105 protein-coding genes, 5 pseudogenes and 1 riboswitch (1 of these 111 running past the window's edge) are annotated in these 115,343 nt (G+C 41.5%); of the genes and pseudogenes, 90 read left to right on the forward strand and 20 right to left on the reverse strand.

The features are described 5' to 3' along the window. Positions 1 to 495: 495 nt before the first annotated feature. Positions 496 to 1,389, reverse strand: coding sequence for an AraC family transcriptional regulator (locus IEW82_RS02970; RefSeq protein WP_188688982.1), 894 nt, complete (start codon positions 1,387 to 1,389; stop codon positions 496 to 498). Positions 1,390 to 1,516: 127 nt separating this feature from the next. Here IEW82_RS02970 and IEW82_RS02975 point away from each other — a divergent pair, with 127 nt between their 5' ends. From IEW82_RS02975 to IEW82_RS03030, 12 genes are all read left to right on the forward strand, one after another. Continuing rightward, positions 1,517 to 2,320 carry a sugar phosphate isomerase/epimerase family protein gene (locus tag IEW82_RS02975; protein ID WP_188688985.1) on the forward strand — a complete coding sequence of 268 codons (804 nt, stop codon included), beginning with the start codon at positions 1,517 to 1,519 and terminating at the stop codon, positions 2,318 to 2,320. Between the two features lie 45 nt (positions 2,321 to 2,365). Next, complete coding sequence (locus IEW82_RS02980) at positions 2,366 to 3,439, forward strand: Gfo/Idh/MocA family protein (RefSeq protein WP_188688987.1); 1,074 nt, start codon at positions 2,366 to 2,368, stop codon at positions 3,437 to 3,439. Positions 3,440 to 3,914: 475 nt separating this feature from the next. Then, complete coding sequence (locus IEW82_RS02985) at positions 3,915 to 4,685, forward strand: GntR family transcriptional regulator (protein WP_188688990.1); 771 nt, start codon at positions 3,915 to 3,917, stop codon at positions 4,683 to 4,685. Between the two features lies 1 nt (position 4,686). Continuing rightward, a complete protein-coding gene (locus IEW82_RS02990) occupies positions 4,687 to 5,115 on the forward strand; it encodes a PTS sugar transporter subunit IIA (protein ID WP_188688993.1) in 429 nt (142 codons plus the stop codon). Positions 5,116 to 5,165: 50 nt separating this feature from the next. Continuing rightward, a complete protein-coding gene (locus IEW82_RS02995) occupies positions 5,166 to 5,441 on the forward strand; it encodes a PTS sugar transporter subunit IIB (protein ID WP_188688996.1) in 276 nt (91 codons plus the stop codon). A gap of 18 nt (positions 5,442 to 5,459) precedes the next feature. Continuing rightward, positions 5,460 to 6,728, forward strand: coding sequence for a PTS ascorbate transporter subunit IIC (ulaA, locus tag IEW82_RS03000; RefSeq protein ID WP_188688999.1), 1,269 nt, complete (start codon positions 5,460 to 5,462; stop codon positions 6,726 to 6,728). 62 nt (positions 6,729 to 6,790) lie between these two features. Beyond that, positions 6,791 to 7,708 (forward strand): phosphotriesterase family protein, encoded by a 918-nt coding sequence (locus IEW82_RS03005; protein ID WP_308422118.1) that lies wholly within the window; start codon positions 6,791 to 6,793, stop codon positions 7,706 to 7,708. Between the two features lie 63 nt (positions 7,709 to 7,771). After that, positions 7,772 to 8,530 (forward strand): creatininase family protein, encoded by a 759-nt coding sequence (locus IEW82_RS03010; protein ID WP_188689006.1) that lies wholly within the window; start codon positions 7,772 to 7,774, stop codon positions 8,528 to 8,530. A 66-nt stretch (positions 8,531 to 8,596) separates the two neighbouring features. Continuing rightward, positions 8,597 to 9,232: a bifunctional 4-hydroxy-2-oxoglutarate aldolase/2-dehydro-3-deoxy-phosphogluconate aldolase gene (locus IEW82_RS03015; protein ID WP_188689008.1), complete on the forward strand. Its 636-nt coding sequence runs from the start codon at positions 8,597 to 8,599 to the stop codon at positions 9,230 to 9,232. 129 nt (positions 9,233 to 9,361) lie between these two features. Further along, positions 9,362 to 10,078, forward strand: a complete 717-nt coding sequence (locus tag IEW82_RS03020; RefSeq protein ID WP_188689013.1) for a DsbA family oxidoreductase — start codon at positions 9,362 to 9,364, stop codon at positions 10,076 to 10,078. Between the two features lie 443 nt (positions 10,079 to 10,521). Next, positions 10,522 to 11,727 (forward strand): MFS transporter, encoded by a 1,206-nt coding sequence (locus tag IEW82_RS03025; protein WP_188689016.1) that lies wholly within the window; start codon positions 10,522 to 10,524, stop codon positions 11,725 to 11,727. Between the two features lie 361 nt (positions 11,728 to 12,088). Beyond that, a complete protein-coding gene (locus tag IEW82_RS03030; RefSeq protein WP_188689019.1) occupies positions 12,089 to 13,621 on the forward strand; it encodes a DHA2 family efflux MFS transporter permease subunit in 1,533 nt (510 codons plus the stop codon). Positions 13,622 to 14,205: 584 nt separating this feature from the next. Here the strand turns inward: IEW82_RS03030 and IEW82_RS03035 are convergent. Continuing rightward, positions 14,206 to 15,360, reverse strand: a complete 1,155-nt coding sequence (locus IEW82_RS03035; protein WP_188689022.1) for an aminotransferase A — start codon at positions 15,358 to 15,360, stop codon at positions 14,206 to 14,208. Between the two features lie 317 nt (positions 15,361 to 15,677). Here IEW82_RS03035 and IEW82_RS03040 point away from each other — a divergent pair, with 317 nt between their 5' ends. The 33 genes from IEW82_RS03040 to IEW82_RS03200 all read left to right on the forward strand — a co-directional run bounded on the left by IEW82_RS03040 (position 15,678) and on the right by IEW82_RS03200 (position 47,347). Beyond that, entirely contained in the window at positions 15,678 to 17,621 is a 1,944-nt protein-coding gene (locus tag IEW82_RS03040; RefSeq protein ID WP_188689025.1) for an asparagine synthase-related protein, read from the forward strand. A 4-nt stretch (positions 17,622 to 17,625) separates the two neighbouring features. Then, positions 17,626 to 17,757, forward strand: a complete 132-nt coding sequence (locus IEW82_RS03045; protein ID WP_188689027.1) for a paeninodin family lasso peptide — start codon at positions 17,626 to 17,628, stop codon at positions 17,755 to 17,757. Positions 17,758 to 18,019: 262 nt separating this feature from the next. Beyond that, positions 18,020 to 18,982, forward strand: a complete 963-nt coding sequence (locus IEW82_RS03050) for a phosphoenolpyruvate carboxykinase (ATP) (RefSeq protein ID WP_188689030.1) — start codon at positions 18,020 to 18,022, stop codon at positions 18,980 to 18,982. After that, positions 18,927 to 19,241, forward strand: coding sequence for a lasso peptide biosynthesis PqqD family chaperone (locus IEW82_RS03055; RefSeq protein WP_188689033.1), 315 nt, complete (start codon positions 18,927 to 18,929; stop codon positions 19,239 to 19,241). Before IEW82_RS03050 ends, IEW82_RS03055 begins: the two co-directional genes overlap by 56 nt. Before the next feature lie 5 nt (positions 19,242 to 19,246). Continuing rightward, a complete protein-coding gene (locus IEW82_RS03060; RefSeq protein ID WP_188689756.1) occupies positions 19,247 to 19,705 on the forward strand; it encodes a lasso peptide biosynthesis B2 protein in 459 nt (152 codons plus the stop codon). 15 nt (positions 19,706 to 19,720) lie between these two features. Then, positions 19,721 to 20,902 carry a nucleotidyltransferase domain-containing protein gene (locus IEW82_RS03065; protein WP_188689036.1) on the forward strand — a complete coding sequence of 394 codons (1,182 nt, stop codon included), beginning with the start codon at positions 19,721 to 19,723 and terminating at the stop codon, positions 20,900 to 20,902. A 13-nt stretch (positions 20,903 to 20,915) separates the two neighbouring features. After that, complete coding sequence (locus IEW82_RS03070; RefSeq protein WP_188689039.1) at positions 20,916 to 22,709, forward strand: ABC transporter ATP-binding protein; 1,794 nt, start codon at positions 20,916 to 20,918, stop codon at positions 22,707 to 22,709. A 141-nt stretch (positions 22,710 to 22,850) separates the two neighbouring features. Then, positions 22,851 to 23,624: a YveK family protein gene (locus IEW82_RS03075; RefSeq protein WP_268237328.1), complete on the forward strand. Its 774-nt coding sequence runs from the start codon at positions 22,851 to 22,853 to the stop codon at positions 23,622 to 23,624. A gap of 23 nt (positions 23,625 to 23,647) precedes the next feature. Then, on the forward strand, positions 23,648 to 24,307 hold the full coding sequence (locus tag IEW82_RS03080; protein WP_188689047.1) for a CpsD/CapB family tyrosine-protein kinase: 660 nt from the start codon (positions 23,648 to 23,650) through the stop codon (positions 24,305 to 24,307). Positions 24,308 to 24,633: 326 nt separating this feature from the next. Further along, positions 24,634 to 26,457, forward strand: coding sequence for a polysaccharide biosynthesis protein (locus tag IEW82_RS03085; RefSeq protein ID WP_188689052.1), 1,824 nt, complete (start codon positions 24,634 to 24,636; stop codon positions 26,455 to 26,457). A 15-nt stretch (positions 26,458 to 26,472) separates the two neighbouring features. Next, a complete protein-coding gene (locus IEW82_RS03090) occupies positions 26,473 to 27,639 on the forward strand; it encodes a glycosyltransferase family 4 protein (protein WP_188689055.1) in 1,167 nt (388 codons plus the stop codon). Next, positions 27,636 to 28,769: a glycosyltransferase family 1 protein gene (locus IEW82_RS03095; protein WP_188689058.1), complete on the forward strand. Its 1,134-nt coding sequence runs from the start codon at positions 27,636 to 27,638 to the stop codon at positions 28,767 to 28,769. Before IEW82_RS03090 ends, IEW82_RS03095 begins: the two co-directional genes overlap by 4 nt. A gap of 4 nt (positions 28,770 to 28,773) precedes the next feature. Beyond that, positions 28,774 to 29,676 (forward strand): glycosyltransferase family 2 protein, encoded by a 903-nt coding sequence (locus IEW82_RS03100; RefSeq protein ID WP_188689060.1) that lies wholly within the window; start codon positions 28,774 to 28,776, stop codon positions 29,674 to 29,676. Positions 29,677 to 29,697: 21 nt separating this feature from the next. After that, a complete protein-coding gene (locus tag IEW82_RS03105; RefSeq protein WP_188689064.1) occupies positions 29,698 to 30,762 on the forward strand; it encodes an EpsG family protein in 1,065 nt (354 codons plus the stop codon). A gap of 49 nt (positions 30,763 to 30,811) precedes the next feature. After that, the gene (locus IEW82_RS03110; protein WP_188689067.1) at positions 30,812 to 31,915 is read left to right on the forward strand and encodes a glycosyltransferase; all 1,104 of its coding nucleotides are present in this window, start codon (positions 30,812 to 30,814) and stop codon (positions 31,913 to 31,915) included. A 24-nt stretch (positions 31,916 to 31,939) separates the two neighbouring features. Next, positions 31,940 to 33,127: a glycosyltransferase gene (locus tag IEW82_RS03115; RefSeq protein ID WP_188689069.1), complete on the forward strand. Its 1,188-nt coding sequence runs from the start codon at positions 31,940 to 31,942 to the stop codon at positions 33,125 to 33,127. 37 nt (positions 33,128 to 33,164) lie between these two features. Further along, on the forward strand, positions 33,165 to 33,308 hold the full coding sequence (locus IEW82_RS03120) for a YwzD family small protein (protein ID WP_188689072.1): 144 nt from the start codon (positions 33,165 to 33,167) through the stop codon (positions 33,306 to 33,308). Positions 33,309 to 33,324: 16 nt separating this feature from the next. Then, positions 33,325 to 33,942 carry a sugar transferase gene (locus IEW82_RS03125; RefSeq protein WP_188689075.1) on the forward strand — a complete coding sequence of 206 codons (618 nt, stop codon included), beginning with the start codon at positions 33,325 to 33,327 and terminating at the stop codon, positions 33,940 to 33,942. Beyond that, the gene (locus IEW82_RS03130) at positions 33,939 to 34,583 is read left to right on the forward strand and encodes an acetyltransferase (RefSeq protein WP_188689079.1); all 645 of its coding nucleotides are present in this window, start codon (positions 33,939 to 33,941) and stop codon (positions 34,581 to 34,583) included. Before IEW82_RS03125 ends, IEW82_RS03130 begins: the two co-directional genes overlap by 4 nt. After that, positions 34,584 to 35,777, forward strand: coding sequence for a DegT/DnrJ/EryC1/StrS family aminotransferase (locus tag IEW82_RS03135; RefSeq protein ID WP_188689082.1), 1,194 nt, complete (start codon positions 34,584 to 34,586; stop codon positions 35,775 to 35,777). A 17-nt stretch (positions 35,778 to 35,794) separates the two neighbouring features. Continuing rightward, complete coding sequence (locus tag IEW82_RS03140) at positions 35,795 to 36,193, forward strand: helix-turn-helix domain-containing protein (RefSeq protein WP_188689085.1); 399 nt, start codon at positions 35,795 to 35,797, stop codon at positions 36,191 to 36,193. Continuing rightward, complete coding sequence (locus IEW82_RS03145) at positions 36,177 to 37,229, forward strand: glycosyltransferase family 2 protein (RefSeq protein ID WP_188689089.1); 1,053 nt, start codon at positions 36,177 to 36,179, stop codon at positions 37,227 to 37,229. Before IEW82_RS03140 ends, IEW82_RS03145 begins: the two co-directional genes overlap by 17 nt. Position 37,230: 1 nt before the next feature. Next, positions 37,231 to 38,418: a CDP-glycerol glycerophosphotransferase family protein gene (locus IEW82_RS03150; protein ID WP_188689091.1), complete on the forward strand. Its 1,188-nt coding sequence runs from the start codon at positions 37,231 to 37,233 to the stop codon at positions 38,416 to 38,418. After that, a complete protein-coding gene (locus IEW82_RS03155; protein ID WP_188689093.1) occupies positions 38,402 to 38,839 on the forward strand; it encodes an FAD synthase family protein in 438 nt (145 codons plus the stop codon). Before IEW82_RS03150 ends, IEW82_RS03155 begins: the two co-directional genes overlap by 17 nt. Before the next feature lie 243 nt (positions 38,840 to 39,082). Continuing rightward, on the forward strand, positions 39,083 to 39,289 hold the full coding sequence (locus IEW82_RS03160) for a hypothetical protein (RefSeq protein WP_188689094.1): 207 nt from the start codon (positions 39,083 to 39,085) through the stop codon (positions 39,287 to 39,289). Positions 39,290 to 39,291: 2 nt separating this feature from the next. Beyond that, the gene (locus tag IEW82_RS03165; RefSeq protein ID WP_188689098.1) at positions 39,292 to 40,479 is read left to right on the forward strand and encodes a glycosyltransferase; all 1,188 of its coding nucleotides are present in this window, start codon (positions 39,292 to 39,294) and stop codon (positions 40,477 to 40,479) included. A 12-nt stretch (positions 40,480 to 40,491) separates the two neighbouring features. Continuing rightward, the gene (locus IEW82_RS03170) at positions 40,492 to 41,685 is read left to right on the forward strand and encodes a glycosyltransferase (RefSeq protein WP_188689102.1); all 1,194 of its coding nucleotides are present in this window, start codon (positions 40,492 to 40,494) and stop codon (positions 41,683 to 41,685) included. Beyond that, on the forward strand, positions 41,657 to 42,724 hold the full coding sequence (locus tag IEW82_RS03175) for a glycosyltransferase family 2 protein (protein WP_229672244.1): 1,068 nt from the start codon (positions 41,657 to 41,659) through the stop codon (positions 42,722 to 42,724). The genes IEW82_RS03170 and IEW82_RS03175 overlap by 29 nt, the downstream gene beginning before the upstream one ends. 1 nt (position 42,725) lies before the next feature. Further along, entirely contained in the window at positions 42,726 to 44,279 is a 1,554-nt protein-coding gene (locus IEW82_RS03180; RefSeq protein ID WP_188689108.1) for a lipopolysaccharide biosynthesis protein, read from the forward strand. A gap of 18 nt (positions 44,280 to 44,297) precedes the next feature. Next, positions 44,298 to 45,221, forward strand: a complete 924-nt coding sequence (locus IEW82_RS03185) for an LCP family glycopolymer transferase (RefSeq protein WP_188689112.1) — start codon at positions 44,298 to 44,300, stop codon at positions 45,219 to 45,221. A gap of 21 nt (positions 45,222 to 45,242) precedes the next feature. Further along, positions 45,243 to 46,292 carry a UDP-glucose 4-epimerase GalE gene (gene galE / locus IEW82_RS03190; RefSeq protein ID WP_188689116.1) on the forward strand — a complete coding sequence of 350 codons (1,050 nt, stop codon included), beginning with the start codon at positions 45,243 to 45,245 and terminating at the stop codon, positions 46,290 to 46,292. 141 nt (positions 46,293 to 46,433) lie between these two features. Next, the gene (locus IEW82_RS03195; RefSeq protein WP_188689119.1) at positions 46,434 to 46,565 is read left to right on the forward strand and encodes a paeninodin family lasso peptide; all 132 of its coding nucleotides are present in this window, start codon (positions 46,434 to 46,436) and stop codon (positions 46,563 to 46,565) included. Positions 46,566 to 46,765: 200 nt separating this feature from the next. Further along, positions 46,766 to 47,347, forward strand: coding sequence for a hypothetical protein (locus IEW82_RS03200; RefSeq protein ID WP_188689122.1), 582 nt, complete (start codon positions 46,766 to 46,768; stop codon positions 47,345 to 47,347). A gap of 189 nt (positions 47,348 to 47,536) precedes the next feature. Here the strand turns inward: IEW82_RS03200 and IEW82_RS03205 are convergent, their stop codons facing one another. The 4 genes from IEW82_RS03205 to nadB form a co-directional block, all read right to left on the reverse strand. Then, positions 47,537 to 47,716 carry an H-type small acid-soluble spore protein gene (locus IEW82_RS03205; protein ID WP_188689125.1) on the reverse strand — a complete coding sequence of 60 codons (180 nt, stop codon included), beginning with the start codon at positions 47,714 to 47,716 and terminating at the stop codon, positions 47,537 to 47,539. A gap of 68 nt (positions 47,717 to 47,784) precedes the next feature. Continuing rightward, the gene (gene nadA / locus IEW82_RS03210; RefSeq protein WP_188689130.1) at positions 47,785 to 48,891 is read right to left on the reverse strand and encodes a quinolinate synthase NadA; all 1,107 of its coding nucleotides are present in this window, start codon (positions 48,889 to 48,891) and stop codon (positions 47,785 to 47,787) included. Continuing rightward, positions 48,848 to 49,735, reverse strand: coding sequence for a carboxylating nicotinate-nucleotide diphosphorylase (nadC, locus tag IEW82_RS03215; protein ID WP_188689133.1), 888 nt, complete (start codon positions 49,733 to 49,735; stop codon positions 48,848 to 48,850). The genes nadA and nadC overlap by 44 nt, the downstream gene beginning before the upstream one ends. Next, the gene (gene nadB / locus IEW82_RS03220; protein ID WP_188689137.1) at positions 49,722 to 51,311 is read right to left on the reverse strand and encodes an L-aspartate oxidase; all 1,590 of its coding nucleotides are present in this window, start codon (positions 51,309 to 51,311) and stop codon (positions 49,722 to 49,724) included. Before nadB ends, nadC begins: the two co-directional genes overlap by 14 nt. A 119-nt stretch (positions 51,312 to 51,430) precedes the next feature. Here nadB and IEW82_RS03225 point away from each other — a divergent pair, with 119 nt between their 5' ends. Beyond that, complete coding sequence (locus IEW82_RS03225) at positions 51,431 to 52,543, forward strand: IscS subfamily cysteine desulfurase (RefSeq protein WP_229672296.1); 1,113 nt, start codon at positions 51,431 to 51,433, stop codon at positions 52,541 to 52,543. Positions 52,544 to 52,599: 56 nt separating this feature from the next. On the opposite strand, the gene IEW82_RS03230 is transcribed toward IEW82_RS03225, so the two are convergent. Continuing rightward, entirely contained in the window at positions 52,600 to 52,794 is a 195-nt protein-coding gene (locus tag IEW82_RS03230; protein WP_188689143.1) for a hypothetical protein, read from the reverse strand. A gap of 269 nt (positions 52,795 to 53,063) precedes the next feature. Between IEW82_RS03230 and IEW82_RS03235 the strand changes: the two genes are divergently transcribed. Then, positions 53,064 to 54,152 carry a tetratricopeptide repeat protein gene (locus IEW82_RS03235; protein WP_188689146.1) on the forward strand — a complete coding sequence of 363 codons (1,089 nt, stop codon included), beginning with the start codon at positions 53,064 to 53,066 and terminating at the stop codon, positions 54,150 to 54,152. Further along, entirely contained in the window at positions 54,149 to 54,334 is a 186-nt protein-coding gene (locus IEW82_RS03240) for a hypothetical protein (RefSeq protein ID WP_188689149.1), read from the forward strand. The genes IEW82_RS03235 and IEW82_RS03240 overlap by 4 nt, the downstream gene beginning before the upstream one ends. 131 nt (positions 54,335 to 54,465) lie before the next feature. On the opposite strand, the gene IEW82_RS03245 is transcribed toward IEW82_RS03240, so the two are convergent. The 5 genes from IEW82_RS03245 to IEW82_RS03265 all read right to left on the reverse strand — a co-directional run bounded on the left by IEW82_RS03245 (position 54,466) and on the right by IEW82_RS03265 (position 60,220). Next, positions 54,466 to 55,302 carry a TerB family tellurite resistance protein gene (locus tag IEW82_RS03245; protein WP_188689152.1) on the reverse strand — a complete coding sequence of 279 codons (837 nt, stop codon included), beginning with the start codon at positions 55,300 to 55,302 and terminating at the stop codon, positions 54,466 to 54,468. Positions 55,303 to 55,958: 656 nt separating this feature from the next. Further along, positions 55,959 to 56,798: a bifunctional 5,10-methylenetetrahydrofolate dehydrogenase/5,10-methenyltetrahydrofolate cyclohydrolase gene (locus IEW82_RS03250; RefSeq protein ID WP_188689156.1), complete on the reverse strand. Its 840-nt coding sequence runs from the start codon at positions 56,796 to 56,798 to the stop codon at positions 55,959 to 55,961. 55 nt (positions 56,799 to 56,853) lie between these two features. Further along, a riboswitch (ZMP/ZTP riboswitch) is annotated at positions 56,854 to 56,938 on the reverse strand. Positions 56,939 to 56,989: 51 nt separating this feature from the next. Then, positions 56,990 to 58,075 (reverse strand): DmpA family aminopeptidase, encoded by a 1,086-nt coding sequence (locus IEW82_RS03255; RefSeq protein ID WP_188689159.1) that lies wholly within the window; start codon positions 58,073 to 58,075, stop codon positions 56,990 to 56,992. A gap of 29 nt (positions 58,076 to 58,104) precedes the next feature. After that, positions 58,105 to 58,419, reverse strand: a complete 315-nt coding sequence (locus IEW82_RS03260) for an MGMT family protein (RefSeq protein WP_188689162.1) — start codon at positions 58,417 to 58,419, stop codon at positions 58,105 to 58,107. Positions 58,420 to 58,987: 568 nt separating this feature from the next. Continuing rightward, positions 58,988 to 60,220, reverse strand: coding sequence for a dicarboxylate/amino acid:cation symporter (locus IEW82_RS03265; RefSeq protein WP_188689166.1), 1,233 nt, complete (start codon positions 60,218 to 60,220; stop codon positions 58,988 to 58,990). 228 nt (positions 60,221 to 60,448) lie between these two features. On the opposite strand from IEW82_RS03265, the pseudogene IEW82_RS03270 reads away from it, so the two are divergent. From IEW82_RS03270 to IEW82_RS03285, 4 genes and pseudogenes are all read left to right on the forward strand, one after another. Then, positions 60,449 to 61,787 (forward strand): annotated as a pseudogene (locus IEW82_RS03270) (C1 family peptidase). Between the two features lie 748 nt (positions 61,788 to 62,535). Next, complete coding sequence (locus IEW82_RS03275) at positions 62,536 to 63,255, forward strand: YebC/PmpR family DNA-binding transcriptional regulator (protein WP_188689169.1); 720 nt, start codon at positions 62,536 to 62,538, stop codon at positions 63,253 to 63,255. Between the two features lie 394 nt (positions 63,256 to 63,649). After that, a complete protein-coding gene (locus IEW82_RS03280) occupies positions 63,650 to 64,882 on the forward strand; it encodes an aminopeptidase (protein ID WP_188689173.1) in 1,233 nt (410 codons plus the stop codon). A 516-nt stretch (positions 64,883 to 65,398) separates the two neighbouring features. After that, positions 65,399 to 66,586 carry an iron-containing alcohol dehydrogenase gene (locus tag IEW82_RS03285; protein WP_188689176.1) on the forward strand — a complete coding sequence of 396 codons (1,188 nt, stop codon included), beginning with the start codon at positions 65,399 to 65,401 and terminating at the stop codon, positions 66,584 to 66,586. A gap of 320 nt (positions 66,587 to 66,906) precedes the next feature. On the opposite strand, the gene IEW82_RS03290 is transcribed toward IEW82_RS03285, so the two are convergent. Continuing rightward, positions 66,907 to 67,908 (reverse strand): hypothetical protein, encoded by a 1,002-nt coding sequence (locus IEW82_RS03290; RefSeq protein WP_188689180.1) that lies wholly within the window; start codon positions 67,906 to 67,908, stop codon positions 66,907 to 66,909. A gap of 398 nt (positions 67,909 to 68,306) precedes the next feature. Between IEW82_RS03290 and IEW82_RS03295 the strand changes: the two genes are divergently transcribed. From IEW82_RS03295 to IEW82_RS03310, 4 genes are all read left to right on the forward strand, one after another. Next, a complete protein-coding gene (locus IEW82_RS03295; RefSeq protein ID WP_188689183.1) occupies positions 68,307 to 68,855 on the forward strand; it encodes an RNA polymerase sigma factor in 549 nt (182 codons plus the stop codon). 3 nt (positions 68,856 to 68,858) lie between these two features. After that, positions 68,859 to 69,551, forward strand: coding sequence for a response regulator transcription factor (locus IEW82_RS03300; RefSeq protein WP_188689759.1), 693 nt, complete (start codon positions 68,859 to 68,861; stop codon positions 69,549 to 69,551). Next, complete coding sequence (locus tag IEW82_RS03305; RefSeq protein ID WP_188689186.1) at positions 69,529 to 71,613, forward strand: sensor histidine kinase; 2,085 nt, start codon at positions 69,529 to 69,531, stop codon at positions 71,611 to 71,613. Before IEW82_RS03300 ends, IEW82_RS03305 begins: the two co-directional genes overlap by 23 nt. A gap of 280 nt (positions 71,614 to 71,893) precedes the next feature. Beyond that, the gene (locus IEW82_RS03310; RefSeq protein WP_229672300.1) at positions 71,894 to 72,871 is read left to right on the forward strand and encodes a 2-hydroxyacid dehydrogenase; all 978 of its coding nucleotides are present in this window, start codon (positions 71,894 to 71,896) and stop codon (positions 72,869 to 72,871) included. 107 nt (positions 72,872 to 72,978) lie between these two features. On the opposite strand, the gene IEW82_RS03315 is transcribed toward IEW82_RS03310, so the two are convergent. Continuing rightward, a complete protein-coding gene (locus IEW82_RS03315; protein ID WP_229672246.1) occupies positions 72,979 to 74,463 on the reverse strand; it encodes an MFS transporter in 1,485 nt (494 codons plus the stop codon). 260 nt (positions 74,464 to 74,723) lie between these two features. Further along, on the reverse strand, positions 74,724 to 75,491 hold the full coding sequence (locus IEW82_RS03320) for a class I SAM-dependent methyltransferase (protein ID WP_229672248.1): 768 nt from the start codon (positions 75,489 to 75,491) through the stop codon (positions 74,724 to 74,726). 125 nt (positions 75,492 to 75,616) lie between these two features. On the opposite strand from IEW82_RS03320, the gene IEW82_RS03325 reads away from it, so the two are divergent. From IEW82_RS03325 to IEW82_RS03335, 3 genes are all read left to right on the forward strand, one after another. Further along, positions 75,617 to 76,507: a LysR family transcriptional regulator gene (locus IEW82_RS03325; protein ID WP_188689195.1), complete on the forward strand. Its 891-nt coding sequence runs from the start codon at positions 75,617 to 75,619 to the stop codon at positions 76,505 to 76,507. Positions 76,508 to 77,076: 569 nt separating this feature from the next. Further along, positions 77,077 to 77,502 (forward strand): PH domain-containing protein, encoded by a 426-nt coding sequence (locus IEW82_RS03330; RefSeq protein ID WP_188689197.1) that lies wholly within the window; start codon positions 77,077 to 77,079, stop codon positions 77,500 to 77,502. 163 nt (positions 77,503 to 77,665) lie between these two features. Further along, positions 77,666 to 78,622: a carbon-nitrogen hydrolase family protein gene (locus tag IEW82_RS03335; protein ID WP_188689200.1), complete on the forward strand. Its 957-nt coding sequence runs from the start codon at positions 77,666 to 77,668 to the stop codon at positions 78,620 to 78,622. A 324-nt stretch (positions 78,623 to 78,946) separates the two neighbouring features. Here the strand turns inward: IEW82_RS03335 and IEW82_RS03340 are convergent, their stop codons facing one another. Then, the gene (locus IEW82_RS03340) at positions 78,947 to 80,245 is read right to left on the reverse strand and encodes an SGNH/GDSL hydrolase family protein (RefSeq protein ID WP_188689203.1); all 1,299 of its coding nucleotides are present in this window, start codon (positions 80,243 to 80,245) and stop codon (positions 78,947 to 78,949) included. A 515-nt stretch (positions 80,246 to 80,760) separates the two neighbouring features. Here IEW82_RS03340 and IEW82_RS03345 point away from each other — a divergent pair. From IEW82_RS03345 to IEW82_RS03460, 24 genes and pseudogenes are all read left to right on the forward strand, one after another. Next, positions 80,761 to 81,417 (forward strand): DUF2306 domain-containing protein, encoded by a 657-nt coding sequence (locus IEW82_RS03345; protein WP_229672250.1) that lies wholly within the window; start codon positions 80,761 to 80,763, stop codon positions 81,415 to 81,417. Between the two features lie 28 nt (positions 81,418 to 81,445). Then, positions 81,446 to 81,871, forward strand: a complete 426-nt coding sequence (locus IEW82_RS03350; protein WP_188689205.1) for a hypothetical protein — start codon at positions 81,446 to 81,448, stop codon at positions 81,869 to 81,871. Positions 81,872 to 82,244: 373 nt separating this feature from the next. Continuing rightward, complete coding sequence (locus tag IEW82_RS03355) at positions 82,245 to 83,162, forward strand: aldo/keto reductase (RefSeq protein WP_188689207.1); 918 nt, start codon at positions 82,245 to 82,247, stop codon at positions 83,160 to 83,162. 334 nt (positions 83,163 to 83,496) lie between these two features. Then, complete coding sequence (locus tag IEW82_RS03360; RefSeq protein WP_188689209.1) at positions 83,497 to 84,447, forward strand: alpha/beta hydrolase; 951 nt, start codon at positions 83,497 to 83,499, stop codon at positions 84,445 to 84,447. A 656-nt stretch (positions 84,448 to 85,103) separates the two neighbouring features. Then, a complete protein-coding gene (argH, locus tag IEW82_RS03365) occupies positions 85,104 to 86,615 on the forward strand; it encodes an argininosuccinate lyase (RefSeq protein ID WP_188689211.1) in 1,512 nt (503 codons plus the stop codon). Continuing rightward, positions 86,597 to 87,616 (forward strand): BadF/BadG/BcrA/BcrD ATPase family protein, encoded by a 1,020-nt coding sequence (locus IEW82_RS03370; protein WP_188689213.1) that lies wholly within the window; start codon positions 86,597 to 86,599, stop codon positions 87,614 to 87,616. The genes argH and IEW82_RS03370 overlap by 19 nt, the downstream gene beginning before the upstream one ends. 3 nt (positions 87,617 to 87,619) lie before the next feature. Further along, a complete protein-coding gene (locus IEW82_RS03375; RefSeq protein WP_188689216.1) occupies positions 87,620 to 87,976 on the forward strand; it encodes a YojF family protein in 357 nt (118 codons plus the stop codon). 19 nt (positions 87,977 to 87,995) lie between these two features. Continuing rightward, a complete protein-coding gene (gene bshB2, locus IEW82_RS03380; protein WP_188689218.1) occupies positions 87,996 to 88,679 on the forward strand; it encodes a bacillithiol biosynthesis deacetylase BshB2 in 684 nt (227 codons plus the stop codon). 56 nt (positions 88,680 to 88,735) lie between these two features. Beyond that, positions 88,736 to 90,022 (forward strand): extracellular solute-binding protein, encoded by a 1,287-nt coding sequence (locus IEW82_RS03385; RefSeq protein WP_188689222.1) that lies wholly within the window; start codon positions 88,736 to 88,738, stop codon positions 90,020 to 90,022. 63 nt (positions 90,023 to 90,085) lie between these two features. Further along, a complete protein-coding gene (locus tag IEW82_RS03390) occupies positions 90,086 to 90,997 on the forward strand; it encodes a carbohydrate ABC transporter permease (RefSeq protein WP_188689225.1) in 912 nt (303 codons plus the stop codon). Between the two features lie 11 nt (positions 90,998 to 91,008). Next, on the forward strand, positions 91,009 to 91,842 hold the full coding sequence (locus IEW82_RS03395) for a carbohydrate ABC transporter permease (RefSeq protein ID WP_188689227.1): 834 nt from the start codon (positions 91,009 to 91,011) through the stop codon (positions 91,840 to 91,842). A gap of 23 nt (positions 91,843 to 91,865) precedes the next feature. After that, positions 91,866 to 93,008, forward strand: a complete 1,143-nt coding sequence (locus IEW82_RS03400; protein ID WP_188689230.1) for an ROK family transcriptional regulator — start codon at positions 91,866 to 91,868, stop codon at positions 93,006 to 93,008. Then, positions 93,009 to 93,935: an amidohydrolase family protein gene (locus IEW82_RS03405; protein WP_188689234.1), complete on the forward strand. Its 927-nt coding sequence runs from the start codon at positions 93,009 to 93,011 to the stop codon at positions 93,933 to 93,935. A gap of 381 nt (positions 93,936 to 94,316) precedes the next feature. Continuing rightward, positions 94,317 to 94,724, forward strand: a pseudogene (locus IEW82_RS03410) (VOC family protein). Between the two features lie 486 nt (positions 94,725 to 95,210). Beyond that, on the forward strand, positions 95,211 to 96,647 hold the full coding sequence (gnd, locus tag IEW82_RS03415; RefSeq protein ID WP_188689239.1) for an NADP-dependent phosphogluconate dehydrogenase: 1,437 nt from the start codon (positions 95,211 to 95,213) through the stop codon (positions 96,645 to 96,647). Between the two features lie 130 nt (positions 96,648 to 96,777). Beyond that, complete coding sequence (locus IEW82_RS03420; RefSeq protein WP_229672301.1) at positions 96,778 to 97,590, forward strand: SDR family NAD(P)-dependent oxidoreductase; 813 nt, start codon at positions 96,778 to 96,780, stop codon at positions 97,588 to 97,590. 130 nt (positions 97,591 to 97,720) lie between these two features. After that, a complete protein-coding gene (locus IEW82_RS03425; protein ID WP_188689245.1) occupies positions 97,721 to 98,695 on the forward strand; it encodes an aldo/keto reductase in 975 nt (324 codons plus the stop codon). Between the two features lie 811 nt (positions 98,696 to 99,506). Next, the gene (locus tag IEW82_RS03430) at positions 99,507 to 100,286 is read left to right on the forward strand and encodes a formate/nitrite transporter family protein (protein ID WP_188689248.1); all 780 of its coding nucleotides are present in this window, start codon (positions 99,507 to 99,509) and stop codon (positions 100,284 to 100,286) included. A gap of 498 nt (positions 100,287 to 100,784) precedes the next feature. Further along, on the forward strand, positions 100,785 to 101,498 hold the full coding sequence (locus IEW82_RS03435) for a cytochrome c biogenesis CcdA family protein (RefSeq protein WP_188689250.1): 714 nt from the start codon (positions 100,785 to 100,787) through the stop codon (positions 101,496 to 101,498). Between the two features lie 15 nt (positions 101,499 to 101,513). After that, a complete protein-coding gene (locus tag IEW82_RS03440) occupies positions 101,514 to 102,068 on the forward strand; it encodes a TlpA family protein disulfide reductase (protein ID WP_188689253.1) in 555 nt (184 codons plus the stop codon). A gap of 11 nt (positions 102,069 to 102,079) precedes the next feature. Next, the gene (gene msrB, locus IEW82_RS03445; RefSeq protein ID WP_188689258.1) at positions 102,080 to 103,216 is read left to right on the forward strand and encodes a peptide-methionine (R)-S-oxide reductase MsrB; all 1,137 of its coding nucleotides are present in this window, start codon (positions 102,080 to 102,082) and stop codon (positions 103,214 to 103,216) included. A 19-nt stretch (positions 103,217 to 103,235) separates the two neighbouring features. Next, a complete protein-coding gene (locus tag IEW82_RS03450) occupies positions 103,236 to 104,018 on the forward strand; it encodes a response regulator transcription factor (protein ID WP_188689260.1) in 783 nt (260 codons plus the stop codon). Next, the gene (locus IEW82_RS03455; RefSeq protein WP_188689263.1) at positions 104,015 to 105,781 is read left to right on the forward strand and encodes a sensor histidine kinase; all 1,767 of its coding nucleotides are present in this window, start codon (positions 104,015 to 104,017) and stop codon (positions 105,779 to 105,781) included. The genes IEW82_RS03450 and IEW82_RS03455 overlap by 4 nt, the downstream gene beginning before the upstream one ends. Positions 105,782 to 106,192: 411 nt before the next feature. Further along, complete coding sequence (locus tag IEW82_RS03460; protein ID WP_188689265.1) at positions 106,193 to 107,206, forward strand: DUF3231 family protein; 1,014 nt, start codon at positions 106,193 to 106,195, stop codon at positions 107,204 to 107,206. Between the two features lie 90 nt (positions 107,207 to 107,296). Here the strand turns inward: IEW82_RS03460 and IEW82_RS03465 are convergent, their stop codons facing one another. Further along, the gene (locus IEW82_RS03465; protein ID WP_188689267.1) at positions 107,297 to 108,115 is read right to left on the reverse strand and encodes a class I SAM-dependent methyltransferase; all 819 of its coding nucleotides are present in this window, start codon (positions 108,113 to 108,115) and stop codon (positions 107,297 to 107,299) included. Between the two features lie 154 nt (positions 108,116 to 108,269). Then, positions 108,270 to 108,470 (reverse strand): cold-shock protein, encoded by a 201-nt coding sequence (locus tag IEW82_RS03470; RefSeq protein WP_188689269.1) that lies wholly within the window; start codon positions 108,468 to 108,470, stop codon positions 108,270 to 108,272. Positions 108,471 to 108,860: 390 nt separating this feature from the next. On the opposite strand from IEW82_RS03470, the gene IEW82_RS20345 reads away from it, so the two are divergent. From IEW82_RS20345 to IEW82_RS03490, 5 genes and pseudogenes are all read left to right on the forward strand, one after another. Continuing rightward, a complete protein-coding gene (locus IEW82_RS20345; RefSeq protein ID WP_229672252.1) occupies positions 108,861 to 108,974 on the forward strand; it encodes a transposase in 114 nt (37 codons plus the stop codon). 158 nt (positions 108,975 to 109,132) lie between these two features. Further along, positions 109,133 to 109,231 (forward strand): annotated as a pseudogene (locus IEW82_RS19945) (hypothetical protein); the annotation flags it as partial. A gap of 387 nt (positions 109,232 to 109,618) precedes the next feature. Further along, positions 109,619 to 110,260 carry an FMN-dependent NADH-azoreductase gene (locus tag IEW82_RS03480; RefSeq protein WP_188689272.1) on the forward strand — a complete coding sequence of 214 codons (642 nt, stop codon included), beginning with the start codon at positions 109,619 to 109,621 and terminating at the stop codon, positions 110,258 to 110,260. Between the two features lie 232 nt (positions 110,261 to 110,492). Then, positions 110,493 to 111,071: a TetR/AcrR family transcriptional regulator gene (locus IEW82_RS03485; protein WP_188689274.1), complete on the forward strand. Its 579-nt coding sequence runs from the start codon at positions 110,493 to 110,495 to the stop codon at positions 111,069 to 111,071. 389 nt (positions 111,072 to 111,460) lie between these two features. Then, positions 111,461 to 112,843 (forward strand): MFS transporter, encoded by a 1,383-nt coding sequence (locus tag IEW82_RS03490; RefSeq protein ID WP_188689276.1) that lies wholly within the window; start codon positions 111,461 to 111,463, stop codon positions 112,841 to 112,843. Between the two features lie 230 nt (positions 112,844 to 113,073). Here the strand turns inward: IEW82_RS03490 and IEW82_RS20350 are convergent. Then, positions 113,074 to 113,244: pseudogene (locus tag IEW82_RS20350) on the reverse strand (transposase); the annotation flags it as partial. A gap of 4 nt (positions 113,245 to 113,248) precedes the next feature. Next, positions 113,249 to 113,506 (reverse strand): annotated as a pseudogene (locus tag IEW82_RS03495) (transposase); the annotation flags it as partial. A gap of 447 nt (positions 113,507 to 113,953) precedes the next feature. Between IEW82_RS03495 and IEW82_RS03500 the strand changes: the two are divergent. Together IEW82_RS03500 and IEW82_RS03505 are read left to right on the forward strand one after the other, a co-directional pair. Continuing rightward, positions 113,954 to 114,952 carry a Gfo/Idh/MocA family protein gene (locus tag IEW82_RS03500; RefSeq protein WP_188689279.1) on the forward strand — a complete coding sequence of 333 codons (999 nt, stop codon included), beginning with the start codon at positions 113,954 to 113,956 and terminating at the stop codon, positions 114,950 to 114,952. A 10-nt stretch (positions 114,953 to 114,962) separates the two neighbouring features. Beyond that, positions 114,963 to 115,343, forward strand: the start of a protein-coding gene (locus IEW82_RS03505; RefSeq protein ID WP_188689281.1) for an aldo/keto reductase. 546 nt of this gene lie beyond the right edge of the window; 381 of the gene's 927 nt are visible here — the first part of the coding sequence; it begins with the start codon at positions 114,963 to 114,965; its stop codon lies beyond the right edge, outside the window.

A 115,343-nucleotide genomic window follows, 5' to 3' on the forward strand; every position in this document is an offset into this window, starting at 1 on the left:
AACGATTAAACGGCCTTAGCCCTATGGAATATAGAACTAAAGCCGCTTAAAACTCGTTTTATTATTTTCACTGTCTACTTGACAGGGGGCACTTCAAAAATTGGTGGGTACCACTCTTTTGAATTAAAAAGTATAAAATTCTGTTTGTCATCGGAATTGGCAAGGTTGATTTTCGCTACAGAACGCTTGCTTTCCTCATGCCCACATGATGTGGGTAGGGTCGGCGTTGTCACAGGACGTGACGTTTTTAGCCGATCGTCCTTAGTGGCCTCAGCTCACTTTGGAGTGGACAATCTGTTTTCCCAAGTATTTGTGATTAAAAGTCCCCTGTTCCTGCGTCTACGTGTATGGCTTCGAAGTCAGCTTTCTCGGAACAACTCGACGTTTATTCGTGAAGTAACGCTAGCCTCGTTCCCGAAGGCACCAGAGCGTCTTTCGCCCCAATCCACTTGAAAACCGACGAGGCTTTTGGTATTAAAACCTTGCAGTTATTGCCTAGCTTTTAGTATAGGGTTCTTCCAGAGGGGCTGCTCGTCTATAGGCAGTGGGCGTGAGCCTTTTTCTTTGTCTGAAAACACGCGAAAAGGTATTAAAAGATTGATACCCCACTTCTGCAGCGATGTCTGTGACTGGCATGTCAGTTGAAAGCAAAAGGCTGCACGCGTGACGAATGCGCACTTCGTGTAAAAAGTTAATAAAGTTTAAACCGACCTGACGCTTAAACTGCTCGCTTAAATAAGGCACGCTGACTTTAAATAAATCTGATAATCGTGACAGCGTGATATCCTCATTAAAATGGGAATGGATATAATGAACGATTGGCCAGATCATGCCATTGGCTTGCTTGGTTGTAACCTTTGAAAGACTATTTTCTTCCTGACGCAATCGGTCAAAATGGATGAGAAGCTCGATGACTTTTGCTTTGATTAATAGATTTCGCCAAGGTGCTTTGGATTGATATTCTTGATAGATATTATCGAGGATCGCTTTAAATGGAGGAAATTGATCCTGATCCAATTGAATGAAGGAAGGGCGTTCTTCCGCGTCCATGCCATTGTACAAAAGGCGGGTAAGGCCATGATCCTTTTGTCCGGAATCCATGATCAGCTCTAAGTCAAAATTGCAATTATATAAAATTAACGGATGGTCTGTATAAGTATGAATGTCATGAATTTGATAAGGAGAGACGAATGTAAAGGTCCCAGGACTTAACGGATGTGTTTTGCCATTAATCGTTTCGCTGCCTTCCCCTTCAAGCACCAACGAAAATTCTAAAAAGTCATGACGATGGGCTGGAAAATAGTTATCGACATGATTGATCGATAAGTGAAAAGGAAAAGCGCTATGCACATTAGGATAATCGGATAGGTATCTAGGAATTAAAGTCATCGACGCTTTGCTCTCCTTCATCTGAAAAAATGAGAGGTTTTTCTTAATTTCTGACACGCATTTTTAATAAGCTTAGTTTAACATAAACTTATGCAGAGATTAATCGAAGGAAAAGGAGGAAGTTGAAATGAAATTTGCTTTTATGACAGCTAACTATGTGGCGAGAGAACTAAATTATACCAAAAGTCTGGATTGGGGCAAGTGCCATGAAGCAACAGTGGCTGCCTTTCATGGACCAAATTTCAAATCAAAGTTTGAGGAATTGATTGCAACAGTTAAAGAATTGGGCTTCGACGCTATCGAATTGTGGGTTGCTCATCTTGATCCACTAAAAGCCACTCCAGAGATGATTGAGATCGCCAAAGGGATATTAAATGCCTATGAAATGGATGTGATCTCTTATACAGCTGGATTCGGCTCTCCGGGGGTAACAAGGGAGGAAGCTCAGAAAATATTTGAAACAGCCAAGGCGATTGGAGCACCAGTATTAGCGCAAGGCTTCCATCCTGATAATGGCGATATTGTTAAAGAATTTGCTGAGGCTAATCATATTTATATGGGGTTAGAAAATCACCCTGAAAAGACCCCACAGGAAGTTATAGACAAGGTTGCACCTTTTGCCCCTTGGGTAGGATCGGCCCTTGATACGGGTTGGTTTGCAACTCAAGGTTATGATCCTATTAAAGCAGTTAGAGCATTGCAGGATCATCTTGTCCATGTTCATTTAAAGGATGTGAAGGCTGCCGGCGCTCATGACACGTGTACACTGGGTGACGGCATCGTGGACATTAAGGGTGTTATGACAGAATTAAAAGCGATTGGCTATACTGGTCCGATGACAGTTGAACACGAGCCCCATTTACACGATCCAACTGAAGAGTGTAGAGAAAGCTTGAAGCGCGTACAACACTGGTGGTCTGAATTACAATAAGTCAATTTATAAAATGGATAATAAAGAGTTGGAGGGAATATAAGGATGTCAACACAGAAGAAAATACGTTTAGGCATGATAGGTGCGGGATCAATTGGAAGCGTTCACATGCAAACATTTGGCAAGCTGCCTGAAGAAGCAGAATTTATTGCGGTAACAGATGTTTACATGCCTTTGGCCCAAATTGCTGCAACAACGTACAATATACCTAAGGTTTATCCAACGCCTGAAGAGCTTTTTGCTGATGAAGATGTGGATGCAGTGATTATAGGTGTACCAAATAAATTTCATGCACCGCTGGCCGTTCAAGCGCTTAAGGCAGGAAAGCATGTTCTGGTCGAGAAGCCAATGGGCATCAATGCAGAGGCGGCAAAGGAAATTGTCAGGGCCCAACGTAAGAATGGGAAAGTGGTAATGGTGGGTCACCAAATGCGCTGGGGATGGCAATCTAGAGCGATCAAAAGGCAGGTTGAGGCTGGGGAACTCGGTAAAATCTATAACGCAAAAACAGGCTGGTGGCGTCGTAAAGGGATTCCAGGCTGGGGAACCTGGTTTACGCAAAAAGAAGTCGCTGGTGGCGGTCCGCTCATTGATATTGGCGTGCATATGCTTGATCTCGCCTTTCATTTAATGGGAGACCCTAAGCCAGTATCTGTTTTTGGATCAACGTATGCCGAATTCGGCCCTAAGAAACGCGGCATTGGCACATGGGGCACACCCAATTGGAAAGGGTCTTATGATGTTGAGGACTTAGCCACTGCTCTCATTAAAATGGAGGACGGCTCAACGCTTTCTCTTGAAGTAAGCTGGGCTGTTAATATGGATAGTGATAACCAACCTTTTATCCATCTCATGGGTTCAGAAGGTGGCGCCTCATTAGTTGGTGACGGGTATAAGTTCTTAACTGAAAAATTCGATCAACCTGTTGATATTGAGGGCAAACGAACGGATGAGGCAGAAGATCGTGTGTTATTGAGCCAACATTTTCTAGAATGTGTTCGTGAAGGTAAAGAACCGATCACATCGGCAATGAGCGGTTTAAAGACCAATCTTGTCCTTGACGCTATCTTTGAATCCTCAAGAACTGGACATGAGGTTCAGCTGGATTGGAGTATTTAAGCGTAGGGTGGTTCACTTTTGCTTGAGTATATTGAGGAAAGTTCAAGGTTGGGCTAAATTGTCAGAATTATACGGAGTAAAGTCTTAGTTTTTCCTATACTTTGTCACGTATTTACCTAAGCAAAAGTCTATACTTTCCCAAAAGTTATAAATAAAAATCGGAATTATTCTAAACTGCACCCCAATTGTTAGATGTCTATAACAACTGAAGGTGCAGTTTTTCTATGAGCATACCCACTCTTATAAGCTTAATTCATGATAATGAATAATAAATAATGGAATGCTAGTGATTAGACTTATAAATAATGTTAATGCATTCTTCTAAGACGTTAAAAATAGCATTAGTCGTTTTATTTAAAAATTAATATTAGAGTATAAGTTCAGTAAATTATTAATAAACATCATAATCTTTATTTACAAAAAACTAACGATGTGCTATATTGATTATAATGAATTTAGCATTGGAGGGCCCACAATGCCAAAAAAATTAAAAAGAGAATCCAAAATGCCGCTTTATAAGCAGTTGAAGGAACAATTGATGACATTTATTTCAGAAAATTTGAAACCGGGTGATATGTTACCTGTTGAATCTGAAATAGAAAAGAAATACGGCGTGAGTCGAGTTACTGTTAGAAAGACTATTGAAGAATTAGTAACTGATGGAATAGTTGTGAAGTATCAAGGAAGGGGGACATTTGTTCAATCAAAAAAAATTATTCAAGATGTTGGTAAAATAACGAGTTGGACCGAAGAGATGCGAATAAAAGGAAAGAAATCACAATCAATTAATGTTTCACTTACAGAAATCAGTCCAACAAAAAAGTTAGCAAAAAAGCTTCAGTTAAACCATGCTGAAAAGGTCATTCGACTTAAAAGGACACGTTTAGTTGATGGAGAGCCTATCGTTATTATGATCAACTATTTGTGCGCTTCAATGATCCCTGATTTTATAGAAAAGGGACTCACATCGGAATCATTATATGAAACGCTAGAAAAAGAATATGGCATCATTATTGAAGAAGCAACTGAATTGGTTAAGGCGAGAGAAGCAACAGATTTAGAGGCTTTAGAATTAAATCTTGAACCGTATTCACCTGTATTTCATATTACGCGTTTATCCTATTTAGATGGACTTCCATTTGAAGTTGTAGAAATGACAAGTCGACCCGATCGATATGAATATCATATTCAACTATCTGGTCGAAACAAAGAGAGAGTGATTTTAGCAGAAAGAGAGGATGAATAATATGCTACAAGTTAAAAAGGAAATGGTAATCATAAATGAAAAGGCAATTTCTGCAGAGGAAGCGATTCGTAAAGCAGGGAAGCTTTTAGTGGATGCAGGTAAGGTAAGTTTTAACTATGTCGATGCAATGGTGAAGGGATATAAAGAAATAGGACCTTATATTGTTTTGGGGCCACATATAGCGATCCCTCATGCCCGACCCGAATATGGTGTGTATGAACAATGTCTTTCAATGGTCTTATTAGAAGATCCTGTGAGCTTTGGCCACCCTACAAATGATCCTGTAAAACTTGTTTGTGCAATTGGGGGAACAGATAATGAAAGTCACATTAATATGTTGAGAGAATTATCTACAGTTTTAGGAGATCCAGAAAAAATTTATGGATTGATGAATGCCAGGGATTACAATGAATTTGTTTCCTATTTATAGAAACCATTGCAATAAACACATAATTTTTATTATTAAAAGGGGTGTTTGTAATGAGAGTTGTTACCGTTTGTGGCATGGGGTTTGGAACGAGTTTAATGCTGTTGATGGACATTCAAGCCATCGCACAAAAGCATGGATTTTCTGTAGAAGGCGAAGCGGTTGATTTAGGTTCGGCTAAGGGGAAAACTTGTGACTTTATGGTGGCCTCAAGTGAAATCGCTTCCGAATTATCAGGTGAAGCTGTACATGTCATATCAATTAATAATTTACTTGATAAAAAAGAAATTGAAGAAAAAGTTATGCCGATTATACGGCAGATGACTTAAGTGCTGGAGGGGAGAACTATGTTACATTTTATCGTGTCATTTTTAACAAATCCAGCAATTATCTTGGGCATTGTGGCTGCTATAGGGCTTATAGCTTTGAAAAAATCCATTTCAGATATTATTAAAGGAACATTAAAGACAGTTTTTGGGTTTCTAATTTTACAAGCAGGTTCAAATCTTATTATAACAACTTTGACACCTTTCAGTCAAATGTTTACGGATGCTTTTGGATTGACTGGAGTAGTCGCAGAAGATAATTCTTTAGTGGCTGCTGTCCAGACGATTTTAGGTACGGAGACAGCGCTTATTTTGGCTTTTTCATTTTTAATTAACTTATTACTTGCTCGATTTACTCCTTGGAAATACATTTTTTTAACGGGTCATATGATGTTTTCATTTGCTGGAACAATGGCGATTTTATTTGATCAAATGGGCTTTTCAAGTGTTTGGACGGTCATTCTCGGATCTGTTGTACAAGGGATTTCAATGGTTGCATTTCCGGCATTTGCTCAGCCTTTTGTTCGTAAGGTTATTGGAAATGATCAAGTGGCGTTTGGGTTTTGGGGGAGTTCATGGATTGCGCTCTGTGGTTGGATTGGTGGAAAGCTTGGAAATAAAGAAAAATCAAGTGAAGATATAAAGGTTCCTAAGTCTATTGATTTCTTAAAAGATATGTCGATATTGATGGGAATCATTATGGTCATTATTTTTGTTGTCACTTCCTTCTTTGTGGATCCACATCAGATGACTAAGATATCTGGCGGTGATAACTATGTCCTCTTTTCCATTATTCAAGGTTTAACCTTTGTTGCTGGTATTCTAGTGTTGTTGCAAGGTGTGAGGATGTTTCTCGGCGAAATTGTTCCAGCATTTAAAGGGATTGGAGAGAAAATTGTCCCGGGTGCTCGGCCTGCTTTAGATGTGCCTATTTTCTATTCTTATGCACCTGTTGGGGTCACTCTAGGTTTTTTATCTGCTATGGTAGGTGGATTGATTGTTACCTTTATATCCAGTATATTACCTGTTTCTGTTTTACCTTCAGTCATTGGTCTCTTCTTTATGGGCGGTGCAGCAGGTGTTTTTGGAAATATTTTTGGTGGACGTCGCGGAGCAATCATTGCCGGATTTTTATTAGGATTAACTTTCTCACTTTTGGTGGCGTTAGCATATCCTTTGCTTGATGTATCAGGATATGGAGTGAAAGGATTATGGTTTGCTTCACCTGATGCTATCATTGTTGTCATTATTGTTAGATTAATAGGTGTGTTGTTCGGCATCCATTTATAGAAGGTTAAACGACAATGGTATTGCGTTGCCTTAAGTAATGAATACAAATAGGGAGTTGCTTAATAATGAAGAAAGTAAGAACTGTTTTAGGAGATATTGCAGCAGAGGAGCTTGGTTTTACCTATAGTCATGAACATCTTTGGTGTTCCCCGCCTCCATCGCAAAAAGATCGTGATTATGAATTAACAAATTATGAGGCTTCTATGCAAGAGCTCAAACGTTTTAAAGAAGCAGGAGGAGAATCACTTGTTGACGCTTCAACATTAGATTATGGGCGCAATGGGGGAAAGCTTAAGAGGATGGCCGAAGACACAGGAGTCAATGTGGTTGGTGTTTCTGGTTTTAATAAACATATCTATTTTCCAGCATGGATTACTTTTGATTCCATTGATCAAATTAAGGACCGTTTAGTCCGTGATATTGAGCAAGGAATGGACGGGACTTCAGCTAAAGCAGGATTTTTAAAATCTGGTTCCTGGTACAACCTTATCCATCCTTTGGAGGAAAAAGTGACTCGGGCTGTTGCCCGTGCACAATTAGAAACGGGTGCCCCAATCTGGCTGCATACCGAAGCTGGCACAATGGGGATGGAAATGCTAGATATTCTTGAAGAGGAAGGTGTCGATCTGACTAAGGTTGCTGTCGGACATAGTGATCGAAATGCCGATCCATATTACCATTTACAATTAGCTGGCCGAGGAGCTTATGTTCAATTTGATGGCATTGGAAAAATAAAATATTATCCGGATAGTATTCGCGTTGAATGTATTAAGAATCTATTAAAACATGGCCATTCTGATCAGCTAATGATTTCTGGCGATATGGGGAGACAAAGCTACCTTAAGTCTTACGGTGGCGGGCCTGGGTTTGAATATATCATTAAAAAATTTATACCGAGATTACTAGATCAAGGCATTACCCAAGAACAAATTGATACAATTTTTGTGAAAAATCCAGCGCGTTGGTTAGCTCAGTTTTAAAAATAAGCAATTTTATATGGTGCAGAAAATACAAACCACCTAACCTCGGGGAGGGGGAGACAGATGGAACACATCCATGAATTAATGACAATGACTCGAGACGAGGTAGAGGAAGCGGTTAAGACCTTTCCAGTTGCAGTTCTTCCGCTAGGGGCAACAGAACAGCATGGACACCATCTTCCTATGGGAGTAGATATCTTTCTCGCGGAAGCCCTTGCTAAACAAGTTTGTCAAGAAACAGGGGCACTTTTACTTCCATCGATACCATTTGGATATTCCTGGGTATGGAGAGATATTCCGGGTACTATTACACTACAACAGCACCATGTAGAGGATTTGATTAAAGATGTTGCGCATAGTGTAGCACGATATGGTATTAAATTACTTGTTTTAATCAACGGTCATGATTCAAATAAAACCAGCATGAAATATGCGACTAGAGAGCTAGTAGATGAAATTGATATGCCTGTTGTTTATCTCTTCTATCCTGATTTAGATAAAACGCTCTCTGAAAATTGTAATTCATCTACTTGGCATGGTATGATCCATGCTTGTGAATTTGAAACATCCCTTATGCTAGCAGTTAATGAGCGGCTGGTGGATATGGAGAAAGCGGTTAAAGAATATCCAAAACAACCTGATCTATATGGGAAATCCTCAATATCATTAGGAACATTAAGCCAAAGTGGTGTTTTTGGAGATGCGACACAAGCGACTAAGGAAAAGGGAGAAAAGATGTTCAAGCAGTTTACGGATAAAATGAGCGCTCTAGTTAAAGAAGCCTGTGAGGAATTTAATATAAAATCTAAATACGAGTGCTAGGAATGCTGTGCCAGTGCTATGGATAAAAATATTCAAGTCTTCTCAAAGTAAAGAAGGAGATTAAAAATGTCTAACAATACCCTTCAATTCATTTATAAGCAAAAACTTGTAGCAGTTATTCGAGGAATAGAAGGAAGTGAAGTCTTATCTGTTGCCCAAGCGTTAAAAGAGGGTGGTATCAATGTATTAGAAGTGGCAGCAGACACACCAGGTATTCTATCTATTATTGAAGCACTTAATGAAGCGTTTGGAGATGAAATGATAGTAGGGGCAGGAACTGTTTTGGATGCGGAAACCGCAAGAGCAACTATTTTGGCAGGAGCAAAGTTTATTTTTTCTCCTACGGTTAACAGCCGAACGATTAAAATGACAAAGAGGTATGATGTGGTGAGTATTCCGGGAGCCTTGACGCCGACTGAAATATTAAAAGCATATGAAGCAGGAGCTGATATTATAAAGGTTTTCCCAGCCAATATTATGGGTCCAAAGTACATTAAAGATATTCATGCACCTTTACCGCATATTCCATTAATGCCAACGGGTGGAGTTGATTTAAATAATATTAATGAGTATTTTAAGAATGGAGCGGTGGCAGCTGGTCTAGGGAGTGCGCTTGTCAACGCCAGAAAGTTAATGAATCCATCCGCTCTAAAAGATCTCAAGACGAAAGCATTACAATTTAGAGGAAAAGTATCTCTGTAGGGGATAACGTATAAGTTCACCATGACTTGTCGGTAGTATAAATAAGCAAGCGTCTGATTAGAAAAAAACAGCTTTTCATGTTAAATTTGTAAGGAAAACTCACTTACAAGTGATGATGGAGAGATGAACATGAAAATTGAAGTGTGGTCGGATTTTGTTTGTCCGTTTTGTTATATTGGAAAAAGACATTTAGAGGAAGCCCTTAAAAGTCTTCCTGATGTGAGTCAAGTCACGATTGATTACAAGAGCTTCGAGCTGGACCCGCATTCACCAAAGGATAGTGATGGAGATATTCATGCGTCCTTAGCGAAAAAGTTTGGCGTGAGCTATGAACAGGCTAAGGCGATGAATGACCGCATGACAGAACAAGCTAAGGAAGCGGGGCTAACCTACCATTTTGATACGATGATTCCCACGAATACGTTTGATGCACATCGTTTAATGCATTATGCAGAAAGCTTTGGGAAGAAAGCAGAAATGACAGAGCGCTTGCTAAAAGCCTATTTTACGGATTCCAAACATATTGGTGACCATGAGACGCTGTCTATCTTAGCTGAAGAGGTTGGATTAAATAAGGAAGATGTGCAAGCGATGCTTACAGGAACAGATTATGCTGATGTTGTGCGTCAAGACGAACAAGAAGCCCAACAATTAAATGTTCAAGGTGTTCCATTCTTCGTTATTAATCGTAAATATGCGATTTCTGGTGCCCAACCAATAGAGGTCTTTAGCAATGCCTTGAAGAAGGTTCACCAAGAGGAGCAACCGCTTATGGTCTTGAATGAAACAACAGATGAAGCCATTTGCGCGGATGGCTCCTGCCAAATTCCAACCAAATCAAAGTGATAACAAGGCCACCCATTTTATGCGGTGGCCTTGTTATATTACTGGACTTTGTTATTCCTTATTAGTACTTGGTGACAGCCTTAGTGTGTGATTTGAAAAAATTACATCAGAGTGAAAGCTAAGGCTGCCATTTGGAAATTGATGATAATAAAGCTGTGCCAATCCAAGGCATGAGCATAACAAAAGGCAGCCCCTTTTAACCAAAGCTCCGTAAACACATGAAGCCTCTTCCATATCTGATGATGCTCTATACCCAGACCAGGACTGGGCGTACTTTGCACGGTATTTCTATTCACGAGAACGTGTGACATTTTGTGTAGCTATAAAGAGCCTTCCAGCGCAATTGCTTCAATAAATAATGAAAATTAATGAAATCTACCGATGACAGCCATCAGTTATCGTGGTATTATGGTTGGAGTTATTTTAGGAAGAAGTGACGTGAGATGCTAGTATGGAAACGCAATTTGTGGGTGCTGTGGATCGGAGCCTTTTTTACTGCAGCTAGCTTTTCTATGGTTATTCCATTCTTACCGTTGTTCTTACTTCAGTTAGGTGTGCATACGCACACTGAACTATGGTCTGGAATGATCTTTAGTGCCGCCTTTTTAGCGGGGGCTTTTGCTTCGCCGATATGGGGAGCACTTGGTGACAAATATGGAAGAAAGCCGATGATTATACGCGCCGGCTTTTTCTTGTTTTTAATCTATACACTGACCGCTTTTGTGACCAATCCTTATGAGATTTTGATTTTACGTATTATGCAAGGACTGCTTACGGGTTTTATCCCAGGGACCATTGCCTTGATTGGGACGAATACACCGAAGGAAAAAGTCGGCTATGCCTTGGCAATGATTTCAACAGCGACAGCCGCGGGCAGCATCATTGGGCCATTACTGGGCGGTAGTATTGCTCAATTGGTCGGCAATCGTCTCGCCTTTGCCAGTGCTGGGGTTCAAGTATTGATTTCGACTGTACTTGTTATTTTCCTTGTTAAGGAAGAAACGTTTACACCAAGCAAGGACAGAACCTCTGTCACTAGAGACATTCGTTTAGCCACTGCTAATCGTCCTTTTATGATGGTGTTATTTTTGACAATTGTTGCTCAATGTTCCGTTATGACCATTGAACCGGTCTTGCCACTTTATGTTGTTAAGCTTACGGGATCTTCTGATAACACATCATTTATTGCAGGTCTTGTATTTTCATTGCCGGGGATTGCAAGTGTTATTTTTGGCCCTTACTGGGGAAAGCTTGCTGATAAAGCAGGCTTTAATCGTGTTCTAATGATTGGCTTGTTAGGAGGAAGCTTGGGCATGGCGGCTCAAGTTCTTTTCAGTGATATTTGGGGCTTCTCCATCGTCCGGTTTATCTTCGGTATCTTCTTTTGTGCGGTATTTCCTGCGCTTAATGGTTTGGTTGTTAAAGCAACACCCGAAAATTTCCGGGGACGCGCATTTGGATTGAGTCAAACGGCCAACCAATTAGGGGGAATGCTGGGACCGATGCTGGGCGGATTTATTGGTGGATTTTGGCCTATTCAAATGGTGTTTTTATCGACAGGTATACTCTTGTTAGTGGCTTTAGGAATTGCCTATAGCACAAGGCGACCAACAAAGCATCTCAAGCATAAAATGGGAGCCAACCATTAGTGTAAAGGGAGTAGAAAGATAGTTAGTGAGTTAAGGGAAAGTCCTTTCAGGAGCGTATACCTGAAGCGTTATGGTTTTCAAGCTTATATGTTGACAAAAAAATGATTCGAGATTAATATAATTACAGCTCAGGGGACTTACTATTAGTAATATGATTGTTTAAAATAATGGAACGCGACATGTTTATGCCAGTTTTTTTTCCTACCTAACAAAGGTGGGTCTTTTATTTGGCTAAATGCGGATGTGGAAAAAGGGTTTTGGCGGTGCAATCCCATTTTCTATCCGTTTATAGATAATTTTTGCTACGTACTTAATCCCAGAGTGAGAAAATAAAAACAACTATATGGAGGTTGAAAGAAAAATGTCAACAGAAAATAGTACGACCAAGAATATAAAAGTTGTACCTATTTTTGGGATTATGATTGCGGGCGCACTCATTGCCTTTTTGAATCAAACATTGATTAATATTGCCTTACCGCAAATCATGAATCATTTTAAAATATCCGCTACGACGGCAGATTGGTTGACCACCATTTTTATGCTTGTTAATGGTATTGTCATACCGATCACTGCCTTTCTAATGAACCGGTTTACAACAAGACAGCTCTATCTTACAGCAATGGGTCTGTTTACTATAGGAACAGTCATTTGTGCATTGGCACCTTCTTTTTCAATTATCTTAGTGGGTAGAGTCATTCAAGCGGCTGGTGCTGGTGTGTTGTTCCCGCTAATTACAAATGTCATTTTTACTATTTTTCCAACCAATCGTCGCGGCTTTGCTATGGGGATTTTTGGGGTAGCCATGAACTTTGCCCCCGCCATTGGTCCAACATTATCTGGTTGGATTGTCCAAAGCTATTCTTGGCGCGTTTTGTTTTATATCATTTTACCGATTGCAATTCTCGATCTTATTATTGCCTTCTTCCTTGTCAAAAATGTCACTGAAACCAAACGTCCAAAGCTGGATGTTTTAGGCGTTGTCCTATCAACAATCGGGTTTGGCGGCTTATTATACGGCTTTGCCACGGTTGGTGACAAAGGCTGGGGAAGTGATGAGGTTATTGGTTCATTAGTCATTGGTGGTGTAAGTGTCATTCTCTTTGTCATCTGGCAGCTGATCACTGATGAGCCCATCTTGGAATTCAGGATCTTCCGCTATCCGATCTTCACGTTAACGACAGCGATCAATGTTGTGATCACAATGGCAATGTTCTCTGGTATGATCTTAATGCCGATCTACATGCAAAATATTCGCGGCTTCTCTCCAATCATGTCAGGCTTATTGCTTTTGCCAGGTGGAGTTGTTATGGGGATTATGTCGCCGATTACCGGACGCTTATTTGATAAGTTCGGTGCGAAATGGCTCGCGGTTATTGGGTTGTTCATTACGATCGTGACCACCTTTGCATTAACACGATTGGTTGTGAATACATCCTTTACCTATGTTGTCATCGTTTATACTGTTCGGATGTTTGGTATGTCTTTAATCATGATGCCAATCTTTACAGCTGGATTAAATGAGTTAGCATTGAGCTTGAATAAATATGGCACTGCCATGGTTAATACGTTAAGAAACGTATCTGGTGCTGTGGGAATGGCCTTTTTCGTATCCATTATGTCTAATCAAGGACTTAAGCATGTAAAAGATATTGTCTTGAAACAGCATATTCTCCCAAGTGATAAAGCTCATATGGCTTTGGCGCAGCAACAGGGTTCTGTCATGGGGGTTAATGACGCATTTATGGTGGCAACAGCTTTATCTATCATCGCCTTCATTTTAGCGTTCTTCATTAAACCCTCTGAACCAAAGGAAGATACGATTACCAATCGAGTGCGCAAGCCACATCGCCTTCGCTTAGCTTTCTTTCCAAAGAAACCACAAGGGAGCAGATAAGTCATCATTGCTTTTTAAATTACTGCCATTAGACCTTCCTAAAAGGGCACAGGGTGCAGTTTTGAAAAAGCGAGTAACATAATAAATAGCACGCTATTTACCATTTATTTCATTAACTAAATTGGTAATGATAGCAAGAAAAACGCTCAGAATTTGATCTGAGCGTTTTTTGTACTATCAGAATGTATAATTTCGCTGACGCTCTCAAAGGAAGAGAGTATAAGTGTCACTTTGGCTTTCGCCTTCTAAGGCTTGCGGGCACCCTAAGTGGGTGATTTGCAAAAACATCAGGAGTACCAGAAAAGTGGTGCAAGCTGAGTTTTCTAAAAAGAAAGTATAAAATATCTAGTCATGAGGACGGGTGCGGATTTTCGCTTCAGGCCGCTCGCTTACCACTTCCTGCAGGACTCTAGTAGCGCATCGTGAGTCAGCGGCGCCCGAGGAATACACGATTTTAGAGTGTTCCGAATCTCTCGCGCCTTGCGCTTCAATCCACCTGACTAGGCAATGAAGCCTCTTTCATATCTGATGATGCTTTTATAGCTAGACAAGGACCGGGCATGCTTTTCGCCCGGTTTTTCTTATTAAAGCTTGGAAATAAAGCGTTCGAGTCGGTTGAGACCTTCTTCTAAGATCTCTTCGGAATAAGCATAAGAGAGTCTAATATAGCTGTCCCCATAAGAGGAAAAAGCATCACCTGGAACGACGGCAAGCTTTTCCGAGGCGAGTAGAGCTTCGGAAAACGTATTGGATGGCATGCCGAATTTTTCAATAGAAGGAAAGAGGTAAAAGGCTCCTCCTGGTTTGGTTGTTGGCAATCCCATCTCCAAAAGCCGTCCATAGGCATAGTCAAGGCGCTTTTGATAGGCTTCTCGCATGACAGCCGCGTCATCTATACCATTTGTTAAAGCTTCTAGCGCGGCATATTGTGTGATTGATGACACACAAGTCACATTATATTGGTGCACCTTCAAGAGGTGTGGTGCAATTGCTTCAGGGGCTAAGAGAAATCCCATCCGCCAGCCTGTCATGGCATGGGATTTGGATAGACCATTGATAACGATGGTTTTTTCTCGCATCCCGTCAAAAGTGGCTATAGATGTATGCTTGGTTCCATAAGTGAGCTCACTATAGATTTCATCAGAAATAATAAAGATATTTTGATCCTTTAAATAAGTAGCCATTGCCTCAAGCTCTGTTGGCGTAAGAACCATACCAGTCGGATTCGATGGATAAGGCAAGATCAGACATTTTGTTTTATCTGTTATCGCCTGTTTAATCCCGTCGACGGTTAATTTGAATTCAGTTTCTGTTGTATCAATATGTACTGGATGCGCCTGACACATATGAATGACAGGCTCGTAGCCTGGATAAACCGGCCCAGGCAGGAGCACCTCGTCACCAGGTTCTAAAAGCGTGCGCAGCGTGATATCGATGGCCTCGCTCGCTCCGGTTGTTGCGATGATTTCGCTAGCAGCGTCGTAATGGAGCTGGTACTTTTTTTCTACAAATTGCTGAATGGCTTGGCGAAGCTCCATCATACCCGCATTATGCGTATAACTTGTATAATTTTGATCGATGGCCCGTTTCGCAGCTTCTTTAATATGCTCTGGAGTTGGAAAGTCAGGTTGGCCAATGGTCAGCGACATTGCCTCTGGATAATCAGCAACCTTATTAAAAAAACGACGAATGCCGCTAATTTGTATCGCCTTTACTCGAGGATTTAATAATTCTTCCAAGATCATCTTCCTTTTTGTAAAAACTTTACCGCTAAACAAGCCTTTCGTCAATCCATCTGGAGGAAATGGGGGATGAGAGCGAACTCAGGCCTATTTTGAAAAAATTTTCTAAAAAATGATTGACGCCTAGGAGGCATGATGGTATTTTATTTATGAAGTGTTCATTATATAAAACACTTAAGCAGAATATAGCTATGATTTGAAAAATGAATCATATCAGAGATCAGAATTTGATGCATTGCCTGACCAATGAATCTTATTAAATGTGACGATTTGTTCGTTAAATAGAACTGGCGGCTAAGGAGAGGGGGAAAACCGTGAGTGCTATTGCTGGATTGTACTATAAAAATAAGCAGCCTGTACCTATTGATATGCAGCAGCGCGTGATGAAAGCCTTGGAAAGGTTTCCCGCCGATCGGATTGGTTTATGGCAGTACGGTGCGCTCTTTTTTGGGTGTCATGCACAGTGGTGTACGCCAGAATCGGTCGCTGAAAGACTACCCTTTTACGATGCCGCACGAAGGTGTGCCATCACCGCAGACGCCGTGATTGATAATCGTCTTGAATTGGTCGAGCGCTTGAGCGTGGCTAAAGATAAGAGGACTGTCATCACAGACAGTGAAATTATTTTGCTTGCTTATTATAAGTGGGGAGAAAATTTACCTCATTACTTAATGGGTGATTTTGCCTTTATGATTTGGGATGAGCGAGAACAAAAGCTGTTTGGAGCAAGAGATTTTTCTGGTAGGCGCACTTTATATTTTGTTAATGATAATGATCATTTTGCTTTTAGTACTACTTTATCGCCACTCCTGCAGCTGCCTTTTGTAGCACAGCAAATGAGTGCCAATTGGATTGCTGAATTTCTAACTATTCCCGATATGTATGAGGTCGCTGATCCAATGCTCACGGTTTATGAGCAGGTGAAACAGCTTCCACCGTCGCATGCCATCAAAGTGACACAACAACAGATCAGTCTTTCAAGATATTGTCTGGTATCTGGCAGTCAAGGCTTGAAGTTAAAATCGAATGAGGAATATGAGGAAGCCTTTCGCGAGGTATATCAAAGAGCGATTCGTGATCGCTTGCGGACTTATAAGCCAGTCGGGGCGCAACTTAGCGGTGGCTTAGATTCTGGCTCTGTTGTTGGGTTTGCTGCACCTATGCTAAAAGAACAAAAGAAGTGTCTACATACATTTAGCTATGTGCCCATTAATGGCTTTGAGGATTGGACGCCCAAACGGCGGGTAGCTGACGAACGTCCATACATTCACTCGACCATTCGATATGTTGGGAATATCAATGCTCATTTCTGTGACTTTGCAGGCAGAAGTTCTTTTAATGAAATAGATGATTGGTTAGAGATTATGGAAATGCCTTATAAATTCTTTGAAAATTCCTTTTGGATAAAAGGCATTTATGAGGAGGCGCAAAAGTATAATATTGGTATTCTTTTAAATGGTAAAATAGGAAATTTTTCAATTTCTTGGGGGCCAGCACTTGATGTTTATGCTGATTTATTAAAGCGGATGAAATGGGTACGGGTTTATCGAGAATGCGCGCTTTATGCTCAAAACACGGGAGTGGGCCGAAAAAGAATACTAAAGAGCATCGGCAAAAAAGCCTTTCCTTTTCCCAGACATAAGAGTAGCGCTCAAGGTGATGAAGGATTTCCAAGCATCATCAATGCAGCGCTAGCCAAACAGACAGATGTACTGAATCGCCTCAAAGAAAGGCAGATCAATCTGGAGCATGCCGATAGACAGAATGCTATTGATAGACGCCTGCAGCAATTTCAACACCCTCATTTTCTTAGCATTGGCAGCACAGGGGATACGAAGCTTTCCTTACGTCACGGTATCTATGATCGTGATCCTACCAATGATTTGCGCGTGATCCGCTTTTGCTTAGGCTTGCCCGTTGAACAATATGTTCAAAATGGGCGTGATCGTGCTTTGATCAGAAGGGCAACACATCACTATTTGCCAGATCATGTTCGATTGAATCAAAAGGTGCGAGGGATACAGGGGGCAGATGCCATTCAACGCATGCGGGATACATGGCCGGCGTTGCTTGGCGAATTACAGAGCATGAGTAGAAGCCCACTCGTTGCTGATGTTTTGGATCAGCAGGCTATCCAGAACATCCTTCAGCGCATTGAGGAACCGAAGCCACATTACGTCTTTGCTCCTGATTTTAAAATGATGATGAGAAGTTTAATCCTTTTTCGCTTTATCAAAAAGATTGATGAAGGGAGGTGACCAAGTGAAAAAAGAATGGGAGACTCCGAAGCTTGAAGTGCTTCACATCAAAATGACAATGGCTGGTCCTGGGCTAAGAATTGTCGATCAATACCAAAACGATCCGGATGAGCCTGATGCTGATCATTACAGTTAGCACGAAATGGAGACACAGACAGGAGATTGCCCTTATACCATTGGAGTCGTGTGAGGGCAATCCTTATACGATCATAAGGTCTATCCCTCATCATGCTATTTTCGTTTGAGCGTATAAGGAATCCTTGTTGCTTGAGACTTGGCATCACGCTGAGTGTATGTTTAATCACATCAGGAGTACCAAACAAAATGGTGCAAGCCAAGTCTTTCTAAGCATTATGGCTTGTAGATCCCTGCTTATCACGCTTGATGGAGTGAGTTGTATGCGTTTTTATCATAAAGCATTTGGATTAACGATAGAAAGTCAATGGGTTTTGCCAGAGGTTCCCGCGGCTATCGTCCCGATAAGAGAAGCGGATGTTAGGATTGAACAAGGCGATCTTAGCCAGTTGTGTGGGGAAAGAGCGTCGCTTCTGAATAAATATGTGACTTTACCAGGGAAGGTATATTTTAAAGTCGCTGATACAGCACTGTTTCTGATTGAAGAAGGACGAAAGATCGTTGTCTCACCGTTTCTAGGTTGTGATGTTGATAAACTGCGTTTATATATTTTGGGCACCTGTATGGGAATCTTATTATTGCAGAGGAAAATTCTTCCCCTCCACGGCAGTGTGATTGCCATTAATGATAAAGCCTATGCCTTTGTGGGCGATCGGGGAGCAGGGAAATCCACCTTGGCAGCGGCTTTCTTACAAAGAGGATATCGGCTATTAACGGACGATGTGATCGCTGTTGTGATGGAAAAGGGGGATTTTCCTTATGTTGTGCCCTCTTACCCGCAGCAAAAGCTTTGGCAGGAGAGCCTGAACCGTCTCAATATGAAAAGTGAAGCCTACGAGCCGTTATTTGAAAGAGAAACGAAATACGCTATTCCAGTGACCGACCAATTCATATCTGAGCCCTTGCCCCTAGCCGGTATGTTTGAGCTAACAAAAACCGAAGCAGAAGGAAACACCTTGCAGCACCTTAAAGGTTTAGCATGTCTTGACAGTCTTTCGCAGCATACATATCGACATTTTTTAATTCCAAGAATGGGGCTCATCGCGTGGCATTTTCATATGTTAACGCGGCTTGTGGAGAGAATAAAAGGCTATCAACTCACACGCTCTACTCAGGGCTTTACTGTTGATCAGCTTGTATCAATGGTTTTAATGACTATTTCAGAGGAGGATGAGTGTGGTGTCAACCAATCAAAGCTTGCTACCAGCGAGACCGATTCAACGTGAAACAGGAAACATTGCCAGCGATATGAATGGTGAAAAGGTTCTGCTCAATGTTAATAAGGGGAAATATTTCAATCTAGGTGAAATCGGTGGAGTGATTTGGGAGCTACTCGAACAGCCCATGTCAATCCGTTCCATTGTGGATCAGCTTCTTTCCATCTATGCTGTTGAACGTGCCACTTGTGAGCAACAGCTCTTGGCTTTTTTAGATCAGCTTTTAGATGAGGGCTTGATTTTCATGCATGATGAAGTGAGGGATTAAGGATGATGTGGCGCGGGCTTCATCGCGTTCGACTGCTGTTAGAGTTAGATAGAAAAACGGTAGGGCTTTTCTTAGAAGCTTTTTTTTACTTAGGATGGGCGCGGCTTTTAATTGCGTTGCCTTTTTCTAAAGTGTCTCCTTCATTGGGCGTTCATATGAGAGAGACCTCCCATTTGGAATCAAAGCACCAAAGACAAACGCTTCGTTGTGTGCAGCAGGCTATTACCCTTGTGAGTCGGCATACGTTGTGGAGGAATCCGTGTCTTGTGAAGGCGATTACTGCTGTATTGATGTTGAAGCGAAGAAATATTGCATGCACATTATATTTAGGAACGGCCAAGGATGATGAGGGGAACATGATTGCTCATGCCTGGGTGCGAAGTGGTTCTCGCTATATTACAGGAGCAGAGGAAATGGATAGCTTCACGGTCGTCGGCACATTTGCCAGCGAAATTAGTGGATAAAAAGGTGTAGAGATCATGATAAAACGATCACCGCTTGATCTGTCAGTATTACCAAATGAAATCAAACTCCTGTTATGGGTTATACAGGGGCGAAAAAAACAAGAAATGATTAAAGGAATTAATCTAGAGGCTATTGATTGGCATGGCTTTGTCCAGCTAGCAGTTCATCATAGAGTCTATCCATCCCTCTTCGAACGCCTCCAATCAGATGCTGGACTGCCGATCCCTCATGACGTTCAGGAGCAGCTTGCCAGCTATTATAAAAATAATACATTTAAAATGCTTTACCTTGCTGCAGAAATGGAGGCCATTGCTCGACTCCTAGAGAGAGAGGGGGTGCATACATTATTTTTAAAAGGTCCTATTCTGGCACAGGTATTATACAATGATTTGTCTCTAAGAACGTCGAGTGACCTTGATGTATTAATTCCCTTTCGCCATCTGGAAAAGGTGGAGCACCTATTGTGTGCGACTGGTTATGTGAAGCATGAGTATTTTCAAACCGTGCTGAACGATTGGAAATGGCGGCATCATCACATGACTTTCTATCATACAAAAAAGAAGATTAAGCTAGAAATTCACTGGCGCCTTCATCCGGGTCCAGGCAAGGAGCCAAGTTTTGCAGAACTATGGGAAAAAAAGCAAGAGCTGAAACTGAGCAAAACAGGCATTGCTTTTCTCGGCAATGAGGACTTATTCCTTTTTCTTATTTTACATGGAGCACGGCATGGCTGGTCGCGTTTGCGCTGGCTTGTCGACTTACAGAAGCTTATGGAGCAGCCCATGGATGGCGTTCGCCTTCAAAAACTCCTTAAACGCTTTCGGGCAACGCATATCGGGGGGCAAGTTGGGATATTGACAGATGCCTTACTAAAGACAACTGTTCCGACTTCATTAAAGGTCTTGAACACAAAGCGGCGTTCTAACAAGCTTGCTCAAGAAGCGCTTTTTTATATTAAAGAAAAGGTGAATCTCCATCAAGAGCCTGTTCCAGAAGCGATATCACGGTATCATAAAAAGCATTTATTTAAATTAATGTCCCATAGGCAGAAGATATTATTTCTTTTTAGCTTTTTATATCCCTATTCAACAGATGTCCAAACATTGCCGTTGCCAAGGCGGTTTCACTTTTTATATTTTCTGCTTAGACCATTTTTACTCCTGTGGAGAAAGCTAACCAAACAGGTGCTAATATAAGTGAGGGAGCGCTGTGCACTATATTATTCTTTATATACGACAATTGAATAAACATTCTGGAATGATTCTTTATTTCAACTTATTTGGAATGGGAGTAAGCAGTTTATTAGAAGGGGCAGCGATTGTATTATTGATTCCTTTAATCAGCTTAACTGGGGTGATGCATCTTAATGGGGGGACCACTGGTCTGGTGGCGGTATTGGATAGGTTTGATGTGGGGACACATGTTTTGAATCTTCCTGTGGTTCTTGGCATTTATATTTGCATTATCATTGGGCAATCTTTACTGCAGCGCAATTTGTCGATTCGAAACGTCACGCTTGTACAAGACTTTATTCATCATTTGCGCCTTCAAGTCTATCAAGGATTGCTGCAAGCCAATTGGAGACTATATATTCAACAAAGAAAATCAGACCTTACCAACCTCTTAACCATCGAAATCAACCGTGTTAATAATGGGATCAGTCTTTTTTTACAGCTGCTAACTCTCATCGTATTTACAGGCATTCAAATTGGGCTTGCCTTTTATCTTAATGCGAAAATGACAGGATTTGTGATCATTAGTGGGCTAGTATTGTCTTATTTTTCACGGCGATTTATTCGCGCTTCTAAGCAGCTCGGTCGAAAAACCTCGGAGTTATCAAAAGAATACTTGGCGGGCATTACTGATCAGTTGAACGGGATGAAAGATATTAAGAGTAACCATCTCGAAGCCTCACGATTAAACTGGCTGCGGACGCTGACCAAAGCTATGCATGCGGAGCAGGTAGAATACGTTAAACTGAAGACGAACTCTCAATTTTTTTATAAATCAATGTCCGCCTTTTTATTGGCTGGTTTTGTTTTTTTCGCAGTGACGCTGTTTCATTCGCAGCCAGGACAGTTTCTCATTATCATTGTCATTTTTTCACGGCTTTGGCCAAAAGTCACGACGCTCCAAGCCAATATACAGCAAGTAGCAGCTACTATTCCAGCGTTTAAGGCTTTAAGTGATTTGGAGCAGCAATGTCGGCGAGAGCTTGAATTTGAAGGAGAATTCATTGAAGAAGGCTCAGATCGGCTCTTGATTAAAGAGGGAATGGAATGTCGCAATGTCTATTTCCAATATGAGTCAGCCACTGCCGATACGTTGAGGAATATTAACACTTTTATTCCAGCTAACAGTATGGTTGCTGTTGTTGGCCGATCAGGTGCGGGAAAAAGTACACTAATTGATGTGCTCATGGGGCTTTTAAAACCAAATCGTGGGGATGTATTGATTGATGGGAAAGCTTTAACGCGTGAGACATTGTTTTCTCTGCGCCATGCCATGAGCTATGTCCCTCAAGATCCCTTTTTATTTAATGGAACGATTAAAGATAATTTGAGATTAGTGGCTACAGAGGCAACAGAAGAGGACCTATGGGAGGCCTTGCGTTTATCAGCTGCTGATGCCTTTGTCCGTAAGCTTCCAGAAGGTTTAAATACAATGATTGGCGATAGAGGCATTAAGCTATCTGGCGGGGAATGTCAACGATTGGTGCTGGCACGTGCGTTGCTGCGAAAGCCATCGGTTCTTGTTTTAGATGAGGCTACGAGCGCTTTAGATACCGAAAATGAAGCAAAGATTCAGGAAGCTTTAGAAAAAATGCGAGGAAAGATGACGATCATTGTGATCGCCCATCGGCTTTCAACGATTCGTCATGCCGATCAGGTCCTTGTTCTGGATAGGGGGGAAATCATTCAAAAGGGCGAATTTATCCAACTCTCAAAGGATAGGTACGGCGTGTTTAATCAATTGCTTCAGCATCAATTCGTTGTGAGTTAAGTCAATAAAAAGTATTGACTTGTTCATTATAAAAAACTATTATTAGAAAGTGATAAGAGGAAATGCGGTTAAATAGCTCCGTTTGTTCTTTATTGAGAACGATGGCTGAGAAAGGAGGCACTTCCTATTAAGGAGATTAATATTAAAGATATTTTCTTGATACTAAAAAAAAGAGTATGGCTGATCCTTGTTATCACTGTGATGATGACAGGTCTTGCGACGGTCTACAACCAATGGTCAAATCCCCCCTCATTGTATCAATCGTCAACACGCATCCTTGTAGGCAATGATTTTCCTAATATCAATACATTAATGGTAATGATTAAGGACCCCACCGTTTTAGCATTGGTGAGTAAAGAATTAGGAGATCAGCAGGCAACAGGAGACTTAGACAGTGAGATTACGACAACCAATATTGATAAATCTCAAGTCGTGCTCATTTCTGTCACTGATCATGACCCCCAAAAGGCAGCAAGGATTGCTAATATAGTAGCCAAGGTTTTTAAAGATCAGGCTACTAAGCTATTAAACTATGACCATATTCAATTGCTATCAGAAGCAAAGGCCAATGCTAAGCCAATTAACCCTCATACTCATAAAAAAATTTACCTAGGTGCCTTAGTGGGAATTGTCATTGGGATAGGGAGTGTTTTTTTACTACGAGCGCTGGATGACAGCATTCAATCAGAAAGTGAGCTTGAAAAGGTGTTATTAGCCCCTGTATTGGGGAAAATCTCAAAAATGACAAAGAAAAATATGGTTAATAGTCAGAGGAGAATAGGTAAGCGAAAACATATGCTTCCTTCCGCAGCTACAGCCTTGCACGAGCCAGCCAATGCTGTGGCAGCAACAGATGAGAAAAGAGGCGATCCCTTATATCCTATGGCAAATAAAAGAAAAGATTTATATGAATAATCCCATCTAGTAGAGGTGAAGTGATGTTCAATTTAAAGGTCAGGCAGTGGCGAACGGTAAAACGGAAGCGCTTAGTCGCTTATTATTATCAGGATTCTAAGATTTCAGAGCAATATCGGCAGGTGATCACTCACATCAAGTTTTCGTCAAAGGAGCAAGAATGTCGACTCCTGTTGATTACCTCTCCAGGTTTTAAAGAAGGAAAATCAATAACTGCTATCAATTTGAGCACATCCATGGCGCAACTGGAAGAAAAGGTTTTGCTGGTTGATGCAGATTTGCGTAAGCCTACGCTTCACGATACCTTTTCCTTGGATAATAAATTGGGATTAACAACAGTATTGCAAGGACATTGTGCATTAAATGAAGCCATTCATCATACAGGGTTGACAACCTTAGATGTATTGCCAAGTGGTCCGATGCCCAATAATACCGCTCGAATTTTAGGTTCCAAGTCTATGCGGGCGTTAACCCATTATTTAATGGAGCAATACGATCGCATTATCTTTGATACGCCGCCTTTTTTGGAGGTTACAGATGCTAATTTATTAGCCAATCAGGGAGTAGGTATTATTCTTGTGGTGAAAAAGGGAAAAACAAAGCATGAGCATATTCATGAGACGAAGCATTTGATCGATATGTCGGAAGTCTCTTTATTAGGAACTGTCCTTAATGAAATATAAGCGCATGCTAGCCTCTTTTTGTTCGTTATAATAAACAAAAGTTTGTCGATGAGTGAACGGATTGAAAAATAAAGGTCATGTCTCCTCCCCTTTATCCGTGGAGGCACTCGATCATGCTGTGGGTTTTAAAAGACCTTAGACGCTGGGTCGTCGAGAGTGTGATGTGAGGGCGGGTTAAATGCCCATTTTATCATTAAAGCTTTTAACTATGTGGAGGGATGGGGGTGAAAGGCATGTCTCCGCCTTCCCCCTATAGCTAAGGACTTTAATCCTTAAAAATAAATAGAGCGAGGGAAACCTGAAAAGGATGAAAGGGGGAAACTAGAGTGACGTATCCGAAGCGTATGGCATTGCTTATGCTTCTCGATTGTTTACTCACTATGATGTCACTTCTTATGGGCCAATTGATTGTGGGGAATCATTTGCCTATGACTCCGACACGATGGATTCTACTATTTTGTGTGCTAGTGGTCGGCCACTATCTCATGTCTTTTGGTTACCGTTTATACAAAAAAGCGTGGGCTTATGCCAGTATTGGAGAGCTGGTGGCGATTTTAAAAATTGTCACCCTTTCTATAGTGGCAACATCTCTGGTTCAGTGGCTATTCACTCATCGTCTATCTCTTCGATTTTTTGCTGTGACCTGGATGGTCCAGCTTTTTCTTATAGGCACATCGCGTTTTCTATGGCGGATTAGCCGAGATACGTATATTCAGGGAAGGAAGCAAAAGCAGCGGACGCTGATCATTGGTGCGGGTTCAGCAGGTACGATGGTTGCCCGACAGCTACTGAATAATAAAGGGGCGGAGCTACAGCCGATGGGTTTCATTGATGATGACCATAAAAAGCAGCGGCTGCATTTTCTAGGGTTACCCGTCTTAGGTGGGGTGGCCGCCATAGAAACCATTGTAGAGCACTATGATGTCCAAAATGTTGTGATTGCGATTCCATCACTCTCAAGGAAAAAGCTTAATGCGATTTTTCAAGAATGTCTGAAGACCAAAGCAAAAACGCAAATCATCCCTAGATTAGAGGATTTGGTTACTGGCAAGGTATCGGTCAATCAATTTCGGGATGTCGAGGTTGAGGATTTGTTAGGTCGAGATCCAGTGGAATTGGATATGGCTAAGATTTCTGATGATGTGACAGGCAAAACGGTTTTAGTGACGGGAGCAGGGGGATCAATTGGTTCTGAGCTCTGTCGCCAACTCTCGCACTTCCAGCCCAAGCGCCTCGTCCTGTTAGGTCACGGAGAAAACAGCATTTATTCCATTGAAATGGAGCTCAAAGACTATTGTATGAAAAGAGAAATCGAGCTTGTCTCGGTCATTGCTGATTTGCAGGATCGTCAAAGAATAGAAGCAGTCATCGCTACGTATCGTCCCCATGTTATCTATCATGCTGCCGCGCACAAACATGTGCCGTTGATGGAGGCCAATCCTGAAGAAGCAGTGAAAAACAATATCATTGGAACTTTAAATGTAGCAAGGGCTGCCAGTCTCTCAAAGGTGGAAACCTTTGTGCTGATTTCTTCGGATAAGGCGGTAAAACCAACCAGTGTCATGGGAGCGACGAAGCGTTTAGCGGAAATGCTCATTCAGCATTTAGATGCGACAAGTCAGACGACATTTGTTGCTGTGCGTTTTGGCAATGTTTTAGGAAGCCGCGGCAGTGTGATTCCTCTCTTTAAGAAGCAAATTGAAAAAGGCGGGCCAGTAACGGTCACCCATCCCGATATGATTCGCTATTTTATGACGATACCCGAGGCCTCGCGGTTAGTGATTCAAGCGGGGGCACTGGCAAAGGGTGGAGAAATTTTCATTTTAGATATGGGTGAGCCTGTTAAGATCGTTGATTTGGCGAAAAACTTGATCCAATTATCAGGAAATCAAATCGAAGAGATTGGCATCACTTATACGGGGGTTCGCCCAGGTGAAAAATTGTTTGAAGAGCTTCTCACTGAAGAGGAAGTGCATGAGGAACAGATCTTTCCTAAAATTTATATTGGAAAAGCGACAGGTGTCTATCTACCGGAAATCGAACAGATAATTGGGGGGTATGCAGCATTAGACCAGACAGCCTTAAAAGAACGCTTAGTTCAGCTTGCCAATCATAAGGTGTCTGCCTCATTGGTCTCGGTTTCCAGCTAAAAGGAGGGGATGGTCATGAAGAAAAAAGTACTTTTCTGCGCAACGGTGGACTATCATTTTGTTAAATTTCATCTTCCGTATTTAAAGTGGTTTAAGGAAGAGGGGTGGGAGGTTCATGTGGCGGCTTCAGGTGGCCTAGAGCTTCCCTATGTAGATGAAAAATTTTCATTACCTATAGTACGGTCTCCTTTTCGTCAGTCAAACCTGCAGGCTTATCGGGAGCTTAAGGCCATCATGAAACAGCATCACTATTCGATCATTCATTGTCACACCCCAATGGGAGGGGTGCTGACAAGACTAGCAGCGAGAAAGGAGCGAAAGCTAGGGGCCCATGTGCTCTATACAGCACATGGCTTTCATTTTTATAAAGGGGCACCGCTCCTTCATTGGCTGATCTACTACCCTATTGAATGGCTGTTGTCACGTTATACGGATTGTCTCATTACTATTAATTCTGAAGATTATTTATTGGCAAGAACGCACCCGTTCCGGAGTAAAACCGTTGAATATGTGCCAGGAGTCGGCGTAGATCTTGAACGGTTTCAGCCTATTAGTGAACAGACTAAGCAGCACCTAAGAGCTGCGCTTGGCTATAAGCCGGGAGACTTTTTACTCTTTTATGCAGCAGAGTTTAATAAAAATAAAAATCAACAGTTGATTATTAAGGCACTCAGCCTATTAAAAACGGATGTCCCTCATGCTCGATTGTTACTAGCAGGCGAGGGGAGCTTACGAGAGTGGTGTATGGAGCAAGCTAAAGTGTATGGAATCGCGCATAAAGTTGAGTTTTTGGGTTACAGAGAACACATAGAGGATTATTTAAAAATATGTGATCTTGCAGTGGCCTCAAGCTTTAGAGAAGGACTTCCGGTGAATGTCATGGAAGCGATGGCCTGTGGGCTACCGCTTCTTGCCAGCAAAAATCGCGGGCATAATGAATTGATTGAAAATGGTCAAAATGGCTTTATCGTCAATCCTCGTGACTATCAACTCTTTGCTTCACGCTTATTGCAGCTTGCCCATTCAGTCCATTTACGTCGAAAAATGGGTAAAAAGAGCCTTGAGAGTGTTCAGCGCTTTTCAATTCCATCCATTCGTTCTCGTTTAATCAAAATCTATTCAAGATATATGCAGCGGGAAGCAAAAGTGAATGAACAGAATAGAAGGGAAGAATTAGGATGAAAGCCCCCTATCCGATTTTACATGTTGCCGTCAATATGAACCGGGGGGGAGCAGAAACCCTTATTATGAATCTCTTTCGCCATATTGACCGTTCACAGATTCAATTTGATTTTCTTACCTTTAGAGAGGGAAGCTTTGATGAAGAGATACGCAGGCTTGGCGGCCATATACATCGTTTACCCTATATCAATGAGAGTGGTGCTATTCAGTTTTGGAAGAGCTTAATCCATTTCTTTCGTACGCATCCGGAGTATCACATTGTTCATTCTCATTTGGATAAAATGAGTGGGTTTATTTTATCCGCTGCCAAAAAGGCCGGCATCCCCTTTCGTATTGCACATAGCCATAATACGCAGAGTGAAGGCAGTTGGTTGATAAAGGGTGTGAAGTGGTACGCTGGACATCAATTAACAAGAAGTGCAACACATCATCTCGCCTGTTCAACACTAGCCGCGCAATGGCTATATGGGAATACAACGTCAGCAGATATCTTAAAAAATGGCATTGATACACGACACTTTCATTTTTCACAGGCTGAGAGGCATCAGATCAGAGGTACCTTACACCTTCATGAGGATGCTTTTGTTGTTGGTCATGTTGGCAGAATGAATGAGCAAAAAAATCACATGTATTTACTTGCTGTTTTTTCTGAAATTATAGAAAAAAACAAGTGTGCTCATCTATTGTTAATTGGCGAGGGCCCGCTTAAAGCGGAACTCAAACACAAGGTGATGCGCCTACAGCTGCAGGAACACGTCCATTTCCTCGGCGTAAGAGAGGATGTTCATCAGCTCCTTCAAGCGATGGATCTGATGCTTTTTCCTTCGAGGCATGAGGGTCTACCCGTTAGTTTAATTGAAGCTCAGGGAGCGGGGCTCCCCTGCTTGATTTCAGATAGCATTTCGCGGGAAGTAGATGTTGGGGCAAATTTAGTAGCATTTGAGAGCTTGCATCATTCGCCTTCAATTTGGGCAGATCGTGCGCTCAAGCTCAAGAGAAGTAAAGGGAATATGAAGAATTGGATTAAGAAAGCCGGTTATGATATTCGTGATTCCGCCAGCTGGCTTGAAAATTATTATCTAGAGCTCTACATAAAACAAGAAGCTTTGATCCTAAATGAGAGGAGGTGACCTGTTGCCACCGCTATTAACCGTGTTTACACCAACCTATAATCGCGGCTATATTCTGGAGCAATGCTATGAGAGTCTGACAAGACAAACCTGTCAGGATTTTATTTGGTTGATTGTTGATGATGGTTCTACGGATCATACTCAAGCATTGGTTCGAAAGTGGCAAGCAGAACAGCGGGTGCTGATTCGTTACGTCTACCAGGAGAACCAAGGGATGCATGGGGCCCACAATACGGCCTATGCCTTAATGGATACAGAACTGAATGTCTGCATCGATTCGGATGATTATATGCCAGAGGATGCTGTCGAAAAAATTATAGCGATATGGAGAAGCTGTGGTGACAAGCAGGTTGCTGGGATAGTCGGGCTGGATGCCACCTTCTCTGGAGAGATCATCGGTACTAAAATGCCAGAGCATATCAGGGCAGCCACTCTGACTGAATTATATGAGACGTACAAAATAAAGGGGGATAAAAAGCTTGTCTATCGCTCGGCCCTCACGCGTGCGACGCCACCGTATCCTATTTATCCAGGAGAGACTTATTGTCCGCTCAACTATAAATATATTTTAATTGATCAACAGTATCCGCTTCTTATCTATAATGACGTATTGTGTCATGTCGAATATCGAGAGGACGGTTCAAGTAAAAATATGATTCACCAATATCGCAGGAATCCGAGGGGATTTACATTTTATCGCAAGGTCGCTATGCAGTATGCCCCCTCTTTTAAAAAGTGCCTTCGCGAGTCCATCCATTATGTTTCGAGCAGTTTAATGCTGAAAAATTGGCGTTTTCTCTTGGAATCGCCTAAAAAATTATCAACGCTTTGTGCACTTCCCTTTGGTATTGCTTTGTATGTTTATGTTCAAGGCACAAAACGAGCGACCATTATGAAAGGAAGTTAATGAATATGAGAGGAACATAGCATGGAAATACTTTGGTTGAATTTTGGCTTTGTTTATCTATTTTCGTTGTTTTCACGGTTGTTCTCAAACCCTATTAAAAGTGAGCCTTATGTTAGACCGCATCGTCTTCTTGTCTTTCTCGTCATGGCCTGTTTAATTTGTGTCGCTGGTTTAAGACAAAATATTGGTGATACGTACTTTTACATGCACGCTTATAAAGTTGGAGACTTTCAGCTTAACCACATTGATTTTAAAGATGAATTTGGCTTTTATTTCTTACAATGGCTGTTGCATCACTTTTCAAATAATCCGCAAATGCTTATTTTTACCACCGCATGCATCACTAATATGCTAATTGTCTTGGTCCTTTATCATTACTCACGTTTCTTTGAACTCAGCATCTATATCTTGATAACATCAGGGGCTTTTACCGTATCTATGAATGGGATTCGCCAGGCGCTGGCAGCCGCCATTCTCTTTGCGGCTACAGCTTTTTTACTTCATGGCTATTGGAAGCGATATATCGTTGTTGTGCTCTTGGCAGCTACGATCCATCAATCAGCGCTTATTTTTATTCCTATTTATTTTATTGTCCGAAGGAAGGCTTGGACGAAGGTCACATTTCTTTTACTGCTCTGTGCTGTTGTCATTGCCTTTAGCTTTAATACATTTTCGACGCTGCTATTTGATGCATTAAGTGACACAAAGTATGAGCACTATAGCCAATTTTCAGAGGGAGGGGCAAGTCTAGTGCGGGTGGCCGTTTCCGCGGTACCATTAATCATTGCTTATTTTGGACGTGAACGGTTGCGCGCGTTATGGGATAAAAGCGATATCATCGTCAATCTCTCTTTGTTAGGCTTTATTTTCATGGTGATTGCGACTAAAAATTGGATTTTTGCCCGCTTTGACATTTACTTTGACCTGTATAGCATTCTATTAATCTCTTGGCTCATTCCTTTATTTGTGAAACAAAACCGTTATTTTATCTATTATGGACTCATTGTCTGTTACTTTATTTACTATTATTACGAGCAAGTGCAAACCTTAATGATTGACTATCACAGCCAATATTTAAAGTGGTAAGGAGGGGAAGACTCTGGCTATAAAGCGCGTTCTACATGTTGTCAGCTCAATGAATCGCGGGGGAGCGGAAACACTGTTAATGCATGTCTATCGACAGATGGATCGCAGGCAGCTACAGTTCGATTTTGTTTCTCATCAGCTTAAAAAAGGGGACTATGACGATGAGATTCACGCTCTAGGTGGCAGTGTCTATCGAATTGAAAGTCTCGGACAAGTGGGGATGAGACGCTATATTCAATCATTAAAAGCAATCATGGAAACGCGACAGTACTGTGCTGTGCATGCGCACACGGACTATCAGAGTGGCTTTCCAGCTTATGCGGCAAAACGCGTAGGGGTTCCGATTCGCATCTGTCACTCACATGCTAATTATTGGGATAGGCAGGCCACATTAACGGGTAAGGCTTCGCTTAAGCTTTTACAATCTATCATTCGTTTCTCAGCAACTGATTATTGTGCGTGCAGCGTTGAAGCTGCGCGCTTTTTATTTGGCGAACGAAAGCTACAGGATCAGGTGCATATTTTAAAAAACGGGATTCCTATCAACAGCTTTCTTGAAGCCGGCACACAGCGTGAGCAATACAGCTGCCAGTTAAAACAGACATTACAGCTTTCGCAAACCGCTGTACTACTCGGACAGGTCGGGCGTTTATCGACGACTAAAAATCAAACCTTTACATTACATCTTATTAAAGCCTGTCGAGCGAGTGGGTTAGAGATCTACGGGCTTTTTGTCGGAGCGGGTTCACTGAAGGCTGCCCTGCAGAAGGAAGCTGAGGCTTTGGGCATTGCAGGCCATATTCGTTTTTTAGGTGTTCGATCGGATATGCCACGGTTGATGGCCGCCTTCGATTGTGTGCTGCTGCCATCTATAAGCGAGGGCTTCGGCATGGTGGCGATAGAAGCCCAATGCGCAGGCACTCCTTGTATTGCTTCTGATCAGGTACCAAGAGCGACGGATACGGGGGTGGATTTGATCACCTATCTTCCTCTAAAAGCCGATATTAACCGTTGGGTGCAAGTGGTTGCCGAGAGAAGCAGTCACCCACAGATTTGTCCAAAAACGATTCACGCGGCCTTTAGTCAAAACGGCTTTGATATAGGAGAAAGTCTATCACAATGGCTGCACTTATATGGTGTTACAGCAGTTTAATCCAGCAAAGGGGAGGGCGTTATCATGAAAAAAAGACTGCTATTCGTTGCGCTCTATCTAAGAACAGGTGGTGTAGAAAAAAGCTTGCTTTCCTTATTATCGTCACTGGATTATGACACCTATGATGTCGATTTACTTTTATTTGACCATAGTGGTTTACTCTTTCAAGAGGTCCCAGAAAAGGTTCAGATCTTACCTCCTTTATTTGAAACCTATTCAACGCCATTTGCTGCTGCTCTGCCTGAGCTTGTAAAAAAAAGGCACTATCGTCTCCTAGTTGGCAAATTGGCCGCAGCGATAGTCGCCAAGCTGTCAAAAGGCGTGGGGACACGTGGAAGATGGTTAATCTATCGACAGCTTTTGTCTGAGCCGGATAAGCAATATGATACAGCGATAAGCTATTTAGATTTCTTCTGTAATTATTATGTCACTGAAAAAGTAAAGGCAAAGAAGAAAATCGTCTATAACCACATGGACTATCTCTATAGTCAAAAAGGGGGGTGGCCTTGCCCACCCCTGGACAGACGCTGCTTTGCTAAAAGTCGCTATATTGTGACCGTTGCAGAGTCCGCGAAGGCTTCCTTAGCTCGCGTTTTTCCAGAGTATGTTGAAAAAATGCGGGTCATTCACAATACGGTCTCAGCCCAAACGATCACACGGTTAGCAGGACAAGTGCCTATGGAATACGATGAACAGACAGTGACAGTGCTCACAGTAGCGAGGCTCGTGGAAGAGAAGGGACTTTTTTTAGCCTTAGAAGCGTGTCGGCTGCTAGTGGCTGAGGGCTATTGCTTTCACTGGTTTATTATTGGTGACGGTCCGCTTCTTAAAGCGCTTGAAGCACAAATCGCTGCTTCTGGCCTGCAAAACCACTTTATTTTACTGGGAGAAAAGCAGAATCCTTATCCTTATATGCGGTACTGTGATATCTATGTTCAACCTTCTAAAACGGAGGCGCATTGTGTCGCTGTAGAAGAGGTCTTAGTCTTACAGCGGCCAATCATCGTTACGGATATTCCCGCATTTAAAAACCAAATTAAGCATCGTGAAACGGGATGGAGTGTTCCGGTCAGTGCTAAGGGACTTGCGTATGGGATAAAGGGACTTCTCGGATCAGAACCATTGCGGAAGCGACTCGCGCTTCAATCGCGTGGGGCAGATAAGCGACATGCTAAGGAAATCGCCAAGTTTTATGCGTTATTAGAAGCTTAAAAATAGAAGTTATCCATGATAAGTGAGGGGTCAGAGCATGGAGCATTTAACACCGCAAAAGCTGCAGGAGATTTTGACGCATATTTATTGTAAAGGTCAGAGAGATGGAGAGCGTATCAGTGCTATTGAAATGATTGAAGACATTAAAGAGCTGTTAATCACTGCGCTGCATAAGCAGTAATCAGGAGGAAAGAGATGTGAAAAGGGGATTTGATGTCATTATATCAAGTCTATTAGTGCTTTGCTTATCGCCACTTATATTATTGCTGGCTTTAGTCATTAAGCTAAAGCTCGGGTCTCCTGTCATCTTCAAGCAACAGCGTCCAGGACTTTACGGAAAGCCTTTTATCCTTTATAAGTTTCGGACAATGGCAGAAAAGTACGATGAAACAGGGAACCCTTTGCCTGATGCAGTACGCTTAACGAATGTGGGACGGTGGCTGAGAAAGTACAGTCTTGATGAATTACCACAATTATTTAATGTGATGAGAGGAGAATTAAGTCTTGTTGGACCGAGGCCATTGCTGATGGATTATTTAACACTCTATACAGAAGAGCAATATAAACGGCATTGGAAAAAGCCAGGGATGACGGGGTGGGCTCAGATTAACGGTAGAAATGGCATGAGTTGGGAGGAGCGTTTTCACCACGATGTCTGGTATGTGGAGCACTGGTCCTTCTGGCTGGATTTAAAAATACTGTTATTAACGACTTATAAAGTGATCAAACCAGAGGGAATCACCGCACCAGGAAGTGAGACGATGGAGGCTTTCAAAGGATCAGATCATGTCACGGTGAGTGAGGGGCACAGATGAAGGTAGGGATTATTGGCGATGGTGGCCATAGTCGAGCAGTTCAAGAAATCATACTAAGCGATAAGCAGTATGAGATTATCGGTGTGTTTGATGATCAGTATAAAGGGTTTGACAAAAGCAATGGGGTGTATTTTGGCCCTATCCTCTCAGTCAATAAAATGATCACTGATTTTCCTGAGATGAAATGGGTGGTCGCAATAGGAGATAACGTCATGCGCAGACAAATTGTTCAGAGCTTAGATATAGATGAAGGGCATTATTTGACAGTCATTCATCCCCAGGCTTATGTTAGCCCATCGGCTATGCTTGGTTCAGGCACCGTGGTGATGGCGCATGCGGTCATCAATGCGGCAGCTCGCGTGGGGAAACACGCCATTATCAATACAGGAGCCATAGTCGAGCATGACAATCAGCTCGAAGATTTTGTACATATTTCTCCCAATACAACTTTAACAGGTGCTGTAACAATTGCTGAAGGGACGCAGGTGGGCGCCGGAGCAACGGTTATTCCTAATGTCACTATCGGTCGGTGGTCGATTGTTGGAGCGGGGGCAACCGTCATCAATGATCTTCCATCAGGCTGTACAGCTATGGGCATGCCCGCGAAAGTAAGGACGAGACATGAAATCGGAGGGATGTAAATGAATAAAAAAAAACCAGAAATCGCACAGATTTTTCTTTCACCACCGCATCTGACAGGTGCAGAGCAGTATTTTATACAACAGGCCCTCACCAGTAATTGGATTGCACCACTTGGGCCTCATGTGGACGCCTTTGAAAATGAAATTGTGGACTATGTCGGAGGAGGTGAGGCTGTTGCAGTAAGCTCTGGAACAGCAGCAATCCACCTCTCTCTTGCCTTATTAAATCTGGAGCCTGGTGATAAGGTGTTTTGTTCAACGTTGACATTTATTGCGAGTGCCAACCCGATTTTATATGAGCGGGCAATTCCGGTTTTTATTGATTCTGAGCCGGATTCGTGGAATATGTCACCTCAGGCTCTAGAAAGGGCTTTGCGAGAGGCTGATCAGCAAAATACGCTTCCAAAAGCAGTGATAGTGGTTAATTTATATGGGCAGAGTGCAAAATATGCGGAAATTCTCGCGTTATGTCAGCACTATGATATCACGGTTATTGAAGATGCGGCTGAATCATTAGGAGCAACCTATAAAGGCCAGGCTAGTGGCACATTCGGAAGATTTGGGATCTATTCTTTTAATGGAAATAAGATTATTACCACGTCTGGTGGCGGGATGCTGATATCGCAGGATAAAGCGGCAATTCAAAAGGCACGGTTTTTATCTGCGCAGGCTCGTGATCCAGCTCCGTATTACCAACATAGCCGTGTGGGGTACAATTATCGCTTAAGCAACATTCTGGCAGGGATAGGAAGAGGACAGCTTGAGACGTTGGATGAAAGGGTGAAGAAGCGGCGCACGATTTTTGCGACATACGCTCAGGAGCTCTCTGCGCTTCCTGGTGTTCATTTTATGAAAGAGCTTGAACATGCCCGATCCAACCGCTGGTTAACAGCGCTGACCATTGAGGAAGAACAAGCAGGCCTCTCTCCAGGAGAGTTGATTGCCGGATTAGCTACTGAGAATATCGAAGCACGGCACGTTTGGAAGCCATTGCATCTGCAGCCATTGTTCAAGGATGCTCGCTTTTATCCACATGAAGAAGGGCGATCTGTTTCTGAAGCACTTTTCGAGTGTGGTCTTTGTCTGCCATCCGGCTCAAATTTAAGCTCTGATGACCAGGCACGAGTCATCCATGCGATCAAACGGTTGAGTCACTTGTCTGGAGAAAAAAGGGTGAAATCAAAAATTGGATAAATGAGCGAGGTAAAAGAATGATTGGGAGTCATATACAAAACATTAGGAAAAAGAAGGGGTATACCTTATCCGAGGTGGCTGATCAGGCGTCGATTTCCAAGTCCTATCTCAGCAATATAGAGAGGAATGTCAATCAAAATCCTTCCATTCAAGTCATGAAGCGAATCGCAGCTGCCCTGGATGTGGATCTTAAAACCTTAATCAATGGCGTGGGCCAATCGCCACCGCATTTGGATCAAGAGTGGCTTGACTTTGTACAGCAACTGAAGGATTCGGGAATTGACAAAGAACAAATTAAAAATTATAAAACGGTGATCGATTTTATTCAGTGGCAACATGAAAACCAAAATAATACCGAGGGTTCTTCCCAATCAGAAACTCAAAATAGGTGGTTACACCATGGGAAAAAAAGTTAGTATTATCGTTCCTATTTATAATGTTGAGCAATACTTATCACAATGTTTGGAAAGCCTCATTCAACAAACACATCACACGCTGGAAATTTTACTCATTAATGATGGATCCACTGATCAATCAGGACAGATTGCCGAGCATTATCAGGAGCTGGATGCGCGTGTGCGGGTCTTTCATAAAGAGAATGGCGGACTATCTGATGCGAGAAACTTTGGATTGAAGGTAGCAACAGGGGAATATATTTTATTTGTAGATAGCGATGATTGGGTAGAACAATCAATGGTCGCTCAACTCCTCACGCTCGCTGCGACCTTTGATGCCGATATTGTGCAAGCGGCTTTTCTTTATGCCTTTGAAGGGTATTGCCTCTATGACCAGCGTTATATCGAGCGGGAGAATCCTGTTGCTGTGCTGGATCGCCAGACGGTGATGACAGAGCTTGTAAAGAATGAGAAGATCAAAAACTTTGCGTGGGGAAAGCTTTATAAAAGGAGATTAATCTCTGACCTTCCCTTTAAAAAAGGTGTGCGGTTTGAGGATGTGTTTTGGGCGCATCATGTTGTCCATCGAACACATCGATATGTGATGGTCAATCAGCCTCTCTATTATTATCGGCAGCGAGAGGACAGTATTGTCGGGGCTTATTCACCGAAAAATTTAGATATCATTACGGGATTAAAAGAGCGGCATGCCTTTATTGAGACACATTATCAAGGCTTGATCCAAGCCTCAAATCAACTCATTGTCAAAACATGTTTGATCCACTATCACCTTTTATTTAGGTATTGTCGCTCTTCTGAAGGAAGGCGACACAGAAAATTACTACAAAACGCTATACAAGCACACGTGCAGGATTATAAAAAAGCTGTTCACAAACATAGACAGCTTTCTTTATATTTACGCGCCTTTCTCCTCCATCCTTATTGTTATATCTGCATCCTACTTGTTAAGTCGATCATAGGCAGGATAGGGCGCTTATGTCGCAAACCGCAGGGATTAGTAAGGATTGAACAGCCACGAAAGGAGATGAACGGATGAAATGAGAGGTGTGGCATGGATAAAAAAATGTGTAGCGCAGTTCATCGTCAGAGTATGTAATCTAATGCCGATTAAACAAAATAAGCTGTTTTTTATGAGTTATTATGGTGATCAATATGGGTGTAATCCAAAATATATATACCGTTATATTGTCCAGCAGCCATTCAGTGCGTCATTTGACATTGTTTGGGCATTGAATACGCGGCAGTCGCATCCGGACTTATCTGATGTCCGGCAAGTCAAAATGCTGTCTCTTCGCTATTTTTATGAATTATGTACAGCTAAAATTATCATTACTAACTGTCGAACAACGGATTTATTTATGAAAAGAAAAGGACAGTATTACATACAAACGTGGCATAGCTCCTTGCGCTTAAAGCAGATTGAAAAGGATGCCGAGAGGACCTTGTCTAAAAGCTATATTCAAATGGCAAAGAAGGATTCAAGAAAGTGTGACCTTCTGCTCTCTGGCTGCCAATATAGTACCGAAATATTCAAACGCTCATTTTGGTATGACGGCTTGATTCTTGAGAAAGGCACACCAAGAAATGATCTCTTTTTTGCTTCCAATCAGGGATTGAAAGCGACGGTTTTAAATGCTCTTAAGCTTCCGTCGGAAAAGAAAATGGTGCTGTATGCGCCAACCTTTCGAAAGGATCATGAGACACAAGTGTATGATCTGAATTACTCGCTGCTATTAGAGGCATTGACCGAGCGCTTTGGCGGGGAATGGATCGTTCTTGTCAGGCTTCATCCACATATGGTGACAGCGGCAGAACAGCTTGTCTACAGCGATCGAGTCATAGACGTCTCCACATATGATGATTGCCAAGAGCTGCTATGTATAGCAGATGTGCTTGTTTCTGACTATTCTTCACTGATCTTTGATTATGCACTAACACGGCGCCCATGCTTTTTATATGTCCCAGATCTTAATAGCTATATTCAAAAGGAACGCCAACTATACTTTGATTTAGAAGCCTTACCTTTTGAAGCAGCGGTGCATCCTGATGATTTTCTTACGGCTATTCGTCAATTTGATCAAGCAAGCTATCATCAAAGGCTAGCAAATTTTCTTAAAGCAATGGGTTCCTCTGAAGAAGGGGAAGCGAGTAAATATGTGGTTGACCATATTTATCATGTTTGTTTTGGGGAAGAGGAGAGGAGAAAGCATGTTGAAGCCGTATAAGATAGGCTATACCACGGGTGTCTTCGATTTATTTCACGTCGGACATTTAAATATTTTAAAACGGGCCAAGGAGCAATGTGATTATCTGATCGTTGGAGTAAGCACTGATGAGCTCGTCAAGGCTTATAAGGACAAATATCCTGTGATTCCGTATAGTGAAAGGCAAACCATTGTGGCGGCGATTAAGTATGTGGATAAGGTGATCCCACAAGTGAATCGGAATAAATTTACAGCTTGGGAGGATTTGCAGTTTGACAGGATGTTTGTAGGCAGCGATTGGAAGGGCGATCCACTCTTTGAAAAACTAGAAAAGCAGTTTCAAAAGGTGGGCGTAGATGTTATCTATTTTCCATACACTAAGGGCGTCTCTTCCACCTTGGTAAAAGAAAGAATCGCTTTTAAGGATAAGATGATCCTATGACTGGTGACAAGAGGAGGCACGTCCTTGAAGTTTAGATAGGTGTGAGCTGGCTTGCCGAATCGAGGTGTTTCATCATCTTGATTTTCTATCGCTTACTGAGCATTCTAAGAAAACCATTCTAAAGAAAGACTCGGCGCTCTCAGGTGTCCGTTCCCATTTAGAGTGCGTGATACCTATTTGCCTAAAAGGCTTATGTGAAAAAAAGTGGCAGCAGTTCTAAAAAAGCTTTAAAGGGGTCAAGTCATGTATAAAAGTTTGTTGGAGAAAATCGGTTGTTTCGAGCAATCCTATAATACGTACCAGCTTGATAGTAAGAATGAGAAGGTTTCTATTATGATAAATGGTGATTTGCATTATGCAGTCGTCTTTATTAATGACGAGGCATCATTGATTTATAACGGAAGGGAAAACATTATTGATCTATTAGCAAAGTATTGTGAAGGGGCGTAAAGATGCGAAAGCTGTTATTTGTCATTGACTCGTTGGATATTGCAGGCGCAGAAAAAAGTCTAGTTTCTTTATTGAATTTGCTTGATTACCAGCAAGTCTCTGTGGACTTGCAGTTATTTGCGTATGGGAACCCTTTGGAAGCGCTTGTGCCGAAAGAAGTCAATATTTTAAAGCCGCTAGAGTATACACGTTTTGCAGCATTAACGATGAAAAAAGCCTGTGTTTATGCTTTGAAGCATAAACACATCGCCACGCTTATGGCACGAATGAAATACTCATTTGCTATTCGCAGAGATACCTATAGTAATCCGCAAAAAGCGCGCTTATTTTGGGAAACCATTTCCAATGTGATTGAACCCAATCTTAAGCATTATGATGTGGCCATCAGCTATGCTCAAGGGATTCCGACTTTTTATGTAGCAGAGAAAGTGCAGGCGGCCAAAAAATTGGCTTGGGTAAATGTCAGCTATCGGTTGGATGACAACGAGCAAGCCTTTCACCGGCGATTCTATGATTGTGTTGATGGCATTGTGGCTGTTTCAGATTCTACAAGGGAGGTCTTTGTACAAACCTTTCCTTACTATAAGGAAAAAATAGAGGTTATTTATGATGTCAATAATCCGCATTTTATATTGAAAATGGCGGATATTGGAAATGGGTTTACAGATGATTTTGATGGCATAAGGCTTTTGACCATTGGTCGCCTCGCCCATCAAAAGGGCTATGATATTGCCCTTGAGGCCTGCCGGAGACTGAAAACAAAAGGCATCCGTTTTCGTTGGTATGCTCTAGGAAAAGGACCATTGCAAAAAGATATCGAACAACAGATTCGCGCAGACGATTTAACAGATACTTTTGTTTTATTAGGAGTTAAGGCCAATCCCTATGCCTATATTAAGCAAGCCGATATCTATGTACAAACATCGCGGTTTGAAGGGTTTGGGCTGGCAATAGCAGAAGCGCGTATGCTGAACGTTCCTGTTGTGACAACCCGTTTTGATGCGGTCAATAATCAAATGCTTGACGGGAAAAATGGCTTAGTAGTGGAGATGAACGCTCAAGCAGTCAGTGAAGCGATTGAGGCCTTAATTTTTAATCGAGCGCTTAAGGAGCGTATCTGCCATTATCTCGCACAAGAGAAGAAGGGGAATATTGAAGAGATTGAAAAATTTTATAAACTCATTAGATAAGGATTGATATCAATGCAAAAAAAGCTGCTCTTTATGCTTATCAATCTTAATGTTGGGGGGACTGAAAAAGCACTGCTCAACATGCTACAGATGCTGCCTAAGGATTATCAAACGACCCTATTAGTGCTAGAAGAAAAGGGTGGGTTTATCAATCATTTACCAGCCAATATCCACTTAAAAGTCATTAATGAGGGGGTGGCTCTGAAACGATTGCTTAATCAATCGCCCTACCATGCTGCGCGTGCATTATTAAAACAGGGCGCTGCTTTAAAGGCTATTGCACTCTTATTCTTTTATTTATTTTCCAAGCTCTTCAATGTGCGCATGCTTTATTATTGGTATTTATTGAGAAAGGAAGCTCCGTTAAAAGAGCATTATGATCTTGCTGTGGCTTATGCGGGTCCGATGGACTTCATAAGCTATTTTATTGTTAAAAAGGTGAAAGCTGGAAAAAAGGTGCAGTGGATTCATTTTGATATAAGAAAGATAGGCTTCGACGTTCAATTAGCGGCTCAACTCTACCAATACTTTGATAAAATTTATATCGTTTCTAACGAGGCAAAGCAACATTTTGATGAGCACTTGCCTCGATTTAAAGCGAAGACCGAAGTCTTTCATAATGTGATTGCTAAAGAAGAAATACAGCGTCTAGCTAGAGAAGCCCAAGGGTTTTCAGACCCCTTTGATGGGCTGCGTATCTTAACTGTGGGACGCTTAAGTAAGGAAAAAGGGCAGGATCTTGCGTTGGAAACGTTCATTAAGCTAAAAGACGAAGGGTATAACATTCACTGGTACTGCATTGGTGAAGGACCGCTAAGAACAGAGCTAGAGGCGGTGATTCACAAGCATCATTTGGAAGAGCAGTTTATTTTATTGGGAGAACAGACCAATCCATATCCTTTTATGAAGGGCTGCGATCTCTATGTGCAGCCCTCGCGTCACGAAGGCTACTGCATGACTCTTGCAGAAGCGAGATGCTTATGTAGGCCGATTGTCGTAACCGCATTTGCCGGAGCTTATGAACAGCTATTAGACGCCTATGATGGCTGGATTGCACAAAATACTGAAGACCTATATAGGAAAATAAAGCATCTTATTGAGCTGCCAAAGGAGCGAGACAGATTGGTGAATACATTAATAAAGGAACAAATGTCTATGAAGAAGGAGCATGATCGCGTTGTCCAGATCATTGAGGAAAGCATATAACCTGTCGCCAAAAATTAGCATTATTGTTCCAATTTATAATGTGGAACCTTATTTACATTGCTGTATTGATTCGATACTGGCTCAGTCCTTTACTGATTTTGAGCTGATTCTTGTTGATGATGGCTCAACGGATCAATGTGGGTCTATTTGTGAGAGCTACAAAGGAAAGGACGACAGGGTCAGGGTGATTCATCAGAACAATCAGGGAGTATCAGCAGCTCGGAATAGAGGGATTGAAGCGTCAAAGGGAGACTTTATTGGTTTTGTTGATCCGGATGATAAAATCGCAAGGGAGATGTTTCAGCAGCTTTATTCAGCAGTAAGTCACACGACGATTGATATGGTGATATGCCCAATTTTAACTATTAATGTCGTTAAACAAACGAGGACGACCTCTCAATTATGGCGCGAGGTCAACAGGCCTTTATTAAATGAAACCATCACGTCGGACATTATTCCTTCAATGCTAAGACAGCATCGATCTTATAGTATTTATTCATGTAATAATAAGCTTTATCGGCGGGCACTAATTAGAAATAAGAATATATGGTTTGAGGAAGGCAGGCAACACAGTGAAGATGTCCGCTTTAATTTTAGGCTGCTCCCTTTTGCGCGCTCAATTATTTTTATAGATTCAACCGCCTATCTCTATTTTGTTCGACCTAGAGCATCATTGACGCAATCCTTTAGAACCGATCTCTTTGATTACATTGCGGATAATAGAAGGTTTAATGAAAGTCTGTGTAAACGCTATGGAGATATACAGGCTTTGAAGACAGTGAGACATGTTTTTATTTTAACTTCCTTGAATTTTATGCAGGATGTTGTAAGAAGTGATCTTGCTTTAGAAAAGATTAGAGCGATACTCAGCACAATTATGGAGGATGAGGAATTTAAAAAAAATATAGCGGATTGTACTGTCCCAAGTCCATATTATAAACTTTTGAAATGGTTATGCATGAACAAAAGAATCGAACTATTTATCAAAGTTGTGAAGGCCAAAGCAACCCTATATTCCGTTATGGGCAAGGCTGGCTAATATGCGAACCAATCATTCGATGAAAAATATGATTATTGGTATGCTTTCGCAACTCATTATTGCAGGGTTGGGTTTTATCTCTAGAAAAGTATTTATTGATAGTCTAGGTGCTGATTATCTTGGCATCAATGGTCTGCTAACTAATGTTTTGTCAATGCTCGCATTGATTGAAAGCGGTATAGGTACAAGTATTACCTATAGTCTTTATAAGCCACTTGTGAATGATGATCGTCGTAAAATCATTGCCCTTGTACAACTATACAAAAAGGCTTATCTCATTATTGCTTTCATCGTATGTATTCTAAGCCTAGCATTACTTCCTTTTTTAGGGGTTTTTATAAAAGGTGGCGGCACAGAATCATTTATCATTATTTCTTATTTAATTTTTGTAGGGAAGAACATGACCTATTATCTTAATGCACATAAAGTCGCATTAATTACGGCTGATCAAAAAAGCTACGTTTTGGCCAGGGTGAATATAGGCTTTCAAATCGTAACGATGCTCGCAAAAATAGCCATACTTATTCTCACCCATAATTATATTTTGTTCCTGTTAATCGAACTGATGACATTTATCCTTCAAAATATGTACAATGGGCGGATCGTTACTAGAAGATATCCATTTATTAAAACGAGTCCTACGCAGTCTATTGCATCGTCAGAAAAACAGTATTTAAAGAAAAATATTAAAGCGCTATTTTTGCATAATGTTGGTTCTTATGCGGTGTTTGGCACTGACAATTTACTGATCTCTGCTTTTATCGGAGTGACGACTGTAGGCTTTTATTCCAACTATACGATGATACTAGGGCAGTTGAGTACACTAATAGCGCCTTTACTAAATGGCATAGGCGCAAGTGTCGGTCACTTAATTGCTAAGGAAAATGAAACGAGGCGTTACTTTATATTTAAAGTCAGCTATTTTATGAACTTTTGGATTTACTCCGTGGTTATTGTATGCTTATTTAATTTGCTTGAACCCTTTATCAATTGGTGGCTTGGCAAGGGATTTTTATTGAGCCCATTTACCTTTTGGCTCATTTTAGTGAATTTTTATTTAACGGGCTTACGTACGTCCATTTCAACTTTTAAGACTAAGGCAGGCATTTTTATTCAGGATAAGTATATGCCCTTAATAGAAGCCTTTATCAATCTTGTGGCCTCACTTATTCTTGTTCATTTCATTGGATTATCTGGCATCTTTTTAGGAACGACAATCAGTACTTTAGCAACCGTATTCTGGAATGTGCCTCGATTGACATATAAGCATGTCTTTAAGCGATCAGTAGGATCATATTTTGCTCAGTATGCGCTTTATGCTGGATTAACGTTAACCATGTGTGTGCTAACAATGTCTATTGGCAAGATTCTAGTAAGTGGTGTGACTTTATTGGCGCTAATTGAACGAGGTCTTATTTGTGTGGTGCTATCGAATCTCCTCTACATTCTTCTCTTTTACAAAACAACTGAATTTCAATATTTATTGCAGCTTGTAAGTCATCTTATTTCTAATATGAAAACAAAGTGGGGTGAAAGGGAAAGAGCTAAAGCTTGAAGTTAAGGAGGGTGTGACATGAAGCACAGACGAGTAAAAAAACTTTTTATCATTCTTGGGACCGTTATTGGTCTCCTTTTTTTGGCGGTAGGAGCAGGTGGCTTTTATTTCTATCACGCTGTTAAGCATACGGCTCAGGAGGTATATAAGCCTTTAAAAACAAAGAAAAATAAAGCATTGCCACTTGAAAAGGAGGCAGGGTCTTCATCAACAGATTCCAAGGCGATCAATGTGTTGCTGCTAGGGGTAGATGAACGCCCAGGTGACAAAGGGCGCTCGGACACGATGATTGTTGCCACCCTTAATCCACAAAAACAGAGCCTGGAGATGGTGAGTATTCCGCGGGATACAAGAGTTCACATCGCTGGGCGGGCAGGATATAGCAAAATTAATGCGGCCTATGCTTATGGAGATGAAGCGTTAGCGGTTGAAACCGTAGAGGATTACTTAAATATTCATCTTGATTATTATTTGAAAATGAATATGGAAGGCTTAGAAAGCTTAGTTAATGCAGTAGGAGGTGTGACTGTAAATAATGCGCAGTCATGGACAGCCAACGGATTTAACTATCATAAAGGCGAGCTACATTTAAATGGGAAAGAAGCCTTGGGCTATACGAGGATGCGCCATGATGATCCTCAAGGGGATTTTGGTCGAAATAGCAGGCAGCGTCAAGTGATCGAAGCGATCATCGGCAAGGGAAAGCAGGTGCATACATTGACGACTATCCAATCAATATTGCATGCGGTAGGCCGCAATGTTCAAACGAATTTAACATTTACAGATATGAAAACATTGGCAATGAAATATCGCCAATGCAGTCAAAATATGACGAATTATGAAGTCAAAGGCACGCCCAAATCTATTGACGGGATCAGTTGGGTTTTAGTGAGCAAGCAAGAGCGCCAGCATGTACATGATCTTATTGAAGGTGCAATGTAATGAGAAATGGAGGGATGGCGAGTGAGTATTCTAGTTACGGGTGGAGCCGGTTATATTGGGAGTCATACATGTGTGGAGCTCCTGAATGCTGGTTATGAGGTGATTGTGTTAGATAATCTAGCTAATAGCAATCAAGAAGTATTAAAGCGTATTGAAGCCCTGACAGATCAAAAAGTGCTACATTACCAAAGAGATATGTGTCATCAGGGCGTATTAGAGGAAATATTTCGCCGGCATTCTATTGAGGCGGTGATTCACTTTGCTGGATTGAAGGCAGTAGGAGAGTCTGTAGCAGAACCCTTAAAGTATTATGCAACAAACGTTATGGGGGCGTTGTCTTTATGTGAGGTCATGGCACATTTTAATGTGAAAAAGCTAGTATTTAGCTCTTCAGCAACCGTTTATGGCTCTCTAGAGAACGTCCCTTTGCCTGAAAATGTCCCCTTATCAGCGACCAATCCATATGGGCGGACCAAGCTCATGATTGAGCATATTTTAAATGATATCTATCGTGCTGACCCAAGCTGGAGTATTGCTAAATTGCGCTATTTTAATCCAGTCGGCGCCCATCCAAGCGGATTGATAGGGGAGGACCCACATGGCATGCCCAATAATCTGGTGCCGTTTATCACACAAGTGGCTGTAGGCAAAAGGCAAAGTGTCATAATTTTCGGAAATGATTATGATACCTGTGATGGTACGGGTGTGCGTGATTATGTCCATGTCATGGATCTTGCTCACGGGCATCTTAAGGCTCTCAAGTCTGTTTTAGAGACAACGGGAGTAGAGGCTTATAACTTAGGAACAGGAAAAGGCTATAGTGTCTTACAAATGATCCATGCCTTTGAGAAAGTAACCGGACGATCGATTCCGTATACGGTAACAAATAGGCGCCCAGGTGATGTCGCAATGAGCTATGCAGATCCTGCAAAAGCACAGCGAATATTAGGGTGGACTGCACACAGGAATTTGGAAAAGATGTGTGAAGACGCCTGGCTTTGGCAGCGGAATAACCCCGATGGTTACGCGACAGAAGTCCCTCGATGGGACAATGTGTCTGCCCCTATTTAGAGAAGGGAGCAGCGATTGACAACATAAGGCTGAGGTGCTAAGATGATAACAATTCGTTCTATATAACGAATATTTAGATTTGTATTATGTTGAATATTCTTTATAATGAATAATTTCATAAAGATGAAAGGTGGTGAAACAATGAAAAAGGAATGGCAAACGCCGCAATTAGAAGTACTGAGTATTAATATGACAATGAAGTTCCCTGATCATGGCTGTCATGATGGGGGCGGTAAAGACAATGGAGGCGGAGGTGGCGATGATTATAGCTGACCACTCCTCATAAACTTCATAGCATAACTGACGTTAAGCAGCCTTTATGCATAAGTACATAAGGGCTGCTGGTTTTGTTAGTGAATGAGGAATCTTACTAAGCGTGGGCTAGTGTTCACTCCTATAGAGTCATGTGAGGATGATAAGCCAAATTTTCTAAGGTAAACGTCATCTTTTTTTTATAAAGTGGAGGTCATGCTATGTATCAGCGTGTGACGACAGCCAGACAGCAAAAAGCTTTTGCAAAAACGTGGGAGTATTTTTGCAGGAAATATGGGTGGTTGAATGACCCGTATGCCAAGAAGGGTATGCGCTATAATTTATTGCTGGATAAATCCACATTCTTCCAGAGAAAGAAAGTGATTGGCACGGTAGAATTCATTCCATATGATCCCAACAATCCGGAAAGCACGATTGAACCGCATTGCCCCTTTTCAGATGATGAGGGGATTCGCTTACACCAAGCGCGAACATGGGAGATTGATAAGCTCTGTATCCATGAGGACTTTCAAAAAAAAGGGCATTTTAATCAGTTCATTGCTATTTTCTTTGCTCATATGAAAGCAACTCAGCCCAAATTTTATATTGGGTTAATGGAAGAAAAATTTTTTAGAATGCTTCGCATGTCATTTGGTTTAAAAGTCGTGCAGCAAAAAGAAAAAATCGTCAGTCCACAAACAACCTTGGTTCCCATTCTTTTTGATGTTGAACAGTTTTTAAGTGATTCAAAGCGTGTGGACCACCTGCAGAACATAAGTGCAAAAAGGATAAATGGATACTAAAGATCGCTTAGCTTTCACCGTTTCACTTGTACTTTTGATGTGATCTTTCAAATCCCACACAAAGGTGTTCAAAAGTCTCAAATGACGAAAGGTCAAAGTCGGAACTTTTACGATCCCCTTAGAAAGCGTTAGCAAAAGGTTATAAATTTATGATAGTATAAAAAACCCAGCGAATAGGCTGGGGAAAGCTTACTGCTCTATTAAGCTGGTCAGTGGCACCTCTTGTTCTTGTTCCGGAGCACTTAATGGATAGATTCTAGCGGTTTCACCGCTATCATTGACATGTTGAATATAGATGGGCTGCCCTTGATAGGAGACAGAGATCATTTCTGGAGAATTAACAATTTCGATTGCGCGTTCTTTATTCATAATTTCGCCTTCTTTTTACTTCTAATATGGACGATCAAAGGCAGATTTATGCAAAGGGACATTTTATATTAGGCGCTGAACATGCGTTCAATCGCTTGCAAGGCTTCGGTCGCAATAGCTTCATCTACTTGGACGATATTGATCGGTTGCTCTTGTAGCACTGCTTCAAGGGACCAAAGCAGATGTGGCAGGTCAATGCGATTCATCGTGAGACATGGGCACATATTTGGATTTAAAGACCGAATGTGCTTCTTTGGATAGGCCTGCCTCAAGCGATTCACAAGGTTCATTTCGGTGCCAATGGCCCATGAGCTGCCATCTGGTGCCTGTTTGATGGTTTCTATGATTTTTTGTGTCGAGCCAGAAATATCTGCATGCGTAACCACTTCATAAGGGCATTCAGGGTGGACGAGAATTGTAATATTTGGATCTTCTTCTCTACATGCTTCGATGTTAGCGACTGTAAACTTTTCATGAACGGAGCAGTGTCCCTTCCACAATATCACCCGCGAGGTCTCTAGATGATGTACTGCGTCGCCTTCAAAAACATTGCGAATAGGATTCCATACCACCATATCCTCAAGAGCAATCCCCATTTTGGCAGCTGTATTTCGACCTAAGTGCTGATCGGGTAAAAAAAGCACGCGCGCTTTTTGCGAAAAAGCCCATTTTAACATAGGCTCAGCGTTTGAAGAAGTCAAAGTGGCGCCACCATGCCGTCCGCAGAAAGCTTTAATGGCTGCAGTTGAATTGACATAGGTCAGTGGAATCACAGTGTCTCCAAATTGCTCTTGAATGACCGACCACGCACGTTCAAGCTGATGGATGTTGGCCATGTCAGCCATCGAACAGCCCGCGCGTAAATCCGGTAAGATAACCTTTTGGGCATTTGAAGTCAGAATATCAGCCGTCTCAGCCATGAAATGAACGCCGCAAAATACAATATATTCTGCTTCTTGGGCTGAGGCCGAAATTTTAGCAAGTTGAAGAGAATCACCTGTCGCATCTGCAAATTGGATGACTTCATCCTTTTGATAGTGATGGCCTGGAATAAATAAGCGATCCCCTAGCACTGATTTAATTTCTTTCACCCTGTTCATCATTTGAACGTCAGAAAGCTCTAAAATAGAGTCAGGGAGCTGATGTGAGGTGCGGATCGTTTCCAATATACTCATGGTTCACACTTCCTTTTATGAGATTAAAGCTAATATCTAGCGCTGTGACAGAGTGGGTTAAATAACCTAACGAAATATAATCAACGCCTGTATCGGAATAAGCGTGAAGATTATCTAAACTGATGCCTCCTGAGGCCTCGGTGACAATGTGGTCAGGCACCAGTGGGACAAATTCTCGAACTTCCTCAGGTGTACGATTATCAAACATGATGACATCAACGCCTGCATGAACCGCTTCTAATACCTGTGCTTTACATTCGGTTTCCACTTCGATTTTCGCCATATGTCCAAGTCTTGATTTGGCGATTTCCACCGCAGCACGAATGCTTCCGCAATGTTCAATATGATTGTCTTTAATCATGACACCATCATAAAGTCCAAAGCGATGGTTAGATCCCCCACCTGTAGTGACAGCATATTTATCTAGCATGCGCAGGCCAGGCACTGTTTTACGTGTATCGGTAATCTTTGTGTGGTCAGAACAAAGGGTATCAACCGCTTGTCGAGTTTGGGTGGCAATCCCACTCATACGCTGAACAAGGTTTAATAACACCCTTTCACGACTTAATAGCGCTTGAACGGGGCCAGAGACCCAGAAGAGATCCTGCCCTTTTTTTATCCGTTCGCCATCTTTGACCATGGGGCGGATTTGAATGGAAGGATTAGCAAGAAGGTAGCCTTGGTGCAAGACATCCAATCCAGAAAATACGCCATCAGCCTTGGCCGTGAAAATTCCTTCCGCATGATCTTCTTCAGAGAATAGCGCTTGGCTGGTTAAATCGCCTTCACCAAAATCCTCTAAAAAAAATGATTGGAGTAAAGCTTGCAGCTTAATAATATTCATAAATGCCACACTCCTTTTTGATTCTTTTTTGTAGCCATGCCTCTTGTTCATCTGGGAAATCACTGCGATAATGGGCACCGCGACTTTCCTGACGTTCTAGCATGGAGGTCGCCATGAGCCAAGCCACGGTTATCATATGCCAACGCTCTGCCTCCTGGGGATTGAGTAGCGTTATTGGCCATCCTGAAAACGTGTCAATAATCGGCTTTAGCCAATCAATTAGCTCAAGTAAATCGCAACTGTTGCGTAAAATACCGCAATGATGTGTCACCTGTGCCTGAATCGCTTGCTTTGAAGGGAGAAGCTGCTTGACCTTGCGATAGGGCGCATCGTATTGAAGATGGATTCTCTGCCTTTCTAAATAAATGACTTTTCGATGGTGATCAGCTAGACCCTGTTGTTTTGGGCAAGCGTTGATATAACCGGCAAGACTCAGGGCACTATCAACTGCTTCTAATAAAGAATTGCTGGCGAGACGATTAGCACCATGAATGCCAGTACAAGCTGCTTCACCGATGGCGTATAAGCCTTTGATGGATGTACGACCGTCAGCATCCACCTCGATGCCACCCATAATGAAATGGGCTCCGGGAGAAATGGGTATCTTTTTATTTTCTAAGGAGATACCTGCCTTTTGGCACATCGCATAAATAGAAGGGAAGCGCTGCTTGAAATGATGCACCTTGGTAATATCAAGAAAAAGCGTATCTCCTTTAAGAAAATGCTTGTAGAGGGCTCTAGCCACAATATCCCGTGGTGCCAGGTCTTTTAAGGGATGGGCGTTCTTTAGAATTGCCTCTCCATTTTGATTAACGATCACTGCCCCCTCTCCTCGAACCGCTTCTGAAATCAGTATGCCTTCCTCTAAGCCTGGTACCTGAAGTAAAGTTGGATGGAACTGAATAAATTCCATATCTGTTACTCCTGCACCTGCCTGATAGGCGAGGGCAATGCCGTCGCCAGTGATAGTGATGGCGTTCGAGGTGCGTTCATAGAGCTGCCCAACACCGCCTGTTGCTAACACGATATGCTTGGCTGTGTATAAGAGCAGCTGATTGTCACTGTTTTTTGCCCATACGCCGCAGCATATGCCATCCTTTATGAGCAAATCGATTCCTTGTGTGAAGTCATGGATGGAGACATGATCAGGGAGCTGACTTTTCAGTGTTGTCATGATGTTTTTCCCTGTAGCATCTCCGCCAGAATGGAGGATTCTTGCTGTACTATGCCCCCCTTCTTTTGTACGAGCGAGCTCGCCAAAAGCGTTGGTATCAAAAGGGACGCCAAGTTGGATGAGCCTTTCAATAATCTGTGGACTATTTTGGATCAGTGTAGCCACTCTTTCGAAATTATTGTGATATCTCCCAGCAAGTAATGTATCGTTAATATGACTGTTATAGGAATCATCAGGAGTGGTGACTCCAGCAATCCCACCTTGGGCTTTATATGAATTACACGTTTGCCAGGCTGCTTTTGTGAGACATATCACATGCTGGTCCTGAGAGAGACTGTAAGCGAGCATTAGCCCTGCAAGACCACTACCAACAATGAGAGTATCTGCATGATATGTATACACACCTCTTCACCCTTTATTTACATGTGTCTTGACATATATATTGGCACACTATTAAACTATTGGCAAGAAAAAAATGCTTCACTAATTAAGATAAAAAGGAGCTGTTCACATTGATATATATGGATTATGCAGCCTCTACTCCAATGTCTAAACAATCCCTAGGGGTTTATCAGCAGGTCGCTACAACTTTGTTTGCGAACGCGATGAGTTTACATGATGAGGGGTCTGCTGCCAGGGACTTAGTGATGCATTGTCGCCAACAACTTGCTATGGCAGTAAATGGAGAGATGGAAGGGATGATTTTCACCAGTGGCGGCTCAGAAAGCAACTGGATTGCTCTTTATGGATTAGCTATGGGACATCGGCAGAGGGGGAGGCACATTTTAACGATAAAAGGGGAGCATCCTTCGATTACACGCACTTTAGCTACCCTAAAACCGTTGGGGTTTGATATTGAAGAGGTGCCTGTGAATGCCAATGGCATTGTTGAGTTGGAAACACTCGAACGCTATCTTAAGAAAGAAACAATCCTTGTGGCGTTGGCTCATGTCAATGGAGAGATCGGTACGATTCAACCCATTGATGCTATAGGGAGGCTTTTGCATGCAAGGGGCGTTCTCTTTCATGTCGATGCGGTACAATCTTTTGGTAAGCTTGCTATTGATGTTAGAGGGTGTCATATCTCAAGCTTGTCTGTATCCAGCCATAAAATTTTTGGACCCAAAGGCGTTGGTGCCTGTTATATTCATCCTTTATTGTATGTAGAACCTTTGTTGCCCAATATTTCACATGAAAATGGCCTTCGGCAAGGAACAGTGAATGTACCTGGAATTGCCGCATTTATGGCAGCATCAGAAGACGCCTTAAATAAAAGGGAAGAGCATTGGCAGCAGGTGACACGGATAAAGGAAAGCATGATTAGTAGGCTTGAAGCTCTACATTTGCCACTCATTATTGAAGGAAGTATAGGCGAGACAAGTCCCTATTTTCTTGCATTTCGTATGAAAGGGAGGGAGGGGCAGTGGGTGATGCTGGAGGCCAATCGTCATGGATTGGCACTTTCAAGTGGATCAGCCTGCAGTCTTACCGATCACGAGCCTTCGCCAACACTGTTGGCACTTGGAAGGACAGAGACTGAAGCACATGAACTTGTGCGTCTATCTTTTAGCTGGAAGACAACTGAGGCGGAGGTCCATAAAGCCGCAACGATTCTCGCTCATATCACTCAGTGAATAAATATGGACGATGATGAATAAAGGATGACTTCCTAAAGAATAGGAGGTCATCCTTATTTATTATTATAAGCCTTCGATTGTCGTTCTTTTAATTTCAAGACAATATAAAAGTTAAGCAAAACTAGACTGATAGCAATCCAAATAACGAAAAGGCCAAGAGGAAGACGGATGACAAAATCATTGATTAAAAATGATGAAGCCAAGAGGAGTAGAGCAACAGGTAAAAGGATGGTTTGCATTGTTTTCATCTCAGATCTCTCCTTGGGGTACAGTCCTTCTATAATTAGTTTATCATGGCCAGCTCCCTTTTTTAGACAAAAAGTATAACAGTTAAGTGACAAAATAAGTGGAAAACCTTTAATATTTAAAAATCAAAAGGAATAATGAAGAAAAAAGAATATACGTTCTTATAATTAAGTTCAAGAATTTGACGGTATTTTCCCAATTTTTTCATTGGCAATTAATGTTATAATCGGATTATATTAAATTGTCTGTAAAGTGAGGTGAAAGGTCTTCAGTGGAAGCTATTGCAAGTCGCATGAACGAGCTACTGAATGAACTCTATTTTTACGTCAAGGTTCAAAATGTGACAAGGGCAAAGTATATTCAGCAACAATTAGAGGAACAGCTGGTCTCAACCCCGTTAAATGAGCAATTAGTGGTCAATTATTTAGTCGCGAAATATGGCTATGCTTTGCTCAATGTTGATTTTGAAAATGCCAAAAAATTTCTGAATCAAATTGAACAGTCCAAGCATTTATTGGATGACCAGTGGTGCTACCGCTTTTATCTCTTTCGTGGGTTGCATTCCATTATTTGGAATAGTGATTTTGCAAATGCACAAAATAGCTTTGAGGTTGCTGAACAGCGCTTATCCTCAATTGATGACGCGATTGAAAAAGCTGAGTATGATTACAAGATGGCGTTTATGTATTATCACCTAAAAGATCCACTTCATTCGGTCCAATATATTACAAAAGCCTTAGACATTTATCGCGATAAGTCTGATTTTAGAAGAAAATGTGCTTCTTGTGAACTTATTCTAGGACTCAATTCCATCGATATGAAACAGTATGAAGAAGCTGAGGAGCAGTTTTATAAGGTTCTGGACTATGCAAATAGTGTAGATGATAAGGATTTGAAAGCTCAGGTATTACATAACTTAGGTTTACTCTATGCAGAACAGAATAAACCAGCAGCTGCAATACACTGGCTTAATGAAAGATTGAAGATTGAGCAACTGAATTATTTGACTGCTTATCTCTTATCACGTGAAAATTTTAAGTTAGGCCGAACAAAGGAAGCACTCAGTTGGTTAAATAAAGGTATTGAGCTCTGTCAGTATATTGATAATCGTGAATACTTAATGCGATTTCATTTGCTCAAAACATATTATTTAAATGTAAGTAAAGAAAATTTTGAATCAGCTTATAGAGAAGGCATTGCTTATTTCTATAAGGAAAAATTTTGGAGCTATGTGGATGAATATGGTGAACAGCTTGCTCATTTTTTAAGACAGCAGGAGGAGTATGAGGAAGCTGCTGAATACTATGCTTTAGCCTCAGAAGCGAGGCATAAAATTATAGAGATGGAGGGTTTAAATTGAAAACAAAGCTTAAATTCACTTTAGGGGTATTGGCATTAGGTATTATGGCGGTGGTGTTATTTGCATTACAACAAAGCGTTGCTCCGCAGCAGCAAAATGCAGAACGTGAAGGATGGGTCACAGGTTTATCAGCGTGGACATTAAATGTTGATGCTGCGTTAGATTCCATCATTAATAAGTAGTATTTTCAAAGGAGCCTCAAATTCTGTTGAGAATTGAGGCTCCTTTTTTAATCACGGTAGGCTAGAAATTGTGAATACACTCGGTTTTTCTATGAGCTGAAATACTTCTGCTCAAACCCTCTTCGTAACGTTTAATGTGCTGTTCGGTATTTGACGATCTGTTCATAGGCCTCTTGAATAGCTTGAAAACGTCTGTTAGCGTAATCCATAATATCTTTTGGAAGCTGTTTACTCGCGTATTTGTCCGGATGATATTCCTTAACAAGTCGCCTGTAGCTGTGCTTGATTGTTTCGAGACTATCACTTGGCTCACAGCCTAAGACCTTATAGTAAGCATCAATGGCTGAATAGTATTTGGCCTTTATTGTACTGTATTGATCAGCCAGATTAAAAGCGTTAACGGTATATAACAGAATGGTTTCTTGTTGGTTGTTGAGCTGACCATTCGTTTTAGAAATGACGAATAGGTTTTCAATAATATTTAACAGCGCTTGGGGATTATCCTGAAAAAGCTCGTATAGGCTATGAACAATGTCCTGGAAGCCATTGCTTGACCCCTTTGCTAGATTAAAAATGGTTCTGATTTCGGTTAGCTCTTTATCCGTGGGGTGAAGGCTGCTTTTGATGATTGAATCAACGCTTTGAACTTCCTCCTTTGTAACAACGCCGTCAGCCTTGGCAAACTTGGCATAGAGCTCAACGATGAGCGTTATTGCTGGTGAAAGTACAGGCTTGCATTTATAAGTATGTCCGGATTTATATTCAAAAGGACGACGACATTCACTACAATTCCATATGCCTTCACCTGGGATGGTAAGCGCTGAATGACAATGTGGACAGGTCACTTGTATATAGTGAACACCGTGTTCATAGTAATTGGAAGTGGCTGAATGTGAGACTTTTCTTTTTAGCCAATCCCAAATACTAAAGATAATAATTAGAATAATGAGTGTACTAATAATACTCATGTCAGGTCTCCTTTAAAGCTATACAAATAAGTCAAAGAGAATGCCAAAAGTCAAACCGACTTTTATTTTACCACAGGAGGATTTTAAAGTGGGAATTTACGTCTGAGGAATTTATTGCAGAGGCCTAAAAAAGATATTTTTTTGGGGCATTTTTGTAAAGGTTCTTTTCTCAAAAGATCAGATAGTATAAAATTTCTGGTCATCAGGACGGTGCACGTTTCCGTTCCAAAACGCTCACTTTCCTCGGGGACGGCCTCCGATGCTCAGGATACGCTAGCTTCGGTGTTGTCACATAGATACGATGTACTTAGCCGAAGTGCCTTGAAAATGTAAGATACTTAGATAAAGCTCTTTAAGGCTTCCCGAGTATTTATGATCAAGAAGCCCCTGTCCCTGCGTCTGCTAGACAGGCTTCGTCGGAACAACGCGAGCGTCTATTTGTGAAGTCACGCTCGCTCTTGTTGAGGGCACTGAAAAGCTTCCCTTATCTTATTTTTATCATGGACAAAGAGGGTCGGTGCCGATGCTTTCTTTTGGTAAAAATATTTTTAATCCTAGAATAAGGATCGGCATGCTTTTTTCTTAAAGGAGATCAAGCTATAGATATGAAAAAGCTTCCCTCTTACAAATTCGGAGGGAAGCTTCTGCGTTCGGCGTTAAGCTTTTGTTAATGCTGCTGCCTCAACGGTATGCTTTAAAAGCATTGAAATGGTGACAGGACCAACGCCGCCTGGAACGGGAGTGATGGCACTCGCGTTCTCATAACAGGCCTCATAATCGATATCACCGATATTTCCTTTGTTATAGCCCGCGTCTAAAACGACGGCGCCTTTTTTAATCCAATCCCCCTTAATAAACTCGGGCTTGCCAACAGCAGCAACAACAATATCGGCCAGTTTGACAATATCCGCGAGATTTTCCGTACGGGAATGGCAGGTGGTCACCGTGGCGTTACGATTAAGTAAAAGAGCGGAAACAGGCTTGCCCAAAATAGGGCTTCGGCCAACGACGACAGCGTGTTTACCTTCAATCGGCAGCTCATAGAAATCAAGGATTTTCATAATCGCAGCCGGTGTGCAAGAAGGATATTTGCCAAAGCCTAAGGCAGTTTGTCCATATCCAGCACTTGTGACGCCATCGACATCCTTTTCAATGGCAATGGTTTCAAAGGCCTTGCGCTCATCTATGTGTGAGGGGACAGGATGTTGAAGCAAAATACCATGGACAGCTCCATCTTCATTCAGTCCTTTAATGGTATCTAATAGCTCCTCTGTTGTTGTTTCTTTAGGCAAGTGAATTCGCCGAGATTCTATGCCAACCTTTTTACAGGCGTTCCCTTTCATTCGCACATAAGTTTCTGAGGAAGGATCGTTCCCAACTAAGATTGTGGCGAGGCAGGGGGTGATGCCACGCGTTTTTAAACCTTGGACTTGCGTTGTTAACTGTTCCCTGACCGTTTGAGATACACGCTTTCCATCTAAAATTAATTTCTCCATGCTTCTCCTCCTCAACATATTAAAAAAGAGACAAGAAAGATTATTCCACCCCTCTTATCTCTGCCCAGACGACCCGACGCTATAACCGTGTAGCTTCCACGTGGTTGATTCCACAAATGTCGTCAGTTGCTACCCGATGCTTTATTTATGTTGATCATATCACAGGTTCATCGCAGTTTCAATGGAATCCATTAGGGCGAGAGTGATGCGCGTGGGCCAAGGCTTAACGGGTGGGTCTCAATTAAATCTTTTAAAGCGGGTCTTTCATTGCCATCTCTTCCAATGATAGAATGCGCTGTTATCAACGCATTAAGAATAGCCTCTTCCGTTGCCTCACCGACAGCTCTAAAGGCGATGTCAATATCGCCTTCAGGAATCGAAGGGCTGTGGAGAACATGAGCTGTAGCTTCATGAGGGATTTTAGTTGCTGTTGAAAATCCAATCGCGATTTCACCGCTACCGTTAGTTAAAGTCGCACCTGTTCGAGCAAGTCCTGTGACCGTTCGTTTGATGATGCGCTGAAGCTGGCTTTGAGTGACGGGAAGATCGGTGGCGACAGTCATGATGATGGATCCTTTGTCTTTTTCTTGATCGGTCGATTTTATGTGGTGCTGGAGCACGTGACCAACAGGCTGCCCGTTGATTTTTAAATCACCTAACTGACCAAAGTTGGCTAGAACGAGGACGCCTAATGTATAGGTGCCATAGTCCAATTCAATTAAGCGTGAGGCAGTGCCAATCCCGCCCTTCAGTGAATAGCAAAGCATACCGGTGCCTGCCCCAAAGCTTCCTTCGGTAAATTCTGTTGCTGCCTGCTCCAAGGCTGCTAGGACATGCTTCTTGGTAATCACCTTTTTACGAATGGCATTCAAAACCATATCATTACATTCTGCCACCACGGGATTGACGGTACCTGTGGTGTGTCCAATTTCGGGTGTACGTTCAAGCATATAATCTATAAGTGCATCAGCTGCTGTTCCGATACTTAAAGTGTTAGTGAGAAGGATCGGTGTTTCTAATGTGCCCAATTCATTGATTTGAATGGTTCCCATTGTCTTTCCAAACCCGTTGATGACAAAACTCGCGGCAATTAATTTTTCTCGAAAGAGGTTGCCTTGATGGGGAAGGATGGCTGTAACCCCGGTTTGAACCTCATCTTTACTAAGTGTGATATGGCCAACCGTCACACCGGCCACATCGGTAATAGCATTTTGCTTCCCGATTTTCATTTGTCCTATATTAACGCCATAATCCCTGAGTCGTTTTTGTTTTAACATGCGGTTGCCTCCTAGATAAGTTTTTGAGCCTATGTCGATTTGGGATGATATTGATAATCCGTGAGATCAATTGCGTTAGCTGTAGTAAAATGAAGACCCTCACTTTCCAGCAGGGTCTTCTGTAAAAAGACTTGCTCTTCCTCTTTAAGGGCGATTTCTCCCTTGGCGTTAATGACCCGGTGCCAGGGAAGCTGATAGTTTTGACTGCAGGAATGAAGAATGCGAACGACTTGCCGGGCGGCTCTTGGGCTTCCTGCTAACCTTGCAATTTGTCCATAAGTCATGACCCGCCCTTCGGGAATCTGTTGAATAATGGCAATAACGCGATAGGTGAACGCTTGCAAGTGGATGACCTCCTTACATTGCTCGTGGGTGCTACATACAGGATAGGATAAACCATTTAAAAAGAGATGTATATGGATCGAATGACATTCACATCAAATTTACTATAGGTGTACAATTACCAAGAAAATTTACAGCTTCACAGGTCCCTAAGTAGAACAGATGGCGAAAATCAGAGCCTAAACAGCGTAAGACTATAAATACTAATAAAAAAGGGACTGGGACAGAAGTATTCAGCTCATAGCAAATCCGAACACATTCACAATTTTGAAGGGATGCGTTCGGATTTTGAGTGAATCATGAAGCGCTCCGTCAAAACACTTCGCTTTCCATGGGCACGGCCAATTTTCCCAAGTATTTATGATTAAAAGTCCCCTGTTCCTGCGTCTACTCGTACCGCTTCGCCGTCAGCTTTCTCGGAACAACGCGTCGTTGATTCGTGAAGTACCGCTGGCCTCGTTCCGCAGAGTGTCCGCATTTTGACTACACTTCCCGTTTCCCTAGATTCTTATCGTTCGGTAATAGGGTGATTTCTTTTGTTTTGTCTCACCCTCTTTTGTGAATCTATTTTTATTGGAGTGCGTGACCTTCAACCTTCGTTTCTTTTCGTCCAATGATGGCTGTTCCGACAAGATCACCGGTAACATTCAAGGCGGTGCATCCCATGCCGACAAGTGCGTCGATAGCTGTTAACAGTCCAACAGTCTCCATTGGTAGGCCGATTTGAGCAAACACCGTTGCAATCATAATAATTCCAGCACCAGGGACGCCAGCGGTTCCAATGGAAGCAAGTGTACCGATGAGAACAATTTCCATCATATTTGTAAAGCCTAAATGTGTTCCTGTGATATTGGCAGCAAATACAGCAGATACGGCAATGCGGATTGCTGCGCCATCCATATTGATCGTTGAGCCAAGTGGGAGGCTAAAGCCATACAAGCTTTTAGGGATACCTAAATTTTTCGCTGCGTTTAAGGTGAGTGGCAATGTTCCTGAACTGCTCTGTGTGACAAACGCGGTAAGCATTGGCGTTCGGGCTTGTGCAAAGAAACGTCCAGGCTTTACTTTAGTCAAGACCATAAGAACACTATAGACAACGATCTGAACAATAAGGGCGACATAGAGAACTGTAATCATTTTTCCTAGCGATAGGAGTGTATCCAAGCCTTGATTCCCTACAGTTTTGGCCATGATGGCGAAGATGCCAATGGGAACAAACTGTAAGATGGCTTTCATGATGGTTAATGTCGCTTCATTTAATCCCTCGACTACCTTATAGACATGTTCACCTAACTCACCATGCTCTTCGGAGGAACGTAAATAGGAGATGGCGATGCCAAAAACTAAAGCGGTAAAGATGATGCCAAGCATATTTAATTCGCTAAAAGCAGAGATGATATTACTAGGAATGATATTAAGCATAACACTGATAACTCCTGGGTTCTTTGGGACATTAAAGCCTTGGTGCGAGCTATAACTCATACCACTTCCAGGATGCAGGATACTGGCAACAACTAAACCTACAATAATAGCAAAAGCAGAGGTCAGGATATAATAGATGAAAATTTTACCGCCCATGCGTCCCAAATGGCTGAGCTTCGTTTGATTCACACCAACGATTAGTGTCAATAATACGAGTGGAATAATTAAAAAGCTGAGCAGGTGGATTAAGAGATCACCTAGTGGTGAAAGCACAGCTGCTTCTTTACCAAAAATCAGTCCAACAATAATACCGAGAATCAATGCGATTGTAATCTTTAGAATCAGTGATGCGTTAATATAACCTTTCCATAATGTTTTCAAGTATTTTCCCCCCTTATAATAAAAACGGATCCCCAAATAATACTGAGGAAGTATACATATCTATTCCTACCTATTTACTAGGATAATATCTTTATAAACTACACCATTTCATGGATCAAGTCAAAGCATTGATTTAACGTAAGTACACTATAAATCGGAATTTTTGTATTAAAAGAAAAATAGACATAGAATAATAATAGAATAGGGAACCTTGAGAGGAGAAGGACGATGACTAAAAACATTACAATGCAGAATATTGAGCAGTATTCACAGCAGCTTCGTGAAGAGAATGAAAAGCATCCGCTCATGAATGCCGTCATCAAAAATGGCATCGATGCTGTTGCCGAGCAGCCTGAAGCCGTTGTGGCAATGAATCATGTGTTTTCAGAGGAAATCAAAACTGGAAGGGTAAGCAACCAAAAGCAGAGTGGGCGCTGCTGGATGTTTGCAGCCTTGAATACTTTTCATCATAAGATCAACCCACTTTTTAAGCTAAAGGACTTTGAACTGTCACAGAATTACACGAATTTCTGGGATAAATTTGAGAAGGCCAATTTCTTCTTAGAAAGCGTGATAACAACGGCTGAGGAGCCATTAAATGGTCGTTTGGTTTCCTGGATTTTGGCGACACCACAGCAGGATGGTGGTCAATGGGATATGCTTGTTTCACTCATTAATAAGTATGGTGTTGTTCCCAAGCAGGTCATGCCTGAGACATTTCAAAGTGAAACATCAGCACGACTTAATAGTCTGTTAAATACCAAGCTTCGTGAGGCTGCGGTGAAGCTGAGAGCGCTATGTCAAAAGAGAGCCTCTGAAAAGGACTTACAACAAGCCAAAGAAGCCATACTTTCTGATGTTTATAAAATTCTCTCCTATTCTTTAGGTGAACCGCCGAAAACGTTCGATTTTGAATATCGCGATACGGATGGTGTTTCATAGAGAACAGGGAATCACTGCGCAAGCCTTTTACAAAAAATATGTCGGTTTAGATCTTGATGACTATGTCAGTATCATCAATGCGCCAACAGAGGATAAACCATTTGGCAAAACTTATACGGTGCAATGCCTTGGCAATGTAGTGGGAGGCAAACCGATTAAATATTTAAATGTAGACATGGAAACCTTAAAGGCACTGGCAATCCATCAGATTAAGGATAATGAGAGTGTCTGGTTTGGCTGTGATGTTGGCCAATATTCAAACAGGGATCATGGCATTATGGATACCCGGCTTTTTAATTATGAAAAAACCTTTGGTACGTCATTTGGCATGACAAAGGCAGAAAGATTGGATTACATGGGGAGCTGCTTAACTCATGCGATGGTGCTCACAGGTGTCAACCTTGTTGATGGGAAACCGAACCGATGGAAGGTTGAGAACAGCTGGGGTGATAAGGTGGGTAAAAAAGGTTACTTTGTCATGAGTGATGAATGGATGAGTGAATTTACTTATCAGGTTGTTGTGCATAAGAAATACCTATCGGAAAACTTGCAAGTAGCTCTCGAGCAAGAACCGATTGAATTAAAGCCATGGGATCCTATGGGGGCATTGGCATATATGAAATAAGGAGAATATAAATGGGAGAGGTAAAAACGCTAATTTTTACGTCTCTTTTTGTATTTTTAAGGTAAAAGGCTGGGACAGAAGTATTCAGCTCATAGAGCATCCGAACGCATTCATAATTTTGAAGGGATGCGTTCGGATTTTGAGTGAATCATGAAGCGCTCCGTCAAAACCCTTCGCTTTCCACGGCATCACCTCAGGCGCGCAGGAGACGCTAACTTCGGCTTCGACACGCAGGATGTGACGCACCTAGCCGAAGTACCTTAATGGATGTGATGTTTTTAGGCGGAGTGCCTTGAAGAATGAAAGGCACCTAGACAACCCTGTTTGAGGACCCCCAAGTATTTATGACTAAAAAAATCCCCTATTCCTGCGTCTACTCGTACCGCTTCGCCGTCAGCCTCCTCGGAACAACGCGTCGTTGATTCGTGAAGTACCGCTGGCCCCGTTCTCATAGGCGTCTCCGTATTTTGACTGCGCTTCCGGTTTCTCTGCCACTTTTATAATCTTATCGTTCGGTCATAGGGTGAGTCGTTTTGTCTCACCTCAACTATTCAACTGAGGGTATAACGCAAGTCTATAGCATTCAATGTCACTGATTACAGCTTGACTTAAGGCTTTCATTGGACTCGAAATGTTCAGCCATTTTATGTATAATAAAATGTGGTATACCATAGCATGCAGGATTTAGGCACAAGGTGCCATGTTTTTATTATATTATCGATCTATTGTTGAAAGTGAGTGGAGTCTAATGGGACGTAAGTGGAATAACATTAAGGATAAAAAGGCATCCAGGGATGCGAACACAAGCCGAATCTACGCTAAATTTGGTCGAGAAATCTATGTGGCAGCTAAGCAGGGTGAGCCAGATCCAGAATCCAATCAAGCCTTAAAGGTTGTGCTTGAACGCGCAAAGACCTACAGTGTACCGAAAAATATCATTGAGCGCGCTATTGAAAAAGCGAAGGGTGGCGACGATGAAAATTTTGATGAATTACGCTATGAGGGCTTCGGTCCAAGCGGTTCAGCGATCATTGTCGATACTCTAACGAATAACGTTAATCGAACGGCTTCTGATGTGCGCGCAGCATTTAGTAAAAATGGAGGCAACATGGGTGTCAATGGCTCAGTTTCCTATATGTTTGATGAAACAGCGGTTATTGGTGTAGAAGGGAAAAATGTAGACGAGGTCTTAGAGCTTTTAATGGAAGCCGATGTGGACGCACGTGATATTCTTGAAGAAGAAGATGCGGTTATTGTCTACGCTGAGCCCGATCAATTCCATAATGTGCAACAAGCGTTTAAAGAAGCTGGAGTTTCAGACTTCACTGTGGCAGAGATCACCATGCTTGCTCAAAATGATGTCACTTTATCAGAAGATGATTTGGCCCAATTCGAGAAATTAATCGATACCCTTGAAGAGCTTGAAGATGTCAAACAAGTGTATCACAATGTTGATTTAGGTGAATAAGCAAGGGCAGGAAGCAGACCTGATAGAGGGTCTGTTTTTTTGTTATTCCGGAAAATAGTTTGGATAACCGATCATAAGAAAAAGAGGCATTACCCCCGAACGGCTTCGGAGAGAATCCTGGGAAGGAGCTGATTAGAGTCCGAAATAAGAGCGTCTTCGGACAAGAACCATGAGCAAGGAGTCACGACTTAATATTTAGCCCCTGTCCCTCGCATCTATAATGGTTTCCATGTCCATCCCGCTTCACTATAATACCCACTCTTCTTACTTTAGAAAATCATTTTAACTCTCTTTTTATCGCATGATTTCACTATATTAAACTTTTAGAAAGTACAGTTAAAAGCATGACTCTACACTGCCACAATGTTAGAATACAATATATGGAGGGATACATATGTCAACATTTAGTGGAAAATTAGAAAAATATGCCGAATTGGCTGTGAAAAATGGTGTCAATATTCAAAAGGGGCAGGAGCTAATGGTAAGCGCGCCCATTTCAGCGGCTCCCTTTGTTCGATTAGTGGCCAAAAAGGCTTATCAAGCAGGGGCAAAGCATGTCCACTTTAGATGGACGGACGATGCATTAACTCGGACACGCTATTTGTATGCACCAGAGGAGGCTTTTGAGGAGTTTCCTGAATGGCAATCGTATACACTTGAATCACTTGCCAAAAAGAATGCAGCCTTTCTCACGATTTATATTCCCAATCCGGAGTTACTTAAGGATATTGATCCAGAAAAAATCTCTAAAGACAATAAGGTCAGAGGGCAAGCGCTAAAGGCTTATAGTGAATATATGATGAAGGACAAGGTAAGTTGGTCTCTTGTTTCCGTGCCTTCTGATGAATGGGCAGCGAAGATTTTCCCTGATCTCGAAAAAGTACAGGCGATTGAACAATTGTGGGAAACCATCTTTAAAATGACACGTGCGGATCAAGATGATCCTGTAGCCGCCTGGGATGCTCATAAGAAAAATCTAGGGGAAAAAGCCGCTTACCTTAATAACAAAAAATATAAAAAGTTGCATTATAAAGCTCCAGGTACTGATCTATCCATTGAATTTCATGAAAAACACAAGTGGGTGGATGCGTCATCAGTTAATGAAAAGGGTGATGCTTTTATTGCCAATATTCCTACAGAAGAAGTCTACACCCTTCCTTTAAGGTCGGGAGTAAACGGGACGGTGACAAGCACGATGCCGCTTAACTATAGTGGAACGTTAATCGAGGAATTACAGCTAACTTTTAAAGAGGGACGGATTGTTGATTATAAAGCGAAAAGCGGTCAAGAAACTTTGAAGCACTTGATCGAAACGGATGAAGGCTCACATTATTTAGGTGAAGTCGCTTTAGTCCCGCATGATTCCCCCATCTCTCAATCCGGGTTGTTGTTCTATAATACCTTATTTGATGAAAATGCCTCTTGTCATATCGCGATTGGTGAAGCCTATCCGACAACATTGGAAGGTGGCGCACAGATGACGCGAGAAGAACTCGATGCGCATGGTGTGAATGATAGCATTAACCATGTTGACTTTATGATTGGTTCTGCTGATTTAAATATAGATGGCGAGCTTTCAGATGGTACCCGTGAGCCTGTCATGAGAAATGGACTGTGGGTGATCTGATTATCGTTAAGAGCAACAGCACTATGCATTGTTGCTCTTTTTTTAAAAGATCAGAAAGTATAAAATTTCTGATCATGACGGACGGTGCACGTTCCTGCTACGGGTGTCCGCTTTCCAAGGACACGCCTCCAACGCACAGGATCCGCTAGCTTCGACATGGTCACATGGATGTGACGGTATTAGCTGACGTTCCTTTTCTCATATACGGGCCCCTTTTCTTTTCAATGAACAAATCATGTCCATCTCCCTATCTGTGGAAAAGACCTCCCTTTTCTTATCTTCAGCAGTATGTTTATGGAATTAGCACAGTATTTAAGAAATTCTGTTATGGCTTCACGGGACCAGTTTCTCTATCTCACTAAATATGATAATGATTGTTTAGCAATAAGATTACTTGTCATAGTGAGAACTTGTTAATAGAAAATTGAAAAATAAGAACAAAAACAATGTTAAAAATGCCTCTGATACTATAAAATAAAGGCAATATGAATCGACATAGAGAGATGAGGGAGAGAGATGCAAGACTACAGTTATTTTTGCCAGACTAGAATCGAGATGGGATTTGGACAATCTCAGCATCTACCGGCTCTTTTAGCGGCAAGTGGCGTGAAAGGGGCGATTTTGCTTGTTACTGATCCAGGTATTGCTGAAATAGGTGTAGTGGATCCTATTCGCCAGAGTCTCGAAGCGGCGGGTTATCAGCTCAGGCAATTTGATCGTCTTTCCCAAAACCCGCGCGATACAGAATGCATGGAGGGGGCGCGCTTGTTCATTGAAATGGGGGCGGAAGTCGTGATAGCTATTGGCGGTGGCAGTGCCATGGATACCGGAAAAGCGATTGCGTTATTGGGGAAAAATGGCGGAACACCACTGGATTATATTGAAGGTCGAAAATGCTATGAGAGGATAGCTCCCGTTATTTGTCTGCCAACTACCGCTGGTACTGGTTCAGAGGTGACACGATCGGCCGTTATTACTGAGGAGTCGACACATCGTAAGCTAACACTCAAGCATGAGCAGCTGAGGCCACGGCTAGCTATTCTCGATCCCTCATTAACGCTAACCGTTCCTCCGTCAGTTACAGCGGCTACAGGTGTGGATGCATTGGTACATGCGATTGAAGGTTCCACGTGTAAAGTGACACATCCAATAGCACAAGCGTTTGGAGCTAGAGCAATGCAGACGATTATTTCAGCCCTTCCGAGTGCTTATAAAGAAGGTCAGAATAAAAAAGCAAGATTTGCCATGATGGAAGGCAGTTTGTTAGCTGGACTCTGTTTTGGTTCAACCGATGTTGCTGCAGTCCATTGTTTAGCTGAAGCGCTTGGTGGGCTGTACGATACGCCTCATGGAATAGCCAATGCTGTTTTTTTGCCTTATGTTCTCGCCTTTAATGCAGAAGGTGAGCCCTCTCTTCATGCCAAGCTATCACGGCTTATGAATTTTGCGAGAGAAGCAGATTCAAATGCGTTAGCTGTTGAAAAATTGATTCATGGCATACATGAATGGACTGCAGCATTGCAAATTCCCAAGCTTAAGGACCTACCGAAAGTAGAGCAGAAGGACTTTCCACGCTTAATTGAGCTCGCCATGCAAAATAGTTCGACCCCGAGCAATAGCCGCACAATAACGGCTGCAGATTATCAGGACATTATTGAAGCGGCTTATGATGGGGGATTTAGGAGCAAAAAAAGGTTACCCTAAATGTGTTGTAGTGAATGTAAAAATGATTTGGACTTTGGGATCCCACTTGAATGGAGAGTTGAAATTTTTAAATAGAAATGTGGAATAAGACTGTCTCAAGTGAGTTTATTATGAACTTTGAGGCGGTCTTATTCCTTTATACTATCAGAGGATATCACTTTTCACTGAAACTTTCTAAGATCGTATAGTTCAGGATTTCCCTTTTGCCATCTGGCTTGCGGTATTAGCGTGTGATTTGAAAACTCACATCACGAGTGCAAAGCAGAGCGGCGAAAACTAAGTTTTATTTATGATTTAATTGTTTTATTGGCTTTTTAGAGCTAAAAATAGGCAATGGATAAAATATTATCAAGATCAATGGTTACAATACCGCCTTCGCTTATTCCTATAATGTGTTTATTTGTACATCGGATAAAATTGATTAAAATTGGTGAGCGTGTTTTTCTAAGACCAAGAGCGACCAAGGCGCCAGTTTGCAAGTGACATAATCTATCAATAAAACTTTTTTTAGAATCAATGACTTTTACAAGAATTGTGCAAGCATCTAAAAGATCTCCAAAAGGGGTAAAAACTGTAGTATTGACTGTTGTTGTCCCTAGTGGAAAGAAAGTGCCTGAAGGCGGACTACAATCACAGGTTACTTTACTGGATGTGATGGGGTCAGGATAATGAACCGTTGTTCCGTGCCTACCGTGTTGACAGAGTACCAAGATTAAGCTTGGACATCTGACTAGGTCTCCAGGAAAGGCAACAGCATAACGAATGTTTGCGATAGCAAAGTCTACCGAGCTTGAAATTATTACTTGGTCGATTAGGCCACAACTTGGGTCAAACTCTGCCGCAAATAAGCGTGCGCCTGCAGCTCCTTCAACTTCTTGAGTAATACTTCCAATAGGAATTCCTCCAGAGAAAAATTCAACTGTCACTTCAAATAGGCCAAAAGGATTGGGTTCTAGTTCAAATCTAAAGACACTAGAGGGGGTAGATAAGTTGAGTATAAGTGTAGTCGCGCCCAGTGATGATAAAATGGGTGGCATATCATTTTCTGAAAAAGGTGGTGAAGACCAAGTACTCCAAGAACTTGGAACCTGTAGTCTTTGCTCTGGTGAATCAAAAATAACTGTTTGCGAGTCATCATTGATAGAGTCAACAGTGTCAAATTCAGGAATATTTGAAATATCGATGAGATTAGTCGCGCCTTGATAGGCGGCATCTGGAAGTGGGATTATTCTAAAGCCTGGACATGGCACGACAGCTTGTTGTATCGTTGCATAATCTTCGTTATGGCTAAAATCACCGCCTGTATTTGTCTGGGGAGCCATTCAAATTTATATTCTCCTTTCTTTTTATCATCGCAGTTGTTTTTATAGACTGCTCACCTTATAGCGATAAAAAATAGCAAGACTTCAACAATATAAAACACTGCCATATTTTATTCCTTTAAATATTTCGAAGTGTGTACTTTAATTAAAAAAGGGCACCTGCAAGGATAAGATAAATAAAAGGTCTAATGACATGAACCAATTAACCCTCATCTTAATGCATAGATCTCTTGTTTTTCTCAATCAAAATGCATAAGCACCTCTCTCTTAAGAATCGCCTGTTTGATCTTAAGAATTTCTTAAGGATTATCCCAAAGGAATGTTAAGATTTGCTGTCTACAATGAAGGTAATCACACAGATCGTGAATCTGATATACTTTGGACAGGAGAGATAAGGCATGAGCAAGCATGGCAATGTGGCATTGTCCCACACTGAAACAGGAGCACTCAGAGATATTGAAAGATATATCCTCCACTATCAAGGGACTTTAATCGGCTATCTTGAGAGGCTTCTAAAAGATAGATTGAAGGCTGAGGACCTTGCACAGGAGACCTTCATTAGATTGTTCCGACAATTACAGAGGGAGCGTATCCCTGAAAATGTGCCGGCTTGGTTATATCAAGTGGCCACGAACCTGTGCCGGGACTATTGGCGAAGCGCTGGTTATAAAAGAGAAATACGGATGCTTCAAGCTCTCCCAGATCAAAAGGACAAACAAGCGAGAGTGGTGGATATTTTCGTTCGTCGAGAAACACGGACTGAGATGCTAACATTGATTGAGAGGCTTCCAAAAGCGCAACAGTTGATTATTAAGCTTCGTTTCTATCATGATATGCGTCTTAAGGAAATTGCTGAGACCTTGAATTGTCCCATTGGCACAGTCAAGTCTCGTTTATTTCATGCTCTCCGCTTTTTAAGAGAACAGATTGAAGATATAGGAGAATGAATGATGACCACTCGTAGTGTCTTAGTTGTTGATGACGATAAAGATATTCGCGATGCGATAGAAATCTATTTGAAAAATGAGGGGCTTAACGTGATTAAGGCTCAAGATGGCATCGAAGCCATCGAAAAGCTTCGTGAGCATGACATTCACCTCATTATTCTCGATGTGATGATGCCCCGGATGGATGGGATTGCGACCACCTTCAAAATACGTGAAGAGCAGCACATTCCGATTATTATACTCAGTGCTAAAAGTGAGGACACAGATAAAATCCTCGGCCTCCAAATTGGAGCTGATGACTATGTGACAAAGCCTTTTAATCCTTTGGAACTGATTGCGAGGGTGAAGTCACAGCTGCGAAGATATGTAACCTTCGGAAAGTATGATGGCAGCGAATCGCTAGTCAATATCAATGGATTGACCTTGGACTCATCAGCAAAGACTGTTGCTGTGAATGGCGAGCCAGTGAAGCTGACCCCACTTGAGTACAAGATTGTGGCTTTATTAATGACACATGCAGGACGGGTGTTTTCTATTGATGAAATCTATGAGCGTGTGTGGAAAGAGCCCGGCTACAATGCCGAAAATACAGTGGCAGTTCACATTCGCAAGATTCGAGAAAAAATAGAAATTAACCCAAAAGATCCGAGATATTTAAAGGTGGTGTGGGGGATTGGGTATAAAATTGAAAAATAGATACCTTTTAATCGCGATGACTTTATTGCTCTTTACCTTTGGTGTGACCAGTCTTCTTACACTTTTGGGACAAGGCGACCGTTATGTTAAAAATTATTATCAGACCTCAACGTTTTCTAATAGGCTCTATCAATATATCCAGTATTTAAGCACCTATAAATTAAATCCTATAACAAAAGCAGAAGCAGCAAAAAATATTCAAGTATCCAATGATGAAATCATGAACAATTACCGATTGCAATTTGGTGATGGGACACCAACGGCTAAGGAAAAAGCGAAAATAAGAGATGCGCTTTTAAGCAAAAAGCGGAAAGCTATTGAAGATAACTTTGCAAATAAAGAGAAAGCGAGGGCCTCGCAATCCTGGCTGGCTTCGTCATTTCATTATTATTTAAAAGATATAAAAACAGGAGCAGTGTATACCGATATCCATTTGAAAAGCGATGAAACCATTAATCAATTTTTAAAAAAGCAGCAAATGGCTTATGTAAAGGATTATCCTTCAGCTGGAGTAGGTTACTTATCCACTGTTGGTCAGAATAGGTTTGTATCCAATGATTCCGCTCTCAATCAAAATGCGAGTGCGTATTCAGGCGTCATCATGGTTCCTGCAAGCCAGCAGAAAAACACTGTTATTTTAAAGGAAGCTCAAGAGTATCATACAAAGCAAATGTTATTTTTTGTTTATTGTGGTGTGGGGCTAATGAGCCTGATTACGAGTTTGCTTTTAGTGTGGCGCTTTCGGGTTTTAATGCTCTTCAAAAAGAATCAATGGCAAGCCACTTATGATCGTCTGCCTATAGACCTTTGTATCGTCATCTTTTTGCTAATAGGTCACCATACCCTTTCAATTATTGAGGGGTATCTAAATAACTTTCACTACTATGGTCTTTTTAATCTAATAAAAGATTATATTATAAGCTCGATTTTTATCATTTTAACACTTGTACAAATCAAATGGCTTTGGCAGCGTTTATCAAGGCAAAAGGATGTTCAATCTGAATGGAAGCATACGTTAATTTATCGAGGCAGCAGTGGCTTAAGTGATGCCTTACAGCTCTCCAGCACAGGGATGCAGCTCTTATGGCTGTTGTTTGTGGTTTTCTGTACAGGGGTTGGCGTGCCGATTGTGATAAGCAATGGAGCAGATCTTATTCCTTTCTATGTTATATTATTTGTCATCATTACTTTGCCAACGTTACTAATAGCAGCAAAACGGATTGCAAGCTTTAATCGCATAAGTAGACATGTTGATAACATAGCGAAGGGACAAGTTGAGGCAAGTGTGCCGATTGAGGGATGGTCGACACTTAGAAAATTAGCAGAAAATATCAATACATTAAAGCGTGGTGTGGTCGTTGCTCGAAACGAAATGTCTAAAAGCGAGCGGTTAAAAACGGAGCTCATTACGAATGTTAGCCACGATTTACGGACGCCGCTCACCTCGATTATAACCTACTCTGAGCTCTTACAAGCAGAAGGATTATCTGAGAAGGAGCGTCGGGCCTATACCGAAATAATTGATCGCAAGTCTAAACGGTTAAAGGTGCTCATCGAGGATTTATTTGAAGCTTCAAAAATGGCGACTGGCAATATTGAGTTGGATAAGAAGAAGGTGGACATGGGGCAGCTCTTGCAGCAAGCCTTGGCAGAAAATGATGAACGGATATCTGCTTCTGGCTTACAGTTTCGTGTGACAAAGCCTGATACTCCGCTTTATGCAGTGGTGGATGGTCAAAAGCTCTGGCGGGTTTTTGATAATTTGATTGGTAATATTCTCAAATATTCGTTAGAAAATACCAGGGTGTTTATTGGACTTAAGGACAATGATGGTCAGCTTGTCATCACATTTAAAAATATAACCAAGTATGAGCTGAGCGAGGATATCGATGAACTCTTTGAACGCTTTAAACGCGGTGATGAATCCAGACATACAGAAGGATCGGGACTAGGACTCGCCATTGCCAAATCGATTATTGATTTACATGATGGTAGCCTTGATATTGAAGTAGATGGCGATTTGTTCAAAGTGATTATTCTTTTGGAAGCTGCTAGACAATAACAATTTGGATACTGATGATTTAGCCCAATCCATAAGGAGATTGGGTTGCTTTTTACTTAAGTTTTTGTTGACGCCTTCTGAGCAAGCGAGTATAAGTGCAGGCGTCGATTGTCGGCATGTGAGGCTTGACGCCACTCTTGCATGAGATTTGAAAAATCACATCAGATGTATCTCGGTTTTCATTATATTAGGATGGTGTATCAATGTTACAATAGATATTATCAAAATAATAAAATGGGTTTGAAAATTTTCTCATATTACTATGGGGGTGAGGATGGTTTTGAAACCAAAAATATTTGTCACGAGAAAGATTCCGCATCAAGCTTTATCTTATTTAGAAAAATATGCAGAGGTAGCGATGTGGGAGGAAGAGGATATTCCTGTGCCGAGAGAGGTGCTTGAAAAAGAAATTGAGACAGTGGATGGGCTCTATTGTTTACTTACTGATAAGGTGGATGAGCCGTTGATCAAACGGGCAAAGCAGTTAAAAGTCATTAGTAATATGGCTGTTGGTTACAACAACATTGATATCCGATCTGCTGCTAATCATGGCATTATTGTTACCAATACTCCCGATGTTCTTACTGAAACAACAGCAGACTTGACATTCGCGCTCTTAATGGCAACAGCAAGAAGACTAGTTGAATCCCAACATTTTCTGCATCAAGGAAAGTGGCAATCCTGGTCGCCTATGCTCTTAACAGGACAGGATATTTTTGGGGCTACCATAGGCATTATTGGACTAGGTCGGATTGGTGAAGCCGTTGCACGCAGAGCAAAAGGCTTTGATATGAATGTGCTGTATTATAATCGGCGCCGCAAACCAGAACTTGAAGCCCGTTTGAATGTTCAATATGAACCTTTGAATGATTTATTAGCAGCAGCGGATTTTATCTGTATATTGACGCCCTATACTGATGAGACAAGAGACTTGATCAGCGATGAGCAATTTAAGTTAATGAAGGCGTCGGCGATTGTTATTAATACGTCTCGTGGGGGGATTGTTAATGAAAATGCCCTTTATCGCGCTCTTGTTAATAAAGAGATATGGGCAGCCGGATTAGATGTGTTTGAAGAGGAGCCTGTCCCATTGGATCATCCTTTGCTCACATTGCCAAATGTTGTGGCACTCCCTCATATTGGAAGTGCCAGTATTCAAACACGAGTCAATATGGCAGTGATGGCTGCTAAAAATCTGATTGGTGTCCTACAAGGAAATCCAGAGGATGCTTCCATTCATAAAGTAAATAGGAACTAAAGGCATAATTGAGAAGCATGGGCCTAATGCTCGTGCTTTTTTGATTCATTCACGTATGACGTAAAAAACCTCCTGTGCATTTATCCAAATACACAGGAGGATAAAAATTATGATTCATCGATGATTTTTTCATCAATTTTTTCTTTTTCTTCCTGCCACCATAGTGCTTCTTCAGGATCTTTTAATATGTCTGCGATTTCTTTAGCTTCCTCTACGGCGGGAGGCGATCCACGAAGTGGCTTTCCAGAAGTGTCTTTGAAAAAGAAGGTGACAATAACGATCCCTATCAGGGAGGCTAGCATAAGGTAATAGGCTGGAATAAGTCGACTTGCTGTCACACTAATGAGCCAAGAAACAAGTAAAGGAGCCGTTCCGCCGAATAAGGATGTGGATATATTGTAGGTTATCGCTAAACCGCCATACCTTACATTGGTAAAAAATAAGGAGGGGAGCAGCGATGGCATCGTCCCCTGAAATGAGGCTAAAAAGATGGCAAGTACTAATAACCCGATGAAGACAAGGGCATTGTTGCCGCTCCCTATCAGTAGGAACATAGGAACTGATAGAAGAATTAATCCGATTAAACCGCCTTGTATAATCGTTTTGTTACCAATACGGTCACCAAAGTAGCCCATTGTAAGGACAATTGGAATCATAATGAACATCACAATAAGAATCAATAATAATCCGGTCGTTTCCCCATAGCCTAATACGGCATTGAGATGAGAGGGCATGTAGGTCAAGACGGTGTAGTCAACGACATTATAAAAGAAGACCAAAATCATACCAATAAGCAAAGGCTTTTTGTGAAAAATAAGGATATCCTTCATGGATACGTGCTTGGCTTCGTCGTTCATCTCTTTCTCCATCGCTTCAAAGGCAGGGGTTTCATCCAGGTGACTTCTCAAATAAAGACCGATCATGCCAATGGGTGCTGCGATAAGAAAGGGGATTCTCCACCCCCATGCCAGCATAGCATCTGATCCTAAGATAAAAGTCAGTAATGTGACGATTCCAGAACCTGCAATATAACCAACTAAAGTTCCAACCTCAAGTCCGCTCGACATGATGCCGCGCTTCTTATCTGGGGTGGACTCTGCAATAAAAGTCATGGCACCTGAATATTCTCCACCAGTTGAAAAGCCCTGGACTAAGCGGGCAACAAGCAACAGAATAGGAGCAGTTATACCGATGGTAGCGTATCCTGGAATACAACCAATACTTAAAGTTGCCAGTGCCATTAAAACTAATGTAACGGCCAATATCCTTTTTCGACCGAGTCTGTCGCCTAACATACCAAAAAACATCCCGCCGATTGGGCGGACAAGAAAGGCAACCGCAAACGTGGCAAAGCTATAGACAAGCTGCATCGAACCTGTCATTTCAGGGAAAAAGATTTTGCCAATCGTTGCAGCAAGATAAGAGTAAATACCAAAGTCAAACCATTCCATGGCATTGCCAAGCGCTGTGGCAACCACAGCTTTTTTCGCCACTTGGGTATCAACGACTGTGATATCGTCTTTGTGTAAACGATTTTCCTCTTTCCTGCGCTTAAATTTCCTTCTTTTTTTGTTTGGACTATTATCGTCCAAATGCATGACCTCCTTTATGTATCATAAATGTCACATGGTTGAGGCAATCCGCCCATACGTATTCCACGTGCTGATGTCGCCCGTACAAAGGGCATGATAAACTATACCCGAAATTATAGAGATTAAAACATAAAAATGCGTATTGCATGAAAAATATTTATATTTTGTTTTATCAATGAGTTCAATACTTGGAGGAAAAAGTGATAAGCGCAGACAAACAGCCAGAACACTTTTGTGTTCTAACTATTCCTTTCATCCGATTAAGGCTTGGCAATAATGAGCCGCAGCGAACCAATAAATGTTGTAAGCTTACGATACTTTCCAAAAGCTTTATCCCATGCTCCAGATTCAAGATCCTCAGAAAGGCGCCGGATATAGGTGGCTTCTACATCCGATGCTAAAAAACCCCAAGCAGATTGTGAGGCGCGCACACCTTTTTCCAAAAACGCTTCAGGTCTCCCGTAAAAAGCTTCTTGAAAGCCATCCTTGCAGTCAAATGGAATGGGAATGGCTTGAACTTCACAGGCTCCCCCAAGAGTTTCTGTTATCGAGGCAATGGAAGGATAACGTGAGCCCTCGATCTGAATAAGCTCTGGAAAGTAGTGGGCTGTCCAACATCTATCTAGGGCGGCTGGATCAAAGGTCATGATAACGATTTGATTGCGCGTTACTCTGCGTAGCTCCTTTAAACCTTTTTTTAAGTCCTGCCAATGGTGAATCGTCACCATTGCCATGGAAGCATCAAAAGCATCATCGTCAAAGGGAAGCTGTTCAGCAGTGCCGATTAAAGCAGGAGGTTTTCCGTGAGTATGGCGCTGATTTCTCATGACTTCAGAAGGTTCGACAGCCACGATATATTTATCCTCAGGTTCATAGGACCCTGCTCCAGCCCCAACATTTAAAACAGATATTGCCCCACTTAAGGCAGCCACGACATATTTAGCGATTCTAGAATCAGTGCGGCGATAGCTGGCATACTGGTGCCCATGTTTATCATAATTAAAGGTAAGGGGGTGATTTTTCATCATATCGTCTCCCATTTTTAAAAGTGAGTGCTAATTTTCTTACTGTTAGTGTATAATTGAGAAAAGTATAAAACAAATATATGTTTTATTATTAAATATATATTTAATTTATGTGTAGGATGAAGCTTATGAATTTACATGCACTTAAATTATTTTTAGCGGTGACTAAAGCGGGTAGTGTGACTCAGGCATCCCAAGCATTGTGCATTAGTCAACCGGCTGTGACGGCTCAAATTAAAAAATTTGAGAAGGATTTGGGGGTGCGCTTATTTAAGCAAAAAGGACGTGGGATTGCCTTAACAGACGTGGGTGAGGGACTAGCGGAGCAAGCCCGTCGTCTGTTTGCTTTAGAAGAGCAGATGGAAGACTGGATCAGTGATTATAAGCAAGCCAAAAAAGGAAAGCTGCGGATTGCCGCAACATATCTTCCAGCCAATTTTCTCATGCCTGAATGGGTGGCAGCTTTTAAAACAGAGAATAAAGATGCTGAATTGGTTGTGACTACTACCAATTCTTCTGAAGCCTTTAAGCAACTCATTGGTTATAAAGCTGATTTAGCTGTTTATGGAGGGGGACTGGAGGATCGTCCTGAAGATGTCGATTGGGAAGTCCTTTTTGAAGATGAGCTTTGGTTTGTAGTGGCACGTGCGCATCGCTTTGCCAATAAAGAGCTCACTTTAGCGGAAATGATGACAGAACCCTTTGTGATGAGAGAGAAAGGGAGTACGACAAGAGAGCGCTTATTTGCATTGTGTAAAACCTTTAATGTTCGCGACCCGCAAATTGCTTTGCAATTTAATGGCTTACATGAAGCCATTCGAGCGGTTATGACAGGCTACGGTGCCTTGTTTATTTCTTCATTGGTCGCTAGAGATTATGTGCAAAGTGGACATTTGGCACGTGTAAAGGTGCAAGGACCGCAACTCATGAACAAATTTGTGATTTGCACACGGAAGGATGAAACCCCTTCCCCGTTGACTGCAGCGTTTGTTAAGAAGATAAGAAAAGCAAGCTCATGACTACTTTTTATAAAATGAATGGAATGCCTCATGAGGGTGCATTTTTCATATCTTGTTAATCCAAGATTCTTCTTAGAATTCCTCTTTCGATGTCTCACCAATCTCCAGCTTCCCACGAGATGTCTGTGAGAAAGTGATGCTGAGGAATAAGCATTGACTGAGATGTCTATTTTTATGAAAAATATACAAATCAGGGTTTTATCAAAATTATGATTGAATGTAATGAAAGAGAAGGGCAGGTGAACAAAAGCTCCCCTCAAAATAACAAAAATGCGTTGCCACAAGCGTCTACTCTTAATCTTCAATCCAACAAAGAACGGGTGTTTTGATCTGCACTCCAATTGTTAGGTACATATAACAATTGGAGGTGCATTTTTTTATGGGAAGATTATTTTAGACTATTTAAATAATTACTGATTTAAAAAGGGAAATTATGTTAGAATTGAACGAGAGCTGTTGTTAAAACGACGGCTTTGCCAACTCTAATGAGTGGCACAGGGTTCAACTGTATGATGCTATTAGAAAATTCGCTCCGAGTGGAAACTTAAAATCTATGAAGAGGTGGTTGTGTGAGGTTTAAGTCGAAGCAGGATGTATGGTTGACGCTAATCGTTTGGGCAGCCATGTTTTTTCTGTTAGGGAGTGGTATCTATGCTCTTTTTACTCAGCAGATGTCCGCTTTTGAATACCTAATTATCACTTTATTATGCATAGCGTTGCCGCTGTTTTTTTTATGGATGTGGCTCACCACTTATTATGTTCTAAGTGATAAGTATTTGATTATAAGATTTGGACCATTTAAAAAGGTGGTTTTACTTGCTGCTATTCAATCTGTTAGAAAAACGAACAATCCGATGTCCAGCCCAGCCTTATCAATAAAAAGGCTTGAGATAATCCATAGTAACGGAGCCTTTGTGCTGATTTCCCCTCGAAACAGAGAGGCATTTATCGAAGTCTTAAAAGAACGCTGTCCATACATCAAACAGTTAACATAGCGTTTATTAGTGGATCGATGAAGAAGAATTGGATGGGGAAATAGTAGGGAATGGGAGGGTTATAAACGGCAAAAATCCTTTATTATGGAGTTAAAGAGCAATGTCAGAAAAAAGGCTGTTGATATGAATGATCAGTGATTAAATAAGAAAGGGAGAGGGGACAATGGTTAACAACCAAAGTGTGAAGGTCGCTGTTGTTCAGGCGGCTTCAGTAATCATGGATGCGGAGGCCACAATAAAAAAAGCGACAACCTTAATCAAGCAGGCCGGTGAAAAAGGGGCAAAGATTGTCGTCTTTCCCGAAGCATTTATTCCCGCCTATCCTCGGGGGTTATCCTTTGGCACAATCATAGGGAGTCGAACAGAAGAGGGAAGAAAGGACTGGTATCGGTATTGGGAGAATGCTGTTCCTGTGCCTGGTGATGCCACTGATCAACTTGGCAAGGCTGCACGTGAAGCAGGCGTGTATCTTATTATAGGTGTGATTGAACGGGATAGTGAATTCAGCGGTGGTACTTTATATTGTTCGGTTCTATTTATGGGTCCAGATGGAACGCTTTTAGGGAAACATCGCAAATTAAAGCCAACTGCAGCGGAACGAATTGTTTGGGGAGAAGGAGATGGCAGTACTTTACCTGTCTTTGAAACACCCTTTGGAAAAATCGGTGCCTTGATCTGTTGGGAAAACTATATGCCTTTAGCTCGGGCAGCAATGTATGCTCAAGGTGTTCAATTATATATTGCGCCAACCGCTGATGCCAGAGAATCGTGGCAGGCCACTATTCGTCATATCGCGATGGAGGGCAGATGTTTTGTCCTATCCTGCAATCAATATGTAACAAAGTCGATGTATCCAGAGGATTTAGCTTGCTATGATGATCTCGCTTCAGTAGAGGAAGTAATGAGTAATGGCGGCAGTGCGATTGTTGGCCCGCTAGGAGAGTATGTCGCTGAACCTGTGTGGGGACGGGAGGAAATGCTGATTGCCGACCTTGACTTGAAGCGCATTGCTTATAGTCAATTTGATTTTGATCCAGTAGGGCATTATTCAAGACCAGATGTTTTTAAGTTGCACATAAATGGAGAAAAACAGTCCAATATAGATTGGAAAAAATCATAGGGGAATGCCTTACTTCTTATATTTTTAAAGCTCACACTGTAATCACACGCTTAGGTTGTCGCCAAACCTTAGATGGGGAAAGTCAAAGCCCGACTTATACTCCCTTTCTTTAATGAGCGTCAGTGAAGTTATACATTTATATGAAAACAAACGTATTTCATCTAGTAGAAGCTATATCGTCTTGTCAATACTGAACGAAGACATACACGCTTATCAAAAGTTTCATGGTAGAGGGTGGCGATGCGAATGCGAAGCCGCGGTGGTTTCTGATAGTATAAAAAACGCTCGGAGATACCGAGCGTTTTGGTATGGATACTTAGATCCTTAAGGCGTTGGAGAATGATGCTTTCGATCAAAGAGAGTGAGGTAAGCAGCATTTGCCATGGCTTGATAGCCTAAGTCACTTGGATGGAGGTGATCCCCAGAATCATAGCGACTGAGCAGCCGGTGAGGGTGGTTAGGATCCCTTAAGGCTTTATCAAAATCAATGACACCGTCAAAGGCTCCACTCGTTCGAATCCAGTGATTGACTTGCTCCCGCGTTCGCTCTCCCTGTTCAGTATAGTAGCCCCCAATCTTACCTTGAAAAGGTGTCAGTGTCCCTCCGTAAATAGTTAGTCCTTTCGCATGAACTTGTTTAATGATGGTTTTCATGCCGGCAATTATCTTATTGGCATCATAAGTATGAGGAAGCTTGCCAATATCATTAATACCTTCAAGGAAAATAACGTCCGTCACACCTGTTTGTGACAAGACATCGCGTTGCAAGCGTGTGCGTGCACTGACGCCATTTCGCAATGAGTTCACAAGAATGCGATTGCCAGAAATACCTGCGTTTAAGACAGAATATTGTTGATCTAGAGGTCCTTGGCTTAAGCGTTCAGCAAAGTAGTCGGGCCAGCGATGATTGCTGTTGATACTAGAATGAAGTCCATCGGTTATAGAATCGCCAAGAGCAACGATGACGCCTGGAACTGAAGAAGCTGTTTGAATGTCAACACCTGAAAGCCAATACCAGCCAAATAGTTTAGTTTTATATGCCGTCCCTGATGTTTCTTGCGCATGGTTCCCTGAGTTTGACACGTAGGCAATTTGATTGGAAAGCGCATGCCAGGTTGCCGGTCCAGTTCTTTCTGGAATATAGATGCTAACCGTAAGATTGCGTCCATTTATTACTTTAAACGGGATTACATCACTCTTGACTTGTCCCCCAGCAGGTAGCGTAACAGAAGGATGACCTGCAAAAGTGACGGGGTGATCCGTACCAGGGATGATTCTATTTCCTTTGCTTGATATGGCAATATGAACTTGTCCAAAGGTGACGGGTTTTTGACCAAATATATTTGAGAATGTTAATCGTACCGCCTCGCCGCTAAGATGCGGGTGGATGACAAGACGAATGGTTTGGTGGAAGAAGCCTTGCTGTGAGAAACCAAAAGGTCTTGGTGCTTGTGGACTGGCTTCCCAACCCCCAACCCATTTCAGATGACTGCTTTGATTATGATGAGTGGAATAGTTACTTTTTCCTATACTAATCGACGTGCAGGCTAAAACAATAACAATAAAAAAGAGGAGCGTCACCTTCACTCTTCTAGTGAAAGCTTGCCTCATCCTTTCTTTCATTTTATGATCCCCTTATTATCTTTTATCTCTCTATTGATGGTCTACGATAAGATAAAATCATCATAGTACATCTGAGCTTTCTTAACTAGTAAAATATTGGAAAAAAGAAATAAATGATGATAATCACCTATGACTTAAGACTTAGTAATCGCTATTATTCCTCACTTTTGACTCCAGAAAGGGTCAGCGTGTTTATAGCATGTGTCAAAGGGAGTGTTGCAATGCGTCCAGAGAAGCGGAACAACCATATGCGTGATTTGTAAACTTAACATCGGGAGTACTGGCAAGGCGATGCAAGCCCAGTTTTATTTATAATGGGGGTTTTGAATCTCTGCGGAATTAAGTGGTTTTCTAAGTCATACCTAGTGGAGTGGTGCGTCTTAAATAGTAAGCGTGTGGGGTCACTGCTTTAAATCCTTGCTTAATAGTCACATTTTATCCAAATTATATGTTCTGAGAATATGATAGACTATTAAAAGAGCACAGGAGTTGGCTGTATAAGGGGTGAGGTGACATTGTCCAAAATAGCTAGAAAGCGTCTGTACGTTGGATTGATGTGTTTCTCCACTCTTTATCTGTTGTATATCGTATACTTCAATTTTATCTATGATCCTCAGGCCTCAGTATTTCTAGGACATAAGGGTGATCAAGTGCATGAGGTCCGGCAATCGCTTTGGATTGCAGTGCTGCACGGGCATATCCTCTTTGCTTGTTTGGCATTATTATCGGGCGCCTATAATTTTTTTACAAAGCAAAAGCAGGCCTACAGAATGATACATAGGTGGAACGGTTATCTGTATTTTATATCCGTGTTTCTCGTCTCTTTGTCATCAGGGTACATGGCGCCTTATAGCACGGGTGGGCGGGTCAATAGTATTGTGTTTAATCTTATTAATATCATTTGGCCGCTCTTTACACTTATTGCTGTGATAATGATTAGGCGAAAACAAGTGATCGATCATCAGCGTTGGATGATTCGCAGCTACAGTTTTTGTTTTACTAATAGTATTATCCATCTCCTCACGTTTATTTCTACGATGCTTGGTGGTTCCTATACATTAAGCTATACAGTAGGGGTTTATGGGGCCTTAATCATGAATTTGCTCATTCCGGAGCTTGTGATTCGTTACATTATCCATCTCCCTCGTCAAAGAAATAAAAGAGTAAGTTAAGAAAAAAGAGAAAAAATGGGGTGTTCCTATGTTTGGAGTGTTAATTTTTTTGCATGTTATCAGTGCAGTCGTCTTAGGCGTTTATGTTTTACTTCCGTGTTTCCTAAACTATGTAAGTAAACTTAAGCAAGAGTCCTTAACAAGTGTGGCAGGTCTATTGATTGGACTAACACGTATGGGTCAATACGCGTTGATTCTGCTGCTTCTTACAGGCGGAGCAATGATGAGTATGATGTCTAGCATGCCGTCAATAGCCTGGCTTATTATCACCCTTGTATTATTTGTTATTATTGGAGCGGTGACAGGCATGCTCATACATAATATTAAACGTTTAAAAGGAGCAAAAGCCACTTCGGCACTTTTTTCCAAGGTTAAAGTCTATAGCTGGATTGCAAGCATTGCAATTATCCTTATTGTGCTTGTGATGACTAATCCTAGACTATTCGAATTTTAAAAGGAATGTCTCTGATAGATGAAGGCCTAAAAATTTCCTGGGCAATTTTTATCCTAATAGAAAATATAAGCCCTCTAGGTCTGTACAGGAGTATCAAGTGAATAAGTACAGGTTAAGGCTTTTTAAAGTGGTAAAGTAGATATCCTTTAGGTCTCTGTTTACAGTTTTAGCTGTAAGTAGAGGCTCTTTTATTTTATTTACACTATATTTGGTGGTCAAGTGTGAAGAGGGGTAGGACTCCATTTGACAATACCTTCTTAAAAATGGTGCATATGATTAGACAATTTTTAAAGGTTCTGATAGCTTGTTCATGTAAGGGCTTTATCGAGAGTGTAGAAATTATAAAATATCACGATAAGGATAGAGGTGTCCTATGAACAAATTAAAAATAGGAACAAGTGATTTAGAGCTAGGCGAAATTTCTTTAGGATGCATGCGCATGGCTGACCTCTCTGAAAAAGAAGCGGAGGTTGTTATTGAAACCGCTCTGGAGGTAGGCATCGATCTTTTCGATCATGCGGATATTTATGGCGGTGGTAAATCTGAAGAAGTCTTTGCTAAAGCATTTAGCAAGAATCCAACCAAGCGTGAGAGTCTATTCATTCAAACAAAATGCGGGATTCGTAAAGGACAATTTGATTTTTCAAAAGAACATATTTTAGAGTCCGTCGACGGTAGCTTGCAGCGGCTCCAAACCGATTATATCGACATCCTGCTCTTGCATCGCCCCGATACTTTAGTGGAGCCAGAAGAAGTGGCTGAAGCCTTTTCTATACTAGAGGAAAGCGGGAAAGTGCGTTACTTTGGTGTAAGCAATCAAAATCCATTGCAAATTGAGCTGTTAAAAAAGTATGTAAAACAAGAGTTGATTGTCAATCAGCTGCAGTTAAGCTTGATGCATACGCCGATGATTGATGCAGGCTTTAATGTGAATATGCTTAACGATCCAGCCATTGTACGAGATAACGGCATTCTGGAGTATAGCCGTTTAAAGGATATGACCATACAGGCCTGGTCGCCATTCCAATATGGGATGATCGAAGGGACCTTTATGAGAAATGCCGATTATCCAGAAGTGAACGCAAAACTCCAAGAGATTGCTGAGAAAAAGGGCGTGACTGATTCAGCCATCGCTATTGCTTGGTTGCTTCGCCATCCAGCGGGGATCCAGCCTGTTATTGGAACAATGAATCCACAGCGTATAAAGGATGTTGCAGCAGCTTCAGATGTGAATTTAAGCCGCGAGGAATGGTATGAGCTCTATCTTTCCACTGGAAAAAAACTCCCGTAATCTCTTCATATAGTGAACAAGAGGAGAGGGTGCCTGTGCTTAGGACATCAATGCATCAGAAGGGTGTTCCCTTAGCGATTTTATTCTAAAACATAAGCCTTTAAAATATCCCCTGGTTATCGCTGTGTTGGTGATGATCAGGGGATGATTGCGTTTAGGGTCAGCTGTTGCCGTCTAAAGGGGGAAGCAAAGGACAAGTACATTGAATGATGATAGGCAAAACACGTGAATGGCTGGAAGCTATGAGTACTTTGATGGACCTTGGTAAATACTAGTCTTATTAAAAAAGGAACAGGAATCTTTGCAATATTTTATTTAAAAGAAGGATATGTCTATGAAAAAAGTGCTTATTTTGATAGTGATAATATTGCTCTGTTATATTGACCCCGATTGGGCTTCCTCTGCTAAAGCCAAGCGTCATGCAAATGAGCGAGGGATACATACGATAAGCAAAAAGACAAATCAAGAAAATAAGGTCGAATTACTCCCCAATATTGTCTACGCGAAAGCAGGGAGTACATTTTTAAAAATGCATCTGCTCGTTCCAAAGCAGTCAACCATACCCCATCCGCTCATTATTTTTATTAAAGGGGGCGGATGGGGGGATAAACATCCACAACGGGTGTTGCGTTTTATCCCACAATTGGTACGCTTTGCCCAAAGTGGCTATGTCGTGGCAAGTATCGAGCACCGAACCAGTCACATGGCTCAATTTCCAGCTCAGCTTTATGATGTGAAGGCAGCGATTCGTTATCTTAAGGCACATGCAGACCAATTTAACATTGATGCTAAGAAAGTAGGGGTTTGGGGGAGCTCATCAGGCGGACATCTTGCCGCATTAATTGGTACAAGTGGAGATGTACCACAATTAGAAGGAGAAGAAGGAGACCTCCGTCAATCTAGTCGTGTACAAGCCGTGGTTGATTGGTATGGACCGACTGACTTTTTACAAATGAGCAAGTTCCCTTCCAAGGTAGACTTTGATGGCCCAGATTCTCCTGAATCGAAGTTAATTGGTGGTCCAATTCAGGAAAATAAGGATAAAGTTAAATTGGCCAATCCTATAACATATATCACGTCTAATGATCCACCGTTTTTAATTATGCATGGCGACAAGGATATGCGGGTGCCTTATAATCAGAGTGTTTTATTGTATACTGCTTTGAAAAAAGCAAAGGTCCAAGTGGCAATGTACAAGATTAAAGGGGCGGGACATGGAGGATTCACGCAACCGGAAATCATGGACACGGTGCTCCAATTTTTTGATAATCATTTAAAACATTAGACCTACTAATTTATGACGATACAGAATGCAGATATAAACAATTTTTCCAAGACGAATAATATAACCCTGTCGCAATTTAGTCTGATAAAGGCTCTGGCTCCTTGAATACATCCCACTAAGAAAGTTTGGTCTGATAAAATCAATAAATGGCCCTGCGCAGTAGATGACTTCGAGTATATTCCTGCAGGTTTACTCCCTCATTTTTTAAAAGAAAAGAAAGTATAAAATTTCTAGTTATGAGGACGGTGCGGATTTCCGCTCTAGGAAGCTCACTCACTTTCCGCGGGAAAGTGGTAAGCCTCCTCGCGCCTTCGCACTGCTAAGGTCTTAGCGATCTTCCACTTCTCGCAGCCGACTCTAGTCTCCGCATCATGAGTTAGCGGCGCCTGAGGAACATACGATTTTAGAGTGTTCCGAATCTCGCGCCTTGCGCTCCCATCCACTTGACCAGGCAATGAAGGCTCTTTCATATTGGATGATGCTCTATACTAAGGACAAGGACCGGGCATGCTCTTCGCCCGGTTTTTCTTATTCTCTAAAAATAATTAGCATAAATAGTCTAAAAATTAAATAAGTTATTATCAATCCTTAACTAAGGAAACTTTACTAAGTTATGAAAGCAGCACTTCGAGTATCAATAGCAGGGAGGCGGAGACTTGGGAAGGAAGCACGCTATTTTTGCACGTGAAGGGGATCATTTTCCTGGCGTAACCTATTCAGATGTTGTGTTAAGGCCAGCTTATGAAAATGCAAAATGTAGATTGCTTGAACCGATGCTGGAAATCAATAAGGCACATTTAGTCATGCTTGCCGAGCAATCCCTTCTAACTCAATCACAAGTCAAAAACATTTTAGAAGCCATTGATAGCTTGAATTTAGATGAGATTGCCCAAAGTCAGTATACCGGGCAATATGAAGATCTCTTCTTTTATGTTGAAAGTAAGATTATTGACCATGCTGGTCAAGATGGAGGGAGTCTCCATTTAGCAAGAAGCCGTAACGACATGGGTGTCGCGATGTATCGAATGACCCTAAGACAGCAATTGTTACAAGCTATTGAAGCCATTATTGGCTTTCAAGAGGTTCTTCTGGATGTTTCAGAAGAGCATAATAGGACGCTGTTTATGGGATACACCCATACACAACAGGCGCAGCCAATGACTTTTGCCCATTATTTACTTGCTATTTATGATGTTGTTGATCGTGATCTAACTCGATTACTCTCGGCTTACGATACCTGTAACAAAAGCCCATTAGGTGCGGCGGCTCTAACGACCTCAGGTTTTCCTATTCATCGGCAACGCATGGCAGAATTACTAGGCTTCGATGGTTTAATTGAAAATTCTTATGATGCCATTGCTGGAGCTGATTATCTGGGCGAAATTGCAACCTCAGTCAAGTTGACTTTTATTAATTTTGGTCGATTTATTCAAGACTTATTGCTTTGGTCTACTCAAGAGTTTGGCATATTAGAGGTTGCAGACCCGTATGTGCAAATCAGCTCGATTATGCCGCAAAAGCGTAACCCTGTTTCGTTAGAACATTTGCGAGCCTTAAGCTCAAGTGGCTTAGGAAGTGCTGATACGGTTTTACAAATGATTCACAATACCCCCTTTGGCGACATTAACGATACTGAAGATGATCTACAGCCCCATTTGTGGCAAAGCCTAAAAAGGGTAAAGGATGTCTTTCAACTGGCACAGGCTGTAATCGGAACTGTGGAAGTCAATAAAGAGGTTGTCACTCAACGGATAAGAGAAAGCTATGCCATTATTACTGAGCTCGCAGATACCTTAGTTCGAGAAGCCTATTTACCCTTTAGAACCGCTCACACCATTGTGAGCCGATTAGTCAAGCAATGTATAGAGAAGCACATTAAACCTTATGAAGTGACGAAGGAGGTGCTGAATGAAGTTAGTCAGGAAATAGTGGGTAAACCGTTGAACTTGTCGGAAGAACAGCTTCAATGTGCAGTGGATCCGGTTCACTTTGTTGAGATTCGAAAGCTTCCTGGTGGACCAGCCTTTTGTGAAACAAAAAGGATGAGGGTAGCACGTAAAAATGAACTTAAAAATAAGACGGAAAGAATTGAGGGAGAAAAGCAGCGTATGAAAGCTTATAAGATGACACTGGAGGAGACGACAAATATTTGGAGCAATCACACATGATAACCATTCCTATATTAGCTATGGATGGCGGGGGTACCAATTGTCGTGCTGTACTATGCAATACTCATGGAACCATTCTATCGTTTGCAAAAGGTGGCGCATGCAATTTCCATAATATTGGTCTAAAAAAAACAAAAGAAACCCTTAGAGCGGTGATAAAGCAACTCATTCAGCCTTATCAAGAACACCTTTATATCCAAAAGGGTGTTATCGGCCTGGCTGGAATAGATACAACGAACGCCTTAGACATGATGTTCAACTTATTTAAAGACATCTTTACAGAGCTTGATGTCACTGTTGGTGAGATTATTTTAAATAATGATGGCTGGGTCACCATGATGGGGACATTGGGCAAGAAAGCAGGCTTGCTTGTTATTTCTGGAACAGGTTCCATCGTATACGGTAAGAACAGAAAAAAACAGATTGCAAGAGTAGGGGGATGGGGGCATCTACTAGGTGATGAAGGGAGTGGGTACTTTATAGGACAAACGGCGTTGCGACATTGTGTTCGTGCTTTGGATGGTCGGGAACCTCATTCAGCAGTCACTGATGTTGTGCTCAGGCATTTGCACCTATCAGACTTAGAATCCTTGGTGACGTGGACGTATAGTTCGGATTATTCCATCGATAAGGTTGCTGCTTTGGCTAAGGAGGTGTTTGCTCTAGCAGCTCAAGGGGAAGCTGTTGCTGAGTATATTTTAGATCAGGCAGGCCAAGACTTGGCAGAAGCCTGTGATACTGCTATTCAAAAGCTAGAATTGGATGCCGATCCATTTGAAATAGTGGTTGCTGGAGGCATTTTACAAAATGAGGCTTATGTTCTTAACAAAATGCTAGATGCACTCTTGCCGAATCATCAAAGATTTACGATAAGGCAGCTTCAAAATGAACCGATACATTGTGCGGTCCTTTATGGATTATATGCTTTGGATCGCTATTCCTTAAGTTTAGAAATTGAACTTTCCAAGAATTTAGATCGTTTGATCGCCAAGGAGGGATAAAAAGTGGAGGCTATCCAATCACTTGCTGTTCAGGAAGCTATTGAAGGTTTTATCAATCAAGAGGTCTATCTCCATCTTGAAACAACGACTGGTTCCTATGCTTCGTTGTCTGGGGATGACAAGATAGCGGTTGTTGCATTTATACGTAATGGAAAGGTGCGCTTTCATCAAGCAAAAATTACAGGGACACAGCCTTACCGTGTTGGATTAAAGCTCGAGGAGGGGTGGGTGTATGCAGAAGGATTAACGGATTGGGAGTTGAGAAAAGGAGGAGATCAACTTCTCCTTGCAGGTCATGATCAAGAGGGTCAATTATTGATTGCGCTTGAACTTAGTCATCACCCTTTTAACTATGAATAAAGGAAAAGGAGGCCTTCGGATGGTCAAACAAATATTGGCTATTTTTCCTCACCCTGATGATGAAAGCTTTGGAAAGGCAGGAGCGTTAGCCCTTCATGCCAAAAGAGGTGACAATGTATCATTGATTTGTGCAACCTCAGGGCAGATGGGGCGAAGAATGGGAAATCCATTTTTCGCCAATCGGGAAACCTTACCTAACATTAGAGAAAAAGAGCTCATGGCCGCATGTGAGGCCATTGGTATTCATGATGTGCATCTATGGCGTATGCATGATAAAACGTTGCAATTTGAAGACCCAGAAGCCTTGGCTGACCGTGTTTTTAAAGAGATTGAGTACTTGAAACCAGATCTCATTTATTCCTATTATCCAGAGCATGGTGTACATCCGGATCACGATGCGTTATCTGAAGCAACGATTCGAGCCGTGCATCGTCTACCTATTCAGCATCGTCCAACCATTTATGGGTCAGCATTCTCAAAAAATTGTAAGGAAATACTTGGGCTTCCGGATATCGAGATTGATGTTTCCGAGGTGTTAGAGCATAAGATAAAGGCGCTTCGTGCCCACCATTCTCAATCCGAAGTGATTCTAAAAAAGCTAGATAATGAGCTGGAGCGTCATCCGGAAAAGGCAGATGAGCTTCTTGCACCGTATAAGAAAGAATATTATTGGACCTATAAATGGTCGCCTGCATCCGCCTAAAAAAAGAGCGTCATTAAAGAGCATTATCCACTTCAAAATCATTGTGGGGTGTAAACATGAAAAAACGACTGATAAGTATGTTTTTAGTCATGGGACTGCTTGTGTTATCTCTCACGGCTTGTGGTGGGGACAGTGAGGGATCCAGCAAAGGAAAAACAACAATTACTTATTGGCAATATACTTTTCCTGAAAAGGTGACAGAAATTAAAGCACTCATAAAAAAATTTGAAGCAGAAAATCCGAATATAAAAGTTGTTGCACAGGATTTTCCATATGATCAATATAATCAAAAGATTGCGGCTGCTATGAACGCCAAGAAGGGACCAGATATCATGAATCTCTTTTATGGCTGGCTTCCCCAATATCAGAAGAACGGCTATATTCAGGCAATACCTGAGGATTTTATGAGTACGAAGGCCATTGATCAATTCTATAATCCTATGATCCAATCTTCTAAAATAGACGGCAAGTATTATGGCTTACCTACTGCTGTCCGCTCACTTGCTCTATTTTGGAATAAGGATTTATTTAAGGCAGCTGGGCTTGATCCAGAAAAGCCACCAAAAACCTGGGATCAACTCGTTGAGATGGCTAAAAAGATGACCAAAATAAAAGCTAATGGTCAATATGAACAAGAAGGCTTTGCTTGGAATGTTGATGGTCAGGACTATCATACTTTTGAAGAAGTTCTGCTCAGGCAATGGGGTGTACAGCCATTTAGTCATGATGGTAAAAAAGTACTTTGGAACTCCTCCCCAGAAGGGTTAAAAGCTTTTGAGTATTGGGTGAACATGACGAAGAAGGATAAGATAGGCGATGGAAAATTCCTGCAGGGGTATAATACAGCATTTAAAGCTGGAAAAGCAGCGATGATGATCGATGGATCGTTTAGCATTGCTGCGACAAAAGAAGCAGCAAAGTTTGATTGGGGTGTCACAACTTTACCTGTTCGTGAAGAAGGAGGAACAGAATCGAACTATGGTTCTTATTGGACGAATAGTATCGCTAAGGGGGTAAGTGGTGCAAAATTAAAAGCTTCAGAAAAATTTCTGAAATTTTTGATTTCTGAGGACACCGAAAAGGAATGGATGGATAAGGTTGGGGAGCTGCCAGCGTCAGCGGCACTCGGCAATGATCCCTCTATAATTAAAGATCCTATCTATGGCCCATTTGTTAGAGGATTAAAGAATGCGCATGCAACAATGTTTGTTGATGAAGCAAAAGAGAGAACGGCTATCGCCAATGCCGTTGATAAAATCCTTTTAAAGAATGCCCCCATTGATCAGACTTTCGAGGAACTTGTAAAAGAACAGCAGAGAATACGGGATGACTATTATAAATAAGCTTGAAGGCCGCTTGGAGCTATGAATGTCCAAGCGGACGCGAGCATATAAGGGAGGATCGATATGAGTGAAGTAACGTCAAAAGCGCAGCGGACCATAAAGTTAAAAACGAGACGGGCATTAATTGCCTACGGTTTTTTGGTCATACCTCTTCTGTTCTTTTTATGCATTCGCATTTACCCTACACTTTATGCCTTTTCATTATCGTTTAGAGCGCATAATGCGTCAGGGTTTACCTTAGATAATTATTCAACCTTATTTCATGATCATGTGTTTTGGCGTTCCGTTCTTAACACATTGTTATACGTCATTATTACAGTCCCTTTGCAAATGGCTTTTGGTTTGCTTATCGCATTGGGAATTGAAAAGATTCATCACTTTCGCTGGTTTTATCGTGTCATCTATTTCTTACCTTATATCACATCCATTGTGGCGGTAAGTTGGGTTTGGCGGTTGATGTTTGATGAAAATACAGGGGTGCTGAACCATGTATTGGCCTGGTTTCATATTGCGCCACAAGGCTGGCTTGCTGATCCATCAGAAGCACTGCTATCGGTAAGTATTGTTATGATTTGGCAAGCCATGGGCTTTAGTATGCTGATCTTTATGGCTGGAATCCAAGCGATTCCAAGACAGCTTTATGAAGCCGCACAAATTGATGGTTCCAGTTCCTGGAAGATGTTTTGGCGCATTACTTTTCCACTTCTCAATCCAACCCTCGTCTTTTTAGCGGTGACAGGTGTCATTTCTGCTTTACAGACCTTCACCCAAATTCAAAACTTGACGGCTGGTGGTGGTCAAACCGCAGGTGGACCGTTGAATAGTACGTCGAGTATGGTTGTTTATATGTTTAATAATGCCTTTACAAATTTTAATATGGAATATGCTTCTGCGGTCACCGTTACTCTCTTTATTCTTATTTTAATCGTCACACTTATTCAATTAAAAATAATTAATAGAAGCTTTGACTATTAGGAGGTGAGGAGATGACTAAGAAAAAACACAGGTCTTGGGGAGCGGGTATTATCCATGTGTTACTGCTTATTGGCGTTGTTATTGTAGCTTTTCCATTTGTTTGGATGATTTTATCCTCTTTTAAAAGTTTATCCGATTTCTATAACTTTTCATTTTTACCAAAGACATTTGACTTCTCCGCTTACAGCTATATTTTTCAAGAAACGCATTATCTCCGATGGTATCTTAATAGTATTATTGTCGCAGTGATCGTCACGGTGAGTTGTATTATTTTTAATTCGCTGATTGGATACGTGCTCGCAAAACATAAATTTCCGGGCGCGAGTGTCATTTTCATCTTGATCTTATGCACCTTAATGATTCCTACAGAAATGCTTGTGATTCCCTGGTACATGATGAGTGTTGACTTTAGCTGGGTAGATTCCTATTGGGGGATTATGTTTCCAGGAATGATAGAAGCCTTTGGTGTCTTTCTTATGCGGCAATTTATGCTAGGGGTGCCAAATGATATTTTAGATGCGGCACGAATTGATGGAATGAGTGAATTTAAAATCTGGTGGCGTGTGGCGATGCCTCAAGTTAAATCAGCGGTATCAGCATTGGGGATCATCACCTTTTTAGGGAACTGGAATGCTTATTTGTGGCCTGTTATTATTACAGCTACTGATCCGATGCGAACCCTTCCGGTTGGGATTTCTTTATATTCCACAGGCGATGCTGGAGGGATTCAGTGGAATACCATTATGGCTATGAGTACCCTTGCGGTGGTTCCGATGATCATTGTTTTCCTTATTCTGCAAAAACGTATTGTTGAAGGCATTGCACTCACAGGTGTCAAAGGCTAATGATGTAGCGGGAGGTGACCCCTTTGAAGAAAACAATTCCTGGCACACCCAATTTATTACGGATTGTAAACAGAAACACGCTTTTGCGATTGCTTGAACAGAGGGAATACAGTAGTCGATCAGAATTAAGCCAATTAAGCGGACTGAGTTTGCCTACGGTGTCCTCTGTCATAAAGGATCTTTTGAAAGAAGGATGGGTAATAGAAGTAGCAGGGGGAGTCTCCCAAGGTGGGAAACCACCACAATTGATTCAACTCGACCCTAATGCCAGGTATATTGCCGCAATTCAAATGAATCAAGACCAAATTCGTATTTGCTTAACCAACCTTGTTGGGCAGATATTGGCCGAGGAAGAGATTACAGTATCTGGTCGATCGCTACAGACTCGAGCTTTATGTGAAAAAACAGCTCGATCTTTAAAGGCATTGATTGAAAGACACCCGATTAATCCGCAACTTTTATTAGGGGCCGGTGTAGCGGTTCCAGGTGTTGTCGATGATCAAGGAAGAGTATCACAGGCACCTGAATTTGGCTGGGATCAAGCGCCTATTCAAGATTATCTTTCTAAGGCCTTAGATTTAGAAACTGTTGTGGAAAATGATGTGCGTTTGGCAGTAAAGGGAGAGGCTTGGCGGAGAAAAGAAACTTCAGGCACCATGATTTATGTTCACTTAAGTAAGGGGATAGGTGCTGGAATATTAATTAATGGAGAGATTTATAAAGGCGCCCATTTTGCAGCTGGTGAAATCGGAAATATGATTGTTGATCCACAGGTTATTAAGGATAGAATAGGTCACCGGCAACGTCGCCAAGATCAGCAGGGCTTTTTTGAAGAACAATATGGGATGAACGCGTTACGCCGCTATTCTGATCAGCACGAAGGCACCCAAGAAGCTTGGATCTTAGAACATCTGGCCTTTGGAATGGTCAATATGATTTCGGTGCTTGATCCTGATCAGATTATTTTTGGTGGAGAAATGATTGCAAGAATTGATCATTTTTTAGAAAAACTAAAGGAGAATCTTTCAAAATTAATCCTAACATTACCAGCGATGTCGCTCACCCCTTTAGGCAATCATGCGCCGTTGTTCGGAGCTACACGCATTGTCCTAGAAAGTCAGCGTTCCGATATGAATTGGATAACGATGAATAGAGGAGGAGACTAAATGATTAAGCATCTTATTGATTTTCATACTCATTTTCCTGTTGATCATGAACCACATCAAGAAAAGCGGTCGTTGCATCCTGAGGTCTTGCACTATAAAAAGGAACTGAGAAGAATATGGCGTGAACAATTTAAATTTGATGATCCTGAAACAGAGCATCCTGGAAACGCTGTTCAGCTTCAGCGGTGGAAGCAAGAGGTGACGACTTACGACATTCAGAAGGTAGTCTTTGTTACAGGTGGTGGAAATCAAGTATTATCAGATCTCATTAAGGATTCTCCTGAATTTATTGGATTTGCTCATCACGATTTATCTGAGGATGGCGCCTATGAAAAACTTAAATTTGCAGTAGAAGAGTTAGGGCTATCTGGCTATAAGTGGTTCGGTCCTCTGATGCGAAAACCCTTTGATTCACCAGAGCTTAAGCCGTTTTGGACTTATCTTAATGATCACAGGTTGCCCTGTCTCATTCATTTTGGCGTGCTGGGTGGCCCTGGTGGGACGGTATATCACCCTTACATTAACCCATTAACCATTGGCAATGTCGTACAAACCTATGTGGATATCCCCTTTGTTTTTCCGCATTTTGGCGCAGGATATTGGCAGGAATTGTTACAATTGGCATGGTCCAGCCCAAATGTTTATGTGGATTCTAGTGGATCAAATGATTGGGTACGGTGGATGCCCTACCCGTTAACTCTTACAGATCTGTTTCAGAAGGCATACGAGACGATAGGTCCTCAACGAATGATCTTTGGGACAGATTCAAATAATTTTCCGCGTGGTTTTTCAAAAAGATACCTAGACTTACAAGAAGCCGCATGTCTCAATATTGGAATGAGTAAAGAAGATATGCAAAAGTTTTTTGGTGGAAATGCAGCCCGGCTTCTAAAAATAAGTCAACCTAAATCCGTTGTTATTGAATAAAGGAGGGGAAAGTGCTGTCTATTGGGTATATCTATGAGCAAGAAGCTCAATGGTATCCCATTTTACCGGATGAGGCAAAATGGGGGGCGGGATAAAAAGGTGTGTGGGGATACAGCGTTGTTGCAACAAAAAAGCTCACAAAATATGGCTTGGGTTTCTTACCGAGTCTTTTTTCTATGAGAAGAAGATGTTTTTATACATATAAGTTTAAGCTAAACAACATGGTATAATAGAAAAAATCATACTAGAGGATTCGAGGAAAATACGTTGGAAATTCAGTCCTTTCATAAAAGGGGTTAAAAGAAAGTGGTGGGACAGGATGAACGTTCTACAAAGTGTTCACTTTGAAACGTCGAGAAGTAAACAAAGGAGTGACAGGTGATGCAGATTAAAGGCTTAAATCACTTCCTATTTTCCGTGACTGACTTAGACAAATCTATCACTTTTTATCAGCACATTTTTGGAGCCAAACTATTGGTTAAGGACAGGAAGACGGCTTATTTTGACCTGAAGGGATTATGGCTTGCACTAAATGGTGAGGATGATATGCCCCGTCATACGCACATTGCTTGCCTTGAGCATTGGGGAAAGGAATTATGTGCCAATTTATAAAAAATGAGAGGAACTAAATGTAATATTTTAACCGGTAAAGAGTGGGATAAGAGGGATAAACTCTCCATCTATTTTCCCGATGGTCATAGATTTGAATGCCATACAGGTACCTGGCAAGAGCGGTTGTCCTATTATAAGGCAGAGAAGGGGCATATGGAATTTTGTGATGGGGATTAATCAAGTCTAAAAGCAAATTAGAGTTGACGGTTAAGTTAAGGACATACTATAATAAGGAAAATTCAAACTATTAGAAAATAATACAACATGAATACAGTGGCTGTTATTAATAAATTGCGCTCTAAGAGAGCTGTTAACACCAACAAAGGAATTAAATGGTTTGGCTATCATGACTTAAAACAAGTAGAGGGAGATTTAAAAGAAAAGCTTCCAATGTAGATATTGCTTATGGCACGCTGTGTTTGGACGTTTAAAAAGCAGGGCTGCGAGCATTGCATTTTACAATCTTTTTCAGAAAGATTATGATACTATACAAGTGTCAAAGCTTATGAGAGCCACTGGTTCATTGGCTTCGATACGCATGGAGTCGTTTGACATTTTTATCCGTGTGCAAGTATGTCAGTAATGAAGATGTACATAATAAAAGGCTGCGACCTGCAGGGAAAGCCCATGCGGGAATGCATACAAAAGAAAAAGGGTGAGACTATGAGTCAACAACAAATCGGTGTCGTCGGCATGGCGGTCATGGGTAAGAATTTGGCTTTAAATATTGAAAGTAGAGGCTATTCGGTTTCCATTTTTAACAGAACCTCTTCAAAAACAGATGAAGTCATTCAAGAAAATCCAGGCAAAAATCTTGTACCGACATATTCTATTGAGGAATTTGTTGCTTCTTTAGAAAAGCCAAGAAGAATAATGCTTATGGTGAAGGCCGGTATGCCAACGGATAAAACGATTCAGTCATTGCTTCCACACTTAGATAAAGGGGATATATTAATCGATGGAGGAAACACGTTCTTTAAAGACACGATGCGTCGCAATGAGGAGCTTGCTTCTTCAGGTATCAACTTTATAGGTACGGGTGTGTCTGGTGGTGAGGAAGGGGCGTTAAAAGGTCCTGCCATTATGCCTGGTGGACAGAAGGAAGCCTATGAATTGGTTGCGCCAATCCTTGAAAAGATTGCTGCAAAAGCGCCGCAGGATGATGAGCCTTGTGTTGCCTATATCGGTCCGAATGGTGCGGGTCATTTTGTTAAAATGGTACATAATGGCATTGAATATGGTGATATGCAATTGATTGCCGAATCCTATCATTTGCTTCGTGAAGTCGCTGGTCTATCTGTCGAAGAAGCCGCGGGGGTTTTCGATGAATGGAATAAAGGTGAGCTAGATAGCTTCCTTATTGAAATCACTGCTGATGCTTTGACTAAGAAGGATCCAGTGACAGGCAAACCAATGGTGGATATCATTTTGGATCGAGCAGGTAATAAAGGAACAGGAAAATGGACATCCCAAAATGCGTTAGACTTGGGTGTTTCTTTACCGTTGATTACTGAATCTGTTTTTGCCCGCTTCATTTCTGCTTTCAAGGATGAGCGTGTTGAAGCAAGTAAGGTCCTTGCCAAGCCAGCAGGCTATGCCTATGATGGCGACAAACAGGCATTGATTGAAAGCATTAGACAGGCACTCTACTTTAGTAAGATCATGAGCTATGCACAAGGGTTTGCGCAAATGCGTGCCGCTAGTGAGAGCTTTGATTGGAACCTTCAATACGGTCAAATTGCTAAGCTTTTCCGTGCAGGCTGTATCATTCGGGCACAATTTCTACAAAAAATTACCGATGCTTATGATAAGAACCCAGAGTTAAAGAATTTAATGCTGGATGAGTATTTTATGGACATTACCGCCAAATATCAAGAGGCTGTCCGTGAGGTGATCAGCATTGCTGTTAAAGCAGGTGTTCCAGTCCCAACCTTCTCGTCTGCGATTGCTTACTATGATTCCTATCGCAGTGAAACCCTGCCAGCCAATCTGATTCAAGCACAAAGAGATTATTTTGGCGCGCATACTTATGAAAGAGTGGATAAAGAAGGCACCTTCCATTTTGATTGGTATGGCAATGACGGTGAAACGAAATTGTAAGTGAGTGTTTTGTATAGAGGTAGTAAATGCTTGGGCATTTGCTGCCTTTTTAAATATAATTTTGTTAAAAATGTCATGGGAGCGAAAGTGTTTTAGGATGGAGTCATTTTTGAAAGGGGATGTGTGGGTGATGCAGCAAAATATTGTTGTGATTACGGGGGCTACTCGAGGAATCGGTAGACATGCAGCGCATTACTTTGCAAGACAAGGCTACACTGTTGTGGCAACAGGAAGAAATAGAGAGCGTTTGGATACTTTAGAAACTGAATTAGAGCAATATGGTCATGAGCATGCTGTTTGTCAAATGGACGTTACACGACCGGAAGAGATTGATGAGGTTGTCCAATATGTCGTGAATCAATATGGCCATCTTGATGTATGGATAAATAATGCGGGGGCATTTGCTGCGATTGGTCCAACGTGGGAAGTTGATGCGAAGACGGTAATCAATGATCTGTCTACAAATATTTTTGGTCCACTTTTGTGTATTCAATCCGTTGTACCCATCCTGTTAAGGCAGGACTACGGGTGTATTATTAATCTAGTTGGTGGTGGAACTGTGGGTCCATTCCCTTATGGCAATGGATATGGCACATCAAAAACGGCCGTTGCGCGATTGACAGAGAATTTGGCAGCAGAGTTGGCGAACACCTCTATTAAAGTTTTCGCCTTAGATCCAGGTTTAAATGATACGGACATGACACGGTATCAAAGGGAATCGACAGTGGGAAAACGCTATTTACCCCATATGGAACAGCTATTTGAGGAGCATGCTGACGTCCCCCCTAATCAAGCCCCACAATGGATGTATTATCTTGCAGAAGGTCAGCTGGATGCGTACATTGGTAGAGTTGTATCTGTCTATGATGATCTCAAAGCTCTAAAAGAGAAAGCGCAGCACATCTTGGAAAATGACTTGTACACCTTACGCTTATCAAAATAATGCTTGTTTTTTAATCACACATGAGTAAGCGTTTTATTTCTATTTTTCTATCGTTCTCTCTATAATAGGTGATGGAGGTTTAATGTTTTCTTACTTATCAAAAAATACGAGTGTCAGGAGGCAATGACCATTGGAATATTCACAGTTAGGACGTTCTGGAATGAAGGTAAGCCGGCTTTGTTTAGGGACGATGAATTTTGGTCCCGTAACAGAAGAGAAGGAAGCCTTTCGCATTATGGATGCAGCCTTGGATGCGGGGGTTAACTTCTTTGATACCGCGAACGTTTACGGTCAGGATAGGAAGGGGTGGACCGAGGAGATTATCGGCAGATGGTTTGCCCAAGGTGGCAATCGCAGGGAGAAAGTTGTACTAGCGACTAAAGTCTATAATCCCATGAATGATGAAAATGATGGTCCAAATAATGAGCGTAATTTATCCGCTTATAAAATTCGTCGTCATTTGGAAGGTTCACTTAAACGCTTGCAAACCGATCACATCGAACTCTATCAAATGCACCATGTGGACAGAAATACATCATGGGATGAGCTGTGGGAAGTCTTTCAATCACTTGTCCAACAGGGGACGATCGATTATGTGGGCTCTAGTAATTTTGCGGGATGGGACCTTGTGAAAGCCCAGGCTGCGGCAAAGTCACGCCATTTCTTCGGTCTCGTTTCAGAACAGCATAAATATAGTTTACTCTGCCGCCTGCCAGAATTAGAGGTACTGCCGGCTGCTCAGGATCAAGGCATTGGCGTTATTGTTTGGAGTCCATTAGATGGCGGTCTTCTTGGAGGAAATGCTTTAAATCCGGCAAAAGGGTCGCGTTCAGCCAATCAAACAGAACGCATTGAAAAACATAGACAGCAACTCGAAGACTTTTCGGCTTTTTGTAAAGATTTTGGCGAAAAGGAAGCTGATGTTGCGCTCGCATGGGTCCTTCAACATCCTGCCATTACGGCACCGATTATCGGTCCAAGAACGTTAGAGCAGTTTGAACAAGCCCTACGCGCAGTGGAAATCACATTCGATCAGGCAGCCCTGGATCGTTTAGACGAAATTTTCCCTGGCTATGGGGAAGCACCGAAAGCCTATGCATGGTAAATGTTAAACAGGGAGTGACAAAACGAAAAGAAATCAGCCTATTACCAAACGATAAGTAGCCAGGAAAATGGGAAGCGTAGTCAAAATACGGAAACGCCTACGGGAACGGTGCCAGCGTTACTTCACGAGTAAACCTCGAGTTGTTCCGAGAAAGTTGACTTTGAAGCCATACGTGTAGACGCGGAACAGGGGACTTTTAATCATGAATACTTGGGAAAATAAATAGTCTATTCTCAAGTTAGCTGAGGCGGTACCCGTGGAAAGCGAGTAGTTTGACGGAGCGCTTCATGACTCACTTAAAATCCGAACGCATCCCTTCAAAGTTGTGAATGCGTTCGGATTCTCTATGAGCTGAATACTTCTGTCTCACCCCGTTTTTACCATCAGAATTTATACCGTCGCTGGCGCTCATAAAAGAGGAACTGCTAGGGGGCTTTTGAGATTTGATCTACTGGCTTTTGTTAATTTGACGTTTGTTTGATTTAATCGCCAGCGAATAGCGCAATTGTCATAAATCGAATGGTGCTAATATAATTATTTCTGGAAATAGCAAGAATGTCATCTATAGGGTTCTTTTCTCCCCACGTTCGTGCAACTCTTGGAATGACTCGGCCATCAGAAGGCTGCTTTTTTAATTTTCCTCAAAATGATGCCTGATTGAACACAAGCAAAAAAGGTGGATATGCTTTTTGGCAGGACAATAAAGCTTGTGACTACATACTTCAATGTATAATTCTCATCGTAAAAATAAAATACTAAGCTTAAGTGCAGGCTTAAATTGAGAATAATACATTAGATGAGGAGTGGCGGCATGGCTTTTCATAATCCACAGGAAATTGCAGAAATAACTGTAGAGAATGGTACGAAGAAAGCTAGTATGTCTTTTTTGAATATGATTTTATTAGGATTTTTGGGTGGCGCTTTTATTTCTGTAGGCTTTTTATTGGATATTAGAGTGACCGCAGGGATGCCACCAGCTATTTGGAGTTCGTTTGCTTCGTTTTTGGGAGCGGCCGTGTTTCCAGTAGGGCTTGTCCTAGTGCTTCTAGCAGGCGGAGAGCTTCTGACGGGAAATATGTTGGCAGTTGCTATGGCGCTTTTTTCAAGAAAAATAGGCATTAATAAATTAATTATCAATTGGGTCATCATTACGATTACAAATTTTATTGGAGCGATTTGTGTTGCTTATTTTTTTGGACATGTTGTAGGCCTGACAGAAGGTGCTCCCTTTTTTGATAAAACAGTGGCCATTGCTGCTGGTAAGCTGAATGAAACATTTATGCAGGCCTTCATCTCAGCGATTGGCTGTAACTGGCTTGTTTGTTTAGCTGTATGGCTTTGTTATGGGTCAACAGATATGATCAGTAAGATTGTAGCCATTTGGTTTCCCATCATGGCCTTTGTTGCCATTGGCTTTCAACACGTTGTGGCGAACATGTTTGTCATCCCTGCTGCCATCTTTGCAGGGCAATTTACATGGGGAGATTACTTAAATAACTTTGTTCCAGTGTTTCTAGGAAATATTGCTGGGGGATCGCTTTTTGTCGGGGGCATTTATTGGCTGACGTATATAAGAAAAGCGCAAGCCTGATGCAGGTAGCCCAAAATATAAGGCTATCACAGGGATGTTAGTCATCAGTGTTTTCCACGACATTCTTGAGCTTGCTGAGCCTGTTGTCCCAAAACTGCTGGAAATAAGCGAGCCATTGTTTTCATTTAGTTAAAGGTTCTTGATTATATAACCCCTTTTGGTTTTATGTAAACAAAGCCTTTGATTTTAAGGGGGTCTATAGGAAACAGAAAAGAAATTTATTTAGAATTTTGTAAGGCACATTGAAGGCTTCGTTAAAACACATGGCGATAAAAACGAGTGGAGGACTGCGGGAACGTGAGGAAAAAAGAGTTGATCTCAAGATCAGCTCTTTTTTGCTGGAAGAAGCTTTTTAAAGAGAGAGCAGAACATTAAAGATGAATAAAACACATGAAGATTTTAAAGAAAGTGCTAATGATCTTGGATGTTCATTAGACTGCATTTCTCCTACACTTAAGTTATGAACCAAGAGTCAGTCGTACAAGGAGGTGGTGCTAGTTGACAGAACAAATTTATGTAGGCAGTGTATTTGCGGCTGGGGTGCTGTCTTTCTTTTCCCCCTGTATATTGCCCCTGCTGCCTGTGTATCTTGCTTTCCTGGGGAGCTCGGAAACAGGGAACAGATTTAATAGCTGGCAGCTTTGGCGTATGAAGCTTTCACCGGTTCTTATCATAAGAACCTTGCTTTTTATTCTTGGCTTGTCCATGGTGTTTGTTGTATTAGGGTTCGGCGCTGGCTCGCTTGGAACTGTGTTGAATAGTTCGCTGTTTATTACCATTTGTGGGATTATTGTTATTCTGTTTGGCATTTACCAAACGGGAATCTTCAAACTGAAGTTCTTAGAGCGTGAAAAAAAATTGAGCGCAGATTTTCAGAAAAACCGAGGCTTTTTTGGTGCCTTTTTACTTGGGTTTACTTTTAGCTTTGGCTGGACCCCTTGTATTGGGCCGGTTCTTGCAGCGGTACTTAGTCTATCAGCGAGCGGTGGTTCTGTCGCTTCGGGTGGAATTTACATGCTGGTTTATGCTTTAGGCCTAGCTATTCCATTTTTTGTGATGGCGCTATTTTCTGATTTGTTATTAACGAAGATGCGCAAGCTCTACAAGCATATGAACGCTTTAAAAATCGTTTCTAGTGCTGTATTGATTCTTATGGGAATCTTGCTTGTGACAAACAAGCTGAATGACATTACATCTTACTTTCAATATTAAAAGGAGCTGAAGAAGATGAAAGGATTAAAAAAGAAAGGCATATGGGGAGTCGTCATCGCAGCCTTGCTTGTTATAGCATTCGTCAGTGTCCATTACATTGGGCATGATGGCACGAAAACGGCAGAAGCCAATAGTGCGGTAGTCAATAAAGGGCCGATGGCTCCACAATTCAAACTTAAAGATATGAATGGCAAGACAGTGTCCCTTTCTGATTTTAAAGGTCAGAAGGTTTATGTGAAATTTTGGGCATCATGGTGTCCGATCTGTTTAGCAGGATTAGATGACTTGAACAAACTATCAGGGGAAAAACATGATTATAAAGTATTAACCATTGTCAGTCCAGGCTATAATGGGGAGCAATCTGAAAAGGATTTTGTGGATTGGTTTTCAAAACGCGGCTATAACAATATCGAGGTCCTGCTGGATGATGGAGGAACATGGGCGAAAAAATTTGGCGTGAAGGGCTATCCATCCTCTTACTATATCGGAACGGATGGTGTATTAGCTAAAGCAATTCCTGGCCATAACACGAACAAAGTGGTCAACAGCACGATTCAGACTATAAATTAAGGAGGGCGACTATGAAGCGATTAGCTATAGCTTTTTCACTGTTATTTGTATTAATGTTAACAGCATGTTCACCTGCATCTATAGTGAAGACGAATCAATCTGAAGCGTTAGCTGCGACAGGGGGAAGTGGCGATACAGCAAAGGTGACAACGGCATCCCTACCTAATCCCAATAAACATGTTGATTATTCTAAAAGTGACTTGCACACCATCTATTTGGCGGGCGGCTGTTTTTGGGGGATTGAAGCCTACATTTCAAGGATTTATGGTGTGAGCGACGCGGTCAATGGCTATGCCAATGGAACAGGAAAACATCCGACCTACGAGCAAGTGGAGCGAGGAGATCGAGGGTTTGCAGAGACGGTGAAAGTGACCTATGACCCTAAAAGGGTTAGTCTGACCGACTTAGTCACGGATTTCTTTAAGGTCATCGATCCTACGAGTAAAAATCAACAAGGGAATGACAGAGGGGTTCAATACCGCACAGGCGTTTACTATACTGATGATCAAGATTCGGCAACGATTAAAAAGGTCGTGGCGCAGGAACAAAAGAAATACGATAAGGAAATTGTCACAGAGGTTCTTCCGCTTAAGAATTGGTATAAAGCAGAAGAGTATCATCAGGATTATTTAGAGAAGCATCCTAATGGCTACTGTCATGTTGATCTTGGTATATTAAAAGATCAGAAGGTTAAAATTGACCCTTCTAAATATCATAAACCAAGCAATGCAGTGCTTAAAAAAACTTTGACAAAAGAGCAATATAAGGTAGCGGTGCTGGGAGACACTGAGCATGCTTTCTCTAATAAATACTGGAATACATTTAAACCTGGTATTTATGTCGATGTTACAACGGGTGAGCCGTTATTCTCCAGTAAAGATAAATATGATTCTGGATGTGGCTGGCCTAGCTTTACCAAGCCGATTGATCCCGATGTCGTCACCTATCATAAAGACACCAGCTTTGGCATGGTGCGAACCGAATTACGCAGTCGCGTTGGAAAGATTCATCTCGGTCATGTCTTTGACGATGGTCCAAAGGATAAAGGCGGTAAGCGCTATTGCATTGATAGTGCCTCCATTCGTTTTGTTCCCCTCACCGATATGGATAAAGAGGGTTACGGGGACTTGATCAATGTAGTAAAATGATCTCAAAGGAGCTATCGCAATGTACAAATTGTTGCTTGTAGAGGATGAGGACTTAGTCAGAAACGGGATTAAACGTTTTGTGTCCTTTAGCGAATTGAATATTGAAGAAATCTACGAAGCAGCTAATGGTGAAGAAGGTTTGCGTCTTTTTCAAGAGCATCAACCGGATCTTGTGCTGTTGGATATCAATATGCCAAGGATGAACGGCCTCGATTTCGCAGCCAAGGTAAAGGCCATTAAGCCTAGTGTGAAAATGGCGGTGATTACCGGCTATGATTATTATGATTATGCGGTGACGGCTTTAAAGCTTGGGATTAATGATTATGTGCTTAAACCAGTATCAAGAAATGATGTTTTTGAGGTATTAAATAAATTGGTCGGTGCATTGAAACAGGAGGGTCAGCAGTCTGAGCTGCTGGCCCTATTACAGGATTTTCAGATGAAAGCAGAGCCTGATAAGACGTCAGCTTATTCTGATGATGAACAAAAACAGATCATGCGCATCATCGAAGAGAATCTAGCTAATCCTCGCTTCTCGCTGACCGTTTTGGCGGGGCAAATGGGGTTTAGTGCAGGTTATATGAGTACGCTTTTTAAGAAGCTATTTAAAGTCTCTTTTCAGGATTATCTTGTTTCCTGGCGCTTGGAACATGCTAAACTATTGCTTTTAGCTTCTGATAAAAAGGTCTATGAAATTTCTGAGGACGTCGGTTTTGATAATCCTAATTATTTTAGTGCGACTTTTAAAAAGAAGTTTGGCATCTCGCCCCTTCACTATCGCGATCAGGTTAAAGAAACATGAAGTTATTCTTGCGCTCATTACAGTTTAGAATTTTATCGATTTATATATTAGTCAGTGTACTGATGATTGGAATGACTGGCAGTGTGCTTTACGTTGGCATTTCACGTGTCGTTATGCATGAATCCGTGAAATCAAATCAGATGGCGATTGCTAAGGGTGGCACCTATGTTGAAATGTATATAGACCGCTTGAAAGTATTATCGGAAATGCTGGCCCGTAATCCTGAGACCATTCGCACACTGGCATCAAAGAACAAAACAGGTGAAGCGGATATTCTCAACATCATTCACAATGTGCTTTCGACGGATAGCTCCATTAAATCCGTTTTTGTCATTAGTAAGGATGGCTATGTTCTCTCTAATGAGAAAAAGCTGAATATGACACAGTCTACCAATTTGATGGATGAGCCATGGTATGTGGCCGCCATTCATAGCAATAGTCCGACGTTAACTTCTGCGCGTATGCAAAAGTTTTCAATGGACAAGAACAACTGGGTCATCTCCATGAGTCAAGAGATTACCGATAGGAACGGCAAGAATCTCGGTGTCGTGCAAATGGATATCAAGTATCGGAAAATAGAGGATTATCTCAATGAATTGGATCTTGGCAGTAATGGTTACGCTTTTATCATTAATAGTAAAAATCGCATTGTCTATCACAAGGATGTTTCTTATTTTAAAAATACAGCAAAGCAGCAACAGCTTATTAAGCTCAGTCAGCAAAAGCAAGGCTATGATCCGAAAAAAAATCGCCTGATCTATAAAACAAAGCTTAAGGATTCGGATTGGACATTGGTCGGTGTCAGCTCATTGGATGGTTTAAAGCAAATTCGCTCACAATTGCTTAAATCCTTTTTTATGGTAGCTGCGGGTCTTTTACTACTTATTGGGCTAGCTTCCCCTTGGATCGCGAAAAGTCTGACACGGCCTATACGACGTCTGGAGCAGGCGATGCAACAGGTTGAACGCGGGCGCCTTATTGTCAGCGTACCCGAGACAGGGGTCACTGAAGTTCAGGGACTTGCACAGCATTTTAATTCTATGGTACTTGAAATCCGCCAGCTCTTAAAGGATATAGAAAAGAAGGAGCAGAGCTTGCGGTTACATGAGTTGAGCGTTTTGCACAGTCAAATTAATCCACATTTTCTCTACAATACGTTGGACACCATTGTTTGGATGGCCGAATTTCAGGATACTGAGCGGGTCATCTCAACGACAAAAGCCTTAGCAGAATTCTTCCAGTTATCGTTAAGTGGAGGAAGTGAATTCACGACAATAGAAAAAGAGATGGCACACGTATCCAAATATTTATTTATTCAAAAGGAGCGTTATGGTGACAAGCTTTCTTATGAGGTGAACTATGATCCTTTGTTAGCGGATAAGGGCATTCCAAAAATCATCCTTCAACCATTAGTAGAGAATGCTATCTATCATGGCATCCGGGAAAAAGAGGGACCTGGTCATTTGGATGTCTATGCCATTGTAGCGAAGGATAAGACGATACAGTTTTTTGTTGAAGATGATGGTGTTGGTTTTAATACATCTATTCTTAATGCTGGACCTAGTCAGCTGAGTCATAATCATAATGAGTCTAAAAAGGAAAAGGCTCTCCCTAAGCTAGGTGGCATTGGTATTCAAAACGTTGATGAACGCCTAAAGCTCTACTACGGTGACCCTTATGGCGTATTCATCACCTCTACCCCTGGCAAGGGCACGCAAGTTAAAGTCGTCCTGCCTGGTCTTGAACCATTAGCAATGGAATAGAACCGAAATCCTTGGTGAATGACCAAGGATTTTTATTGTGGAGAAAACAAGGGTAACCAGGAAAGAATCGAATATTTTGAGAGGAAATGAGCCTATCCACATTACTATACATACATGATCAACGAACGGACAATAATAGAAATAACTATCCATACTATGAAGTTTATAAGGAGACATGGCATGAAAAAATATATCGTTGGTTTGTTGATCCTGCTCGTTTCAGTTGCCCTTTTCAGTAGTCAATCCAAAAAATATGTGTTTTGGTCCCATTACATAAGAAGAAAGGCTTACATATTCCTTCGACATCGTCTTCATTTTTTCAAAGGGAGATTCTCTTCTTCAAATCACATCTAGTACGGCTGAATATAGAAATGATATATAAGAGTTTGGAAAGGAGTCAGGGAGTTAAACATGTCAAAGGAAAAATCGTTTCATCAAGCCAGATTAACGGTAGCCGAGATGGGGAAGCTTTGGGCATCCTATCAGGGAAATACGATGGGCCATTGTGTGCTCAGCTATTTTAACAATCATGTGGAGGATCCAAGTATAAAGAAGATTGTCTCCAATGCTTTAAAATTAAGTGAAGCATTGGCCAAAGAAATTAAAGCTATTTTTGAACGCGATAATTTTCCTATTCCAGTGGGTTATACTGAGGAAGATGTATCTCTTGATGCACCAAGATTATATGCTGACGAGTTTTACCTTCATTATCTTCAATATACGGGAAAGGCAGGCATGAGTATTTATAGTGCGGCAATTCCTTTAGTCACCCGAGAAGATGTCCGTGACTTTTTTGTTAATTGTCTTCAAGAGACTGTCAAATTAATGACAGAGGTTAATACGCTTATGCTGGAGAAAGGCATTCTTAAAAATGCTCCATCGATAGAAACGCCAAGAAAGGTAGATTTTGTTAATAAGCAGAGCTTTTTAAATGGTTTTTTTGGAAATGTTCGTCCGCTCCATGGTCTGGAAATTGCTCATTTGTTTGGAAATATTAATAATGATGTAACAAGTAAAGCACTCATTATTGGTTTTAGTCAGGTGGCCAAAAATGAAAGGGTTCGGAAATTTTTAAATCGAGGGATTAAAATTAATCACAAGCACATTGAATTACTTTCCAACAAATTGAGTACGGACAATTTACCCTCCCCAACATTACTCGATCATTTGGTAACGCGTTCAACAACAGCACCATTCTCGGATAAACTGATGGTGTTTCATAAAATAGATATGTTTTCGATGAAGATTAGAGAATATGCCAACGGGGCATCACTGAATGGAAGGCGAGATATCAGTGCGATGTATGCACGCTGTTTATTGGATGTTTCATTATATGTAGAGGATGGGGCGCAAATCATGATAGATAAGGGCTGGATGGAGCAGCCACCGGAAACCATTGATCACGAAAAATTACAATCTAAATAAGGGCGATTTTTCATTATTACAGCCAACGTGAATCGTTAAAAAAAGAGATGTCTCTAAAAGTACTTTAAGACAACTCTCATAGACATAAATTCACTTGATACCCATACGCATACGATAGCTAAAGAGAATCTCTTTCTTTTCACCATTGAAGGCTTTAGCCACTTTCTCTTGAAATGCAGTAAAGTGCTGTTGTAGCTCACTCGAGCCTAATTTGAGCGCAGTTTGCAGATCGCCTTGGCTAAGAGCGATATTCGCATAGCGTGTTGCATCACAGATTTCCCAGTTATGAAAGACAATTTCTTTTGAAAAACGGAAGTGGCCTGACTGACGAATGTTTGTTAGGTGTTCATTTTTATTCCATTTAAAAGCATGCTTTTCTGATTCCGCAAGCTGTTTGACCTGTTCATTGGCAAGAATGAGGAGTTGACTATAGGCCTCTTCAATCTCCCAATCGAAGGCCGGTGGCCAATCACAATCATAGGCGGCAAAAATACCTCCTGGACGAAGGACTCTAGCAAATTCTTTCAGAGTCACTTGCGGCTCCATCCAATGGAAGGATTGCGAACAGGTGATAATATCTGCGGATTCAGAAGTGAGATCCAGCTGGTGAGAAAGACCCTTTATAAAATGTATCGCTTTAGGCTCTCCTTGTTCCTTCCACCGAGAAATAGCGACTTGGCGCATATCGTCACTAGGCTCAACGCCAATAATATGTTCAGCCTCATCCAGCCAAATAAAAGAAGACAGGCCTGTTCCACAGCCGACATCGATGACGGTTTGTGGGCTTTTTTTTAGGTAGGTGGTTAAAATCCTAACAACTTCTTGTGGTGCACTGGGGCGATTTTGGTTATAAAGATCACCAAATCCAGTAAAACGCTCGATATTATTGTGTTTTATCTGTTCATTCATACCGAATGCCTCCTCATCAAGAGTACCTCTGAAAACTGCTGCCATTATACCATAATACACCAATAAAGCCTATTTAGGGGCGGTCAAGAGGGTGGAGTGATAATAGAATATAAAAAAGCTCTTCCATTTGGAAGAGCTTTTTGCATAAGCATTATTAGCCTTTTACAACGTTAGTTGCTTGTGGTCCGCGTTGGCCTTCTTCGATATCGAAAGTCACAGTTTGACCTTCATCTAAAGTTTTGAAGCCGTCGCCTTGAATAGCAGAAAAATGTACGAATACATCGTCTCCACCTTCAACTTCGATAAAACCGAAGCCTTTTTCTGCGTTGAACCATTTAACTGTACCTGTGTTCATTGTATAACCTCCTGGTGCGTCATTCGCACGATATTTACTATTACTGCTCATACTATTCAAGACAAAATAACGGATTAGGTATATCTCGTATCTATCATCATATGCCGAACAACAATTAGTAAACTAAGTATAGCACATCCTCATAGAAAAAGATAGCCTTCATTTTAAATAAATATTCCTTTAGCTATTGATTATTAATGAATTAAAAAAATTATGATAAATAAGTGCGGGGGGTAAACATGGATGGAGATGAATTGAAGGAGAATATTTCCAATATATTTTTAGCTTCGTTTTAATTTCCAAGTGCGAGGTCTAACTCCACCGTCTTTAGACGGTATCAGCTTTTAGCCTTTCCCTAGCGTGTCCATATTTAAGAATGAGGTGAATAGTATGGCCGGCTATAGAAAGACGAGTCATGCAGTTTATGATATAAAGTACCATGTCATTTGGGTAACAAAATATAGATATAAGATATTACATGGTCCCATTGCAGTAAGAACATGAGAGTTAATTAGATAAGGGTGCGAGGCAAGAGGCATCACCATCTTACAAGGAAGCGTTGGAAAGGAAGATCTTCCAGACTCCTACAAGATCAATTTCCAGACCTCAAAAGGAAATACTAGGGACAACATTTATGGGCAAAAGGCTACTTTTACGCCACAGTAGGGGCTGTGACAGAAGAAACTGTTAGAAATTATATAGCCAATCAATTCAATGATGAGAGAAACGACGACATATTCAAGATTGACGAAAGAGTTTAGTCGAAATTTAGTTGGCTTAAGCTTAACGGCTTTGAGATGACTTCAATCTTAGGAAACGACTTTAGTCGTCGACATTTATGTCCAAATCCACCTGCTTTAGTAGGTGGTCGTTTAAATTAAGGGGCTACTTGGCTTTCAAATTTAGTCGTATTTTTTGATCCTTTCCCTCTATCCCTCTTACTCTTTTAAAAATGGAGGTATTGATCTTAACTTATTAAACAATTTCATTGATCTGTCGTATAGCCAACACAAGAAAGAGTATATTGGTTGATGTCAATGAAAAATCTCTTTAATATAAGATCAGGAAATACGGGTGAACGCATAGAAGGGATAGTTCAGTTGCCATCCGTAACTCCTTAATTATTTAATCATGCAGGAGGATCTAGTGTGAATATATTAGTTGTAAAGGCGAATAATCGCCCTGCCACAGAGGCGATTTCAAGTAAGATGTATGAGACATTTATGGAGGGAATACAAGGAGCGGAGCATCTCAATGTAACCACTTTTGATGTGTTTGAAGAAGATATGCCCTACTTTGGACAAGATTTGTTTAATGCCTTTGAGAAATTAAGTAATGGCAGTGCGCTTTCTGATGTTGAACAGCGTTTGCTGGCAGCCAAGCAAAAAGCAAAGGATGCAGTTGAAGCAGCAGATGTCCTTGTCTTTGTTTTCCCATTATGGAATTTTACTATTCCAGCTAAATTGCAAACCTTTATTGATTACATTGCGGAAGCTGGTTTTACTTTTAAGTATGATGAGGTGGGCAATGTAAGTCACCCATTAGAGGATAAAAAGGTGATTTTACTTAACGCGCGTGGTGGTGTTTATTCGCTACCGGAAACGGCTCCTACTGAAATGGCAGTAAACTACATGCATACGATGTTTGGCAGTTTATTTGGTATGAACATGTTTGATGAAGTGATCATCGAAGGTCATCAAGCGATGCCAGACAAAAGAGATACTATTATTGAAGAAGGACTTCAGAAAGTGTCCGAGCTTGCTTCACGCATAGTCTCTCAATCTATTTAATCAACACTTATAACGTTCATCAAGGGAAGCTAGACCTTGGTGAACGTTTTTTCGGTAGAGACAGTCATCCTATAACTTGTTAAAAAACATAGTTAAATTGTTCAGGAAGTGAAGGTGTTGGCGAGATGACAGGTCCAACGATAGTGAGTTAATAAGTATAAAATATTATGTTAGTTATTTTCTTTACCGATCGTTCTCATTATGATAATATGTGTTCAAGGAGGGACACAAAATGGCGAGAAACAAGGAATATGATGAAGGTGCTGTTCTAGACAAAGCCATGAAACTCTTTTGGGAGCAGGGCTATGAAAAAACTTCTATGGCTGATCTTGTTGAACACATGGGCATCCACCGCAGAAGCATTTATGATGCGTTTACAGATAAGCATACCTTGTTTCTAAAAGTGATGGATCGTTTTGGTGAAAAAGTGAGAGCTGATGTGCAGGCAGGGATAAAACAAGCAGAAACAGCTGAGGGAGCCATCGAATTTATATTTGATTACATATTAGATGGAGAAGAGGGTATGCCTCCTGGATGCTTGTTTGTGAATTCAGTAGTAGAATTGGCGATTCGCGATGCGGATGTAGATCTCAAAACTAGACATGCCTTTATTCGATCAGAACAATTAATTGAAGAGGTTGTAAGGCGGGGACAGGAGTCTGGGGAGTTTAACAAACAACACAGTGCAGCACATTTTGCTGAATATCTTAATAATGTTTTGACAGGTTTAAGAGTAATGATCCGAACTTCTTTGGATAAGGAAAAGCTTCAGCGGATTTCTAAACTATCTATATCTGTTTTGAAAAAGTAGTTTTTTTATGATTTTAGAAAGATTATTTGTATATTATGAATAAAAAAATGATATGAAATAAAGCTAGAGTATTGTGGATTAATAACACATCTACCCCTATCTTTATTTTTTTATGATATTCGAGAATGATCGTTCTATAATATGTGATTCTCTTTTGAAAGAGGGGGAGCAAATAAATAGCGATAGGTATAAAAATTCTGTGTGGATGTTCTAGCATTAGATCTTCAGAGTGATGAAATGACTTTTAGAGAGGAATTATGAATAATTTTTTATTTATTTTAGAATGATCATTCTCTAATGGTTAAAAACGAGAGTACAGGTAAATGCCAATACTTTACGGCAAAACAAGGGATTGGCTTGCTACAATAAATGAACAAAGGAGAAGATGTATGGCTCAATCTAAAAATTTGGAATATGACATTTCTGAAAATGCACTTCGGAAGGAAACCTTTTTATTAGTCTTATTAGCCTTGTCCATCATGATTGTTACCATGAATACAACGATGTTTAATGTGGCTTTACCCTTGATCACCAAAGAATACGGGATGTCAGCTCCTGCGTCCTCTTGGATCGTGACGGGTTATTCAATCTTGTTTGCTATTTCGTCGATAACCTTTAGTCGTTTATCTGACTTTGTCCCAATACGGCGCTTGTTTATTCTCTCACTTAGTATACTGAGTGCCGTTTCTATTGTTGGACTATTTTCTGATAGCTATCCGATGTTGCTTTTGGTTCGGTTACTTCAGGCAGCGGTAGCTGGAGCCATTCCTTCACTTTGCTTAGTATTTACCTCGCGATATATCCCTGTTAGGCGAAGAGGGAAGTTTGTTGTAAATCTAATTGCGGCAGTGTCACTAGGACTTGGATTAGGTCCAGTGGTTGCTGGAGTAATTATTGAAGATTGGAACTGGCAGGATCTATTTTTTGTAACAGCAGCACCTCTGATTTTGATTCCGTTTCTAGCGATGGAACTTCCAAGAGAACAACCAGAGAAGGGTACTTTTGATATTTTTGGAGCGATTCTCATAGGAATCGGGACGACAGGACTTCTCATGTTCGTTACAAATGACTATTGGATAGCGCTTTTTGTTGGACTATGTGCGCTTTTTTTATTTGTTGTTCATATCTTTAAGAACCGTGATCCTTTTATTCAACCTAAATTATTCAGACATCGAACATATTTAACACTAGTGGCTATCGGAGTTGCTGCTTATATGTGCAATTTTGCAAACTTGTTTCTGATGCCGCAGGTCCTTATTAATCTTCATGGATTAAGTACAATCAGTGCTGGGCTAATCATTTTTCCAGGGGCACTTGTCTCTGTATTGCTTCCTCGCCTAGCGGGTAAGAGGCTTGAGAGGTTGGGGAATGCGATGATGATTTGCATTTTTTCCTTTATGATGCTGGCTTCAACCATTTTGTTTGCATTATTTGCTAGTCATTCTTATATGGCTATTTTGTTCATTTATATGCTGATGAGCACAGGATTTACTTTTGTAACTGGAGCAGTGTCCAATGAGGTTTCCCAACAGATTGAGCATCGCTTAGTCGGTTCCGGAATGGGGCTGCTACAGCTCCTTCAATTCTTCAGCGGCGCGTTTGGAGTGGGTATTACTGCCAAGTTTATGTCATGGCAGAAGGAAGTCCCATTTGGGCAAGTTTACAGCCATGTATATTGGGGAATGCTTGCTCTAGTTATCCTCGCGATTGTACTTATTTCTATGTACTTACTGCAGAATAGGGCAAAAATTAAGGCAGTTGGTGAGCGTTAAATATAAACCTGATTTATTCATCCTTCAAAGAAAAACGAGATTTCAGTTCAAGACCAAACTATATTAGGAATAATATTGAGAAAGTCACTGCGATGAAGCAATAAAATGATCGTGCACTAAAAAGTTATCTGTTTTTGGGCATACTTTTCCCTTGGCGCGAAAATAAATGTTGAAATTGGGNGCTTCGGACACGTGCTGTTCCCGTAGGAGTCTCCCGCCATACGCTCCAATCACTCGAGTTTGAGCCTTTGAATGCGCTGTAGTATGTCCCCAAAAAATGTGTGATAAACAAAGCTGGAAGATAACTTGAAGGACAATGATCGACCTGACTTTACTCATTTGCTGGCCACTTTAATGATCTTTGTCCGTATCGTTTGAATCTGCATATTTTTTTGTCCCTCTAGATTGATCAGCCGCATCATCTTCGGAATATCTGGCAATCATTTGATAGAGTTTTTGGCGAATCAGCTGTTCATTCGCATGAACAAAGTAATGCCTTTCATCCTTTAGTTTGAGGTGTTGAATCAAAGGTTGGGAGAAATCCACTTTTTCGTCGCATTCTCGGAATATGAACTCACCTGTATCGGAGGAAAGGGCTCCTCCATCATTTGACAATTTCATTCTACGATTGAAATCATGCGTTATTTGCGGTAAAGGAGCCATTATAAGAAGCCTTTCTGATGGTTATTTCGTCGATGTTTTAACCTTATCAGAAACGGGTTTTTTTCATTTAGTTGATGCGTTGAAATACAGAATAAACCACTTGATAGATAAGCCTTTTTACTCGTGTTTTGGGAACTTCTATGAATAGTCTAGGATAAGTATTGTTTTGAGCGCGTTGCTTCAGAATATGAAGTAATGCGCTTTTGGTATTCTGCGTGAACATACTCAAGTACTAGGCATTCCAGCAATTGATTTAGAATAAAGATAATCGCTTTCACTGAATCTAATAAAAGAGTTAATGCTCCTTATATTAGATGAACGTGATGCAGGAAGATTATATAAAAAGCAATAAAAAAATTAAAACATTATAGAGCAATAGACTTATATTTTTGGAGTACGTCTAATATAATGATAGAAAGCGTACATTTATACTATAGGAGGAAGCGAATGAAGAAGATTAGATGGGGGATTATTGGAAGTGCGGGCATTGCCAAACGGTCAGTGATCCCTGGGATTCAGCAATCAGAGACAGGGGAAGTTGTCGCCCTTGCCAGTCGCAGTTTAGAAAAGGCCCAGGATACCGCAAAGGAACTATCTATACCACAAGCCTATGGCAGCTATGAAGCGTTGCTCAATGATCCTAATGTTGACAGCGTTTACATACCGTTACCTAATCATTTGCATAAAGAATGGACGATTCACGCGGCTGAAGCGGGTAAGCATGTTCTATGTGAAAAACCTGCTGCTCTTAACGCTGCGGAGGCTGAGGAAATGGCAGCGGCATGTGAAAAAGCCAATGTTGTTTTCGCGGAAGCTTTTATGTATCGTTATCATCCACGCTATGCGCTGATTCGCGAGATGATTCACTCTGGTGAAATGGGTGAACTTCGTGGCATCCACGCGACCTTTACCTTTAATAATGCAGGAGATAAAGGGAATGTGCGTTATAAAAAAGCTTGGGGTGGAGGGTCATTATATGATGTGGGTGTCTATCCTATCAGCGTTGCTCGTATGCTCCTTGAGGAGGAGCCCCAGGCTGCAACGGTTCATGCGCTTTTCTCTGATGCACATGATGATGTGGATATGATGGCTTCGGGGCTTCTCGAATTTAATCGAGGTGTTGCGCTGACCTTTGATTGTGGCATGTGGGCCGCTGGCAGAAATACACTTGAAGTTATTGGGACGGAAGGTAGGATCGAGGTGCCATCCGCATTTGTTGTTCAACAAAATCAGCAGGATAACTTTTTTGTTATCACAAAGGACGGACGCCGAGAAGTCGATGTCCCGAAGGTCAATCAATATGCCTTGCAAGCGGATGCGCTAGGAAGAAGCATTCTCGATGGTGCCCCCTTACCTTATCCTGCGCATGATGCCATTTTAGATATGAAGGTGCTCGATGCTTGTTTGACATCGGCTAGAGAACGCCGCCGTGTCAAAATAGAATAGGAGGGGAATCGTGAAAACAATTCAGATTACGGGCTGTGAAAAGCCTGTGACCACACTTATTCAGGGATCAGACTATTTTAGACCAAGCCATTATGATGTTGTGCGCACAGTATTGGACCGCTTCTTTGCCATCGGCGGGAATACGATTGATACCGCGCATATCTATTGTGGTGGTGAAAGTGAAATCGCTATTGGGCAATGGTTAAGAGAGAGAGGAAATCGCGAAGAGGTAGTCATTCTAACTAAAGGTGCGCATCATGATCATACTGGACCACGAGTTAATCCTGAAGCGATATCAAGTGACCTCTTTACCAGCCTAGAGAGACTTGGCACGGATTATATCGATTTGTATGCCTTGCATCGTGATGATCCGAATGTTCCTGTCGCCGTC

The sequence above is a fragment of the Pullulanibacillus camelliae genome, assembly GCF_014642655.1.
Taxonomy (GTDB): Bacteria; Bacillota; Bacilli; order Bacillales; family Sporolactobacillaceae; genus Pullulanibacillus; species Pullulanibacillus camelliae.

What these genes read in the sequence shown, in the direction of transcription:
- IEW82_RS02970 (WP_188688982.1), bottom strand. Translation starts at nt 1,389, where the DNA reads ATGACTTTAATTCCTAGATACCTATCCGATTATCCTAATGTGCATAGC.
- IEW82_RS02975 (WP_188688985.1), top strand. Translation starts at nt 1,517, where the DNA reads ATGAAATTTGCTTTTATGACAGCTAACTATGTGGCGAGAGAACTAAAT.
- IEW82_RS02980 (WP_188688987.1), top strand. Translation starts at nt 2,366, where the DNA reads ATGTCAACACAGAAGAAAATACGTTTAGGCATGATAGGTGCGGGATCA.
- IEW82_RS02985 (WP_188688990.1), top strand. Translation starts at nt 3,915, where the DNA reads ATGCCAAAAAAATTAAAAAGAGAATCCAAAATGCCGCTTTATAAGCAG.
- IEW82_RS02990 (WP_188688993.1), top strand. Translation starts at nt 4,687, where the DNA reads ATGCTACAAGTTAAAAAGGAAATGGTAATCATAAATGAAAAGGCAATT.
- IEW82_RS02995 (WP_188688996.1), top strand. Translation starts at nt 5,166, where the DNA reads ATGAGAGTTGTTACCGTTTGTGGCATGGGGTTTGGAACGAGTTTAATG.
- ulaA (WP_188688999.1), top strand. Translation starts at nt 5,460, where the DNA reads ATGTTACATTTTATCGTGTCATTTTTAACAAATCCAGCAATTATCTTG.
- IEW82_RS03010 (WP_188689006.1), top strand. Translation starts at nt 7,772, where the DNA reads ATGGAACACATCCATGAATTAATGACAATGACTCGAGACGAGGTAGAG.
- IEW82_RS03015 (WP_188689008.1), top strand. Translation starts at nt 8,597, where the DNA reads ATGTCTAACAATACCCTTCAATTCATTTATAAGCAAAAACTTGTAGCA.
- IEW82_RS03020 (WP_188689013.1), top strand. Translation starts at nt 9,362, where the DNA reads ATGAAAATTGAAGTGTGGTCGGATTTTGTTTGTCCGTTTTGTTATATT.
- IEW82_RS03025 (WP_188689016.1), top strand. Translation starts at nt 10,522, where the DNA reads ATGCTAGTATGGAAACGCAATTTGTGGGTGCTGTGGATCGGAGCCTTT.
- IEW82_RS03030 (WP_188689019.1), top strand. Translation starts at nt 12,089, where the DNA reads ATGTCAACAGAAAATAGTACGACCAAGAATATAAAAGTTGTACCTATT.
- IEW82_RS03050 (WP_188689030.1), top strand. Translation starts at nt 18,020, where the DNA reads ATGCGTTTTTATCATAAAGCATTTGGATTAACGATAGAAAGTCAATGG.
- IEW82_RS03055 (WP_188689033.1), top strand. Translation starts at nt 18,927, where the DNA reads ATGAGTGTGGTGTCAACCAATCAAAGCTTGCTACCAGCGAGACCGATT.
- IEW82_RS03060 (WP_188689756.1), top strand. Translation starts at nt 19,247, where the DNA reads ATGTGGCGCGGGCTTCATCGCGTTCGACTGCTGTTAGAGTTAGATAGA.
- IEW82_RS03065 (WP_188689036.1), top strand. Translation starts at nt 19,721, where the DNA reads ATGATAAAACGATCACCGCTTGATCTGTCAGTATTACCAAATGAAATC.
- IEW82_RS03080 (WP_188689047.1), top strand. Translation starts at nt 23,648, where the DNA reads ATGTTCAATTTAAAGGTCAGGCAGTGGCGAACGGTAAAACGGAAGCGC.
- IEW82_RS03090 (WP_188689055.1), top strand. Translation starts at nt 26,473, where the DNA reads ATGAAGAAAAAAGTACTTTTCTGCGCAACGGTGGACTATCATTTTGTT.
- IEW82_RS03095 (WP_188689058.1), top strand. Translation starts at nt 27,636, where the DNA reads ATGAAAGCCCCCTATCCGATTTTACATGTTGCCGTCAATATGAACCGG.
- IEW82_RS03105 (WP_188689064.1), top strand. Translation starts at nt 29,698, where the DNA reads ATGGAAATACTTTGGTTGAATTTTGGCTTTGTTTATCTATTTTCGTTG.
- IEW82_RS03110 (WP_188689067.1), top strand. Translation starts at nt 30,812, where the DNA reads ATGAATCGCGGGGGAGCGGAAACACTGTTAATGCATGTCTATCGACAG.
- IEW82_RS03115 (WP_188689069.1), top strand. Translation starts at nt 31,940, where the DNA reads ATGAAAAAAAGACTGCTATTCGTTGCGCTCTATCTAAGAACAGGTGGT.
- IEW82_RS03120 (WP_188689072.1), top strand. Translation starts at nt 33,165, where the DNA reads ATGGAGCATTTAACACCGCAAAAGCTGCAGGAGATTTTGACGCATATT.
- IEW82_RS03130 (WP_188689079.1), top strand. Translation starts at nt 33,939, where the DNA reads ATGAAGGTAGGGATTATTGGCGATGGTGGCCATAGTCGAGCAGTTCAA.
- IEW82_RS03135 (WP_188689082.1), top strand. Translation starts at nt 34,584, where the DNA reads ATGAATAAAAAAAAACCAGAAATCGCACAGATTTTTCTTTCACCACCG.
- IEW82_RS03140 (WP_188689085.1), top strand. Translation starts at nt 35,795, where the DNA reads ATGATTGGGAGTCATATACAAAACATTAGGAAAAAGAAGGGGTATACC.
- IEW82_RS03145 (WP_188689089.1), top strand. Translation starts at nt 36,177, where the DNA reads ATGGGAAAAAAAGTTAGTATTATCGTTCCTATTTATAATGTTGAGCAA.
- IEW82_RS03150 (WP_188689091.1), top strand. Translation starts at nt 37,231, where the DNA reads ATGAGAGGTGTGGCATGGATAAAAAAATGTGTAGCGCAGTTCATCGTC.
- IEW82_RS03155 (WP_188689093.1), top strand. Translation starts at nt 38,402, where the DNA reads ATGTTGAAGCCGTATAAGATAGGCTATACCACGGGTGTCTTCGATTTA.
- IEW82_RS03160 (WP_188689094.1), top strand. Translation starts at nt 39,083, where the DNA reads ATGTATAAAAGTTTGTTGGAGAAAATCGGTTGTTTCGAGCAATCCTAT.
- IEW82_RS03165 (WP_188689098.1), top strand. Translation starts at nt 39,292, where the DNA reads ATGCGAAAGCTGTTATTTGTCATTGACTCGTTGGATATTGCAGGCGCA.
- IEW82_RS03170 (WP_188689102.1), top strand. Translation starts at nt 40,492, where the DNA reads ATGCAAAAAAAGCTGCTCTTTATGCTTATCAATCTTAATGTTGGGGGG.
- IEW82_RS03180 (WP_188689108.1), top strand. Translation starts at nt 42,726, where the DNA reads ATGCGAACCAATCATTCGATGAAAAATATGATTATTGGTATGCTTTCG.
- IEW82_RS03185 (WP_188689112.1), top strand. Translation starts at nt 44,298, where the DNA reads ATGAAGCACAGACGAGTAAAAAAACTTTTTATCATTCTTGGGACCGTT.
- IEW82_RS03195 (WP_188689119.1), top strand. Translation starts at nt 46,434, where the DNA reads ATGAAAAAGGAATGGCAAACGCCGCAATTAGAAGTACTGAGTATTAAT.
- IEW82_RS03200 (WP_188689122.1), top strand. Translation starts at nt 46,766, where the DNA reads ATGTATCAGCGTGTGACGACAGCCAGACAGCAAAAAGCTTTTGCAAAA.
- IEW82_RS03205 (WP_188689125.1), bottom strand. Translation starts at nt 47,716, where the DNA reads ATGAATAAAGAACGCGCAATCGAAATTGTTAATTCTCCAGAAATGATC.
- nadA (WP_188689130.1), bottom strand. Translation starts at nt 48,891, where the DNA reads ATGAGTATATTGGAAACGATCCGCACCTCACATCAGCTCCCTGACTCT.
- nadC (WP_188689133.1), bottom strand. Translation starts at nt 49,735, where the DNA reads ATGAATATTATTAAGCTGCAAGCTTTACTCCAATCATTTTTTTTAGAG.
- IEW82_RS03225 (WP_229672296.1), top strand. Translation starts at nt 51,431, where the DNA reads ATGGATTATGCAGCCTCTACTCCAATGTCTAAACAATCCCTAGGGGTT.
- IEW82_RS03230 (WP_188689143.1), bottom strand. Translation starts at nt 52,794, where the DNA reads ATGAAAACAATGCAAACCATCCTTTTACCTGTTGCTCTACTCCTCTTG.
- IEW82_RS03245 (WP_188689152.1), bottom strand. Translation starts at nt 55,302, where the DNA reads ATGAGTATTATTAGTACACTCATTATTCTAATTATTATCTTTAGTATT.
- IEW82_RS03250 (WP_188689156.1), bottom strand. Translation starts at nt 56,798, where the DNA reads ATGGAGAAATTAATTTTAGATGGAAAGCGTGTATCTCAAACGGTCAGG.
- IEW82_RS03255 (WP_188689159.1), bottom strand. Translation starts at nt 58,075, where the DNA reads ATGTTAAAACAAAAACGACTCAGGGATTATGGCGTTAATATAGGACAA.
- IEW82_RS03275 (WP_188689169.1), top strand. Translation starts at nt 62,536, where the DNA reads ATGGGACGTAAGTGGAATAACATTAAGGATAAAAAGGCATCCAGGGAT.
- IEW82_RS03280 (WP_188689173.1), top strand. Translation starts at nt 63,650, where the DNA reads ATGTCAACATTTAGTGGAAAATTAGAAAAATATGCCGAATTGGCTGTG.
- IEW82_RS03285 (WP_188689176.1), top strand. Translation starts at nt 65,399, where the DNA reads ATGCAAGACTACAGTTATTTTTGCCAGACTAGAATCGAGATGGGATTT.
- IEW82_RS03290 (WP_188689180.1), bottom strand. Translation starts at nt 67,908, where the DNA reads ATGGCTCCCCAGACAAATACAGGCGGTGATTTTAGCCATAACGAAGAT.
- IEW82_RS03295 (WP_188689183.1), top strand. Translation starts at nt 68,307, where the DNA reads ATGAGCAAGCATGGCAATGTGGCATTGTCCCACACTGAAACAGGAGCA.
- IEW82_RS03300 (WP_188689759.1), top strand. Translation starts at nt 68,859, where the DNA reads ATGACCACTCGTAGTGTCTTAGTTGTTGATGACGATAAAGATATTCGC.
- IEW82_RS03320 (WP_229672248.1), bottom strand. Translation starts at nt 75,491, where the DNA reads ATGATGAAAAATCACCCCCTTACCTTTAATTATGATAAACATGGGCAC.
- IEW82_RS03325 (WP_188689195.1), top strand. Translation starts at nt 75,617, where the DNA reads ATGAATTTACATGCACTTAAATTATTTTTAGCGGTGACTAAAGCGGGT.
- IEW82_RS03335 (WP_188689200.1), top strand. Translation starts at nt 77,666, where the DNA reads ATGGTTAACAACCAAAGTGTGAAGGTCGCTGTTGTTCAGGCGGCTTCA.
- IEW82_RS03340 (WP_188689203.1), bottom strand. Translation starts at nt 80,245, where the DNA reads ATGAAAGAAAGGATGAGGCAAGCTTTCACTAGAAGAGTGAAGGTGACG.
- IEW82_RS03350 (WP_188689205.1), top strand. Translation starts at nt 81,446, where the DNA reads ATGTTTGGAGTGTTAATTTTTTTGCATGTTATCAGTGCAGTCGTCTTA.
- IEW82_RS03355 (WP_188689207.1), top strand. Translation starts at nt 82,245, where the DNA reads ATGAACAAATTAAAAATAGGAACAAGTGATTTAGAGCTAGGCGAAATT.
- IEW82_RS03360 (WP_188689209.1), top strand. Translation starts at nt 83,497, where the DNA reads ATGAAAAAAGTGCTTATTTTGATAGTGATAATATTGCTCTGTTATATT.
- bshB2 (WP_188689218.1), top strand. Translation starts at nt 87,996, where the DNA reads ATGGTCAAACAAATATTGGCTATTTTTCCTCACCCTGATGATGAAAGC.
- IEW82_RS03385 (WP_188689222.1), top strand. Translation starts at nt 88,736, where the DNA reads ATGAAAAAACGACTGATAAGTATGTTTTTAGTCATGGGACTGCTTGTG.
- IEW82_RS03390 (WP_188689225.1), top strand. Translation starts at nt 90,086, where the DNA reads ATGAGTGAAGTAACGTCAAAAGCGCAGCGGACCATAAAGTTAAAAACG.
- IEW82_RS03395 (WP_188689227.1), top strand. Translation starts at nt 91,009, where the DNA reads ATGACTAAGAAAAAACACAGGTCTTGGGGAGCGGGTATTATCCATGTG.
- IEW82_RS03405 (WP_188689234.1), top strand. Translation starts at nt 93,009, where the DNA reads ATGATTAAGCATCTTATTGATTTTCATACTCATTTTCCTGTTGATCAT.
- gnd (WP_188689239.1), top strand. Translation starts at nt 95,211, where the DNA reads ATGAGTCAACAACAAATCGGTGTCGTCGGCATGGCGGTCATGGGTAAG.
- IEW82_RS03420 (WP_229672301.1), top strand. Translation starts at nt 96,778, where the DNA reads ATGCAGCAAAATATTGTTGTGATTACGGGGGCTACTCGAGGAATCGGT.
- IEW82_RS03430 (WP_188689248.1), top strand. Translation starts at nt 99,507, where the DNA reads ATGGCTTTTCATAATCCACAGGAAATTGCAGAAATAACTGTAGAGAAT.
- IEW82_RS03440 (WP_188689253.1), top strand. Translation starts at nt 101,514, where the DNA reads ATGAAAGGATTAAAAAAGAAAGGCATATGGGGAGTCGTCATCGCAGCC.
- msrB (WP_188689258.1), top strand. Translation starts at nt 102,080, where the DNA reads ATGAAGCGATTAGCTATAGCTTTTTCACTGTTATTTGTATTAATGTTA.
- IEW82_RS03450 (WP_188689260.1), top strand. Translation starts at nt 103,236, where the DNA reads ATGTACAAATTGTTGCTTGTAGAGGATGAGGACTTAGTCAGAAACGGG.
- IEW82_RS03455 (WP_188689263.1), top strand. Translation starts at nt 104,015, where the DNA reads ATGAAGTTATTCTTGCGCTCATTACAGTTTAGAATTTTATCGATTTAT.
- IEW82_RS03460 (WP_188689265.1), top strand. Translation starts at nt 106,193, where the DNA reads ATGTCAAAGGAAAAATCGTTTCATCAAGCCAGATTAACGGTAGCCGAG.
- IEW82_RS03465 (WP_188689267.1), bottom strand. Translation starts at nt 108,115, where the DNA reads ATGAATGAACAGATAAAACACAATAATATCGAGCGTTTTACTGGATTT.
- IEW82_RS03470 (WP_188689269.1), bottom strand. Translation starts at nt 108,470, where the DNA reads ATGAACACAGGTACAGTTAAATGGTTCAACGCAGAAAAAGGCTTCGGT.
- IEW82_RS20345 (WP_229672252.1), top strand. Translation starts at nt 108,861, where the DNA reads ATGGCCGGCTATAGAAAGACGAGTCATGCAGTTTATGATATAAAGTAC.
- IEW82_RS03485 (WP_188689274.1), top strand. Translation starts at nt 110,493, where the DNA reads ATGGCGAGAAACAAGGAATATGATGAAGGTGCTGTTCTAGACAAAGCC.
- IEW82_RS03490 (WP_188689276.1), top strand. Translation starts at nt 111,461, where the DNA reads ATGGCTCAATCTAAAAATTTGGAATATGACATTTCTGAAAATGCACTT.
- IEW82_RS03500 (WP_188689279.1), top strand. Translation starts at nt 113,954, where the DNA reads ATGAAGAAGATTAGATGGGGGATTATTGGAAGTGCGGGCATTGCCAAA.